This window comes from Veillonella sp. 20925_1_51, from assembly GCF_041431445.1.
GTDB classification, from domain to species: domain Bacteria; phylum Bacillota; class Negativicutes; order Veillonellales; family Veillonellaceae; genus Veillonella; species Veillonella nakazawae.
Window position 1 is genome coordinate 57,672 of sequence record NZ_JAPVXT010000001.1, and the last position, 115,343, is coordinate 173,014.

General features: G+C 37.6%; 110 protein-coding genes (2 of these 110 cut by a window edge). 105 read left to right on the forward strand and 5 right to left on the reverse strand.

What is annotated here, in order from left to right; genetic code table 11:
- From O3607_RS00255 to O3607_RS00450, 40 genes are all read left to right on the forward strand, one after another.
- Nucleotides 1–172, forward strand: the 3' end of a protein-coding gene (locus O3607_RS00255) for a hypothetical protein (RefSeq protein ID WP_349224278.1). 395 nt of this gene lie to the left of the window's left edge; the window shows 172 of its 567 coding nt (coding positions 396–567); its start codon lies beyond the left edge, outside the window; the stop codon is at nt 170–172.
- A gap of 8 nt (nt 173–180) precedes the next feature.
- Nucleotides 181–693 carry a biotin transporter BioY gene (locus O3607_RS00260; protein ID WP_371443145.1) on the forward strand — a complete coding sequence of 171 codons (513 nt, stop codon included), beginning with the start codon at nt 181–183 and terminating at the stop codon, nt 691–693.
- Between the two features lie 66 nt (nt 694–759).
- On the forward strand, nt 760–1,866 hold the full coding sequence (locus O3607_RS00265; RefSeq protein WP_371443146.1) for a thiolase family protein: 1,107 nt from the start codon (nt 760–762) through the stop codon (nt 1,864–1,866).
- Between the two features lies 1 nt (nt 1,867).
- Nucleotides 1,868–3,163, forward strand: a complete 1,296-nt coding sequence (locus O3607_RS00270; RefSeq protein ID WP_371443147.1) for an AMP-binding protein — start codon at nt 1,868–1,870, stop codon at nt 3,161–3,163.
- Nucleotides 3,164–3,190: 27 nt separating this feature from the next.
- Nucleotides 3,191–4,189 carry a nucleoid-associated protein gene (locus O3607_RS00275; protein WP_371443148.1) on the forward strand — a complete coding sequence of 333 codons (999 nt, stop codon included), beginning with the start codon at nt 3,191–3,193 and terminating at the stop codon, nt 4,187–4,189.
- Between the two features lie 86 nt (nt 4,190–4,275).
- The gene (gene ybaK, locus O3607_RS00280) at nt 4,276–4,767 is read left to right on the forward strand and encodes a Cys-tRNA(Pro) deacylase (protein ID WP_213466997.1); all 492 of its coding nucleotides are present in this window, start codon (nt 4,276–4,278) and stop codon (nt 4,765–4,767) included.
- Nucleotides 4,768–4,776: 9 nt separating this feature from the next.
- Nucleotides 4,777–5,487, forward strand: coding sequence for a viroplasmin family protein (locus tag O3607_RS00285; protein WP_371443149.1), 711 nt, complete (start codon nt 4,777–4,779; stop codon nt 5,485–5,487).
- Nucleotides 5,488–5,509: 22 nt separating this feature from the next.
- The gene (locus O3607_RS00290; protein WP_060924785.1) at nt 5,510–6,433 is read left to right on the forward strand and encodes an NAD-dependent epimerase/dehydratase family protein; all 924 of its coding nucleotides are present in this window, start codon (nt 5,510–5,512) and stop codon (nt 6,431–6,433) included.
- A 20-nt stretch (nt 6,434–6,453) separates the two neighbouring features.
- Nucleotides 6,454–6,732, forward strand: a complete 279-nt coding sequence (locus O3607_RS00295) for a DUF1294 domain-containing protein (RefSeq protein WP_129822876.1) — start codon at nt 6,454–6,456, stop codon at nt 6,730–6,732.
- Between the two features lie 84 nt (nt 6,733–6,816).
- Nucleotides 6,817–8,253, forward strand: coding sequence for a glucose-6-phosphate isomerase (locus O3607_RS00300; protein WP_129822878.1), 1,437 nt, complete (start codon nt 6,817–6,819; stop codon nt 8,251–8,253).
- Between the two features lie 9 nt (nt 8,254–8,262).
- Nucleotides 8,263–9,252 (forward strand): UDP-glucose 4-epimerase GalE, encoded by a 990-nt coding sequence (gene galE, locus O3607_RS00305; protein WP_287539293.1) that lies wholly within the window; start codon nt 8,263–8,265, stop codon nt 9,250–9,252.
- 129 nt (nt 9,253–9,381) lie between these two features.
- Nucleotides 9,382–10,242 (forward strand): hypothetical protein, encoded by an 861-nt coding sequence (locus O3607_RS00310; protein WP_371443150.1) that lies wholly within the window; start codon nt 9,382–9,384, stop codon nt 10,240–10,242.
- Nucleotides 10,224–11,489 (forward strand): type II secretion system protein GspD, encoded by a 1,266-nt coding sequence (locus O3607_RS00315; protein ID WP_371443151.1) that lies wholly within the window; start codon nt 10,224–10,226, stop codon nt 11,487–11,489. Before O3607_RS00310 ends, O3607_RS00315 begins: the two co-directional genes overlap by 19 nt.
- Nucleotides 11,490–11,517: 28 nt before the next feature.
- The gene (locus tag O3607_RS00320) at nt 11,518–13,437 is read left to right on the forward strand and encodes an ABC-F family ATP-binding cassette domain-containing protein (protein WP_371443152.1); all 1,920 of its coding nucleotides are present in this window, start codon (nt 11,518–11,520) and stop codon (nt 13,435–13,437) included.
- A gap of 109 nt (nt 13,438–13,546) precedes the next feature.
- Nucleotides 13,547–14,695, forward strand: a complete 1,149-nt coding sequence (locus O3607_RS00325) for an ABC transporter substrate-binding protein (protein WP_371443153.1) — start codon at nt 13,547–13,549, stop codon at nt 14,693–14,695.
- A 17-nt stretch (nt 14,696–14,712) separates the two neighbouring features.
- Nucleotides 14,713–15,594: a branched-chain amino acid ABC transporter permease gene (locus tag O3607_RS00330; RefSeq protein WP_060924778.1), complete on the forward strand. Its 882-nt coding sequence runs from the start codon at nt 14,713–14,715 to the stop codon at nt 15,592–15,594.
- Entirely contained in the window at nt 15,594–16,604 is a 1,011-nt protein-coding gene (locus O3607_RS00335; protein ID WP_060924777.1) for a branched-chain amino acid ABC transporter permease, read from the forward strand. The genes O3607_RS00330 and O3607_RS00335 overlap by 1 nt, the downstream gene beginning before the upstream one ends.
- Before the next feature lie 11 nt (nt 16,605–16,615).
- The gene (locus tag O3607_RS00340; protein WP_060924776.1) at nt 16,616–17,377 is read left to right on the forward strand and encodes an ABC transporter ATP-binding protein; all 762 of its coding nucleotides are present in this window, start codon (nt 16,616–16,618) and stop codon (nt 17,375–17,377) included.
- Nucleotide 17,378: 1 nt separating this feature from the next.
- Nucleotides 17,379–18,089: an ABC transporter ATP-binding protein gene (locus tag O3607_RS00345; protein ID WP_060924775.1), complete on the forward strand. Its 711-nt coding sequence runs from the start codon at nt 17,379–17,381 to the stop codon at nt 18,087–18,089.
- Between the two features lie 419 nt (nt 18,090–18,508).
- Entirely contained in the window at nt 18,509–19,252 is a 744-nt protein-coding gene (locus O3607_RS00350) for a polysaccharide biosynthesis/export family protein (protein ID WP_060924774.1), read from the forward strand.
- A 36-nt stretch (nt 19,253–19,288) separates the two neighbouring features.
- Complete coding sequence (locus O3607_RS00355) at nt 19,289–21,115, forward strand: polysaccharide biosynthesis protein (RefSeq protein ID WP_371443154.1); 1,827 nt, start codon at nt 19,289–19,291, stop codon at nt 21,113–21,115.
- 119 nt (nt 21,116–21,234) lie between these two features.
- A complete protein-coding gene (locus O3607_RS00360; protein WP_371443155.1) occupies nt 21,235–22,680 on the forward strand; it encodes a GumC family protein in 1,446 nt (481 codons plus the stop codon).
- A gap of 1 nt (nt 22,681) precedes the next feature.
- The gene (locus O3607_RS00365) at nt 22,682–23,293 is read left to right on the forward strand and encodes a CpsD/CapB family tyrosine-protein kinase (protein ID WP_005387020.1); all 612 of its coding nucleotides are present in this window, start codon (nt 22,682–22,684) and stop codon (nt 23,291–23,293) included.
- Between the two features lie 69 nt (nt 23,294–23,362).
- Nucleotides 23,363–24,568, forward strand: coding sequence for a DegT/DnrJ/EryC1/StrS family aminotransferase (locus tag O3607_RS00370; protein ID WP_371443156.1), 1,206 nt, complete (start codon nt 23,363–23,365; stop codon nt 24,566–24,568).
- Entirely contained in the window at nt 24,562–25,248 is a 687-nt protein-coding gene (locus O3607_RS00375; RefSeq protein WP_316592474.1) for a sugar transferase, read from the forward strand. The genes O3607_RS00370 and O3607_RS00375 overlap by 7 nt, the downstream gene beginning before the upstream one ends.
- 11 nt (nt 25,249–25,259) lie before the next feature.
- Nucleotides 25,260–26,126 carry a LicD family protein gene (locus tag O3607_RS00380; RefSeq protein ID WP_308518997.1) on the forward strand — a complete coding sequence of 289 codons (867 nt, stop codon included), beginning with the start codon at nt 25,260–25,262 and terminating at the stop codon, nt 26,124–26,126.
- A 9-nt stretch (nt 26,127–26,135) separates the two neighbouring features.
- A complete protein-coding gene (locus tag O3607_RS00385; protein WP_024066095.1) occupies nt 26,136–26,858 on the forward strand; it encodes a 2-C-methyl-D-erythritol 4-phosphate cytidylyltransferase in 723 nt (240 codons plus the stop codon).
- Nucleotides 26,851–27,900, forward strand: a complete 1,050-nt coding sequence (locus tag O3607_RS00390; protein WP_227720784.1) for an NAD(P)-dependent oxidoreductase — start codon at nt 26,851–26,853, stop codon at nt 27,898–27,900. Before O3607_RS00385 ends, O3607_RS00390 begins: the two co-directional genes overlap by 8 nt.
- Nucleotides 27,897–28,964 carry a glycosyltransferase gene (locus O3607_RS00395; protein WP_227720783.1) on the forward strand — a complete coding sequence of 356 codons (1,068 nt, stop codon included), beginning with the start codon at nt 27,897–27,899 and terminating at the stop codon, nt 28,962–28,964. Before O3607_RS00390 ends, O3607_RS00395 begins: the two co-directional genes overlap by 4 nt.
- A gap of 19 nt (nt 28,965–28,983) precedes the next feature.
- A complete protein-coding gene (locus O3607_RS00400; protein ID WP_316120161.1) occupies nt 28,984–30,225 on the forward strand; it encodes an O-antigen ligase family protein in 1,242 nt (413 codons plus the stop codon).
- On the forward strand, nt 30,203–31,135 hold the full coding sequence (locus O3607_RS00405) for an ATP-grasp fold amidoligase family protein (protein WP_227720781.1): 933 nt from the start codon (nt 30,203–30,205) through the stop codon (nt 31,133–31,135). Before O3607_RS00400 ends, O3607_RS00405 begins: the two co-directional genes overlap by 23 nt.
- The gene (locus tag O3607_RS00410) at nt 31,089–32,252 is read left to right on the forward strand and encodes a CapA family protein (protein ID WP_303884808.1); all 1,164 of its coding nucleotides are present in this window, start codon (nt 31,089–31,091) and stop codon (nt 32,250–32,252) included. Before O3607_RS00405 ends, O3607_RS00410 begins: the two co-directional genes overlap by 47 nt.
- Nucleotides 32,252–33,703 carry a lipopolysaccharide biosynthesis protein gene (locus O3607_RS00415; RefSeq protein ID WP_005387002.1) on the forward strand — a complete coding sequence of 484 codons (1,452 nt, stop codon included), beginning with the start codon at nt 32,252–32,254 and terminating at the stop codon, nt 33,701–33,703. The genes O3607_RS00410 and O3607_RS00415 overlap by 1 nt, the downstream gene beginning before the upstream one ends.
- Before the next feature lie 26 nt (nt 33,704–33,729).
- A complete protein-coding gene (locus O3607_RS00420) occupies nt 33,730–34,827 on the forward strand; it encodes an NAD-dependent epimerase/dehydratase family protein (RefSeq protein ID WP_039969261.1) in 1,098 nt (365 codons plus the stop codon).
- The gene (locus tag O3607_RS00425; protein WP_371443157.1) at nt 34,828–35,994 is read left to right on the forward strand and encodes a nucleotide sugar dehydrogenase; all 1,167 of its coding nucleotides are present in this window, start codon (nt 34,828–34,830) and stop codon (nt 35,992–35,994) included.
- A gap of 36 nt (nt 35,995–36,030) precedes the next feature.
- Nucleotides 36,031–36,477, forward strand: a complete 447-nt coding sequence (locus tag O3607_RS00430) for a VanZ family protein (protein WP_371443158.1) — start codon at nt 36,031–36,033, stop codon at nt 36,475–36,477.
- Between the two features lie 264 nt (nt 36,478–36,741).
- A complete protein-coding gene (locus O3607_RS00435) occupies nt 36,742–37,545 on the forward strand; it encodes a CpsB/CapC family capsule biosynthesis tyrosine phosphatase (protein ID WP_119209258.1) in 804 nt (267 codons plus the stop codon).
- Nucleotides 37,546–37,789: 244 nt separating this feature from the next.
- Nucleotides 37,790–39,940 (forward strand): anaerobic ribonucleoside-triphosphate reductase, encoded by a 2,151-nt coding sequence (nrdD, locus tag O3607_RS00440; protein WP_257846644.1) that lies wholly within the window; start codon nt 37,790–37,792, stop codon nt 39,938–39,940.
- Between the two features lie 146 nt (nt 39,941–40,086).
- Nucleotides 40,087–40,584 carry an anaerobic ribonucleoside-triphosphate reductase activating protein gene (gene nrdG / locus O3607_RS00445; RefSeq protein ID WP_287499495.1) on the forward strand — a complete coding sequence of 166 codons (498 nt, stop codon included), beginning with the start codon at nt 40,087–40,089 and terminating at the stop codon, nt 40,582–40,584.
- 2 nt (nt 40,585–40,586) lie between these two features.
- The gene (locus tag O3607_RS00450) at nt 40,587–41,825 is read left to right on the forward strand and encodes a chloride channel protein (protein ID WP_316120154.1); all 1,239 of its coding nucleotides are present in this window, start codon (nt 40,587–40,589) and stop codon (nt 41,823–41,825) included.
- A gap of 168 nt (nt 41,826–41,993) precedes the next feature.
- Here the strand turns inward: O3607_RS00450 and O3607_RS00455 are convergent, their stop codons facing one another.
- Both O3607_RS00455 and O3607_RS00460 read right to left on the reverse strand, forming a co-directional pair.
- Entirely contained in the window at nt 41,994–42,542 is a 549-nt protein-coding gene (locus tag O3607_RS00455; RefSeq protein ID WP_060924757.1) for a gamma carbonic anhydrase family protein, read from the reverse strand.
- Between the two features lie 17 nt (nt 42,543–42,559).
- A complete protein-coding gene (locus O3607_RS00460) occupies nt 42,560–43,513 on the reverse strand; it encodes a nitronate monooxygenase (protein ID WP_371443159.1) in 954 nt (317 codons plus the stop codon).
- A gap of 529 nt (nt 43,514–44,042) precedes the next feature.
- Here O3607_RS00460 and O3607_RS00465 point away from each other — a divergent pair.
- The 20 genes from O3607_RS00465 to uvrC all read left to right on the forward strand — a co-directional run bounded on the left by O3607_RS00465 (nt 44,043) and on the right by uvrC (nt 67,121).
- Nucleotides 44,043–44,177: a rubredoxin gene (locus tag O3607_RS00465; RefSeq protein WP_004693422.1), complete on the forward strand. Its 135-nt coding sequence runs from the start codon at nt 44,043–44,045 to the stop codon at nt 44,175–44,177.
- Between the two features lie 101 nt (nt 44,178–44,278).
- Nucleotides 44,279–44,791, forward strand: a complete 513-nt coding sequence (locus O3607_RS00470) for a DUF177 domain-containing protein (protein WP_119206846.1) — start codon at nt 44,279–44,281, stop codon at nt 44,789–44,791.
- 25 nt (nt 44,792–44,816) lie between these two features.
- Nucleotides 44,817–44,993 (forward strand): 50S ribosomal protein L32, encoded by a 177-nt coding sequence (rpmF, locus tag O3607_RS00475; protein WP_119206844.1) that lies wholly within the window; start codon nt 44,817–44,819, stop codon nt 44,991–44,993.
- Nucleotides 44,994–45,296: 303 nt separating this feature from the next.
- Entirely contained in the window at nt 45,297–45,857 is a 561-nt protein-coding gene (gene fapR, locus O3607_RS00480) for a transcription factor FapR (protein WP_060924754.1), read from the forward strand.
- Nucleotides 45,858–45,860: 3 nt separating this feature from the next.
- Nucleotides 45,861–46,889, forward strand: coding sequence for a phosphate acyltransferase PlsX (gene plsX / locus O3607_RS00485; protein ID WP_060924753.1), 1,029 nt, complete (start codon nt 45,861–45,863; stop codon nt 46,887–46,889).
- Nucleotides 46,873–47,868 carry a beta-ketoacyl-ACP synthase III gene (locus O3607_RS00490; RefSeq protein ID WP_024066056.1) on the forward strand — a complete coding sequence of 332 codons (996 nt, stop codon included), beginning with the start codon at nt 46,873–46,875 and terminating at the stop codon, nt 47,866–47,868. Before plsX ends, O3607_RS00490 begins: the two co-directional genes overlap by 17 nt.
- A gap of 15 nt (nt 47,869–47,883) precedes the next feature.
- A complete protein-coding gene (gene fabK, locus O3607_RS00495) occupies nt 47,884–48,828 on the forward strand; it encodes an enoyl-[acyl-carrier-protein] reductase FabK (RefSeq protein WP_005386977.1) in 945 nt (314 codons plus the stop codon).
- A gap of 10 nt (nt 48,829–48,838) precedes the next feature.
- A complete protein-coding gene (gene fabD, locus O3607_RS00500) occupies nt 48,839–49,780 on the forward strand; it encodes an ACP S-malonyltransferase (RefSeq protein ID WP_039969254.1) in 942 nt (313 codons plus the stop codon).
- Between the two features lies 1 nt (nt 49,781).
- Complete coding sequence (gene fabG / locus O3607_RS00505; protein WP_024066059.1) at nt 49,782–50,525, forward strand: 3-oxoacyl-[acyl-carrier-protein] reductase; 744 nt, start codon at nt 49,782–49,784, stop codon at nt 50,523–50,525.
- Nucleotides 50,526–50,576: 51 nt separating this feature from the next.
- Nucleotides 50,577–50,807, forward strand: coding sequence for an acyl carrier protein (locus O3607_RS00510; RefSeq protein ID WP_004693441.1), 231 nt, complete (start codon nt 50,577–50,579; stop codon nt 50,805–50,807).
- Nucleotides 50,808–50,884: 77 nt separating this feature from the next.
- Nucleotides 50,885–51,841, forward strand: a complete 957-nt coding sequence (locus O3607_RS00515) for a nitronate monooxygenase family protein (protein WP_005386972.1) — start codon at nt 50,885–50,887, stop codon at nt 51,839–51,841.
- Between the two features lie 36 nt (nt 51,842–51,877).
- Nucleotides 51,878–53,122, forward strand: coding sequence for a beta-ketoacyl-ACP synthase II (gene fabF / locus O3607_RS00520; RefSeq protein WP_024066702.1), 1,245 nt, complete (start codon nt 51,878–51,880; stop codon nt 53,120–53,122).
- Nucleotides 53,122–53,859 carry a ribonuclease III gene (rnc, locus tag O3607_RS00525; RefSeq protein WP_129822912.1) on the forward strand — a complete coding sequence of 246 codons (738 nt, stop codon included), beginning with the start codon at nt 53,122–53,124 and terminating at the stop codon, nt 53,857–53,859. Before fabF ends, rnc begins: the two co-directional genes overlap by 1 nt.
- A gap of 195 nt (nt 53,860–54,054) precedes the next feature.
- Nucleotides 54,055–55,197: an elongator complex protein 3 gene (locus O3607_RS00530; protein ID WP_371443161.1), complete on the forward strand. Its 1,143-nt coding sequence runs from the start codon at nt 54,055–54,057 to the stop codon at nt 55,195–55,197.
- A gap of 45 nt (nt 55,198–55,242) precedes the next feature.
- On the forward strand, nt 55,243–58,797 hold the full coding sequence (gene smc / locus O3607_RS00535) for a chromosome segregation protein SMC (RefSeq protein ID WP_371443162.1): 3,555 nt from the start codon (nt 55,243–55,245) through the stop codon (nt 58,795–58,797).
- Entirely contained in the window at nt 58,797–59,732 is a 936-nt protein-coding gene (gene ftsY, locus O3607_RS00540; RefSeq protein ID WP_005386963.1) for a signal recognition particle-docking protein FtsY, read from the forward strand. The genes smc and ftsY overlap by 1 nt, the downstream gene beginning before the upstream one ends.
- Nucleotides 59,722–60,105 carry a hypothetical protein gene (locus O3607_RS00545; protein ID WP_060924748.1) on the forward strand — a complete coding sequence of 128 codons (384 nt, stop codon included), beginning with the start codon at nt 59,722–59,724 and terminating at the stop codon, nt 60,103–60,105. The genes ftsY and O3607_RS00545 overlap by 11 nt, the downstream gene beginning before the upstream one ends.
- A complete protein-coding gene (uvrB, locus tag O3607_RS00550) occupies nt 60,105–62,279 on the forward strand; it encodes an excinuclease ABC subunit UvrB (RefSeq protein ID WP_227283064.1) in 2,175 nt (724 codons plus the stop codon). Before O3607_RS00545 ends, uvrB begins: the two co-directional genes overlap by 1 nt.
- 119 nt (nt 62,280–62,398) lie before the next feature.
- Entirely contained in the window at nt 62,399–65,251 is a 2,853-nt protein-coding gene (gene uvrA, locus O3607_RS00555) for an excinuclease ABC subunit UvrA (protein WP_227283063.1), read from the forward strand.
- Between the two features lie 43 nt (nt 65,252–65,294).
- Nucleotides 65,295–67,121, forward strand: coding sequence for an excinuclease ABC subunit UvrC (gene uvrC / locus O3607_RS00560; protein WP_371443163.1), 1,827 nt, complete (start codon nt 65,295–65,297; stop codon nt 67,119–67,121).
- Between the two features lie 48 nt (nt 67,122–67,169).
- Here the strand turns inward: uvrC and O3607_RS00565 are convergent, their stop codons facing one another.
- The gene (locus tag O3607_RS00565; protein WP_371443164.1) at nt 67,170–68,513 is read right to left on the reverse strand and encodes an MATE family efflux transporter; all 1,344 of its coding nucleotides are present in this window, start codon (nt 68,511–68,513) and stop codon (nt 67,170–67,172) included.
- Between the two features lie 290 nt (nt 68,514–68,803).
- Here O3607_RS00565 and O3607_RS00570 point away from each other — a divergent pair, with 290 nt between their 5' ends.
- The 17 genes from O3607_RS00570 to O3607_RS00650 all read left to right on the forward strand — a co-directional run bounded on the left by O3607_RS00570 (nt 68,804) and on the right by O3607_RS00650 (nt 82,944).
- Complete coding sequence (locus tag O3607_RS00570) at nt 68,804–69,463, forward strand: TerC family protein (RefSeq protein WP_371443165.1); 660 nt, start codon at nt 68,804–68,806, stop codon at nt 69,461–69,463.
- A 145-nt stretch (nt 69,464–69,608) separates the two neighbouring features.
- Nucleotides 69,609–70,277, forward strand: a complete 669-nt coding sequence (locus O3607_RS00575; protein ID WP_287499980.1) for a TerC family protein — start codon at nt 69,609–69,611, stop codon at nt 70,275–70,277.
- Nucleotides 70,277–71,764 (forward strand): 23S rRNA (uracil(1939)-C(5))-methyltransferase RlmD, encoded by a 1,488-nt coding sequence (gene rlmD, locus O3607_RS00580; protein ID WP_371443166.1) that lies wholly within the window; start codon nt 70,277–70,279, stop codon nt 71,762–71,764. The genes O3607_RS00575 and rlmD overlap by 1 nt, the downstream gene beginning before the upstream one ends.
- A 50-nt stretch (nt 71,765–71,814) precedes the next feature.
- Nucleotides 71,815–72,669: a GIY-YIG nuclease family protein gene (locus O3607_RS00585; RefSeq protein WP_371443167.1), complete on the forward strand. Its 855-nt coding sequence runs from the start codon at nt 71,815–71,817 to the stop codon at nt 72,667–72,669.
- A gap of 102 nt (nt 72,670–72,771) precedes the next feature.
- Nucleotides 72,772–73,410, forward strand: a complete 639-nt coding sequence (locus O3607_RS00590) for a hypothetical protein (RefSeq protein WP_371443169.1) — start codon at nt 72,772–72,774, stop codon at nt 73,408–73,410.
- A 16-nt stretch (nt 73,411–73,426) separates the two neighbouring features.
- The gene (locus tag O3607_RS00595; RefSeq protein WP_371443171.1) at nt 73,427–73,906 is read left to right on the forward strand and encodes a pyridoxamine 5'-phosphate oxidase family protein; all 480 of its coding nucleotides are present in this window, start codon (nt 73,427–73,429) and stop codon (nt 73,904–73,906) included.
- 113 nt (nt 73,907–74,019) lie between these two features.
- On the forward strand, nt 74,020–75,081 hold the full coding sequence (locus O3607_RS00600) for an ankyrin repeat domain-containing protein (protein WP_371443172.1): 1,062 nt from the start codon (nt 74,020–74,022) through the stop codon (nt 75,079–75,081).
- Nucleotides 75,082–75,109: 28 nt separating this feature from the next.
- Entirely contained in the window at nt 75,110–75,529 is a 420-nt protein-coding gene (locus O3607_RS00605; RefSeq protein WP_371443173.1) for a bacteriocin, read from the forward strand.
- 82 nt (nt 75,530–75,611) lie between these two features.
- A complete protein-coding gene (locus O3607_RS00610) occupies nt 75,612–76,082 on the forward strand; it encodes a glycosyl transferase family 4 (protein ID WP_371443174.1) in 471 nt (156 codons plus the stop codon).
- Between the two features lie 30 nt (nt 76,083–76,112).
- Nucleotides 76,113–77,645 carry an SMI1/KNR4 family protein gene (locus tag O3607_RS00615; RefSeq protein ID WP_371443175.1) on the forward strand — a complete coding sequence of 511 codons (1,533 nt, stop codon included), beginning with the start codon at nt 76,113–76,115 and terminating at the stop codon, nt 77,643–77,645.
- 178 nt (nt 77,646–77,823) lie between these two features.
- Nucleotides 77,824–78,189 carry a hypothetical protein gene (locus O3607_RS00620; RefSeq protein WP_195186011.1) on the forward strand — a complete coding sequence of 122 codons (366 nt, stop codon included), beginning with the start codon at nt 77,824–77,826 and terminating at the stop codon, nt 78,187–78,189.
- Nucleotides 78,190–78,308: 119 nt separating this feature from the next.
- Nucleotides 78,309–78,887: a hypothetical protein gene (locus O3607_RS00625; protein ID WP_371443176.1), complete on the forward strand. Its 579-nt coding sequence runs from the start codon at nt 78,309–78,311 to the stop codon at nt 78,885–78,887.
- Between the two features lie 139 nt (nt 78,888–79,026).
- Nucleotides 79,027–80,043 carry a DMP19 family protein gene (locus tag O3607_RS00630; protein ID WP_371443177.1) on the forward strand — a complete coding sequence of 339 codons (1,017 nt, stop codon included), beginning with the start codon at nt 79,027–79,029 and terminating at the stop codon, nt 80,041–80,043.
- Between the two features lie 78 nt (nt 80,044–80,121).
- Nucleotides 80,122–80,607 carry a prolyl-tRNA synthetase associated domain-containing protein gene (locus tag O3607_RS00635; RefSeq protein WP_371443178.1) on the forward strand — a complete coding sequence of 162 codons (486 nt, stop codon included), beginning with the start codon at nt 80,122–80,124 and terminating at the stop codon, nt 80,605–80,607.
- A gap of 33 nt (nt 80,608–80,640) precedes the next feature.
- On the forward strand, nt 80,641–81,408 hold the full coding sequence (locus O3607_RS00640; RefSeq protein ID WP_371443179.1) for a putative quinol monooxygenase: 768 nt from the start codon (nt 80,641–80,643) through the stop codon (nt 81,406–81,408).
- 121 nt (nt 81,409–81,529) lie between these two features.
- Entirely contained in the window at nt 81,530–82,309 is a 780-nt protein-coding gene (locus O3607_RS00645; RefSeq protein WP_371443180.1) for a protein-ADP-ribose hydrolase, read from the forward strand.
- A gap of 137 nt (nt 82,310–82,446) precedes the next feature.
- Nucleotides 82,447–82,944: a methylated-DNA--[protein]-cysteine S-methyltransferase gene (locus O3607_RS00650; protein WP_005386920.1), complete on the forward strand. Its 498-nt coding sequence runs from the start codon at nt 82,447–82,449 to the stop codon at nt 82,942–82,944.
- A 114-nt stretch (nt 82,945–83,058) separates the two neighbouring features.
- On the opposite strand, the gene O3607_RS00655 is transcribed toward O3607_RS00650, so the two are convergent.
- The gene (locus tag O3607_RS00655; RefSeq protein WP_371443181.1) at nt 83,059–83,724 is read right to left on the reverse strand and encodes a fumarylacetoacetate hydrolase family protein; all 666 of its coding nucleotides are present in this window, start codon (nt 83,722–83,724) and stop codon (nt 83,059–83,061) included.
- A gap of 173 nt (nt 83,725–83,897) precedes the next feature.
- Between O3607_RS00655 and O3607_RS00660 the strand changes: the two genes are divergently transcribed.
- Both O3607_RS00660 and O3607_RS00665 read left to right on the forward strand, forming a co-directional pair.
- Nucleotides 83,898–85,121: a hypothetical protein gene (locus tag O3607_RS00660; protein WP_371443182.1), complete on the forward strand. Its 1,224-nt coding sequence runs from the start codon at nt 83,898–83,900 to the stop codon at nt 85,119–85,121.
- A 148-nt stretch (nt 85,122–85,269) separates the two neighbouring features.
- A complete protein-coding gene (locus O3607_RS00665) occupies nt 85,270–86,292 on the forward strand; it encodes a branched-chain amino acid aminotransferase (protein ID WP_316109619.1) in 1,023 nt (340 codons plus the stop codon).
- 157 nt (nt 86,293–86,449) lie between these two features.
- Here the strand turns inward: O3607_RS00665 and O3607_RS00670 are convergent, their stop codons facing one another.
- Nucleotides 86,450–86,842 carry a thioesterase family protein gene (locus O3607_RS00670; protein ID WP_005386914.1) on the reverse strand — a complete coding sequence of 131 codons (393 nt, stop codon included), beginning with the start codon at nt 86,840–86,842 and terminating at the stop codon, nt 86,450–86,452.
- Between the two features lie 225 nt (nt 86,843–87,067).
- Between O3607_RS00670 and O3607_RS00675 the strand changes: the two genes are divergently transcribed.
- The 26 genes from O3607_RS00675 to O3607_RS00800 all read left to right on the forward strand — a co-directional run.
- Entirely contained in the window at nt 87,068–87,805 is a 738-nt protein-coding gene (locus O3607_RS00675) for a TVP38/TMEM64 family protein (RefSeq protein WP_005386912.1), read from the forward strand.
- 56 nt (nt 87,806–87,861) lie between these two features.
- Nucleotides 87,862–89,055 (forward strand): PLP-dependent aminotransferase family protein, encoded by a 1,194-nt coding sequence (locus O3607_RS00680; protein WP_371443183.1) that lies wholly within the window; start codon nt 87,862–87,864, stop codon nt 89,053–89,055.
- A gap of 123 nt (nt 89,056–89,178) precedes the next feature.
- On the forward strand, nt 89,179–90,012 hold the full coding sequence (locus O3607_RS00685) for an Mrp/NBP35 family ATP-binding protein (protein ID WP_060924709.1): 834 nt from the start codon (nt 89,179–89,181) through the stop codon (nt 90,010–90,012).
- Nucleotides 90,013–90,149: 137 nt separating this feature from the next.
- Complete coding sequence (locus O3607_RS00690) at nt 90,150–91,550, forward strand: anion permease (RefSeq protein ID WP_371443184.1); 1,401 nt, start codon at nt 90,150–90,152, stop codon at nt 91,548–91,550.
- A 234-nt stretch (nt 91,551–91,784) separates the two neighbouring features.
- Entirely contained in the window at nt 91,785–93,131 is a 1,347-nt protein-coding gene (locus tag O3607_RS00695) for a M18 family aminopeptidase (protein WP_371443185.1), read from the forward strand.
- 285 nt (nt 93,132–93,416) lie between these two features.
- Nucleotides 93,417–96,863, forward strand: a complete 3,447-nt coding sequence (locus O3607_RS00700) for a pyruvate carboxylase (RefSeq protein WP_156719731.1) — start codon at nt 93,417–93,419, stop codon at nt 96,861–96,863.
- 199 nt (nt 96,864–97,062) lie between these two features.
- Nucleotides 97,063–97,539 (forward strand): transcriptional regulator NrdR, encoded by a 477-nt coding sequence (nrdR, locus tag O3607_RS00705; protein WP_024065834.1) that lies wholly within the window; start codon nt 97,063–97,065, stop codon nt 97,537–97,539.
- A 25-nt stretch (nt 97,540–97,564) separates the two neighbouring features.
- The gene (locus tag O3607_RS00710; RefSeq protein ID WP_371443186.1) at nt 97,565–98,491 is read left to right on the forward strand and encodes a dipeptidase; all 927 of its coding nucleotides are present in this window, start codon (nt 97,565–97,567) and stop codon (nt 98,489–98,491) included.
- The gene (gmhA, locus tag O3607_RS00715) at nt 98,491–99,060 is read left to right on the forward strand and encodes a D-sedoheptulose 7-phosphate isomerase (RefSeq protein ID WP_371443187.1); all 570 of its coding nucleotides are present in this window, start codon (nt 98,491–98,493) and stop codon (nt 99,058–99,060) included. The genes O3607_RS00710 and gmhA overlap by 1 nt, the downstream gene beginning before the upstream one ends.
- A gap of 96 nt (nt 99,061–99,156) precedes the next feature.
- Nucleotides 99,157–100,635: a D-glycero-beta-D-manno-heptose-7-phosphate kinase gene (gene rfaE1, locus O3607_RS00720; protein ID WP_371443188.1), complete on the forward strand. Its 1,479-nt coding sequence runs from the start codon at nt 99,157–99,159 to the stop codon at nt 100,633–100,635.
- Nucleotides 100,632–101,597: an ADP-glyceromanno-heptose 6-epimerase gene (gene rfaD, locus O3607_RS00725; protein ID WP_105085490.1), complete on the forward strand. Its 966-nt coding sequence runs from the start codon at nt 100,632–100,634 to the stop codon at nt 101,595–101,597. Before rfaE1 ends, rfaD begins: the two co-directional genes overlap by 4 nt.
- On the forward strand, nt 101,597–102,091 hold the full coding sequence (locus O3607_RS00730; RefSeq protein ID WP_371443189.1) for a D-glycero-alpha-D-manno-heptose-1,7-bisphosphate 7-phosphatase: 495 nt from the start codon (nt 101,597–101,599) through the stop codon (nt 102,089–102,091). The genes rfaD and O3607_RS00730 overlap by 1 nt, the downstream gene beginning before the upstream one ends.
- 92 nt (nt 102,092–102,183) lie before the next feature.
- Nucleotides 102,184–103,203, forward strand: a complete 1,020-nt coding sequence (locus tag O3607_RS00735; protein WP_024066227.1) for a glycosyltransferase family 9 protein — start codon at nt 102,184–102,186, stop codon at nt 103,201–103,203.
- Nucleotides 103,203–104,243: a glycosyltransferase family 9 protein gene (locus O3607_RS00740; protein WP_371443190.1), complete on the forward strand. Its 1,041-nt coding sequence runs from the start codon at nt 103,203–103,205 to the stop codon at nt 104,241–104,243. The genes O3607_RS00735 and O3607_RS00740 overlap by 1 nt, the downstream gene beginning before the upstream one ends.
- Before the next feature lie 4 nt (nt 104,244–104,247).
- On the forward strand, nt 104,248–105,231 hold the full coding sequence (locus O3607_RS00745) for a 3'-5' exonuclease (protein WP_349224311.1): 984 nt from the start codon (nt 104,248–104,250) through the stop codon (nt 105,229–105,231).
- 70 nt (nt 105,232–105,301) lie between these two features.
- On the forward strand, nt 105,302–106,693 hold the full coding sequence (locus O3607_RS00750) for an aminopeptidase (RefSeq protein WP_024066230.1): 1,392 nt from the start codon (nt 105,302–105,304) through the stop codon (nt 106,691–106,693).
- Nucleotides 106,694–106,743: 50 nt separating this feature from the next.
- On the forward strand, nt 106,744–107,121 hold the full coding sequence (locus O3607_RS00755; RefSeq protein ID WP_349224312.1) for a hypothetical protein: 378 nt from the start codon (nt 106,744–106,746) through the stop codon (nt 107,119–107,121).
- Nucleotides 107,122–107,252: 131 nt separating this feature from the next.
- Nucleotides 107,253–108,230, forward strand: a complete 978-nt coding sequence (locus O3607_RS00760) for an ABC transporter substrate-binding protein (RefSeq protein WP_274205082.1) — start codon at nt 107,253–107,255, stop codon at nt 108,228–108,230.
- Between the two features lie 24 nt (nt 108,231–108,254).
- The gene (locus tag O3607_RS00765) at nt 108,255–109,232 is read left to right on the forward strand and encodes an ABC transporter substrate-binding protein (protein ID WP_119206686.1); all 978 of its coding nucleotides are present in this window, start codon (nt 108,255–108,257) and stop codon (nt 109,230–109,232) included.
- Nucleotides 109,233–109,246: 14 nt separating this feature from the next.
- A complete protein-coding gene (locus O3607_RS00770) occupies nt 109,247–110,119 on the forward strand; it encodes an ABC transporter permease (RefSeq protein WP_024066234.1) in 873 nt (290 codons plus the stop codon).
- A 10-nt stretch (nt 110,120–110,129) separates the two neighbouring features.
- The gene (locus O3607_RS00775) at nt 110,130–110,927 is read left to right on the forward strand and encodes an ABC transporter ATP-binding protein (RefSeq protein WP_024066235.1); all 798 of its coding nucleotides are present in this window, start codon (nt 110,130–110,132) and stop codon (nt 110,925–110,927) included.
- 172 nt (nt 110,928–111,099) lie between these two features.
- Entirely contained in the window at nt 111,100–111,366 is a 267-nt protein-coding gene (gene rpsO, locus O3607_RS00780) for a 30S ribosomal protein S15 (RefSeq protein WP_005386879.1), read from the forward strand.
- Between the two features lie 385 nt (nt 111,367–111,751).
- Entirely contained in the window at nt 111,752–113,821 is a 2,070-nt protein-coding gene (locus O3607_RS00785; RefSeq protein WP_129822953.1) for a polyribonucleotide nucleotidyltransferase, read from the forward strand.
- Between the two features lie 10 nt (nt 113,822–113,831).
- Nucleotides 113,832–114,281, forward strand: a complete 450-nt coding sequence (gene dut / locus O3607_RS00790; protein ID WP_024066377.1) for a dUTP diphosphatase — start codon at nt 113,832–113,834, stop codon at nt 114,279–114,281.
- A gap of 441 nt (nt 114,282–114,722) precedes the next feature.
- Nucleotides 114,723–115,256: an NUDIX hydrolase gene (locus O3607_RS00795; protein ID WP_024066378.1), complete on the forward strand. Its 534-nt coding sequence runs from the start codon at nt 114,723–114,725 to the stop codon at nt 115,254–115,256.
- A gap of 21 nt (nt 115,257–115,277) precedes the next feature.
- Nucleotides 115,278–115,343: the beginning of a phosphopentomutase gene (locus tag O3607_RS00800; RefSeq protein WP_024066379.1), read on the forward strand. Its footprint extends 1,107 nt past the window's final position; only the first 66 of its 1,173 coding nucleotides appear in the window; the start codon lies at nt 115,278–115,280; the stop codon falls past the right edge of the window.

Sequence of the window (115,343 nt, forward strand, 5' to 3'; positions counted from 1 at the left end):
GATGGCAATTTATTTTCATGCACCTGTTATAGCAGATGATATGGTAACTTTGGTGGAAAATTCTGAAGATGCTCATGTAGAAGGATATGTAGGAGATACACTGGCTTTTTCCGCTACTTTTTTTGGTGAAAATGAAGATTTATCATCTTTAAAACAAAGATCTATTAGTTAGAGGTAATTATGGAAGCAAGACGTTTAACAAAAATGGCTTTATTGACAGCCTTATTATGTATTTCAGCATATATTTCGTTTCCATTGCCATTTAGTCCGGCAATGGTAACCGCATTGACTTTGGTGGCGACATTAACAGGCTTATTATTGCAACCAAAGGATGCTTTTATAGTATTTGTCGTGTATGTTCTGCTAGGAGCCGTTGGTCTACCTGTATTCGTTGGGGGGACGGCTGGTCTTGGTAAATTATTGGGACCTACAGGGGGCTTTATCTTCTCTTGGCCAATAGCATATACTTTACTAAGTGTATTTAAAGGGTCTAAAAAGAGCTTTTTCTCTTATGCATGGCGCTCTCTTGTAATTACAATTCCTGTAGTATACCTATTTGGGGTGGCAGGCTTTATGATTGTTACTAAAACAGAACTTTGGGCGGCGTTGCCTGTAGTTATGTTCCCATTTATTCCTGGGGATATCATAAAATGTCTCGTTGCATCCTGGCTAGCAACTAAAATTAAAATTTAGCATGTAATAATGAAAAGAGGCATTCCTTGTGGTGCCTCTTTTGTGCATTTTGTTATAGGAGCTTATATGTCAGTATATATTCAAGGTGGGCTTAGAAGCCCTATAGGCGTGTTAAACGGCCAATATAAAAATACAAGACCTGAGATATTGGGTGCACAATTGATTAATGAGTTAATTAAAGGACATGAAATTAACTCTGTTGATGGTATTTTTTGTGGTAATGCAGTTGGTACAGGTGGAAATATTGGACGATTAATGGGGTTAATGTCTAATTTATCGGTATCGACGCCTGCTGTAACAATTGATATGCAATGCGCATCAGCATTGATGAGTATTGAAATGGCCTATACACATATTGCGTCAGGCGTGATGAATTCTGCTATTGCTGGTGGTATTGAAAGCTCTTCATTACAACCAGATCGAATCTATGCAACTGAAGATGATCGAGACGGTTTATATAAGGTAGCTCAATTTACTCCTCAAGATCGGTCTCCTTTAGCTATGCTAGAAGGGGCAGAAAGAACCATCCATAAGCACAATATAACTAAGGAAGAGTTATATCCATATATTATTGGAAGTCATCAAAGAGCTACTAAGGCTTTAGATAATTCATTTTTGCAATCTTATATAATGCCTTTTTCTATAGATGGAAAAAAGTGTGTAGACGAATGTATTAGGCCAAAGATGAATGAAAAACTTTTATCTAGGATGAAACCTTTATTAGGTAAGGACTCTATTACAAATGCTGGCAATGCTTGTTTAACTCATGATGGTGCTGCTTTTGTATACATATCCAATGAAAAAGGGCCGTTTAGAATTCATAGTATCATGCCTTGGGCTGGAAATCCTCAGTTTAGTCCAGAAGGTGCTCTTGAAAGTACTAAAGCTATTTTAAAACGGACAGATTTGACCATGGATGATATGGACGTGGTGGAATGGAATGAAGCCTTCGCCATCATTGATGCTCTCTTCGATAAGTCCTACCCTGATCATATGGGGAAATATAATATGCTTGGTGGTGCATTAGCCTATGGACATCCTTATGGCTGCTCTGGGGCTATTTTAGCCCTTCATTGCATGGCTGCTTTAGAATCCTGTAATGGTCGATACGGTTTATGTGCTATTGCTGGCGCAGGCGGTACAGGAACTGCTTTAATTATGGAACGAATGTAAAATGACAATTATTGAACGTTTACGACAATATAAAGAATTAGATCCTCACAAGATTGCTCTAATTGTAGATGATAAAAAGTATACATATGGTGATTTGTATGATGCTATTTTATCCATAGATATTAATGATACTAGTCGTATAGTAAATGTTGCTCAAACTAAAGAATCATCGAAACATATAGTTGCTTTAATTCAGAGTCAATCGTTTGTGGAACAATTGGTACAGTGGTTGGCGGGATTTTATACCGGTTATATTCCTATGGTATGCCATAACGAGATGGATACAGAATATGTTGAGGAATTGGCTCGTATTATAGCATATAAAGGGGTGGCACCTTTAGCTGACTTTGGCGTACTTACCTCTGGGACTACTGGGCGTCCAAAACCTTTGTGGCGTAGTGAAAGCTCATGGAGAGAGTTCTTTGATATCCAAAACGATATTTTTCATATAAACAAAGATACAAAAATATTCTTACATGGAAGCTTTAGTTTTACTGGTGTTAGTAATATGGTTATCGCTGTGCTATGGTCTGGAGGAACAGTTATTACAACGAGTTCGTTGCGCCCAAATCGATGGATACAGCTTATTGAAGAATATCAGGTGGACCATATATATGCATTACCAACAAAATTACGATTATTAGTACGTCATTGCAAAAGTAAAGTAGACTCTATTAACTATATCATCGGAGGATCACAAGTACTGGATCGACAGTTGATGGAACAGTTAGAACGAATATGTCCGAACATGGAGTTCATTCTTTATTATGGTGCATCTGAGCTTAACTATATAACATATTGTACAGGTAAAGAGTGGTTAGATAGAGAAGGTACTGTGGGAAGACCGTTTCCATCTGTCAAAATAGCAGAGCAGAACGGCGTTATTTATGTGACTACAAAGCATCATATTGAAGGCATTCCAGATACTTATACTGTAAATGATTGTGGCTATATAGATAGCGATGGATACCTTATGTTTAACGGACGACAAGGTGATGTCATCAATAAAGGGGGATATAAAATTTCTATTTCCGAAATGGAATTGTATTTACAATCCTTACAGGGCGTTTCTGAAGTGGCTGTTATTACGATTAATGATGATATACGTGGGGAAGACTTTGTTACTTATATGGTATTAGAGGATAATACTGAATTAAGTAAAATTATAGAAATTATTCATCACGAAAGACCTTCAGTTGAATGGCCAAAAGCAGTTCTAGAAATTCCTATGTTACCACTTACAGAATGCTCAAAAGTTGATAAACGAAAACTAAAAGAGTGGTATAATAAAGGGTAATCGTTTTTGCTATTATAAGGAGGCGTCATGCAGATTAACAAGGCGGCACTAGAGATTTTCGACTTTACGTCCTCTTTAGCCGTATACTCTGAACATGAATTAAAGGTTGGAGATCAAGCTATACAAGATTATATTGCCAATCATGTAGCTAAGGCGTTCAAAGATCCAGCTGCTAGAACAGGTACCTTGCATGATGCAAGTCCATTTGGTAAACAATTAGTTGATTATAAAAATGGAAATCTTAAGTTTATAGATTTATCTAAGAACTTAGGTGAAAGCTTGTTTACCTATATGAAACAAGCAACGGATTCTGTTGTTATTGATACGATTATCTGTGAAGCTATTACAGATGCATCTTATATCTGTATTCTTTTGTGCCAAGCTCATGATGCTTTTACACATCAACTATTTAGTGAAGATGATGGCAGCTTAGCCACAGAACTTGTTTCTCATAAGGCTGTGTTGCCGATGCCATCACAGAAATTACGAGCTTTTGCATCTATTAATCTACTTGATTTTAGTGTTCGTATTTTTGAACCGAAAGGTGAATTTGATGGTGAAGTATCCTATGTTTTAGCCGATAAGGTGTTACAATTAGGTACTAATCAATCCTCTCGAGATACGGTAAAAAAGGTAAAAGCCATTGTAGACAAGGTAGCTCAAGCATACGAATCGGACGGTGTTGTTGAATTGACGACGGCAAAGTCTATGATTGCTAAAAATGCTGAAGTATCTGATACAGTGGATCCTGTTCGTATTGTGGAAGAGGTATTTAAGGAGAATCCCGTTCAACAAGAGGCGGCTAAAAAGGAATTAGCTGATGCAGATATGATGAGGCCTCTACCTGTAAACCGTGAGTTTGCTACGAAGGTCGGTGAGCATCACAAAATTAAAACTGACACGGGAATCGAAATTTCATTTCCCGTAGAATATATGAAAAATCGTGAATTCATTGAAATTAAAACTAATGATGATGGAACGTTACGCATTGAATTGAAAAATATTAATAAAATTGTAAATAAATAAGAATAAGGCTATTTCTATTGATATATAGAAATTTATTATATATTGATAAGATTTATTTGTTACGCTAATATATAAGGTGGAATATAGTGAGTAAAGAGAAACATAAAAAAACAAACGCATTACGTATTTTAGACACCCATAAGGTTCCTTATAGTATTAGTGAATATGAGTGGTCTGAAGAGCGGGCAGCTGGTCTTCATGTAGTAGAGGCATTAGGGCTTGATGAAAAACAAGTTTTTAAAACATTAGTTGGTAAGGGCGACAAAACAGGATATGTAGTATTTTGCATTCCTGTTGTAGCTGAATTAGATATGAAACAAGCTGCTCGTGTCAGTCATAACAAGTCTGTAGAGCTTGTTCATGTCAAGGACCTGCTAGGTATTACGGGCTATCTACGAGGAGGATGTTCTCCAGTGGGAATGAAAAAATTATTTCCCACATATTTTGATGCTACTATGGAGCCTCAAGACTTTGTATATGTAAGTGCTGGTCTTCGAGGGATGCAAATGAAGGTAAATCCAAAAGATTTGGCATCTGTTGTTAATGCTGAATTTATAGCACTTACAATGGATCATTAAGAGGTACGTATGGCAAAGAAGTATTATGCAGTTCGTCAGGGTCGTGTACCAGGTGTATATACCACATGGGCTGACTGTGAGAAACAGGTAAAAGGCTTTGGTGGGGCTATCTACAAGTCTTTTCCTACGGAAGTAGAAGCTCGTGCCTTTGTAGAAGATTCAGGTTTATCCTTAAGTGATTTTATGAGCGCTCATAGGGGTGAATCAAAATCTTTGCAAGGGACAAAGAAGATAACTACAAAGGTTAGTTCTGGCATTCAAAATAAGGTATCCGCAGGTGAGGCAAAACCAGATTTTACTCACCGAAATCATGTAGTTGCTTATATTGATGGTAGTTATAATAAAGGGACTAATACCGTTGGCGCAGGTGGTGTTATCTTCTTGAATGGGACTAGAAAGACTTTTTCCATTCCCTCTACTGATGAACGATATACGGCTTTTTGGAATGTGTCTGGCGAGCTATTAGCTGCGATGTATGTTATGAAATATGCTGTTGATCATGGTATTCCTGAATGTTCCTTATATTATGATTATATGGGAATTGAAATGTGGGCTACCAAAAGATGGAAACGCAATAATGCACTAACTCAACAATATGCTGCATTTTATGATTCTATAAAAAATCGTGTGCGCGTACACTTTCACAAGGTGGCAGCACATACGGGTGATACATATAATGAAATGGCCGATGCACTAGCTAAACAAGGTGCAGGTATTTAGAAATATAAGAAGGGAGGGTACTATGAATATATGTGTTACAGGTGGGGCTGGATTTATTGGCTCTCATCTCGTTGATCGATTAATTGAATTAGGGCACAATGTGCTTGTTATAGATAATCTATCTACAGGTATGCGTTCTTTTGTACATGAGTCCGCTCAATTTATTGAGATGGATGTACGAGATCCAAAGCTAGTATCTATTTTTGAAGAATTTAAGCCCTCTATTGTATTCCATGAGGCTGCTCAAACTATGGTGCAGTCCTCAATGGAGAATCCTGGATATGACTGTGATGTTAATTTACTAGGGCTAATAAATGTACTTGATGCATGTCGTAAGGTGAAAGTTGAACAATTCTTAATGCCATCTTCGGCTGCTGTTTATGGGGACTTAGCAGTATTACCATTGACTGAAGAACTTAGTGGTATGCCATCATCCTTCTATGGGTTAACCAAGCTTACCGCAGAAGGATATTTGCGTATTTATCGTGAAGCTTTTGGATTAAATACAGTATGCTTTAGATATGCCAATGTATATGGACCACGTCAAGGTGATGGAGGTGAAGGCGGCGTTATAAGTATTTTCAATCGTTTAATTGTTGAAGGTAAGCCTTTAACCGTATATGGTGATGGGGAACAAACAAGAGACTTTATTTACGTAGAAGATGTGGTAGAAGCTAATATTAAGGCTATGGGAAATAATAACTGTACAGGTATTTATAACGTTTCTACCAATACGGGAACATCTGTAAATGAGTTGATTACGCGATTCAGAGCTATTAGTGGTGCCGACTTTATGGTTCATTATGAGGCTGAACGTATAGGTGATATCAAACATTCACGGTTAAGCAATGCAAAGGCGGAACGCGATTTTGGATTTGTAGCATCCACAACATTAGATGATGGCTTACAAAAAACATTAGAATATTTTAAGGCTCATCATAAGTAAAAAATATAAGGTTTGGGGACATGAGTGATACACAATTTTGGGTTACTGTAGGCGTATGGAATCTAATTGTATTTAGTATGTATGGCTATGATAAGTTATGTGCTATAAAGGGGTATAATCGAATTTCAGAGTTTACATTATTATTTTTAGCATTTGCCTTTGGCGGCCTTGGTGCTCTATTAGGTATGGTTATTTGGCGTCATAAGACATTAAAGATTAAGTTTAAGCTAGCTATTCCTATCGCATTGTTATGGTCTGTTTATGCAGTGGGTTTTGGCTATGGTTTGTGGGTAAAATGATTGCATAAACTAATATTTTATTCATTGTTTTATGGTATAATGAGTAGAATATTGTACATAAAATGTCAGTAAAGGAGATATTTGATGTTGCGGTTACAATCGGGGTTCGAGTTAGATTACGCTAACATATATAATGAAAGTTGCATACAAGAACGAGACGTAAATAACTTTGAGCGTGCTATACAAAATGTTTGGCGTCATACAAATATTTTGCGTTCTACTGGCTTTGAAGAAGGACATGTTTCTAAGGATGGCTTGCCTGAACCGGTATTGTTTTACCAACTTCCTTATATTTCAGAAGATGGTATCAATACACCTGCAATGTTGAAACGACTTTATGAACTGCGGGACTATGCTCGCCATAATATTGACACAGTTGTATCTGTAGGCATTGGTGGCTCTTACTTGGGTAGTAAGGTTATTTTCGATGTCCAATGTGGTGCGTTTTGGAATAATCTTAGTACGGAAGAACGAAACGGATATCCACGCATGTATTTTGCAGGCTTTAATGTAGATGGTGACTATTTAGCTGGTCTTATTCGCACTTTAGAGTACCAAGCTCAGACAAAAGGATCAGACTATAAGGTGATGCTCGTTATTACATCTAAGTCAGGTTCTACCATCGAGCCAATGGCTAACTTCATGATTTTGGAAAAAGCTTTACAAGATCGTAATATAAATTATGAAGTGGTAGCTGTTACCGATATGTCTGATGATGAACATCCTACAGTTTTACGCTCTATGGCAATAGAGAATCATTGGAAGACCTATAGCATTCCTTATGGTGTAGGTGGTCGTTTCTCTGTATTTACTGAAGTAGGTTTTGTTACAGCTGCTCTCGTAGGATTTGATATTGAAGGTTTCTTGGCAGGTGCAGCTTCAATGGATGCGGCCTGTCAAGAAGAGGATATTTTTAAAAATCCTGCTTTATTAAGTGCTTTACTAAAATATATTGCGTCTGAACGGTACGGTCGTATTATTGAGGTGTTTATGCCTTATGGGGAAGCGCTTCACTCCTTATCTGATTGGTATGTACAACTATTATCCGAATCTTTAGGGAAGATGAGTAATACTTGCTTACCATATGGTCGTACGCCGGTTGCTGCAGTAGGGACTATGGATATGCATGCTCAAGTACAAGAGCATCAAGAGGGCCGTCTTAATAAGGTGGTTCAATTTATTAAGGTTAAGGATTGGAAACATAATCTTGTAGTGCCTAATACACATAGTAAATATGAACGATTACAAGCACTTGGAAATGTAGGTATTTGTGATATTTTGAATATTGCTTTAGATGCTAATAGAGAGGCCTTATCTAGCGATAATCGTTTTAATATGACGATAACTGTACCAACATTAAATTCATTCCATTTAGGGGAAATTATGTTTATGCATTGTTGGGCAGTTTATTTCGAGTCTATTTTTGCTGGTGTTGATGCCTTTGACCAACCAGGTGTTGAGGTCTATAAACGTCTCATCGGGCCTAAATTAGCTCGTGCAAAGGATACACATAATTCATAAGGGGGAACTATGAATATTTTAGTAACAGGTGGTGCTGGCTATATTGGGAGTCATACTGTACGTGCTCTAGAACAATCCGGTTACACACCGATTATTGTAGATAATTTATCTAGAGGGCATGTAGAATCTATTCCTGAAGGGGTTACATTCTACAATATGGATATTGCAGATCCTAAGTTAGTAGATATTATGAAAGAGCATCATATCATTGGGGTTATGCATTTCGCTGCCCATTCTCAAGTTGGAGAATCAATGGTAAATCCAGCTATTTATTATGAAAATAATGTAGTTGGCTCCTATCACCTTATTGAATCTGCTCGTACTGCGGGTGTAAAACATTTTGTGTTTTCTAGTACGGCTGCTGTATATGGCGAACCAGAGGTAGTGCCAATTCGTGAAGATGCTCAATTGCATCCTACAAATGTATATGGTCGTACTAAGCTAATGATTGAAGAAATGTTATCTGACTATAGTTCTATTTATGGTTCTACTTATGTTGCATTGCGCTACTTCAATGCGGCAGGTGCCGATCCATCTGGTACGATTGGGGAAGACCATCATCCAGAGACTCATTTGATTCCACTTGTGCTCGATGCGGCTCGTGGTAAAAGAGAGTACATTACTGTTTTTGGTACTGATTATAATACAGCTGATGGTACATGTGTGCGCGACTATATTCATGTTAATGATTTGGCAGCTGCTCACGTTTTGGCTATGGATTATCTACGTAAAGGCGGCGAGTCCCAAGTATTTAATCTTGGTAGCGGAAATGGCTTCTCCGTAAAAGAAATCATTGAAACTGCAAAAGAGGTTACAGGCATCGATATTCCTGTTCAATATGGTGATCGTCGTGCTGGGGACCCTGGTACATTGATTGCTTCTTCTGAAAAGATTAAAAACTTACTTGGTTGGGACCCTAAATTTAGTAATGTAGCTGATGTTATTAAGGATGCTTGGAAATGGCATACATCTCATCCAGAGGGTTTTAATAGTAAATAAAATGAGCACGAATCGACTTGATTTGTCAATATAATGAATGACTCTATTAGTCACCTAGGTGACTGGTAGAGTCATTTTTTTGTAGGAATTTAAAAGGACCTCCTAGAAATAGTCTGCAGGAGGTGAATTATGAACTTACAAGACTATATAGAACAGATCAAAGGCTGGATTGTTAGACAATGTTTTCTTATACGACACTATCGAATTGTAATTTTTATATTCTTTATACTGGCTTTAGCAATGATAGCAGCTGGTATTTTTTATCCTCACAAAGATGAACATATCGATATTAATTCAGCACAATCAGAGGATACTATTGATAATCAAAGGCAGGTAGATGCAAAAGAGCAGTCATCAAAGAGAGCTAATAAAAAAAGAAATGGTAACAATAACGGAAAATCTAGTAAAGCTGGTGTGGATAATAAGGCCGGACATGATGAGAAAGATGACTCTATTGTTAAAGGACGCTTACTATATGATGTGAGTAGTGTAGAACGGCCTCATCCTTGGCGAGAGGTCTTTAAGGATATTTCTAGTACCGATTTATTAAGTCAAAGTGATGAGATGAAAGATATGGATAACGATTTAGATACTATTAGTAATGATGAAACATCACTTAGTGATAGTAAAAAAATAAGTAATAAAAGAACTTCACGGCGGCATAGAAGTACTAAGAATAAAAATATAAAAACGGATAGAAAGAATAAAGATTGGAATAGCAATATGATCCATGATGATACTAATAACTATAGTAATGAAAGTGTTCACTCCAGAACAAGTATTAATTCTAACGCGTTGACTTTAGAACAACCAATTGAACTGGTGGGCATCATTGAAGGGAATCAAAATATAGCTATTTTACGAAAAGGCTCAGAGGAACAGATGGTTACGGTAGGGAGTAGTTGGCAAGGAATATCTGTATCTAATATTACTGTAAGTGGTGTAGAAATCATTGAAGGAGGTTCGTCGCGATGGCTAAAAATCGAGTGATCATAAAAATAGTTATATTAATAGTTGCACTAATATATTTTTTATTAGCACAAATGTTAGTTGTAACAGGAAATACTATAGAAGATAACTTAATAAAAAATGTAGGAAATAATGCAACAAATAATTCAGTAAAGAGCGTAGAACCTAATAAAGATAAAGAAACAATTACAATATCTGTACGCAATGCCTCTTTAAAGGATAGTGTGTTAGGTATTTGTCGCAGTTATGGTATATCAGTTATCGGAGTAGAGTCATTAAAGGGCAATATTACGGCAAGTGTAAAAGGAGAGTCTCCAGAAGAGATTATTAAAGAACTAGGGCGGTTATATCATTTTACTGTAACAAAACAACATGAGACTCTTCTTATTGAATCTGAGGATACTGCACTAGAGAATAGAGAGCTCTATGTAGTTTCTCCTGAACATCTGCCTGCAGAGTCTTTATCAAATATAATGGGAACAGTAGTAAAAAATGATAAAATGGCTGTGCTTTCAGAACAAAACGAAGTAATTATGCATTTGACAAGCGGAGAAAAGAGGCGTGTAGAAACCCTAATCAATGCAGTTGACAAGGAACCTAAACAAGTACAATTAGAAGCAACCATCATTGCTATGGAACAATCTTATGCAAAAGAGCAAGGATTTAGATGGTCATGGCTCAGCTTAACTGGACATGGAGAAGATAAGACTAATTCCTATGGGGCTGTTACCTTTGGTAAAACACCAGGTGGTGAAGCTTATAAATTTTTTGTAAAACCAGAACTAAGTCTTATGGAAAGTTCTGGAAAAGCTGTTCTAATAGCTAAACCATCCATTATGGCCCTCAATGGTGAGACAGCACATATATTAATAGGTGAACGTATACCTGTTATAGAAGAAGCAGAGGTGAATGGAGAACGAAAACGTTCTACACGTTATGAAGAAGTTGGTATCAAACTGAACTATACACCAATTATTACCGCTAATGGTGGCGTAGATGCAAAAATTCATGCTGAGGTGAGTACTCCAATTATGGTATCTGAAATGAAAGCCTATAAAATTAGTACGCGGCAAGCACATACAAGAGTGCGTTTACAACCAGGAGAGGTACTCGTTATAGGTGGTCTCATGGACAATCGCGATCAACACCAAATACAAAAGATTCCTATATTAGGAGATATTCCTTTATTGGGGAAATTATTTCGTCATAGTAGAAAAACAAAAGATTCCATAGAAATGTTAATATTAGTGCGCGCAAATGTGGTATAATAAAGGGTAAATGATTAGGAGGTTGTGAATGGAACGCATTCGAATGATAGGCCTTGGAAAATCATTTGGGGTGCGCCAAGTATTTTCCAATGTGTCCTTTGAGATAAAAGAAGGTGATCGCCTAGCTTTAGTAGGTCCTAATGGGGCTGGGAAATCGACCTTATTAAAATGCATATTAGGCTATGAAGATCTTGATGAAGGTAATGTAGTTAAGTCGCCTGTTGCAAGCATTGGCTACTTACAACAAGATGTAAATCTTGGTGATGATAGTTTAGCTACTGAGATTGAAAAGGCATGGACTGATGTACATGCATTGGAAGAACAACTTAAAGAACTTACCACACGCTTAGAAACAGAAGAGGCTAGTGAATCTGATTTACAACGATTAGATTATTTACAAAATCGCCTTGAATGGTTAGGCGGCTATGATTACGAGCAAAAGACTAAGCGCATCATTTATGGTCTTGGCTTTACTGATGAGGATTTAGATAAACCAGCAAGCGCTTTTTCTGGTGGTCAAAAGACTCGAATTAATTTAGCTAAAGCATTGGTACGGCGTCCAGACTTTTTATTCTTAGACGAACCAACTAACCATTTAGATATGGACATGTTAGAGTGGCTTGAAGGGTATTTGTCTGCCTATCATGGCGGGATTCTCATTGTCAGCCATGACCGTTATTTCTTAGACCGTATTGTCACTGGCGTTGTAGAATTGGATAACCATAAGGCTACAACGTATCGTGGTAATTACAGTCGTTATATTCAACAGCGAGATGAACGGTTGAAAGCAGATATGGTAGCCTATGAGAAACAACAGGAGTACATCAAAAAGACAGAGGCTTATATAGATAAATACCGCGCAGGTATTAAATCTAAAATGGCTCGTGGTCGTCAGTCTCAATTGAATCGTTTAGAACGACTTGATGCACCGGTAACTTCACATCATTTACAATTTTCTTTCCCCCCTGCTGCGATGAGTGCCGATAAGGTTCTTGTTCTAGATCATTTATCAGTAGGTTATGGTGAAAATCCTATCATTGATGATATATCACTCGTAGTACGACGTGGAGAATCAGTAGCCCTTATTGGACCTAACGGGGCTGGTAAATCGACACTCGTAAAAACTATAGTAGGTGAATTATTCCCTGAGAATGGTCACGTAGATATCGGTAACCGCGTACAAGTGGGATACTTCTCACAAGAACATGAGGAATTACATGATTCTTGGCAGGTAGTAGAAGAGGTTATGAACCATTTTAACTATACTGAAGAAAAAGCCCGCAATGTATTAGGCTCATTCCTTTTTAAAGGGGATGATGTATTTAAGCTTGTAGGAGACTTATCCGGTGGTGAGAGAGCTCGGTTAGCATTGTTAAAATTATTCCTTCAAGGAGATAATTTCCTTATCTTAGACGAACCGACAAATCATTTAGATATTCCAACGCGTGAAATTGTGGAAGAAGCATTACAACAATTTGAAGGTACTTGCTTTATTATTTCTCATGACAGATATTTTTTGGATCAAGTTTCTACAAAAACCATTGTTCTAGATGATGGGAAAATTACTGAATATCTCGGTAATTATTCGTATTACAAAGAAAAGTTAAAAGAACAGGAAGATTTGTTAGCCATAGCTAACGAGCAAAACTTAGAAAATAGTGTTAGTGATAATAAACATACTTCTATTAATGAATCTATACTTTCAGTAGAAGAATCTACAGAGGGATCGCAGAAGAAACCGAACGCCTATATGATAGAAAAGCAATTAGCTGAGGTGGAATCTGAAATTGCCCGATTAGAAGCAACTATGAAAATGTATGAAGTTCAATTAGCTAATCCTGTAGTACAGCAAGATTTAGATGAAATGTCCAAAATTTCCATACAAATTGAATCAACACAAAGTGAGTTAGATGCATTGTATGAGAAATGGGAACGACTATCTGAATAACTTATAATAGTATATATTATTATAGAGTTATTTTAATTGACAAAAAATTAAAAAATCTAATAATATAGATATAGATTTAAAGTTTTATGTTTCAAAGGAAAGGTGTAGCATGAATAAATCCATGTTAAAAAAAGCAGCCATTTTTGGTCTTGCTGGTGTAATGGCAGTTGCTGCTGGTTGTGGCAGTAATAAAGATGCAGGTAATGCAAATAGCAATGAAGCTAAAATTGCATTGTTAACAACAACAACTGGTGGTGCAGCGGCATATGGTGAATCCATTAAAGCTGGTGCAGAATTGGCAGTAAGCGAAATCAACGCTGATGCAAATGCTGTTAAAATCAACTTGTTAGTAGAAGATACTAAAGGTGATAAAAACGAAGCTATCAATGCAATGAATAAAGTAATTTCTAAAGATAAAGTTGTAGCTGTTATTGGCCCAATGTTATCTGGCGAAATGATGGCAGCAGGTCCTGTAGCAAACAAAAGCAAAATCGTAGCTCTTGGCACATCTACAACTGCTGAAGGTATTACAGATATCGGCGATTACATTTTCCGTAACGCTGTACCAGAATCCTTGGCAGTAGATACTGCAATTAAAGAAGCACATAAAACTTTAGGCTTCAAAACTGCAGCTATTATGTACTCCAACAACAATGACCAAATGGTATCTGTAAATAATACAGCTCGTAAAGCATTGGAAGCTGAAGGTGTACAAATTGTTGATACTGAAACATTTGCAGATAAAGATACTGACTTCTCTGCACAATTAACTAAGATTCAACAAGCAAAACCTGATGTTATCGTAGTTGCTTCTCTTTACCAAGAAGGCGCATTAATCATGAAAAAGATGCGTGAAATGGGTATGAATCAACCTGTAATTGGTTCTAATGGTTTCAACAGCCCTGAATTCATTAAAATTGCAGGCGCTGCAGCTGATGATGTTATCGTAGGTACACCTTGGTTCCCTAACAAAGACGATCAAAAGGTAAAAGACTTCCGTAAAGCTTACAAAGATAAATACGGTAAAGAACCAGACCAATTCGCAGCTCAAGCTTATGATGCTGTATACCTCTATGAAGCAGCTTTGAAAAAAGCAGGTTCTACTACAGATCGTGAAAAATTCCGCGATGCTTTGAAAAATATTGCTGACTTCGTTGGTGTAACTGGTCAATTCAAGTTCAACGAAAAACGTGACCCTTCCATGGAAGTTCAAGTTTTACAAATTAAAAACGGTCAATTTGACGCATTAAAAAAATAAAAAGTTGAGGTAATATAGTGTTTTTACAACAATTAGTTAACGGGTTAACCCTCGGTAGCTTATATGCTGTACTCGCTATTGGCTTAACACTTGTGTTTGGCGTTTTAAATATCATCAACATGGCACACGGAGGCATCTTTATGATAGGTGCCTTCGTTGGTCTTTTTATGGTAACTGTTTTTGACGTTAACATTTTTGTAGCCCTTATCGTAGCTATGGCTGTCGGTGCTATCCTCGGTTATCTTTTAGAATTTGTGGCGCTTCGTCCACTACGTAAGAAAAAGGTGTCTCACTTGGCACCACTTATTAGTACTATTGGTGTTTCTATTTTTCTTGAAAGTTTGGCATTATTGCTTTGGGGCCCTCAAACAAGATCTTTCCCACCAGATTATATTGGTGGTCTAATCGACTTTGGAGCTTTCAAAATTTCCATGGTACAAATTATCGGTTTAGGTGTTTCTGTTATTTTAATGCTAATTCTTAATATAGTTATTAAGAAAACTAAAATTGGTAAGGCTATTCGTGCCGTATCTATGAGCACAGAAACAGCGGCTCTCTTGGGCATTAATCCAACAATGATTATATCTGTTACTGTTATGATTGCATCTGCCTTGGGTGCAGCTGCAGGTGTATTGGTAGGCTTGTCCTTTAATGCTATTGAGCCTACTATGGGTGTTATTATTGGATTTAAAGGCCTTGCCGTACTTATCTTAGGTGGTCTTGGTAATATTACAGGCGCCATGGTTGGTGGTTTTATTTTAGGCGTAGCAGAAATCTTCTCTGTTGCATATGGAGCCTCTACATTCCGTGACGCAGTGGCCTTTGGCCTCATCATCCTATTATTATTCTGGCGCCCACAAGGCTTGTTTGGTTCTAAAGATAAAGGGGGTAGACCTTAATGGATTTATTAAACCCGTATTATCTACAGATCGTGATGTTCTTCATCATCAATGCCATCATGGGTATTTCTATTTACTTCACACTTGCAAGTGGTCAGCTTTCTTTAGGGGCTGCTGGTTTTATGAGTGTTGGTGCATACGTAGGGGCTATCCTTTCTTTGAAAGCTGATTTGCCTATCATTGTAGGCATCATTATTGGTGGCCTAGTTGCTAGCCTTGTAGCCGTTATTATTGGCTTACCAACAACACGTCTTCGCGGTTTATATCTTGCCATTGCTACTCTTGGTTTTGGCGAAGTTGTGCGTGTTATTTTCTTGAATTTGGACATTACTAATGGTGCGTTAGGCCTTTCTGGTATTCCATCTATTCCTCAAGAATTAACAAATTTAGCCTATGAACTTGATATCGATGGTTTAATGGGCATTGATGCTGTTGCATGGGGCAACTTAATGGCTATTATTATTCTATTGGCAATCTTAGTAGTGATTATTGCCTTCTGTATACGTATTAATAATAGTCGTGTGGGCCGTGCCTTTGCAGCGATTAAGGCGGATGATCATGCAGCAGAATTAATGGGGATTAACGTTGTATACTACAAGATGATGGCATTTATCATTGGTGCTTTCATCGCCGGTATTGGCGGTGGTTTGTATGCTCATATTACAAACTTTATTAATCCTACAGACTTTAGCTACCATAAGGTAGTACAAATCTTATTATTCCCAGTATTTGGTGGTTCTAATGTAGTATGGGGTTCCGTATTAGGCTCCTTCATTCTTACATTATTGCCAGAAGTATTACGCTTCTTATCCGACTATCGGGACATCATCTACGGTGCATTACTAGTCATCTTGATGGCAGTTCGTCCAGATGGTATTTTAACAGAATCTATGGTAGACAAAATTAGTCGTAAATTAGGCTTTAAGAAAGCACCATATATTCCTGAATCACAAGTATTAACAGAACGTTTTGAAGCGTATAAACGTAAACAAGAAGAAAAACAAGGATAGGAGGGAACTGAATGCTATTAGAATTGAATGACGTAAGTAAAAGCTTTGGTGGCGTTGCAGCTCTCACAGGTATATCCTTTGGTGTAAAACAAGGTGAAGTATTTGGTGTTATTGGGCCAAATGGTGCTGGTAAAACTACATTATTTAACTTGATTACTGGTGTATTCCCTGTAAGTTCTGGCGAAATCGTATTTGATGGTATGTCTGTTGTAGGCATCAAGCCGCATAGAACTGTTGAAATGGGGATTGCTCGTACGTTCCAAAATATTCGTCTTTTTGGTAATATGACAGCTCTTGAAACTGTATTAACTGGTATGCATTGTCGTACTGGGTCTGGTTTCTTGTCTAGCTTCTTGAAAACAAAACGTCAACGCATCGAAGAAGAGCGTTGTCGTGGCATTGCGTATGAATTTTTAAAACTCGTAGGTCTTGAAGAAGATGCTGAAGAGGTTGCTACATCTTTGCCTTATGGTAAACAACGTCGCCTTGAAATTGCTCGTGCCTTGGCTACACATCCTCAATTAATTTTGTTAGATGAACCAGCAGCAGGTATGAATGATAGTGAAACAGAAGCGTTACGCCAATTGATTGGTAAAATTCGCGACCTTGGTATTACTGTTGTAGTTATTGAACATGCCATGGAATTAATGATGAATATTTGTGATCGTTTGGTAGTGTTCAACTTTGGTAAAAAGATTGCTGAAGGTACACCTCAAGAAATTCAAAACAATGAGGCTGTAATTGAAGCTTACTTAGGGAAAGAGGAGGCGTAATATGTTAAAGCTAGAAAACATCGTGGCTGGTTATGGACATATTACAGCCTTAAAAGATATCAGTTTAGAAGTACCACAAGGTTCTATTGTATCCTTGATTGGTGCTAATGGTGCTGGTAAGTCTACAACTATGAAGACCATAATGGGCCTTGTAAAGCCAACATCTGGTAAAGTATTATTTGAAGGCCAAGATATTACTGGTCATAAAACACATCAAATTGTACATGGTGGTATTTCATTAGTTCCAGAAGGTCGCCAAATCCTTCAAGATATGAGCGTTTATGAAAACCTTGAAATGGGCGCTTATATCCGCAACGATAATGAGATTGAAGAAGATATTAAAAAAGTATTTAAACGCTTCCCAATCCTTGATGAACGTAGTTATCAATTAGGTGGTACTCTATCTGGTGGTCAACAGCAAATGTTGGCTATTGGTCGCGCCCTTATGGCACGTCCAAAATTGTTATTATTGGATGAACCATCTATGGGTCTTGCACCATTAGTAGTAAACGAAATCTTTGAAACTATCAAAGAGATTAGTGCTGAAGGAACTACGGTTCTCTTGGTAGAACAAAATGTACGACAAGCATTAAAAATAGCTGATTATGCGTATGTATTGGAAACAGGTAAGATGGTATTATCTGGTCCTGCTGACGAAGTACGTCATGATCCTCGCGTTATGGAAGCATATTTAGGCGGTCGTGTTGAATAATTAATACTTTGAGTCGATAGACTTATCTAAAATTTTTAATAAGGTGTATATACTAGAAAACTAGTATATACACCTTATTTTTTTATTTAATCAATAAAATTGATGAGTGTTTGATGATTTTATGAATCGACTATGAATTGAGTTTATATATTTTTTATTTATATATCTAAAATTAATGAAAAAAACGAGTGAAATATGAGTGAAATGCGTAAAAAAATACACATAATTAAATGGTAAAAACCTTATATTTACGCGATTTATTCTTAAAGGTTTAATGAAGTTAGCTCAGAACGGTCTGTGTTTATGGAAGAAAGTTTAAAATAATGATAAAATGACTTAACCGATTTTTTAGGATTAATAATTCTAAAAAAATAAAGTGTTGTATTGAGTGAGTTGCATGTAAATCAAAGAGGTAAAATATGAATAAAAAACAGTATATGATGATGGCCGCATTCTTATGTGCCACAACAACATCCATGGCTGCACCTGTTAATGTAACAGCTGAACAGTCTTACGATTCTAAAATATTACAAACTGAAGGACACGCACCACTAGAAACTAGTGCATCTGTAGTGAGCTCTGATAAGGTGTATCGTCTACGACAAGGTGATGAACTAACTATTCAAGTTGTACAACAAGCAGATCTAGGTACACGTAATGGTAACGATATTATGTACACTGTTCGTCCTGACGGATATGTATCATTCCCTATGGTGGGACCAGTAAAAGCAGATGGTTTAACCGTCGATGAGTTTACCGCCCAATTACAGCAAGGTTTATCTCGGTACATTATTAATCCGGATATTACTGTAAATGTTACAAAACTCGGAGGAGTTCGGGTATACGTATTCGGTGAGATTAATAAGCCTGGTGCTTATACATTGACTAAGTCTAGTACTGTTATTGATGCGATTGGTGCTGCTGGTAGCTTTAACTGGGATACAGCTAAAAAGAAAATTTACTTAATTCATCAAGACAATCCTGAAAAACCAATTCCTATTAATTTAAATCGCATGTTACAAACTGGAGATATGTCCGAAAACTATATTATGCGAGAAGGTGATGTTCTTTACTTGACTAAAAATAGTCGTATTAACTTTGCTCGTGATATTGCTCCAATTTTGACTGGTGCATACATGGTATCACGTATCGGTAAGGATTAAGGATAGGGTTTATCTCACATATAAGGGGGCGTTCTTTTGCGTTCATATTTATTACCAGCCATACTATTTATTGCCGATATTGCGACGATTGTTATTGTTGCTTTCATTAGTTTATTTATTAGATTTGATGGCTATATAGAACCTCGATATATTGATCAAATGGTAGACGCATTGCCAATATTGCTGATTTCGTATATGTTGATGTTCTTGCTTATGCATCTATATACGCGTATTTGGCGTTATGCAGGGATGCGAGAGGTATTGGCAGTATTTGTCGCTACGACAGTAGGTACAGCAATCTTTTACTCCTCTATGTTTGTATTTGGTAAATCATTACCAAGATCAATCTATTTTATTACTTGGTTCCTTACAACTGGTGCAGTAGGTATGGGACGTATGTTGCTACATTATGTGGCGCTTCATTATAGCAGTGGTGATGATGGTGAAAGTGGTCAAGTGAATACGTTGATCATTGGTGCTGGCGATGCAGGGGCAACTATTGCTCGTGAAATTGAACGGTATCATAAGCGCTCTCGTCGAATCATTGGCTTTGTAGATGATGATATGTTCAAACATAACCGCCTTATGAATGGCTTTAGAATTTTAGGTAATCGTGAAGATATTCCAATGCTTGTAGCAAGATATAAGGTTGAAGAAATTATCATTGCTATGCCATCGGTAAAGCGTGATGTTATTCGAGAAATCATGGAAATCTGCTCACCTCTAAAATGTAAAATCAACACATTACCTGGGATGTACCAATTATTAGATGATGAGGTTTTAGTATCTCATTTGCATCCTATTTCCATTGAAGATTTATTGGAACGTGATGAGATTCATCTCGACACATCAAAAGTAGAACCATATTTAAAAGATAAAGTCGTTCTTGTTACGGGAGCAGGTGGTTCTATTGGCTCTGAAATTTGTCGTCAAGTATTACGGGTTAGACCTAAAAAACTATTGTTACTAGGTCATGGTGAAAATAGTATTTATCTTATTCACCAAGAGTTGCGTTCAATTGTAACTGAAGGTACATTGGTTCCCATTATTGCTGATATTCGAGATAAAAATCAGTTAGACCAAATCTTTACCGATTATGAACCAGATGTAGTATTCCATGCAGCAGCTCATAAACATGTACCGCTTATGGAAATCCAACCGATTGCAGCGGTGTTAAATAATATTTATGGCACTCGTAATGTGGCAGATGTAGCAGGCGCACATGGTGTTGAGCGCTTCGTTATGATTTCCACAGATAAAGCGGTAAATCCAACAAGTGTTATGGGGGCTACGAAACGGGTGGCAGAAAAGGTTGTACTTGGTATGAATCACAAGTACGATACAAAGTTTATTACCGTTCGCTTTGGTAATGTTCTTGGTAGTCGCGGTTCTGTTATTCCATTATTCCGCACACAAATTGAAGCTGGTGGACCTGTAACAGTTACAGATCCTGAAATGACTCGTTACTTTATGACTATTCCAGAAGCAAGCCAACTTGTATTACAAGCTGGTGCAATGGGAAATGGTGGTGAAGTGTTCTTATTAGATATGGGTGAACCAGTAAAAATTGTTGATTTAGCGAAAAATATGATTCGTCTGTCTGGATTTGAGCCTGATAAAGATATTCGCATTGAGTTTACTGGTTTGCGTCCAGGTGAAAAGCTATATGAAGAATTATTAACTGCTGAAGAAGGTACTAATACAACTACACATAAGAAAATCTTTGAAGCTGCCTTAGAAGATGTAGATCAAGAATGGTTAAGTGGTGAAATCGATCGCTTTGAAACATGCAAATCTGATTTGGATGTAATCAATGTATTGCAAGATATTGTTCCTACATATAATCCAAATCATAATGTATAACAATTTATTTATAATTATTTATTTAGAACTGTAATCTACGTGAGAGGGAGATTACAGTTACTATTCCTAAGAGGGAGAGACCCTGTTGTTTGTAAACTTTCACAGAAAGGGGTATATGGGTGGAACAAATTATTGATTTAAAAGAGGTCGGTAGAGTCCTCGTTAAACGTCGCCGTAAGATTATAAATGTAACGGTAGCCTGTATGGTATTAGGGGGTGCGTATGGTTTTTTAGCACCATCTACATATCAATCTACATCTATGTTGCGCATTAAACAATCTCAAGGTTTGAGTAACTCTGTTTTATCAAGTGCTAATGGCTATTCTGATTCTATGGCACGTCAATTGATGAATACAGATGCAGAAATTTTAAAAAGTCGTAATGTTGTAGAACCTGTTATTTCTGCCATTGAAGATCCAGAGGGAACAGGTAAAGTACCAACATATGAAGAATTTGTTAAAACGCGTATTGAAACAAAACCATATAAAGAGACTGAATTGCTACAAGTTAGTGTGACTGGCAAAAGTCCAGAACAAGCACAAGAGGCTAATCAATTATTAATCGATACATTCTTAAAGCGCTTAGCAGACATTTCACATGTTGAGCAACGGACGACACGTGAGTTCTTGCAAAAACGCGTAGTAACTGCAAAAGAAGAATTGGAGCAAGCAGAAAAGAAATTGCAACAATTCCAAGTGGATAATAAGGTTTACTCCACCGCAGATCAAATGAAGGGATTAACGGATAAGATTACCCTTATCGATCGTGAGAAAGCTCAAAATCAACTTGATTTAGAAACAGCGCAAGTAGCGTTGGGCAGTATTAATGAGCAATTAGGTTCTGCTGGTAAAAGTATTGCTGACAGTGCTACCGTTCAGGCTTATAAAGGGCAACTAGCCGATTTAGAATCTCGTAAGGCCTCCTATGTTGGCAAATATACTGATGAGCATCCTGCGATGAAAGAACTTAACCAACAAATTGAAGAAGCAAAAAGCGGCTTAAATGCTGAGATTAATGCTATTGCAACCCAACAAGCACCATCTAGCAATTCTGCTCAACAAGGTTTGTTGGCCGATAAATTCAGAAATGAAGCGGCTTTAGCCGTAGCACAAGGCAAAGAGTCTACATTGGCTGAACTTGATAAAGAAAACGAAGAGGCTATGAAAAACTTACCAGAAAAAGAACGTGGTTATATTCAAGCCAAACGTGATGTAGATGTAGCACAAGATATTTACGAAATGCTATCTAAACGCTTAGAAGAAGCCAAGGTAGCAGAAGTAATGGTGCCAAATGAAGTGCAAATCGTAGATGCTCCTACATTGCCAGAAAAAGCTATTGCTCCTCGTAAAGTACTTATTTTATTAGGCTCTGCAATTTTAGGAATTATTCTTGGTTGCCTTTACACATTGGGTCAGTTCTTCTGTAATCGCAAGGTTCAATCCGTACAAGAAATCAATGAGATTCTTGGTATTGAAAACTTAGGTGTCATTCCAAATCATGAAGAAAAGGAATATGAAGAACCAAGTAATCGTGTTGTAGCATTGTGGCGTAAAGTGAGAGGTTAATATGATTAGACTAATTTCTAATGAGCGTGGTGATACACCACTTGTAGAAGCATATCGTACATTGCGCAGCAATTTACAATACGTATGTAATCAACATAAATGTAAGATCATTTGTATCACCGCTGCTACTAGTGGAGAAGGCACCTCTGAGGTAGCGGCTAATACGGCATTAGCTTTATCGAAGAATAATAACAAAGTTCTTTTGGTAGATGGTAATTTACGTAATCCAGTTCAGCACGTAGTATTCAACGTGCAAAATAAAGGCCTTACTAACGCAGTTATTATGGATGAAGATTTGACGATTCATCGCAATATTGTCCCTCATCTAGATGTACTTACTGCAGGCGAAATAGTTGAACATCCTTCTGAAGTCGTAGATTCTAGTAAATTATCTACAATTTGGGATTATATCCGCGACGAATATGATGTAGTTATCATTGATACACCACCAGTATTAGATGTTACGGATGCCATTGTATTAGCTGAAAAATCTGACGCTGTTATGCTTGTTGTTAAAACTGAAGTAGCAAGTCCTAACGATTTAATAGAAGCTAAGAAACGACTTACTCAAGTAGGAATTCCTTTATTAGGTTCTATCGTCATTGATGTGTAGTCAATAATTTAATATATACTCCATTAGATAAATCAAGCGTATCGATAAGGTACAGAAAGTAATGAGGTGATGTATATGAAAATTAATTTTTCCCCTCCTGATATTACAGAGTTAGAAATCAATGAAGTTGTTGAAGCCTTAAAGAGTGGTTGGATTACAACTGGACCGCGTACTAAAGAATTGGAAAAAAAGATTGCGGCACAATTAGGTACACCTAAAGCTGTTTGTTTAAACTCTGCTACCGCGGCGCTTGAGATGTCTCTTCGTGTATTAGGTATTGGACCTGGCGATGAAGTTATTACCAGTGCCTATTCCTATACTGCTAGTGCAAGTCCTGTTGTTCATGTAGGGGCTACACTAGTTATTGTAGATACCCAAAAAGATTCATTTGAAATGGATTATGATGCAGTGGCTCGTGCTATTACACCAAAAACAAAGGCAATCATTCCTGTAGATATTGCAGGGGTACCTTGTGATTATGACCGTTTACGCTCTATTGTAAACGAAAAGAAATCGCTATTTACACCTGCCAATGATATTCAAAAAGCATTGGGACATATTCCTATCGTAGCGGACTGTGCCCATTCCTTTGGTGCTTCATACAAAGGTATACCCACTGGTAATGTAGCTGATTTTAGTAGTTTTTCCTTCCACGCAGTAAAGAACTTTACGACTGCCGAAGGGGGCTGTGCTACATGGCGACATATAGATGGTATTGATGATGAAGTCATTTATAAGCAATTCCAATTATTATCTTTGCATGGACAAGATAAGGACGCCCTTGCTAAGACAAAGGCTGGTGCATGGGAATACGATATTAAGGGTACATATTATAAATGTAATATGACCGATATTATGGCGGCTATTGGTTTGGCTCAATTTGAAAGATACCCAAAACTGTTAGAACGACGTAAAGAAATCATCGCAGCTTATGATGCAGGTTTTAAAGATTTACCTGTTACATTGTTACATCATTATACTGATGAGCATCAAAGTAGTGGCCACTTATATTTAGTACGATTAGATGGTCAAGATGCTGAATACCGTAATAAGGTAATTGAAGCTATGGCTGAAGCTGGTATTGCAACCAATGTTCACTATAAGCCAATTCCTATGCATACGGCTTATAAGAACTTAGGATTTACCATTGATGATTATCCAAATGCTTATAATCAATTTAAAAATGAAATTACATTGCCTCTTCATACATTGCTAACGAATGAAGAAGTGCAATATATCATTGAAACATTTAAAAGGATTATTACCGAATGTTAGTAAAAAACTTTCATGATCTACCACAAGCGTTGCAGTGTGAAGAGGTGCGTCCATACTTTGAAATATTGAATCAAAGACGAACAAGCCTTCTTTGTAAAAGCATATTTGACCGTGTTATAGCCGCTGGTATGCTCATTGTTTTAAGTCCTGTATTTTTGGTGTTAGCCATCATGATTAGACGAGATAGCGAAGGGGAGGTCTTCTTCCGCCAAACTCGGGTGACGCAATATGGTCGTACCTTTGGTATCTATAAATTTCGTACCATGGTAAAAAATGCGGAATCATTAGGTGCTCAGGTGACATCACAAAATGATATGCGCGTTACAAAGGTAGGCAATATGCTTCGTAGCTGTCGTCTTGATGAATTGCCTCAGCTAATCAATATCCTATTAGGAGATATGAGCTTTGTTGGTACAAGACCAGAGGTGCCTCGTTATGTGGCGGCCTACACCAATGAAATGAAGGCGACTTTATTATTGCCAGCTGGTGTAACTAGTGTGGCAAGCATTGCCTATAAAGACGAAGATCAACTTTTACAAAATGCTAAAAATGTTGATGAAGTGTATATCAATGAGGTTTTACCAGGCAAAATGGCTTGGAATTTAAAGAGTATTAAAGAGTTTTCGTTTTTACAAGATATTAAAACGATGATTGATACCGTACTAGCTGTTTTACGTTAAGAGAGGTTCCTATGAGTACATCTATGACAAAGGAAATACAAGAAAAAGAGCTTAGTATGTTGCTGTACTTTAAAGAGTTTTGTGACAAACATAATTTGCGCTTTTATCTCTGTGGCGGTGGCCTCATTGGGGCTATACGTCATAATGGTTTTATCCCTTGGGATGACGACTTGGATTTATTTATGCCACGTCCAGATTACGAAAAGTTAGCTGAACTATGGCCTAAGTATGCAGATACAGAACGGTATACCTATTGTCGTACGGATCGGCATCATATCTATCATGATGCAGGTGCTTCTATTAGAGATAATCATACGACATTTATTAATCGACATAGTATGCATGAAGATATTTGTCATGGTTTAGCTCTTGAAATTATGCCTATTGATGGTTGTGCACCACGGAAAATTAGCCGCACCCTACAACTTATGTGGGCTATGACCTTTGCACTTTTTAATGCACAACGATTACCGGATAACAAAGGACCGATGTATCGTGCATTAGCAGGATGTATCTACAAGGTATTCTCTAGTCAGTCATTACGTTACCATATATGGCGCTTTGCAGAAAAGCAAATGACCAAATATGATTTCAATACGAGCAATGAGTGTACTGAGTTAATTGGTAGTTTAAAAGGCATGAAGTTGCGTCATCCTCGAGAAGACTTTGCTTCTGTTGTATATAAAGACTTTGAAGGTCATCAGATACCTGTTATGAAAGGGTATGAAAGATATTTACGTCTTATTTGGGGCGACTATATGCAATTACCACCAGTAGAACAGCGTGTAGCAAAACATGATGCTGTTTTTGCTGATTTACATACTCCTTACAAGGAGTATAGAGGCATACATTATGCCAAGAACGAAGCTCAACCTTAAGGAGGGCCTATGAAACGAATAGCAGTAATCTTTGCGGGTGGCGTAGGTGCTCGAATGAATAACAGCAAGACGCCAAAACAGTTTCTAGAATGGAACGGTAGACCTATTTTGATTCAAACTTTAGATGTGTTTGAACAAACCGACTCTATTGACGGCATTGTTTTAGCTTGCAAAGCAGAGTGGATTGATCATACTAAAAACCTCATCAAAGAGGCTGGTTTACAAAAAATTGTATCCATTGTTCCAGGTGGAGACAGTGCTTTAGACTCTCAATATAATGGATTGGCAGAGGCAAAACGATTATTTCCTAATGAAGAGGTTACCGTATTGATTCACGATGGTGTTAGACCACTTGTGGATAAGGCAACAATAGAGAGGAATATTGAATCTGTAGAAACAAAGGGTTCTGCTATTACAGTTACACCTGCTATTGAAACCGTTATGGTTACAGATAATGGTTCTATAAACCGAATTTTAAATCGTAGTGAATGCCTTATGGCAAAAGCACCTCAAAGCTTTAAACTAGATGATATTTTATCGGTTCATGATAGAGCTAAAGCAGAAGGTATCCATAATTTTATAGATTCTGCATCCATGATGATGCATTATGGATACACCTTGTATCCAGTATTAGGAGAAACAGAAAATATAAAGATTACTACACCATCTGATTATTATATGTTCACAGGTATTATTAAAAACCGCGAATTAGGAGGATTACAAGATGAGTAATTCCGTTATTAAACGCGAGTTAGCAGCTTTACTACAAGATAAAAGGCACTTTGATTTCCTCCGCCATCAACGTATTCTTGTGACAGGTGCGACGGGACTCATTGGCTCTATGTTTATAAAACTGCTTATACTTGCTAATGAAGCGTATGGTCTAGATATACAGGTAATAGGTCACGTACGTAGTCATAACAAAGCACAGGCTATTCTAGGTGATTATTTAGATAATGATTCTATTACACTTATCGATGGTTCTTTAGAATCTATTGATGTGCCTTGTGATTATATCTTACATGGTGCAGCACCAACACAATCAAAGTTCTTTATGGAGCATCCTGTAGAAACGATTCGTACTTCGATTCATGGGACGGAAGCTATGCTAGAACTAGGCCGTCATAAAACGGTAAAGAAACTTGTGTATCTATCGAGTATGGAACAGTATGGTGTTCCTTATGAATCGGGACAGGTGATGACTGAAGAGCGATTAGGATATTTAGATCATTTAAATGTGCGTAGCTCTTATTCTGAAAGTAAAAGATTATGTGAGTGTTATTGTAAATCTTATGCCGTAGAATTTGGCGTTCCAGCTGTTATAGCTCGATTGGCACAAACTTTTGGACCTGGTGTTCCTGTTTCAGATAATCGCGTATTTATGCAATTCACTAAGAGTGCTCTAAAAAATGAAAATATTGTACTTCATACAAAGGGTGATTCTATGTCTAATTATTGCTATATTACTGATGCATTAACGGGCATTTTAACCCTTATGAAGGACGGAGAAGCTGGTGAAGCATACAATGTATGTCATGATGAGGAAACTCGATCTATAGCAAGTATTGCGCATTTGGTAGCAACTCATGTAAGTCATGATAAGAGTGAAGTCATTTTTGATATTCCAGAAGATGTACAAGGCTTAGGCTATGCGCCGACAGTGCACATGTTCTTGAGTTCAAAAAAATTAAAGTCCTTAGGCTGGCAGCCTAAGGTAACAATGGCGCAGGCTTATGTAAGACTTGCAGAATATATCCAAGAGGAAGGACTATGAAAAAGGAAATAATCATTGTTACCATCTCCCTTGGCAATGATGGAGCTGAACGAATTTTAACAGAGTTAGCTCGTCAATGGGTGCATGATGGTCATCATATTACGGTCATCCAAACTAGTCCCAATCGTTATGGTAATGAATATGCCTTAGAAAATGGGATAGAGCAAATTGAAATTCATACCACAAGTTCTAATAAAGTGATTCGCTTTATGCAGGAAATAAAAGAGCTAATAAAGATTTTAAAGACTAGACCGAATGCAACATGTCTATCTTTCTTGTCTGCATCAAGCTTTATATTGGCTATTAGTTCCTGGTTTGTGAAGAATCGCATTGTCTTTTCGGAGCGAAATAATCCGCGCAAGGTGCCTATTGGTTGGCATCAACAAGCATTGCGTAATTTTGCCTTTAGATTTGCTGATGCTCTCGTATTCCAAACAGAAGACGCTCGCTCTTACTTCCCAAAATCTATACAAGAACGTGGTGTTATCATTCCTAATCCTATTAATGGTAAATTGCCACCACCAATAGAAGGGGAACGTGAGAAGACGATTGTTACGGCCTGTCGATTACATCCTCAAAAGAATTTACCTATGATGATTAATGCTTTTAGTATGCTAGCAGATGAGTTTCCAGAGTATAAACTTGTTATTTATGGACAAGGTGTTTTAGAGGATGAACTACGTGCTCAAATTAAAGCGCTCAATTTAGAGAATCGTATTTTATTACCTGGCTTTGCTAGTAATATTTTAGAGAAGGTTGCACCTTGTTCTATGTATGTTTCATCATCTGATTTTGAAGGTATTTCAAACTCTATGTTAGAAGCACTTGGCATGGGCTTGCCTGCTGTAGTTACAGACTGTCCAGTAGGTGGTGCTCGTATGGTAATAAATAGTGGAGAGAATGGTATCTTGGTACCTGTAGGAGATACAAAGGCTATGTATGAAGCTATGCGCAGTATTCTGAAAGACCCTGCATTAGCAGCAAAACTTTCACAGGAAGCTATCAAGGTGCGTGATAAATTTCCACTATGTAAAATTGCTAAACGTTGGTTAGATGTTTTATGAGTTGTAAGGAGGAGAACCATTGAAGTTAAATATAACGGCTATTGCTGACCGCATGATATGGTTCATAACTCTAATTTTTTTAGTGTTGTCGTTGACCATTTCCTTTGCCCTTGGCGATGCGAATTATGGTGCCTATGTATTATTTGTATGCCTATTTGGACTTATTATTTTTTATCTCATACGAGAGCAGGGAGTTATAAAATTTAGGTTTACTTGGATGCATGGTTATATGCTGCTCTTTATTGGAGCCTGTTATCTGAGTACTATTAATGCTATTGAGCCATCTGTAGCACTTAGTCGAAGTTTTGATATCGTTAAGATATTCTTTATGCTTATCATTTTATACATGTGTTATCAAGATAAAAAATCGGTGGACACATTATTAAAAATCGGTATGTGGACCGGTTATATAGTTTGTTTTTACACAGTATATTTCTATGGTTTAGATTACTTTATTACGGTCTTGTCATCTTCTGCACGTATTGCCAATGATGCATTAAATGCGAATACAGTCGGTCTATTAGGTGCCAATGCTATCGTTATGACATTGTATTACATGCTGTACGATCGACCTCGTTGGTGGAATATTATAGCCTTACCTACATTGGGTATTCTAGCAGCTACTGGTAGTCGTAAAGCTTTAGTATTTGTTGTTGTTGGTACAGTATTGCTATTTGTATTTAAAAGTTTACGCAGTGCTAATGTAGTGAATTCTATTGTGAAAATTATAGGGTCCTTATTGGCTCTTACGTTAGTTGGTATTGCAGTCTTACAATTGCCTATGTTTTCAGAGGTACTAGACCGTATGTCGAGTATGGTGGATGCCTTTTCTGGTACTGGTGGCGATTCATCAACTATTATCCGTATGGCTTTGGTTGATATTGGGTGGGATTTATTTTATCAATCCCCTATAACTGGGGTTGGCGTAAATAACCCTTCAGTATTTACCTATTTCGTATACGGTAAAGAGAATTACTACTTACATAATAACTATATTGAACTATTAGCAGGTACAGGGGTAATCGGCTTATTGGCATATTACTCAATGTATATATACATTGCCTATAACTTAATTCGTTATCGGAACTTTCATAGTAATGAATACGTAATGGTACTGATTTTGTTCCTTTCTCAAATCGTTATGGATATGGGCATGGTTTCTTATGAAAGTAAGAGTACATATTTTTATATGATGATGTTTTATTTAGAGGTGCAATTGCTCCGGAAAGGACGTAAAAATGAAGCTCAGCAAGTTGTGTAAAGTTGGCATGTCCTTTTTAACAAAACCTTACTATCGCACGCGAGTATTGATTAAATTGGGTTATTATGACTCTTTATCGGATGAAGAGTTTTTAAAGAAGGTATTTCCTAAATACATGGGATATCCTTTAGACTTAGAGAATCCAAAAACTTTCAGCGAAAAATTACAATGGCTAAAGGTTAATTATAGAGAGCCTATACAAACAGTAATGGTAGATAAGCATGAGGCTAAACATTTTATTGCTCACCGTGTAGGCGATCAATATATAATTCCCACACTGGCTGTTTGGGATTCCGTAGAGGATATCGACTTTGATGCATTGCCTAATCAATTTGTTTTGAAATGTACACATGATAGTGGGGGCATCGTTATTTGTAAAGATAAGTCATCCCTTGATCGAGAGGCAGCTAAAGCAAAGTTAAGAGCATCTCTAAAACGTGATTATTCTAAAATTGCCAGAGAATGGGCTTATCAGAATGTACCGCGTCGTATTATAGCAGAAAAATATATTTCAGAATTGGGCAATGATGATTTATTAGACTATAAGATGTATTCCTTCCATGGAGAGCCAAAGCTAACTGTAGTATGTTCAGATCGCTTTTCAAAGACTGGAACGCGTATGAACTTTTATGATATCAATTGGGAGCCTATGGGGATTCATTTTGGCCATTATCCTCCATTATCTACGGAGTTTCCGAAGCCAGCTACTTATGAGGAGATGAAACGTCTCACAGCTGAGCTAAGTAAGGATTGTCCGTTTTTACGTGTTGATTTCTATGAAATAAAGGGACGACTGTATATTGGAGAGTTAACGTTCTTCCCTGGTGCGGGATTAGAGCAGTTTTGTCCTATGACAAAAGATTATGAATTGGGAGAGTGGTTACATCTTGAAAATGTACATCGGGGCTGATTTTGTCCCTACGGATATAAACAGAGAATTATTTGAAACTAGTAATGTAGAAGCTTTAGTTGGTAAAGAATTGTTAGGCCTCTTTAATCAATCTAATTTAAATGTGTTTAATCTAGAGGTGCCCTTAACTGATGCATCTACTCCGATTGATAAATTTGGTAATAATTTAAAGTCGCCCACAAAAACAATTTACGGATATAAAGCTTTAGAGCCTATATTTTTAACACTGGCTAATAATCATTGCTTAGATCATGGAGTAGAAGGGTTAACAACTACATTAGAGCTATTAAAAAAGCATGGTATTAAAAATGCAGGTGCTGGTGCCAATGTAAAGGAAGCTAAAAAGCCATTTATCTTTGAAAAAGAAGGTATACGTATAGGATTTTACTTATGTGCAGAACATGAGTTTACCGTTGCTTCTTGTCATACAATGGGGGCTAATCCATTTGATGTATTAGAGAGCTTCGATGATGTAGAAGCTTTAAAGAAAACTTGTGATTATGTTATCGTCCTATATCATGGTGGGAAGGAGTTTTATCGCTATCCATCGCCAATGTTACAAAGATATTGCAGAAAATTTGTTGATAAAGGGGCAGATCTTGTAATTTGCCAACATAGTCATTGTATAGGTTCTCGTGAGGACTATGGTAAGGGGACTATTATTTATGGCCAAGGTAACTTTATCTTTAACTCCGAATCCTATATACATCATAAGGAGTTTGTAAAAGATTCCTTATTAATCAGTGTAGAGGCTACAAAGGATAGTTTTATTGTATCTGAAGTGCCAATTCGTGGTACCGAAAGGGGCACCCGTTTGGCTACTGAATCGGAAGCCATGGAAACATTGACGGAATATAAAAAGCGAAGTGAAAACATTAGAGATGCTCATTTTGTTGCTCAAGCATATAAGGATTTTGCTGATACTCATGTAAAGCGATATTTGCGTGAATTTTTAGGTAGATCTTTTATCATTCGTGCAATAAATGGATTATTTGGACGAAAATTAATACAACTTATTTTAGGAAAAACAAGTTATTTAGCAATTCAAAATTACTTGGAATGTGAAGCTCACCATGAATTATTCTTGCGGGGCATTAAGAATATCAATAAAAAATAATGGATACAAAAATAGTAGCTGCTGCTAAATGGTCTGTCATAACAGAGGTTTTAGCAAAGCTTATTACACCACTAACAAATATAATATTGGCCCATATGCTAGCACCTACGGCATTTGGGATATTGGCAACAATTATGATGGTTATATCCTTTGCAGAAATGCTAGCTGATGCGGGATTCCAAAAATTTCTTGTACAGCATGAGTTTCAAAGTGATAAAGAAAAACAGGAGGCTACAGATGTAGCTTTTATTGCTAACTTAGTTCTTTCTTTACTCTTGTGGGGGGCTATTATAGTCGGTCGTGATGAACTGGCCGTATTAGTTGGAAATGATGGCTTAGGCATACCGTTGGCCATAATGGGGGCCATGATTCCGCTCTCTGCTTTCAGTAGTGTACAAATGGCATTGTATAGACGGGACTTTAACTTTAAGTTTCTTCTTAACATTCGGCTCATCACAATTCTGACTCCTATATTGATATCCATACCTATGGCGCTCATGGGATATGACTATTGGTCTTTAATCGCTGGTATGTTAGGGGCTCAGTTATTTACGGCTTTGGCCTTATTGAAGAGTAGGAAAAATCAAATCCATCTCTTCTTTAGTTCTAGAGTCTTTATGAACATGTTTAGTTATAGTGCATGGTCATTGGCTGAAGCATTTTCTATTTGGCTTACTGCATGGGTGGATACCTTCATTATTAGTCGCTTTTTGGATGCCTATTATTTAGGGATCTATAAAATGCCTATGGCTATTGTTACAACTGTCATGGCTATGGCTACTTCATCTTTAGCGCCTGTATTATTTGCCGCTTTAAGTCGAGTTCAACAGGATGAACAGGCATTTTCCAATACATTCTTTACCTTCCAACGCTATATGGCTCTTTTTTTAGTACCTATAGGGATAGGCTTGTTTGTATTCCAAGACTTTGTTGTTGATCTCTTATTGGGACCACAATGGAAGTTAGCAGGTATTGTATTGGGATCTTGGGCCTTGAGTTCCGCTATTATGACAGTAACAGCGAATTTGATTTCTGAAGTATTCCGTGCAAAAGGAGTTCCTAATTTATCATTCTGGACTCAAATATTACATTTAGTTGTATTAATACCGGTCATTTATATTTGTATTCAGTATGACTTTAGTACATTTGTCTATGCTCGTTCAATAGTACGCATGGAAATGTTAATGGTTGCCATGATTTTCTTAGCATTATTTATACATATAAGTGCCCTTCGGGTGATTACTAATATAGGTGTATATCTAATTACTGCATCTATTGTTGGTGCTCTTGCATATAGTATTTTACATTTATATGATGCGGTATGGTGGACTATAGCTTGTATGATTTTATGCGTTGTATTGTATGTGGTTATCTTATATCTCATACCATCTGAGCGCACTATTATCACTTCTGGCGTTGATAAATTATTAAGTAAAGTAAGACGATCATAATTAACAGAACTATGAAAGGAGTACATATGCTTTCAAAAAATGTAGACTTAAACAACACGGTGATCCTAGTAACGGGAGCCGCTGGATTTGTAGGGGCTAATCTTGTTATGTCCCTGTTATCTGAAGCAGAAGGAACTCAAATTATCGGCATAGATTCTGTTAATGATTACTATGACGTGGCCTTAAAAGATTATCGATTGCAACAAATTGATGAGATGTGCAAAGATAATAAAAATGCGTGGGTATTTAAAAAAGGGAATATTGCAGATAAGGCCTTTATCGAAGAAATTTTCTCTACTTATAAACCACGTGTTGTTGTTAACTTAGCAGCACAGGCGGGTGTGCGTTATTCTATTACGAACCCCGATGCTTATATCGAGTCTAATATTATTGGTTTCTACAATATATTAGAGGCTTGTCGTCATTCTTATGATAATGGTGAAAGTGGAGTAGAGCATTTAGTATATGCATCATCCTCCTCCGTATACGGTGCGAACAAACAAATTCCATACTCTACAGAGCATAAAGTAGATAACCCAGTTTCTCTGTATGCAGCTACTAAAAAATCGAATGAATTATTGGCTTATTCGTATGCCAAGTTATATAACATACCTAGTACAGGGCTTCGTTTCTTCACTGTGTACGGTCCAGCGGGGCGTCCGGATATGGCGTACTTTGGCTTTACTAACACGTTGCGGAGCGGTGGCACTATAAAAATCTTTAACTATGGTAACTGTAAACGTGACTTTACCTATATCGATGATATAGTAGAGGGCGTATCTAAGGTGATGTGTGCGGCTCCAGAACGTCGCAACGGTGCCGATGGTTTACCAGTTCCTCCGTATGCTATTTATAATATTGGCAATAGTCATCCTGAAAATCTTCTAGATTTTGTGCGTATTCTTTCAGAGGAATTAGTTGCAGCTGGCGTATTACCAGAGGATTATAATTTTGAAGACCATAAAGAATTAGTGGCGATGCAACCAGGCGACGTACCTGTTACCTATGCAGACACAAGTGCTCTAGAAGAAGATTTTGGATTCAAGCCAAATACATCTTTACGTGAAGGGTTACGGAAATTTGCTATATGGTATAAAGAGTTTTATATGACGGAGGGCAAATAAATGAAGATTGCAATTGCTGGGACCGGCTATGTAGGCCTTTCAAATGGTGTTTTATTAGCACAACATAATGAAGTAGTAGCCCTCGATATTATTCCTGAAAAGGTAGAAATGTTAAATCGCAAAGAGTCACCTATTGTAGATGCAGAATTGCAAGAGTACTTGGCTACTAAAAAATTAAACTTTAAAGCTACCTTAGATCCTGTAGAGGCTTTTACAGGTGCTGATTATGTTATTATTTCGACCCCTACTAATTATGATCCTCAAAAGAATTTTTTTGACACATCTTCTGTAGAGCAAGTTATCAAAACAGTATTAGATATCAATCCAGATGCTGTTATGGTTATCAAGTCAACAGTACCAGTTGGGTATACAGCTCAAATGCGTAAAGAATTCGATACAGAGAACTTGATGTTCTCTCCAGAGTTCTTACGTGAAGGTAAAGCTTTATATGATAATTTACATCCTTCTCGTATAGTGGTAGGAGAAGACTCTAAAAGGGCTCGTTGTTTTGGTCAACTATTAGCTGATGGTGCCATCAAAGAAAATGTGCCTCAATTGTATACGGATTCTACGGAAGCAGAAGCTATTAAATTATTTGCTAATACTTATTTAGCATTGCGCGTTGCTTACTTTAATGAGTTGGATTCTTATGCCGAAGTTCGTGGTCTTAGTACAAGCCAGATTATTAATGGTGTTTGTTTAGATCCTCGTATAGGCGACTTCTATAATAATCCATCCTTTGGTTATGGCGGTTATTGCTTACCAAAAGATACTAAGCAATTATTAGCTAACTATAATGATGTTCCACAAAATTTGATTTCTGCTATTGTTGATGCTAATAGAACTCGCAAGGATCACATAGCAGATGTTATTATAGGAAAGAATCCAAAAATTGTTGGCATCTATCGCTTGACTATGAAAATGAACTCTGATAACTTTAGAGCATCTGCGATTCAAGGTGTAATGAAACGAATTAAAGCTAAGGGGATTGCAGTAGTTGTTTATGAACCGACTCTTGATGCAGAAGACTTCTTTAATTCCCCTGTGATTCGTAACTTTGAAGACTTTAAACGTGTTAGTGATGTCATAGTAGCTAATCGATGGGATAAGAGTTTAGAAGATGTGAAGGATAAAGTTTACACAAGAGACATTTTTGACCGCGATTAATGTGAGTATATGTATTGTGGCGTTTAGGAGAGTAGTATGAAACGTTGGATACTATATATCCTGTTAGGGCTAATAGTATTTTTTATATGGGATAATTCGATGCAGAATGGTGGATCATCAGATGGATTTAGTTTGCTTTTTGCAGAGACTTTTGTTCCTATAGCAAATGAATTAGGCTTTCATGGAAATATATGGATCTTGAATAGGATTGTTCGAAAATTAGCACATCTCACAGAGTTTACAATTCTTGGTAGTGTTTTATATGCAATTCTACGTCAATATATTACATATGGTACAGTAATAAAAACGATAGGTTTAGGAATGTTGATAGCTTGTCTTGATGAATTTATACAATTATTCTCACCAGGTCGTAGCTCTCAGTTCTCTGATATTTTGATAGACACAGTAGGTGTTGTTATTGGTATTCTAGTGGTAAAATTAGTCTATTATATCAGGTATAAGAGAAGGACATTTAAAAATTAAATTGTTAATAATATACAGATGAGTGAAAAATACCTCATAATCTTAGCGATTATGAGGTATTTTTAATGAAGATAAAATGAAAATTTAAAAAATATATTAAATGAACATATTATAATTTATCTATTTTTATATAAAAACCACTGTACAAGCGACTTTTCCCTTGGTATAATCATGAATAGAAAATGAAAAATAAATGAGATAAACATGAACTTTATAAAGGGAACGATTTCTGTAAGGGGTTATCGTAAGTAGAAGGGAAAGAATATGAATCGCGTGGTTGACTTACATGGTTGCATTTTGCCAGCTGTGTTAGGGCCTCAAGGGCCACAAACAATGGCAGAATCAGTAAAAATGATAAAATCCTTGGCTGAACAAGGAATTACAGATATTTTCAGTACACCTGATGTAATAGTATCTATGGATATGAATACTTGGGATGAAATGGAAACAACATTGAATGATGTAAAACTTGCAGTAGGTGAGCAACAAGTAGATGTTACTATTCACAGTGGTGCTCGCGTTTTACTTTGTGATGAAATGGTTGAATATATCGTTGCTCATCGCAATCAGTATTTGTTGGGTAATAGCCATTTTATGTTAGTAGCATTACCTGAAAATAGTAAGGTTCACCATATTAATGCATGGTTGCTAAGCTTACTAGATATGGGCATTGTTCCTATCATTAGTGAAGTAGAAACGCATCGCCAATTATTTACAAAACCAGAACAGTTATTGGAATGGGTAGATAAAGGGATTTTAATTCAATGTAACATGGCATCCTTTAATCATAGTAATGCTAATTATCATAGAGCAATCGAACTATATCGTAATGGATTAATTCACTTCTTTGGCACTGGTTATTGTAGTGAAAGTGATGTACAAGCGCATCAAGGGTATGTAGAAGCTATTTCTAAACTAGACAGTACATACAAAAAAGATTTGTTGCCAAATATTCATCTCAATGAGCGCGATCTTTTAGCTGATCGCACATTCTATCCTACTGTTCCTTCTAGTTGGGTAGGTCAAAAATCTAACTTCTTGACTCGTCTATTTGGGTTTACATTATAATTTTAAATAGGTTCTTTTATTCATGCTATATTAGCATGGCTGAAAGAACCTATTTTTACTTTATATAGTATTTGTTCTTGAAAACAACCACCATATATAGTATACTGAGTTAGCGGTAAAAATAGAGAGTTTACTAATAATTCTTTACATTTTTACATATAAATTTATAAAAGTATGGTATACCATACTTTTTTCTTTGTCATAACATATATTTCAGCGGTAACAAAATGGGGAGGTTGCCAATATGTTGCAGGTCATTAAACGGGATGGTACAAAGGTACCTTTCGACAAAAACAAAATTGCTTTGGCTATAGAAAAAGCCGAGCATAGTAGTACAGGGTTGTACGAAGAGGGGTTGGCACAGCGTATTGCTGATGAAATTGAAGAATATGCTACAAAGCTCCAAAAGGACATGACAATTTATGCTATTGAAGATCAAGTGTATTATAAGTTGATTGAGTATCATAATCCTGCAACGGCACGTGCCTATGAAGGTTACAAAGCTGTGCAAGCTTTTAAACGTCGTCAAAATACTACAGATGATGATGTAATTGGTTTATTAGACCGCAGTAATGTCAGCGTTCTCGATGAAAACTCTAATAAGGATGCTGCTATTGTATCTACACAACGTGATTTAATTGCCGGTGAAGTATCTAAGGATATTGCGCGTCGTAAATTAATTCCTACAGATATTTTAGAAGCCCATGATAGTGGTGCTATTCACTTCCATGACATGGATTACATTATCCAGCCTATGTTTAACTGTTGCTTGATCAATTTGGAAGATATGCTAACAAATGGTACGGTTATTAATGGTAAGAAAATTGATACACCTAAATCCTTCCAAGTTGCATGTACAGTAACAACGCAAATTATTGCCCAAGTTGCATCTGGTCAATACGGCGGTCAAAGTATCAATGGTATCGATCGCATCTTGGCGCCATTCGTACGTAAATCTTACGAAAAAATCCTCAACAATGTTATTGAAGAACAAGTTGAGATTTACGGGATGGAACCAAATATGGAAAAGGCTCGTGAAATCGCATGGAAACGTACGCGTAAAGAGGTTAAGGATGGTATTCAAACTATCCAGTATCAAATCAATACATTGATGACTACAAATGGTCAGTCTCCATTTGTTACGTTGTTCATGTATTTTAAACCTGATTATGAATATGCTAAGGAAGCTGCTCTTATTACAGAAGAGATTTTGCGTCAACGAATTAAAGGTGTAAAAAATGAAGCTGATGTATATATTACACCGGCATTCCCTAAATTGATTTATGTTCTTGATGAACATAATGTAACACCAGATAGCCCATACTATTACTTAACTGAATTGGCTGCACAATGTACAGCTAAACGGATGTACCCAGATTATATTTCCGCTAAAAAAATGAAGGAAAACTATGAAGGAAATGTATTTAGTCCAATGGGTTGCCGTTCTTTCTTATCTCCTTGGAAGGATGAAAAAGGAAACTATAAATTTGATGGACGCTTTAACATGGGCGTTGTAAGCTTAAACTTGCCACAAATTGGTATTTTGGCTCGTGGTAGTGAAGAAAAATATTTTGAAATTTTAGATAAACGTCTTGAATTAGCAGAAAAAGCATTGTTATTACGCTACAATCTTTTGAAAGATGTAGTGAGTGATGTGTCTCCAATTCACTGGCAACATGGTGCCATTGCACGCCTTAAAAAAGGAGAAAAAATCGGTCGTTTCCTTACTGGTGGTTATGCAACGATTTCTCTTGGCTATATCGGTATTTATGAAGCAACTCGATTGATTACAGGTGAATCCAATACAGGTGAAAAAGGCCGTGTATTTGCAATGAAAATTATGGATCGTTTAAACGATGCTATTAACCTATGGCATGATAAACATAATCTTGGTTTTGGTTTATATGGTACGCCTGCTGAAAGCTTAACAAATCGATTCTCTTCATTAGACCGTGCTCGTTTTGGTGTAATTGAAGATATTACTGATAAAGGCTATTACACTAATAGTTACCACGTAAATGTACGGGAAGAAATCAATGTATTTGATAAGTTTAATTTTGAATCTGAATTCCAAAAGAAATCAACTGGTGGTTGTATTTCCTATGCAGAAATTCCAAATATGACTAATAATATTCCAGCCGTTTTGACTATGATTCAATATATTTATGACCATATTTCTTATGCTGAATTTAATACCAAGTCTGACTACTGTCATGAATGTGGTTTTGATGGTGAAATTAAGGTCAATGAAAATAATGAGTGGGAATGTCCTCGTTGCCATAACACAAACCGTGATAAATTAACTGTTATTCGTCGTACTTGTGGTTATTTGGGTGAGAACTTCTGGAATGAAGGCCGTACGAAAGAAATCAAAGATCGTGTAATGCATATCTAATAATAGATAGCATCACTGTTTATTATTATAATTCTATACATGGTAAAAGCTGTGCCTAGGGCACAGCTTTTACTATACATGTGAAAAATTGAAATATATCTATATAGTGTTGATCAAAGTTGATATGCACTACTATGGAGGTAATTATGAGATATGGGCAAATAAGACAATATGATATTGCCAATGGAGAAGGAATTCGTACATCTATCTTTGTGACTGGATGCACACATTGTTGTTACAACTGTTTTAATGAAGAATACCAAGATTTTAATGCCGGTAAAGTATGGACACAAGCTGAAACAGATCTAGTTGTCTCTTATGTTAAGAATCCTAACTGTTCAGGTTTAACTTTATTGGGTGGAGAGCCTTTCCAAAATGTACAAGGTTTATTACCTGTAGTAAGAGCTGTACGAGGGGCTGCACCGGAAAAGAAAATTTGGGCCTATTCAGGGTATGAAATAGATGATATTTTAGAGGATGAGTTGAGAAGTGCTTTAATACAGGAAATTGATATCCTCGTAGATGGTCGATTTGTAGATGAACTTAAAGATCCAGCATTACGATTTAGAGGTTCATCTAATCAACGTATTATAGATGTTAAGAAAACATTAGAAACTGGTGAAATTGTATTAGCAATGGAGTAAGTATGGCATTTGATAAACGTTTAATAGGTCTCATAATTGTTGTTGGCTTTATAGCGGGATTAGTAGGGGCTTCTTATACACATTTAATGCATAGTATTCAGCATTTTGTATATAATTATTCTTCTGCAGATCATATGAGCTTTGGTGCTGCTGTAGAACGAGTATCCCCAGTAGAACGATTGATACCACTTATTATTTGTGGTCTCATAGGTGGTGTGGGCTGGTTTCTTATTCACCGATATGGTAAAGGTGTTGTAGATATTAAAACTGCGGTTTCCGGTAAGATGGAGATGAATCCCATCACTACTGTTTTACATGCAACCTTACAAATTATTACGGTAGCTATAGGTTCACCTTTAGGGCGAGAAGTAGCCCCTCGTGAAGCAAGTGCGGGGATTACAACTTTTTTAGTTAAGCACTTTGACATAAAACAAGAAGATCGCCAATTATTGATTGCTTGTGCTGCAGGCGCGGGCTTAGCAGCAGTTTATAATTCACCATTATCGGCGGCAATTTTTACGTTAGAAACCTTGCTCCTTACTTGGAATATACGCGTAATGAGTGCTGCACTTATATGCTGTGGATTAGCAACTTTTGTAACTCGACAAGCTGGTGTAGGGGATGTCATTCAATATACAATGGCTCAACCTAGCTTGGGCAGTCACTATGTAGAATTCTCTATCGCCTTGGGCGCTATTGTTGCTTTAGGTGTAGTTTTATTTAATATTACTCAAGGTAAGTTACCTTCTATTCATCGTAGCAGTCCTGTTATGATCCCAATATCTATCGTTGCGTTTACAATTATTGGTGCCTTAGCTATGTATTTCCCTGAAATTTTAGGGAATGGTAAGGCTGGGAACGAATTAACATTTGCTAATGATATTACATGGACTTATGCATTAGGATTATTTGGTTCTAAGTGGGTAGCGGTATTGCTCGCATTAGCAGCTGGAGCTTATGGTGGGCGTATTACTCCATCTATGATGTTGGGAAGTACGTTAGCCATAGTATTTGGTACTTTTTGGTCTATTGCTGTAGCTCCTATATCATTAGGAATGGCTGCCTTTATCGGTGCTGTAGCATTTTTAGGACTAGCACAGAAGATGCCTATAACATCTTGCGTATTTATGCTTGAGTTGACTAGATTTTCCGTAGAGATGTTCTTCCCTATAGCCTTGACCATGGGCACAGCACTTATGGTGGAACAAATTGTTCAGGCCAAATTAAAAACGAGTAAATAGTTATCGAACTAGAATGTTTATCAATGTATCATTTTGGATAGTCTACTAACTTATAAGGCTATATTTAGTTATTTTGAAAGCTAAGTTCTGTTTGCCATAAAAAATAAAAACGGATAGTTGTTTATTAACTATCCGCTTTTGTTTTTTGTGTAACTTTTATATATGCATTTATACGATTTTAGCGTTTTTATCGTATTCTTCGCCACCTGCATCAGGAAGCATACCGTACTCAATTGTCCACAAGTGTTTATATTTTAAAGCTTGATTGTGAATGCGTTCGATTTGTGTTTCGTCTGTGCGAACAACACGGGCTGGAATACCAACTACTAAGGAGTTTGGAGGGATTACAGTATTTTCTTTTACTACTGCACCAGCCGCGATAATAGAGCCAGAGCCAACATGACAACCGCTCAACACAATAGCTCCCATACCAACTAAAACATTATCTTCGATTGTGCTTGCATGAACAATTGCACCGTGGCCGATTGTTACATAATCACCTAAGATACATGCTTTATCGTCGTCCACATGCAAAACAGAGTTATCTTGTACATTAGAATAACGACCTACTACAATTTTGTTTACGTCACCACGAAGTGCACAGTTTTGCCAAATAGATGCATATTCTTTAAGCTCTACATCACCAGCAAGTTCAGCACCGGGCATGACGCAACTTTTAGGATCTAATTTTGGATATTTTCCATGAAATGGTAACATATAGTACTCCTGATTCATTAAACAATTTCAATAAGGCGTTGAGCCTTACGAATAGACATAATTGCTTCGTTCATTACTGTTTGAACAATTGTATGAGCTGGTTCGATAGCTACAAGACGATTCAAGGCTTGACCAACTTGTACGGCTCCGTTTACTACATCGCCATCAATAGCGGCGCGTTTATTAGTACCTTGAGACATTTTTGTACGCTCTTCAGGTGTAGTAACACCATCAGTTTCTGCAGCTAGGTAACGAGTCGTGAATTCGTTTTTTAAGCTACGGACACCACCGTGACCAGAGCGAAGACCAGTTACAACAGAATCGGTATCTGTTGCTTTGATAATTGCTTCTTTCATATTTTGATGTGCTTGGCATTCTTCTGCTAATAAGAAGCGAGAACCCATTTGTACACCTTGTGCACCCATTAATAAAGCTGCGGCAAGACCACGACCATCAACGATAGAGCCTGCTACAACAACTGGAATACTGATTTCTGGCAAAATATTTTCCATTAAAGACATTGTTGTTTGGCTACCAATATGACCACCAGCTTCCATACCTTCTACAATCATAGCATCAGCACCAGCTTCTTCAATACGTTTAGCCAATTTAAGGGAAGGTACTACAGGGATAACCTTGATACCAGCCTCTTGGAGCGGTTTGATATATGGTACAGGGTTACCAGCACCGAGAGTTACAAATGCAGGTTTTTCTTCGATAATCACATTTACTAACTCATCTTTATTAGGAGCCATTAACATAAGGTTAACACCGAAAGGTTTATCTGTTAATTCTTTACATGCACGAATTTCATTACGAGTCCATTCAGCATCGCGGCCACCAAGGGCGATAACACCTGTTGCACCAGCATTAGCAACGGCAGCAACTAATTTGTGTTCAGATACCCAAGCCATAGCACCTTGGATAATAGGGTATTCAATTTGTAAAAGTTCCGTTAAAGCTGTTCTCATAAATCCTCCTATGATAACAAAATAAATGATGATTTCTCTAATCAATAGTTCATAGTAAGATAGTAAAATTCTTATTATACGTATATCGCATAGAGAAGTAATGTTCATAAGTACATACTTATATAATAAGTTATTAGTTTATTTGTTTTTGAATATAATATTACTATATTCTCTTATATATAATAGTATAATATATAAATTATGTACACCTTGGGTAAATATTTTCGTTAATACGACAAAAACTGTTGATATAATAAAGTCTATTATTTATATTGATAGAGGGATAGTGATGAAGAAAATTTTTGGGGAATTGAATATAAAAACATCTAAATGATAATAGATTTCAAATTAATACGTAACACAAATCCGCATATTATATATGCTTTTTAAATATTAGGAAAAATGAGAAATTAAGAAAATGAGTATTGAAAAGTTTCGATATCTTTGATATACTACATTACAGATAGAGTATCTGAATTATAAAAGATAAACATTAAACAATAATTTTCAAGTGAAGGAGGAAATACACATGGAAAAATACGTATGCGTAGTATGTGGTTGGGTTTATGATGAAGCTGTTGAAGGCGTAAAATTCGAAGATCAACCAGCTGATTATGTTTGCCCAATTTGCGGTGTTGGTAAAGACCAATTCGAAAAAATGTAATTGACTTACCAAAAAGACTATCTTGAGTCCGCTTAAGATAGTCTTTTTTATTTGACAAAGCACTATGTCATGTTTATAATATTATGAGTCGAGGTAAGATTATGAAACTGCAAGTAGAGCAAGCAAAAGAACATATAGGAAAGAAATTTCCTTATAGCTATACGATACCATCCTCTGAGCTTGGTGACGTAACTGCTTTTCCTTGGAGCCGTCATGATATAACCATTAATGGTGAGTTTTGGTTTGATGGTCAAAATTACATCGTTCAAGGTTCGATAGAGTCTAAAGGCGCTTACGAATGTTCTCGTTGTTTAACTACAACAGAGCAAGATCGTAAGGATTCCTTTGAGGAAATCTTTAGTGACTCTAGAGAGTCTACTGAAGATGTGATTCCTTTCGATGGAGAGGAAATTGACTTAACTGAACTAATTAGGGATACATTAATCATCAATGAGCCCTCTCAAGTGTTATGTCAGGATGATTGCAAAGGATTGTGCGTTCATTGCGGAGCAAATTTAAATGTTTCACCTTGTTCTTGTGAATCCTTTGTGGTGGATCCTCGATTTGCAGAGTTACGTGCTTTGCTTGATGAGAAAGATGATAGATTGTCCTAATGATTGTACTAAGGAGGTGCAGATAATGGCAGTACCTAAGCGTAGATTGTCTAAATGCCGTCGCGATCGCCGTCGTGCTAATTGGAAATTGGAAGCTCCTGGTTATGTAGCATGCCCACAATGCCACGAACCTATGATGCCTCATCGTGTTTGCCCTACATGTGGTCACTATAAAGGTGAGCAAGTAGTAGCTAATGCTTAATATGTGAGCTAAAAAGACGCCTACTGTAGTAGGCGTCTTTTTTGTATACTGTTAGTAATATATAACTTAATATACTTGATATGCATTAGTCAGTGCCATTATTTTATAGTAATATAAAGCTGTAGAATAGTGGCATTTTTTTATACTTTTATAAACAAAAAGATACTTAAATATAAAATAATAACTATATTTGGTATATATGTAGAAAATCTGTTACTATATGTATGAAAAGCCTTGCCAACAAGGGAATTATTGTATATACTTAGGATGTAATATTAATACTAGGTCATAAAAGGTGGTCCCATGAGTCGGTTAAAGAAGCAAGAGCGCCAGAAGCAGTTACAAGAAAAACTGAATATTACGCCATTTCTTACTGATGAAGAATTGGCTACGCATTTTAATGTAAGTGTGCCAACGATTCGTCTAGATCGTCTAGAGTTGGGCATTCCTGAATTGCGTGAACGCATACGCGTCATGGCTACAGGTCAATCACAAGAAGCGGTAGAACATGTACCGTACGAAGTGGTTGGTGAACTGATCGATGTTACGGAAGGACAACAAGCCTTATCAATGCTACGTACTACTTCTGACATGGAAGATCGATTTGGATATGTAGAGCCACAGTATTTATATGCTCAAGCAAATTCCCTCGCAAAGGTAGTCATGGGGACTACTGTTTGTTCTGCGGAGGTTGGAAATATAAAATATAAAAACCCAGTTGGAGCTGGTACTAATTTGGTGGCAAAAGCAGAAATTGTGCGTCGCCGTGGTAATAAGTTCTTTATTTGGGTCATTATACGAGATAAAATAAAAGAAGTATTTCGCGCAAAATTTATTATGGAATCCGTAGAGAATAGGGTGTAGATTATGAAAATTGCAATAGACGCCATGGGTGGCGACTTTGCTCCATTGGAGACTGTACTAGGATCTATTGAAGCCGTACGAGCAAATGAACACATTGAAGTGGTGCTCGTCGGCGATGAGCAGCAAATTTTTAATATATTAGAAGCTAGGAATGAAGCTAAGAATCCACGCATTTCTGTACATCATGCCAGTCAAGTTATCGGTATGGATGAGCATCCAGGACAAGCATTGCGTAAGAAAAAGGACGCATCCATTGTGGTAGCAACATCTTTAGTTCGTGATAATGTTTGCGATGCCGTGATTGCTCCTGGTAGCACAGGTGCTGCTGTAGCAGCTGCATTGTTTGGCCTCGGTCGTATTAAGGGGGTTGATCGCCCAGTTATTGCAACCCCGATGCCAACAGTTAGTGGTATTACTGTTATGTTAGATTCTGGTGCTAACTCAAATTGTAAACCAAAACATCTTGTACAAGGTGCATTGATGGGTTCTGAATATGCAAAACTTTTATTAGGTAAAGAAGAACCTACAGTAGGGTTATTAAATATTGGCGAAGAAGCCACTAAGGGGAACGATGTCGTTCTAGCCACATATCCAATTTTGGAACGTATGAAAACTATTAATTTCAGTGGTAATATTGAAGGCCGTGATATTCCCAAAGGGGTCGTAGATGTTGTTGTTTGCGATGGTTTTGTCGGTAATGTGGTACTTAAATTCGCAGAAGGCTTGGTAACAGGTCTTACACAATTAGTGAAGGATAGCATTATGGCAGGTAGTATTTTTGCCAAAATTGGTGCTATGCTTGTAAAGCCAGCTTTAAAAAAGATGGCAAAACGCTTAGATCACACAGAAAATGGTGGTGCTCCACTCTTAGGGGTTAACGGGGTGTTTATGATTGCTCATGGTAGCTCCAAAGCTAAAGAGATTAAAACTGCTATTGAAATTGCTAGTGATTTAGTAGAACGTAAAATTATTCAACACATAAGAGAAACAATGGATATTGAAGGAGCCTTGAAGTATGACTATGATGAGTAAACCGGTTGGAATCATTGGTACTGGGAGCTTCCTTCCTGACAATGTAGTAACAAACTTTGATCTAGAAAAAATGGTTGATACCAATGACCAATGGATTAGAGAACGTACTGGTATTGAGGAACGACGCATTGCACCGGAAGGTATGAATACATCCTATATGGCGACTGAGGCAGCAAAAAAAGCTATGCAAATGGCTAAGGTTAGTGCCGAAGATATAGACGTGATTATTTTTGCTACCTTAACACCGGATATGATTATTCCTTCAGCCGCTTGTGTATTACAAGCGAATTTAGGCGCTAAGAATGCAGCGGCCTATGATTTACAAGCTGCATGCTCTGGCTTTGTATATGGATTGATTACTGCAGCTAGCTATATTAGCTCCGGTTTATACAAAAAGGTGCTCGTTGTGGGCGCTGAAATTCTCTCCCGTCGAGTAAATTGGAAGGATCGTAGTACAAGTATCCTCTTTGGTGATGGCGCTGGTGCCGCAGTAGTATCTGAAGTCCCTGAAGGTTATGGGATTAAAGGTGTTGATATGGGTGCCGACGGTACTGGTGGTCCATCTCTTTGTATTCCTGCAGGTGGTACAGCCGTAGTTGCCAATGACCAACGCATTGAAGAAGGTTTAACATTCATTCATATGGATGGTTCTGAAGTATATAAATTTGCTGTTAAAACGATGGGGCGTACTGTTTTAAAATCTTTAGAACGAGCTGGAATGGAACTTAATGAGTTGGATTTCTTCATTCCACATCAAGCAAATATTCGTATTATTGATTCGGCTGCAAAACGCTTACATATGCCGATGGAAAAAGTATTTGTTAATTTACATAAGTATGGTAATACATCTGCCGCGTCTGTAGCGATAGCTTTGGACGAAGCTAATCGTGAAGGGCGTTTCAAACGCGGCGATAATGTTGCGTTTGCAGGATTTGGTGCAGGCCTTACATGGGCTAGCCTTGTCTTGAAATGGTATTAAGGAGGACACATCAAGATGATTAAGACTGACATTTGTGATTTATTGCAGATTGAGTACCCAATCTTACAAGGTGGTATGGCTTGGCTCGGTACTGCAGAATTAGCGGCAGCTGTTTCCGAAGCGGGTGGCCTTGGTATCATTGGGGCTGGTCATATGCCTCCTGATATTTTCCGTAATGAAATTCACAAATTAAAAGAGCGCACAAACAAACCATTTGGTTGTAATATTATGCTCATGTCTCCATTTGTTAAAGAAGTTATGGAAGTAGTTGTGGAAGAACGCGTTCCTGTAATTACAACAGGTGCTGGTAATCCTGGCGTGTACATTCCAGCTTTAAAAGAAATCGGTACAAAGGTAATCCCTGTAGTTGCTTCCGTATTACTTGCAAAACGCTTGTTACGTGGTGGTATTGATGCAATTATCGCAGAAGGTACAGAATCTGGTGGTCACGTAGGCGATATTACTACTATGGCATTGATTCCACAAGTAGTAGATGCTGTAGATGTCCCAGTTATCGCTGCTGGTGGTATTGCGGATGGCCGTGGTATGGCTGCGGCATTTGCATTAGGCGCTCAAGCAGTACAAATGGGTACGCGATTCGTATTATCCGAAGAATGTATTGCTCATGAAAACTATAAAACTGCAGTATTGAAAGCAAAAGATCGTGCTACTGTTATGACTGGTTTAACAACAGGTCATCCTGTACGTATCATTGATAATGCATTAGCTCATAAATATAAATCCCTTGAATTTAGCGGTGGTTCCAAAGAAGAGTTAGAAAATTTAGGTGCAGGTACACTTCGTAAAGCTGCTATTGAAGGTGATGTAAAAGAAGGTTCTGTAATGATCGGTCAAATCTCTGGTATGTTAACAGATGTTAAACCATGTGCAACTATTATCAAAGATATTATGACTGAAACTGAAACTGTAATTAAAAACCTTCAAGGTCTTGGTAAATAAGGAGGCCCTTATGAAAACGGCATTTGTTTTTCCTGGTCAAGGTTCCCAAAAAGTAGGCATGTTACAAGATTTGTACAATGCATATCCTATTGTGAAACAACGTTTTGAAGAAGCTGATGAAGCACTTGGTTACTCTATTTCCAAATTGTGCTTTGAAGGTCCTGATACTGAACTTGTTAAAACAGCTAATACACAACCAGCTATTTTAACTGCATCTGTAGCTTGCTATGAAGTTCTTAAAGAACAAGGCTTTACACCTGATATCGTAGGTGGTCATAGTCTTGGTGAATACAGTGCTCTTGTAGCGGCAGGTGTATTGAATTTTAAAGATGCTGTGTATGTTGTTCATAAACGCGGTGAATATATGCAAGAAGCTGTGCCATTGGGCAAAGGTGCTATGGCAGCAATTCTAGCTTTACCTCGTGAACAAGTTGTAGAAATTTGTAAAGAGGTTAACGATTCTGTTGGTTCTGTGCAAGCAGTTAACTTCAACTGCCCAGGTCAAATTGTTATTGCTGGTGAAACAGCAGCGGTAGAAACTGCAGCAGAAAAGATGAAAGAAGCCGGTGCAAAACGTGCTGTTATGCTTCCTGTAAGTGCTCCATTCCACAGCCGTTTGATGGAACCTGCAGCTCTTCGTTTAAAAGAAGAGTTGGATAAAATCCAAGTGAGCGATGCTCAAATCCCTGTAGTAGCAAATGTGACAGGTAAAATTTTGACTAATGCAAACGATATTAAAGAATCCTTAGTTACACAAGCTGCAAACCCTGTATTGTGGGAAGACTGCGTAGCTGAAATGGTTAACTTTGGTGTAACTCGATTCGTTGAAGTAGGTCCTGGTAAAGTACTTACTGGCTTTACTAAAAAGATTAATAAAGATATGGAATTAGCCAATGTTGAAGACATTGCATCCTTAGAGAAAACGCTTGAATTTTTGAAAGGGGTTCGATAAAATGCATTTAGAGGGTAAAGTAGCCATTGTAACTGGCGCATCCCGTGGCATTGGTCGCGCTGTAGCCATCAATTTAGCACAATCTGGTGCTGATGTGGTGGTTAACTATAGCGGTAGCGAAGGTGCAGCTCAAGAAACTGTTGAAGCTGTACAAGCTTTAGGCCGTAAAGCCATTAAAATTAAAGCTAATGTAGCTAATGCTGATGAAGTTGCAGCCATGGTGGAAGAAGCTCATAAAGAGTTTGGCCACATTGATATTCTCGTAAATAATGCGGGGATTACGCGTGATGGTTTATTAATGCGTATGAAAGACGAAGATTTTGATGCTGTTATAGATATCAACCTAAAAGGTGTATATTTAGTAACTAAAGCAGTATCTAAAATCATGATGAAACAACGTTCTGGTCATATTATCAATATGACATCTGTTGTAGGCGTTATGGGTAATGCGGGTCAAACTAACTACGCAGCATCTAAAGCTGGTGTAATTGGTTTTACTAAATCCTGTGCTAAAGAATTAGCAAGTCGTGGCATTACTGTTAATGCTATTGCACCAGGATTTATCAATACTGATATGACTGATGTATTACCAGAAAAAGTTAAAGAAGCTATGGTTGCAGAAATCCCATTGGGCCGTATGGCTGATGCTAAAGAAGTTGCGACAGTAGCAACATTCCTTGCTAGCGATTTTGCTAACTATATTACAGGCCAAGTCATCAATGTAGATGGTGGTATGGTGATGTAGTTTCAAAATTAGACTATATATAAATACACTTTGAAAGGAGGTGAACCACCAATGAACACTTTCGATAAAGTAAAAGCAATCGTTGTGGAACAATTAGGCGTTGATGAAGCTGAAGTTACCATTGATTCTACATTCATCGACGACTTAGGCGCTGACTCCTTAGATATCGTTGAATTGATCATGGCATTCGAAGAAGAATTCAATGTTGAAATCCCTGACGATGTTGCAGAAAAAATCAAAACCGTTAAGGATACAGTAGAATATATTGATTCTGCTAAATAAGCTGTAAAGCTGACAATTCAGCCGTACGGGAGGCCGAGTGGCCTCCCAACCGGTTTTATTTACAGGAGGATTTGATAGTGAAGCTCCCTGAACTTCGCATTGGGAATCTAGTGGCCAAAGTACCTATTATTCAAGGTGGTATGGCGATTAGATTGTCTACAGCTCGCTTGGCGGCAGCCGTTGCAAATGAAGGTGGTATCGGCCTTATTGCAGCATCCGGTTTGCCGTTTGATGAATTACGATACGAAATACAATTAGCTAGAAAATTATCACCTACGGGTATTATTGGTATAAATGCGATGGTAGCCGCAACACAATTTGCTGGCTTAGTTAAAACTGCCATCGAAGAGGGCATTGATCTTGTAGTAGCAGGTGCTGGTTTTTCAAGAGATATGTTCGCAATGGGCAAAGAGTCTGGTACGCCAATCGTACCAATTGTTTCGTCCGCAAAATTAGCTCGCATTTCTGAAGGTTTAGGTGCAGCAGCAGTAATCGTAGAAGGTTGCGAAGCTGGTGGCCACTTGGGGACGGATCGTTCCGCTCGAGAAATCGTTCCAGAGGTGGTAGCTGCTGTTAAAAACATTCCAGTTATTGGTGCTGGTGGTGTTCTTGATGGTCGTGACATCGTAGAAATGTTGAAATTAGGTGCTAGTGGCGTTCAAATGGGTAGCCGTTTTGCTGCTTCTGATGAATGTAATGCATCTGACGAATTGAAAAAAATGTATGTACGGGCTACTAATCCTGAGGATATTGTATTGATTCAAAGTCCTGTAGGTTTGCCTGGACAAGCAATTAAAAATAAATTTGCTGAATCTGTATTAGACGGTACTGTAGCACCTCCAACGGTGTGTGATAACTGTTTGAAACATTGTTCCCATAAATTCTGTATCATCCGTGCTCTTTCTCGTGCACAACAAGGTGATGTAGAAACAGGTTTGGTGTTCTCTGGCAATAATATGAGAAAAGTCGACAAGATTATGCCAGTTAAAGATATTTTTGCTCAACTAAAACAGCAAGTAGCAGAGATTGATTAATTTAAAAGGGCTGTATAGCTATAAGAGGTGGAATAATTGGAAAAACGTGTAGTAATTACTGGCTTAGGGGCAGTGACTCCTGTAGGTATCGGTAAAGAGAACTTTTACAATGCGTTATTGGCAGGTCAATCTGGTATTGGGCCAATTACACGCTTTGATGCATCTGAATATGCAACGCGTATTGCTGGTGAAGTAAAAGATTTTGATGTTACAAACTATGGCGTAGACAAGAAAGAAGCGCGTCGCATGGACCGTTCTGTAGAATTGGCTATCGGTGCTGCTGTTCTTGCTTGTGAAGATGCTGATCTTGATTTAGATAAACAAGATTTAGATCGTTGTGGTACTGTAGTTGGTACTGGTATTGGCGGTATCGACTCTATCCATGAAGTATATGAAACATTATTCGAAAAAGGTCCTGGTCGTGTAAGTCCATTTGCAGTTCCTATGATGATTGCAAATATGACATCTGCACGTGTATCCATCCGTCTTGGCCTTAAAGGTCCTGTTATTACAGACGTAACAGCTTGTACTTCTGGTACAAATGCTATTGGCGATGCTTTCCGTATCATCCAACGTGGTGATGCTGATATCATGTTTGCTGGTGGTACTGAAGCAGCTGTATCTCCTGCAGCTGTAGCTGGTTTCGCAGCTATGAAAGCTATGTCTACACGCAATGACGAACCAACAAAAGCATCTCGTCCATTTGACCGCGATCGCGATGGTTTCGTAATGGGTGAAGGTTCTGGTATCGTTGTTCTTGAAGAATTAGAACATGCAAAAGCTCGTGGTGCTCATATCTACGCTGAAGTTGTAGGTTATGGTACTAATGGTGATGCTTACCACATTACTGCACCAGCTCCAGGTGGTGTACAAGCTCGTAAATGTATGGAATTAGCAATTAAAGATGCAGGTATCGATCCTAAAGACGTTAACTACATCAATGCTCATGGTACATCTACTGGCCTTAATGACAAAAATGAAACATTGGCTATTAAAGAATTGTTCGGCGATCATGCTAAAGACATCGCTGTTAACTCTACAAAATCCATGACAGGTCACTTGTTAGGTGCTGCTGGTGCTATCGAAACTATCGTTATGGCGATGGCTATCGAAACTGGCAAAGTTCATCCTACAATCAACTGTGACAACCCTGATGAAGGTTTGGATCTTGACTATGTTCGCGAAGGTGCACGTGACCTTCAAGTTAAATGTGCTCTTTCCAACTCTTTCGGTTTTGGTGGTCATAACGGTACACTTTGCGTACGCCGTTATGAAGGCTAATGGTAGCTGTTGAAGCGCATAAGAGTAAGATGACACAAGCTCGTGAAGAATCTCTTCATGGGCTTGTTGCTCGTTTAGACATACCTGTGTCAGATATATCCATTTTAGATTGTGCTTTTACACATACATCTTATGCGAATGAACATAAATCAAAGCATATTAATCACAATCAGCGATTAGAGTTTTTAGGCGATGCTGTTTTGGATCTTATTATTGGGGAATACCTATTTAAGACTTATCCAGACATGGCCGAAGGTGATTTGACAAAAATTAAGGCCGCTACAGTGTGTGAAGATTCTTTAGCATCTGTAAGTCGTTCTTTACAATTGGGGCAATATTTATTGCTCGGTCATGGTGAACGTGCTTCTGGTGGTAATAATCGTAATTCTATTTTAGCGGATACCTTTGAGTCTCTCATTGGTGCTATCTATATTTCTACAGATTACCAAACGGCGATGAACTTCGTTTTAAAACATCTCATTACGTATATCAAGCAAGCTTTAGAAGGTAAACGCGGCAAGGATTATAAAACCTTGTTACAAGAATATGTGCAACGGGATGGTGATAAACATATCGTCTATCGTTTGCTCAGTGAAAGTGGTCCCGACCATGCTAAGACCTTCCATATGGTGGTCGAAATCAATGGTGTTATTTACGAGGCAGGCTCTGGTAAAAGTAAAAAAATTGCAGAACAACATGCGGCTCAATTAACGTTAGAAAAGTTAATGGCCAAATAGAAAAGCGCCTAATGGCGCTTTTTTCTGTATAATAGTATATAGAATAGTAAATATATTTATCTTATAATCGTTGTATCGAAAGCCTTATATCTTAATATATTAATTACATATCATAAGGAATAAATACATTGATATTAATATATTAATATAAAAGGTTTTGGCTGAGTTTATTTTATATAAGAAAGGAGAGTGACTATGAAACCATTTGGTATGATACCTTTTTTTATACCTCATGTGGGGTGTCCTTATGTATGTACATTTTGTAACCAGTCCCGTATTACAGGACAATCTGGTATTAGTCACCTAACACCAGATTATATAAAAAAAACGATTACAGATTATGTGGGTAAAAAACGAAATGATAAGTTTTGGGAGGTCGCCTTTTATGGTGGATCGTTTACAGCTATCCATACAGATTTACAACATCAATTATTAGCTCCTGCTTCTGAGATGCTTAAGCGAGGTATAATTGACGGTATACGTTGTTCTACACGGCCTGATGCTGTAGGTGACAAAGCAATTACCTTATTACAGTCTTACGGGGTAAAAACAGTAGAGCTTGGCGTACAGTCTATGAATGATGGTATTTTAGTCGATGCTAAGCGCGGTCATACAGCACAAGAGGTAGTAGATGCTGTTGCAAGATTAAAGCAACATGGAATGACTGTAGGTGTTCAGCTTTTACCAGGATTAAAAGGTGAAACTTGGGAAACCATTCTAGAAACCGCTATTGCTGTAGTTAAACTAGAACCAGATTTTGTACGAATCTATCCTGTTCTTGTTATAGAAAATACGGAATTAGCAGATCAATATAGATCTGGTGAATATGAGCCATTAAGTACTGAGCAAGCTATTAAATATTGTGCATTCTTAAAGGAATGGTTTGAACAGCATAATATTGAAGTTATACGTACAGGATTACAAAGCACGGAAGAGCTCGATTCAGGCAATAGTTTGGTAGCAGGTCCCTATGAACCTGCTATGGGTGAGCTCGTTGTAAATGAACAATATAAACAACGTATTGAAAGATGTATTGATGAACATCTTTCTTCAGAAAATGTATTAGGAAAGCAAAATGATTACAATTTTTCTCATTTTGATTGTTACCATATCCATAAGGTAGGATGTAGATTTTATTCGGATAGTGGTGATATTTTGATGAAACATAGGATTGTAATTTCTTATCCTAGAAGCAGTACATCAAAGGTGCGAGGTCTCAAAAATCGCAATATTTTATATTTTCAAGAAATGTATCCTCAATTTAGCATAGATTGGTGTGAAGATAATACGAGAAATACTGTTCGTTGCTGTATTGATGGCCTACAATATATGTTATAATAAAAGATATGATTATTCGGGGTTGTTAGTAGAAAGGAGGCAGTCATGCAATTACTTCGGTTAGAATTAAAGGGCTTTAAATCGTTTGCAGATAAAACGGTTGTAAAATTCTCACCAGGAATGACTGCCGTTATTGGACCTAACGGAAGTGGTAAAAGTAATATTACGGATGCTATGAAATGGGTTTTAGGGGAATCCAATGTCCGTAACTTACGTGGTCAAAAAGCAGAGGACATTATTTTCTCTGGTACGGAAAAACGTAAACCAATGAGTGCAGCTGAGGTTACACTTGTATTTGACAATAGTGACCATCAATTAGATGTAGATATGGCTGAGGTTGCTATTACACGCCGTATTTATCGTACTGGTGAAAGTGAGTTCCTTATCAATAAACGCTCTTGTCGTTTAAAGGATATTCATCTTTTATTAGCTGATACAGGTCTAGGTAGAGACTCCATGGCGATCATCGGTCAGAACCGCATTGATGCTATTTTAAACTCTAAGCCTGAAGAACGGCGTCTTATCTTTGAAGACGTAGCTGGTATTTCACGATTCAAGATCAATAAAGAAGATGCGTTGCGTCGTATTGCTAGTACAGACCGAAATATGGAACGCGTACGCGACGTTATGGCTACTATTGAAGAACAACTTGGACCTTTGTCTGAAAAGGCGGAAAAGACTAAAAAGTATATGACCTTAAGTCGTACAAAGCGCGACTATGATGGGGCATTAGGCTTTCACAATTATAAGACATCTGATCGTTTATTAACGCGTTTCGAAAATGATAATATTGCATTTAAGGATGAAGAGATTGAGCTTCAAACTGAATTGTCTAAATTGGAAGTGCGCCGTCATACCTTGCAATCCGCATCAACAAAAGAGCAAGAACAACTCAAGTTGTGGGAAGCTCAGTATACGGAAAAGCAACGTGATGAAGAACGTTTAGCAGGTCATTTACGTCTGTTAGACGAGCAGTTGAAGACAGCTCGTCGTGAATTAGATGAAACATCTATGCGTATTAGCGAATTGGAAGCTACGCAAAAGGGCGAAGAACAACAATTACGCATTTTAAATCAATTGATTCAAGATGAAAGTGCTCAACTAGTAGAGAAAGAATCCAAACTAGAAGAGTTAGAGGCGAATTATAAAAAAGCTGTTAAAGATGTTAGCACCGAGCAAGCGAAGTTCCAGTCCTTGCAGTCTAATCGAGAATCCTTTGAGCAACATCAATTAGAACTTGTGAGTGCTATTGAAACGGCAAAAGCTAGTAGTCGTAGCTTAGAAGCTCGTAAGGAAGAGTCTACAAAACAATGTGAGGTTTTAAAGGCTGAAATAGGTCACGTAGATAGTGAATTACAAGCAGCTCGCGGTGAATTTGACACATTAGGCCAACAGTTTAATGCTATTTCTGCCCAACGACAAGCCCTCGTTGATGGCGGTAAAGAAGCAGCCATACAAGCTCGTGAAGAACGCAAAGAATTACAAAAATTACGTACCCAAGAGCAACGTGTTAAAGGTCGTATCGAACTATTAGCCCAATGGGAAGAACAACATGAAGGCTATTTAGAAGGTACTAAGAATATCCTAAACGGTAAAGGATCTTGGCGCAAACAAATTACAGGTGCTGTGGGTGATCTCTTTACGGTAGAAGATAAATATACTACGGCTATCGAAACGGCATTAGGTGGTAGTGTTAACCACGTTGTGACCACTACTGCTCGCGCTGCTGCTGAGGGTGTCAATTATTTGAAATCTATCCAAGGTGGCCGCGTAACCTTCTTGCCGATGGATTCTGTAAAAGGAAAACCCTATGAGACACCAGCTTTACATGAAAGCTGTGTAATCGGCACTGCTGTTGATTGTATTTCCTTTGATAATACATACGCTCATATTTTCCAATACTTATTGGGGCGCACCTTGGTAGTATCCTCCATGGATGATGCTATTGGTCTGCAAAAAAAATATAATCAACAATTGCGTATTGTTACGCTTACAGGGGAACAATTCCAACCTGGCGGCTCTTTAACTGGTGGTGCTACAAAGCGTAAGCGTGCCTCTGTATTGAGCCGTAAGGAAGAGGCAGCTAGCCTTGAACAAGAGCTATTGCAAATTGAAGAACAAATTCGTTCCTTAACAGCTAGCTTGGAAAACCTTGAAAAACGGGTTGAGGAAGCTGAAAAAGAACGAGCTGCCCTTGATGAAAGCTACCAACATACGAACTTACTCTATGTGGCTAGTGAAACAAAGGTACAAAATATTCAAAATCAAATGGATCGTAAGAAACGTGTCCTTTCTGAAGAAGAGCAACGTTTATTACAAATCGATATTGATTTAGCCAGTACAACGGCTAACTTGAAAGACCAAGAAACAGCATTGGCTTCTTTGCAAGAAGACCACGGTGTAGATGGCAATCAAGGGGCCTTAATGGAGCGTTTAACTGTATTACAAAAGGTACAGCAAGAGGCTTATGAAGCTTTCACAGAGGCACGCCTCACCTGTGATACGTTGCGACAAACCATTAAGGAACGTGAAGCTCAGCGAGAACAACGTAATCAATCCATTGCTAACATTGTAGAGCGCTTAACACCGTTACGTAATTTGCTGATTAGCACTACAGAGCGCTGTGAAGTGGAGCTACCAAAGGCTAAAGAATTGGCAGACCGAGAATTGGCTTCTGCTACAGCAGAGGTAGAACGATTGTGCGCACTTCGCGATGAGGCTTATGATAAAACATCTACAGGACGTGAAGAGATGGAATCTATCCTCGGTGAGCAAGATCGATTGAACCAACGATATAAAGTCGTTCAAGGTCGACTCGTCGATATGGAAGGTAAGATTACACGTCATCGCATGGATTGTGAGCGCTTTGTAGAAGAACTACAAGAGTTAGGCTTTACCTTAGAAGATGCGCAGGCTCTTCGCATTGAAGGTTCTGTAAACGATTGGAAGGATGAGCAGGCCCGCTTGATGGCGGAAATTGCAGAATTAGGCCCAGTCAATCCGAACGCTGTTGAAGAATATGAAGAAACTAAAGAGCGTTATGATTTCTTATCCACACAGTTAGCAGATTTAGATACAGCGAAAGAGCAATTGCAAGCGGTTATTGCTGAAATGGACAAGGCTATGAGTACACAGCTATACGATGTATTAGATGTAGTAGGTCGTAGATTCCAAGAGGTATTTAGCCAACTATTTGGCGGTGGTACGGCTCAAATTGTATTGACTGATCCAGATAATATCTTAACTGGTGGTATTGATTTCTACATTCAGCCTCCAGGGAAGAAACGTCAACAATTGACCTTGTTATCCGGTGGTGAGCGTGCCCTTACGGTTATTGCTTTATTGTTCTCGTTCCTAGATTATCGTCCTGCGCCGTTCTGCGTGCTTGACGAAGTTGACGCAGCTCTTGATGAAGCTAATGTAGAACGATTTAGTTCTTACTTAAATCGGGTAAATAAAGAAACACAATTTATCGTAGTATCGCACCGTAAAAAGACGATGGAAGCTGCCGAAGTATTACAAGGGGTGACCATGGTTGAACGAGGCGTATCGCGATTATTAACAGTAGCATTTGAAGATGTGAAGGAGGATCTAGCATAATGGCATTTGGATTCTTTGATAGAATTAAAGACGGCTTGGAGAAAACTCGTAAGTCCTTTGTAAAAAATGTTGAAAGTATCGTTATCGGTTATGCACAAATTGATGATGATTTCTTAGATGATTTAGAAGCAGTTATGCTCACTAGTGACCTTGGTCCTAAAACGACAGAATATTTGATGAAAGAAATTCGTCGTGGTGTAACAGAAGGTGTTATTAACAATACTGGTGATGTAATGCCATTCATGGAAGACCGCATTACAGAAATGTTGGTTGACCAAGAAGATGAAATTACACTTCACCACCCAGAGGTTATCCTTGTAGTTGGGGTAAATGGTGTCGGTAAAACTACGACTATTGCTAAGTTGGCTAACTATTACACTAAAGAAGGCAAAAAGGTAATTATTGCTGCAGGTGATACATTCCGTGCCGCTGCGGCTGATCAATTGTCTATCTGGGCAGATCGCGTAGGTGTACCTATCGTTAAACATAAAGAAGGGGCTGACCCTGCAGCCGTAGTATATGATGCAATGGAAGCAGCTAAAGCTCGTAATGCAGACCTCGTTATTGTAGATACTGCAGGTCGTTTACACACTAAAGTTAATCTTATGGAAGAACTTAAAAAGATGGGCCGCGTAGCGAATAACCACGTAGAAGGGGCACCACATCAAACATTGCTCGTGTTAGACGGTACTACAGGTCAAAATGCAGTAAGCCAAGCTAAATTATTTGGTCAAGCAGTACCAGTAAATGGTATTGTTGTGACTAAGCTTGATGGCACAGCAAAGGGTGGCGTAGTTATCTCTATTAAAGAGGAATTAGGCGTACCTGTTCGCTGGATCGGCGTTGGCGAAGGCATGGATGACTTGCGTCCATTTAATGCGAAAGAATTTGCTAATGCACTATTTAATAAAGGAATGATTCAAGGTGACAAATAAATATAACCGGGAATTCTTACTTGAATATGTAGAATCTGAAAATAAAAAAAATGAATGTAATGTTAGCCTAGAAAATATGGAAAAGATTGTTGGATTAATCGAGTATTTCGGCATTGAATTATATCGCCCTATTACAAGATTGCTACTTTCAAACTGGGAAGAGATTACAGAACGTATTAATAACTATACTGAATCAGATTGGATGATGGCTGATGAAATCCAAAAGACTACGCCTACATTAGATCGTTTCTCCATTGCTATGCTCATTGAAGTATTAGAAGGTGAGGATACGTTGAACCAAGCAGAAAATGCAGGTCGCCGTCTATCGGAGGAAGAGCTCAAAGCTATCCGTAAACATCAGGATGAACAGTAATGAAACATAATACATATAATTACGAAGGGGGCCAACCATTTAAAGTGGAGGCGCCCTTTACGCCTACAGGAGACCAACCAACTGCGATTCAGTCTTTAACGGAAGGTATTGAACGCGGTGAATGGGCCCAAGTTTTGCTCGGTGCCACTGGTACAGGTAAAACCTTCACAATGGCTAAGGTTATAGAGGCCGTTCAAAAGCCGACTCTGATTATTGCCCATAATAAAACTTTAGCTGCGCAGCTATGTAGTGAGTTTAAAAGTTTCTTCCCTAATAATGCGGTAGAATACTTTGTGTCTTACTATGATTTCTATCAACCAGAAGCGTACATTCCTTCTAGCGATACATACATCGAGAAGGATGCGTCTATTAATGATGAAATCGATAAACTACGACATAGCGCTACGATGAGCCTCTTTGAGCGCCGTGATGTGATTATTGTTGCCTCTGTTAGCTGTATTTACGGCTTAGGTGACCCTGAGGACTACTCTGAACTCGTGTTGTCTTTGCGCTTAGGTCAGACGAAATCTCGCGATGAAATTCTATCTAAACTCGTAGATATTCAATATACGAGAAATGATATGAACTTTATCCGTGGTACCTTCCGTGTACAAGGGGATACTATCGAGATTTTTCCAGCCGCCTATAGTGAAAGAGCCATTCGAGTGGAACTCTTCGGCGACGAAATCGATCGCCTTGTAGAGGTAGATGCTTTAACAGGTGAAGTCATTGCAGAGCGTAAGCACGTTGCAGTCTATCCAGCATCTCACTATGTAACAACGAAAGATAAGATGCGTATTGCTGTAGAGCGTATTGAAGCTGAATTAGACGAACAATTAGCTAAGTTGAAAGCTGCTGACCGTCTATTAGAGGCTCAACGTCTTGAACAGCGTACCCGTTACGATATAGAAATGATGCAAGAAATGGGCTATTGCTCAGGCATCGAAAACTATTCCCGCCACATGTCTGAACGTAAGGCTGGAGAGGCACCATACACATTGATAGACTATTTCCCAGATGACTTCCTCATCATGGTGGACGAGTCTCATGTAACCATTCCTCAAATACGTGCCATGTACAATGGTGACCGTGCACGTAAAGAATCACTCATCGAATATGGCTTCCGTCTGCCGTCTGCGCTTGATAATAGACCGCTTCAATTCGATGAGTTCGTGGAGCGTATCAATCAAATTGTTTATGTATCGGCAACGCCTGGTCCATACGAAATGGAAGTACAAACGAATGTGGCAGAGCAAATTATTCGTCCTACCGGTCTACTTGATCCATCCATTGAGATTCGTCCTATTAAGGGACAAATGGACGACTTGCTTGGTGAAATTCATAAGCGTGCTGCCAAGAATGAGCGTGTCCTCGTTACGACCTTAACAAAGAAAATGGCAGAGGATTTAACAGAGTTCTTGAAGGAAATGGGCGTCCGCGTTCGATACCTCCATTCGGATATCGTTACTATCGAGCGTGCCGAAATTATTCGTGACTTACGAGCTGGTGTATTCGATGTACTAGTTGGTATCAACTTGCTTCGTGAAGGTCTTGATATGCCAGAGGTTTCTTTAGTGGCTATCTTAGATGCGGATAAAGAAGGTTTCTTACGCTCCGATACAGCCATGATTCAAACTATTGGTCGTGCTGCTCGTAATGTGAATGGTCACGTTATCATGTACGCTGATCGTGTAACAGGTTCTATGCAGCGCGCCATCGATGAAACAGATCGTCGTCGTGCCGTGCAAGAGGCTTATAATATTGAACATAATATTACGCCTAAGTCAGTCTCTAAAGATGTAAAAGAGCTTATTGAGTTGACGAAAATTGAAGAAGATATGGTTACCGATGGAAAGGACTTTTCACCAAAGAAAGGGAAAAAGAAATCTTCTACAACGGGTATGGACCATGGACACGAATCATATGCACAAGATATATCTAGTCCTAAGGTGGCAGATATAACGCCGGAAGAGTTATTCAATAAAATTGAAGATCTTGATCGTCAAATGAAGGCCGCTGCAAAGCAGCTTGAATTTGAAAAGGCTGCAAAACTTCGTGATCAATTAGGGGAACTACGTCAGCAATGGTCTGATATGCATAGCGCAGGTGAAAGCAAGTTAAAAAAACCTGCATCAACTAAAGGTAGAAAGCGGACTAGCTCAAAGAGTAAATAGATTGTAATAAAACACATAGATTATATAGACTATATGTGCGATAATATACATATATTATTTCATGTTAGTAAACAGAGAGATGATGCCGATTGGTATCATCTCTTTAAATAGGGAACATAATGAAAGATCAATTGATTGTAAAAGGTGCGCGTCAGCATAACCTTAAAAATATAGATATATCCTTACCACGGGACCAGTTTATCGTGTTGACAGGCCTCAGTGGCTCTGGTAAATCGTCTTTAGCATTCGATACAATTTACGCAGAAGGGCAACGACGCTATGTAGAGTCTTTATCTGCTTATGCACGTCAATTCTTGGGACAAATGGATAAACCCGATGTAGACTATATTGAAGGTTTATCTCCAGCAATTTCTATCGACCAAAAGACTACAAGCCGTAACCCTCGTTCTACAGTTGGTACTGTAACGGAGATTTACGATTACTTGCGTCTATTATTTGCTCGCGTAGGTCATGCTCATTGTCCTGAATGTGGTAAGCCTATTACACAGCAAACAATACAACAAATGACAGACGATGTAATGAACTTCCCAGAAGGTACTAAGATTTTAGTATTAGCCCCTATGATTCAAGGGAAAAAAGGAGAGCATAAATCCGTCTTTGATCAACTTCGAAAAGAAGGTTTTGTTCGTGCCCGTGTAGATGGCGCTGTACGTACATTAGATGAAGATATTGTATTAGAAAAAAATAAAAAACACTCTATCGATATCGTAGTAGACCGTCTCGTTGTAAAAGAAGGTATTGAATCTCGCTTAGCAGACTCTATGGAGACCGCATCAAAATGGGCAGAAGGCATTGTAGTTATCCAAGAGGTAGATGGACCTGAACACATGTATAGCCAACACTTTGCATGTCCAGATTGCCATATTTCCTTACCGAAAATTGAGCCACGTATGTTCTCCTTTAACAGTCCATTTGGTGCCTGCCCAGCTTGTTTGGGAATTGGCTCTACCATGGAAGTAGACGAAGAACGCGTTATTCCAGATGGATCTATTACCTTTGCCGATGGTTGTGTACAAGCGTTGAGCTCTAACCCTAATGCATGGTTTATGCGCCAAGTAGAAGGTCTATTAAAAGCTAATGGATACTCTTTAGATTCTACCTATGATGAATTGCCAAAAGCATTACAGAAAAAAGTAATGTATGGCACTACAGATAAGGTTGCTTTCACGTACGAAAATATGCGCGGTGAAGTGAAGGAATTCTTTACTGAGTACGAAGGTATTTTACCGATGGTAAAACGCCGTCATAGTGAAGCCTCTACAGATTCTATGCGTGAAGAGTTTGAAAAATTTATGTCCATTAAGCCTTGTACTACATGCCATGGAGCTCGTCTTAAACCTGAAGTATTAGCTATAACCGTAGGGGATAAGAACATCAATGAAGTGACCCAATTGACCATTAAAGAAGCACTCGATTTCTTTAGTAAGTTACAGTTAACAGAGCGGGAACAAGTGATTGGGGCTCAAATTTTGAAGGAAATCAATGCTCGTCTTGGGTTCCTCAATAATGTAGGCCTTGATTATCTTACTATGAACCGTAGTGCAGGTACTTTGTCTGGTGGTGAAGCGCAACGTATTCGTCTAGCTACACAAATCGGCTCTGGTTTGGTAGGTGTATTGTACATCTTAGACGAACCGTCCATAGGGCTACATCAACGAGATAATGATCGACTCATCGATACGCTGAAAGGCTTGCGTGATTTAGGTAATACCTTGCTCGTTGTAGAACATGACGAAGATACGATGCGTGCGGCTGACTATCTCGTGGACATTGGGCCCGGTGCAGGTGAGCATGGCGGTCAAATCATTGCCGCTGGTACGGTAGACGAAGTGATGAAGGTAGAAAACTCCATTACTGGTCAATATTTGAGTGGTCGTAAATTTATCGCTCTTCCGGAAGAACGCCGTAAACCAGGTAAGAACTGCATTGAAATTCGCGGTGCTAAGGAAAACAATTTACAAAATGTAAATGTAAAGTTCCCTATTGGCTTATTCAATGTTGTTACTGGTGTCAGCGGTTCTGGTAAGTCTACCTTGATTAATGAAATTCTCTACAAAGGTTTAGCTAATCAATTATATCGCTCTAATCACAAAGTAGGGGCTCATAAAGAAATCCGTGGTCTTGAACATATCGATAAAATCATCAATATTGACCAAAGTCCTATCGGTCGTACGCCGCGCTCTAATCCAGCTACCTATACAGGTGTATTCGATGCTATACGCGAGCTCTATAGTCAAACACCGGAAGCAAAGATGCGCGGTTACAAACAAGGGCGCTTTAGCTTTAACGTAAAAGGTGGCCGCTGTGAAGCTTGTCGTGGTGATGGTATCATCAAAATTGAAATGCACTTCTTGCCAGATGTGTACGTACCTTGTGAGGTTTGTAAGGGAGCCCGTTATAACCGTGAAACCTTAGAGGTTAAATACAAAGGCAAATCTATTGCAGATGTACTAGATATGACGGTAGATGATGCGGTTGAGTTCTTCAGCGCTATTCCGAAGATCAATCGTAAAATGGTTACCTTGCAAGAGGTAGGTTTAGGCTATATTCGTTTAGGTCAAGCCGCAACAACCTTATCTGGTGGTGAAGCACAACGGGTTAAATTAGCTACTGAATTAGCTCGTCGCAGCACAGGTAAAACATTGTACATCCTAGATGAACCGACTACAGGTCTTCACGCCGAAGATATTCGCAAGTTATTACACGTATTGCAACAACTCGTTGATGGTGGGGACACAGTTGTTGTTATCGAGCATAATTTAGATGTCATTAAGATGGCAGACCACATCATAGACCTTGGTCCTGAAGGTGGTAATCGTGGTGGTACTATCGTAGCTACAGGAACACCTGAGGAAATCGTGAAGGTGAAAGAAAGCTATACAGGCAAATTCTTAGGTCCTGTATTAGAACAGACTAAGAAATTTATGAAAGCAGCTCAAAAGAAAAAATAGTAGTGAGTACAAAGCTTAAAAATCTACGAGGAAAGGAGGACATATGCCATCTGAAGAATTACTAGAGAAGGTCAGTCATTTGCCGACCACACCAGGTGTGTATTTATGGCGCGATCAATATAACCGTATCATCTATGTAGGTAAAGCCATTAATTTGCGCAACCGCGTACGTTCCTATGTGCGTAATGATGCGAACCGAGCGCCGAAGGTTGCGGCCATGATGAAGCGAGCCGTCGATGTGGAGATTATCCAAACAAAGACGGAGATGGAAGCGCTTATTTTAGAGAATACGCTTATTAAGGAGCACGAGCCTAAATACAATATTAGGCTTCGTGATGATAAAACGTATCCGTATGTAAAAATTTCAGTACAAGAGGACTACCCACGTGTATATATGACGCGCCGACTAGAACGGGATGGAGCCAAGTACTTTGGCCCTTTCACAGATGTAACATCTGTACATGTAGTATTGAAATTAATACGCCAGTACTATCCACTCAGGACATGTAAGTCTATGAAGGTGGAGCGACCATGTTTGCAATATCATATGCACTACTGTGAAGCACCGTGCTTTAACAAGATTTCCGTATCGGATTATGGAAAGTATATCGATGAAATCATAGAGCTCTTTGAAGGTAAGCCTATTCCTTTGCTGAAGGAAATTAAAGAGAAGATGGAGCTTGCTGCAGAAGACTTACGCTTTGAAGATGCAGCACGTTATCGAGATCAGCTAACTAGTATAGAGAAAATCCAAGAAAAGCAGCGCATGGTTACACAGCGTGGCGACTTAGATGTGTTAGGTATTGCAGTGGATACCTCGATGGCTTGTGTACAGTTATTATTCATCCGCGGTGGCCGATTATTAGGCCGTGAGAACTACTTTGTACAACATGATGGCGATAGTCAAGAAACTATCATGACGGATTTTATCAAGCAATACTATGGAGATACAAACTTCATTCCAAAGGAATTATTATTACCTATGGATAGCACCGATAGAGACTTGTTAAAGGAATGGTTTACACAGCTTAAAGGCCAGAATGTAGACGTATCTGTGCCACAGCGTGGTTATAAGATGGACATGATTAAGATGGCTCATGAGAATGCAGAAACCTTCCTAGAAGAGCGTCGTCGTCAGTGGCAACACCAAATTGATAAGACCGGTGGGGCTGTTAAAAAACTAGCTGAAGTCCTAGACTTGCCACGATTACCAGAGCGTATGGAATGTTTCGATATTTCCCATACACAAGGGGCCGAAACGGTGGCGTCTATGGTTGTCTTTGAAGGCGGTAAGCCTGCGAAGAAGGAGTATCGTCGTTTTAAATTGAAAACTACGCAAGGTAAACCTGATGACTTTAAGTCTATGGCTGAAATTATGGAACGACGCTATGGTAATGAAACAGATTGGCCTATGCCAGACCTCATTATTATCGATGGTGGTAAAGGTCAGCTTAATGCAGCATTGCCGTTGATTCGCAGTGTAGGTGTTACAGATGTGCCTGTTATCTCTTTAGCTAAGCGTATTGAAGAGGTCTTTGTAGAAGGACAATCTGAAAGTATTATCTTAAGCCACCGTTCACCGGAGCTTCAATTACTTCAACAAATACGCGATGAAGCCCATCGCTTTGCTATTACGTACCATCGTAAGCTTCGTGGAAAACGTAATTTAGAATCTATTCTAGATCACATTGAAGGTATTGGTCCTAAGCGCCGAAAGGCATTATGGGCTCATTTCAATAGTTTAGAAGCCATGAAAGAGGCATCTATTGATGAGCTTTCAAAGGTGGAATCTATGAACTATAAAACGGCAGAAACACTATATAATTTCTTCCGCATGTCTAAGGTAGAAAAACAAGATATGTTGAAATAAAAAAGAGCATCTTATTTGAGATGCTCTTTTACTGTATAAGTATGTTATTTATTTTGGTTGACGCTGGATGTACCAAGTACGCCAAGTGAACAATACACCTGCTACTAGTACGCTAGCGAGTAATCCAATCCATACGCCAAATGGTCCATAATTAGGATTTTTAGCGAGAATATAGGCCGTAGGGAAGCATACGCCCCAATAGGAAACGAGGGAAATGTAAAGAACTACTTTTACATCCTTATAAGCCCTCAATATACCTTGCAATGGGGTACCTATGGCATCGATAGCAGAGAAGAATACACCGTATCCAAGGAAGCTGTAGATAAGCTTGTATACTTCATCATCATTTGTAAAGAGATCTGCAATAGCATCCATATTAGTAAACGTAAATGTACAAATCATGATAGCCAATACAATGGCTAAGATGCGAGAAATATAAGAGTACTGGATAGCCTCTTGTTTACGACCTGCCCCAAGTTCATATGCAACTGCAATGGTAGAGGCCATAGCGATACTAAGAGGTAAACAGTAGAATACATTGGTAAAGGAAATAACAGATTGATGAGCAGCTACGACGGCGGATCCAAAGTGAACCATCAAGAGGCCAGCAATACTAAAGATACTAGCTTCTAAGAAGATGGAAAAGCCAATAGGAATACCTATATGTAGCTGTTCGCGAATGTAGTGAAAACTTGGTTTACTGAAGTCTTTAAAGATACGATATCCCTTTAACTTCGGATGTAATAGTAATACTAAGCTGAAGAGAATAAAGTTAGTCCAGCAAGCACCTGCTATACCATAGCCAGCACCGACACCACCGATTTCAGGAAATCCGAAATGGCCAAAGATGAGCGAATAGTTCAAGAATACGTTCACAATAAAGCTTGTAAATACGATGGCCATAGAATAATGTGTTAATCCATGACTGTCGACTGTATTGCGTAATGTATTAACCCAAAGTAGAGGGAATAGACCTATAGCAAATGCTTTCAGGTAACTAATACATACCTCAGCTGCTGCCGGTTCCAGATTTAATGCTGTCAGAAGAGGACGTAGACCTAAGAGACCAATTATTAAAATGATACATGCTAGGCCTGTACCGATATAAAGACCTTGATAAAAGATTGTTGAAATATCATCGGTTTTCTTAGCTCCCAATAGCTGAGAAATAATTGGAGTAATACCTAACAACGTTCCTTGTGCAAAGATATAGAAGAGGAGCCATAAATTATACCCTGTAGCAACCCCAGCTAAATCTATTGTACTATATTGTCCCGTTAAAAAGATGGCTATAAATGTACCACCTATAAGGGAAAATTGCGTTATGCACATAGGAGTAAATAGCTTAATGAACAACCATAACTTTTGTAATATAGAATATGTTTGATACATATTTACCTCCCTTATTAATGATATATTATACGATATCATAAAGTAGCCTAATTTAATAGATAAATTCCTTGAGAATTGGGAATTAAATATATATTATTGATTAGTCTATTATGAATCTATAATTAATGATTTTTTATATCCTAGAACTTCCATTTGTAGTGTTATGATTCTCATATTAATATGAATGGAGTATGCTAAAAATGAATATATATTTTACAAATTGAATTTTACACTACTGAACTATATCGATTATAATATATATACTATAGTTATATTCTAAGGAGGATACATTGGACATCTTATCTGTACAAGGTTTATTAGCGATGCTTCAGATCATCGTTATCGATATCTTACTTGCTGGCGACAATGCCATTGTAATTGGTATGGCAGCTCGTAACTTGCCAGCACATTTACAGAAGAAAGCCATCTTCTGGGGCACAGCCGGTGCCATTATTTTACGCCTTGTTATGGCATTCCTATTTGTAGAGGCATTGAACAATATTCCTGCACTTCGTTTAGTAGGTGGTATCCTCCTCTTATGGATTGGATACAAGCTCGTTGCTGATGATGAAAGCGAGCATAATATCGAAGCTAAGGATAATTTACGCGCAGCCATTACAACTATTGTTATTGCTGACGGTATCATGGGTATCGATAATGTTATCGGTGTAGTTGGTGCTGCAGGTGGTCATATGACAATGGTAGCTATTGGTATGCTCATAACTGTACCAATCATCATTTATGGCAGTACTTTATTTGTGAAAGTCATCGAACGTTTCCCAATTATCCTATACGTTGGCGGCGGTATCCTTGGCTGGGTAGGTGCTGGTATGGCAGTAGAGGATACATTGATTGCTCATAGTGTTGAACCATATGCACTATTTATCAAAATTGTTGCAGTAATCCTCGTAGTAGGGGCATCTTTGGTAGCTAAAAAACTCAAGAAATAATAGAATATATCTCTTCTCCTAATCATAGGAGGAGAGATTTTTTTATGTAAACTAATAGCTCTCTTTTAGGTGAGAAAATAGAAAAATTATGGTATAGTTAAGGGATAGTTATTGAATTAGTAGACTGAATTGAGGTACGTACAGAATGGAATTTTTAGAAGTTGCCACGTGGGTAACCATTGGTAAAATAATTTTGATTGATATTTTATTAGCTGGCGATAATGCTGTAGTAATTGGTATGGCAGCAGGTAAGCTAGCTCCAGAACTACAAAAGAAAGCCGTTATCTGGGGTACAGTAGGTGCCATTGTAATGCGTCTCCTATTTGCTACTCTTTTAGTAGAAGCGCTTACTTTAATTCCTCTTATTCACTTAGGTGGTGGCCTTGTACTTGTATGGATTGCCATTCAATTATTAAAAGGTGGCGATGAAGATGCACATATCGAAGCTAAGAATTCATTAATGGGTGCCATTTGGACGATTATTGTAGCTGACGCTATGATGAGTATTGATAATGTCATCGGTGTAGTAGGGGCCGCTAGAGGTCATTTAGAGCTTGTTATTGCAGGTATGTTAATTACTGTTCCAATTATCGTATTTTGCTCTACATTATTTGCTCGAATTATTAATAAATTCCCTGCTATTCTTTGGGCTGGTGGTGCACTCCTTGGCTGGGTTGCAGGCGAAATGATTGTGGAAGATCCACTTCTTATGCCATATATTCAAGGTGAAGAATTACTCGTTAAATTCGGCACTGTATTCTTCGTTCTTATTGTGACAGGTATGATTAAAATTTGGAAGAAAAGAGACGCGTAATGAACGGTACTAATCGTACATCTCGTAAAAAACAATCTAAACAACATAGAAGAAGTAATCGCTCTAATTCACAGCAAGCTATAAACGGCCAATTATCTAAAAAACAACAGGCTATTTTAAATGCGCCTGTTAAGTTTGGTGATGAAGTATTGGTAACTATTCATGGCATTGGTAGCAGCGGTGAAGGGGTAGGTCGTGTAGATGACTTTACTGTCTTTGTGCCTTTTGCCTTACCTGGAGAAACTGTGAAAGTAGCTATTGATATGGTTAAAAAAACCTATGCTACAGGGCGCCTCTTAGAAATTGTTACGATGGCTCCCAATCGTATCGATGCAAGTTGTGATCTTTATGGATTCTGTGGAGGCTGCCAACTACAACACATTACCTATGAAGGTCAGCTTTCATTAAAAACACAAAAGGTGAAGGACGTTATCGAACGCATTGGTCATCAAAATCCAGACCTTGTAAAACCTGCATTAGGACCTAAAGAACCTTGGGCATATCGCAATAAAATGCAAATGCCTGTAGGCGGTACTAAAGGCGATATTCAAATGGGATTCTATGCGATGGGATCTCATGATATCGTGCAAGGTACAAACTGTCCTATTCAAGATGAAGGGAATAATATCATCGCTCAAGTGTGTTACCAAATCGCTAAAAAGTTTGATATTGAACCGTATGATGAACATACAGGAAAGGGTGTACTGCGCCATATTATTGGACGCATTGGACAATCTGGATGGATGATTATCCTTGTAACTGCTACAGATTACTTACCACACCAAGAAAAGTGGGTAGAAAAATTAACAGAACAAATTCCTCAAGTAGAAACTATCGTTCATAATGTAAATGGTAAGCGAACTAATGTTATCTTAGGACCTAAAAATAATATCCTCTATGGGGATGGGACGATTACAGACCATATTAAGGACTTACAGTTTACCTTGTCTCCACATTCATTCTTCCAAGTGAATCCAGAACAAACTACAGTACTTTACGACCAAGCTCTTGAGTATGCGGACCTTAAAGGTGATGAAACCGTAATTGATGCGTACTGTGGTACAGGTACTATTTCACTATTTTTAGCCCATAAGGCTAAACATGTCATCGGAATTGAAATCGTAGAACCAGCCATTATCAATGCACGTGAAAACGCCCAACGCAATGGCTATGATAATACAGAATTCATCGTCGCTGATGCAGCCGTAGAAATGCCAAAACTCTACAAGACTGGCGTACGACCAGACGTCATCGTATTCGATCCAATCCGTGCAGGCTGTAAAGAAGAAGTACTAACCTCTGCAGCTGGCATGGAACCAAAACGCATTGTCTATGTATCTTGTAACCCAGCCACCATGGCTCGAGACATTGAAATCCTTACACACTACGGTTATGAACTACAAGAAGTACAACCTGTGGACATGTTCCCTATGACCGCTCATGTTGAGGCAGTGGCTTTGCTTACTAGGAACGAAGTGACACAGTAAGTTTACATTTTATATAGGATTTAGCGGTTATAGTTTTTAGGGGGAGAGCTATGGAACTACTTTTAAATAATATTTTGAACTTAACGGATAAACAGATAAATAATTCTAAAATCGAGTTCAATATGAATATTGGTAAAGGTGGAAAACCTTTTATTGATAGATGGTTAAAGTGTAGTGAAGTTGAGCGTATATCTGGTACCTGTAAATGCTGTTCTTTTTGGAGTTGGTATAGTAGTAAGCAGCGAAATTTTTCTGTAGGGCAATGGGCATTTAGTTTTTTAAGAATTGGTGAAGATGAATGGCTATTAATATCCGCAGGTGAGATTATAAATACACCTAAAAATGATTGGGCTACATATAAGGTTTTAGATCAGTATAAACCATTTTTTGGTAGACTAGTTATTAGGTGTAAAAAAGGTAATAAATTTTCTAGATATGTATTTAATTTAGGTAAATATATTGAAACTGCTGTTGTGAAAGAAATCTTGCCTTGTGTTTATAGTGGTGAAATCTTTGAAGGCTATGATAAGGTTCACTTACCTTATCATAGATTAGCAGATATTTTTGCTGGTAAAATTCTTCCTACCTATTATGAAGCACTAAAAAAAGTAATAGGCGTTTATTGTTTGACTGATACTTTTACAGGAAAATTATATATAGGGTCTGCTACGGGGGAAAATGGTGTTGCACAAAGGTGGGGAAACTATTTAGCCTCAAAACATGGAGGAAATAAAAAACTAATTGATCTTTATAATAAAGAAGGTAAAGAATACTTTGAAACTAATTTTACATTTACTATATTAGAGTATTTTGGACAATCATATGATCCAATAAAGGTTATAGAACGAGAACAATACTGGAAACATTGTTTAGATACAATTAAGAATGGTTATAATGATAATTAAATACAGCTAACCGCTTAGAATATACAAAAGACGTTTATTATATTTTTCTGGTTAAAATATAGTTTTAAGAATAAATCTACTGCAGTCAAAGGGGAATTTCCCATGACCATTAATTTCGATATTCATGATATATTGTATCAATTGAGTATGAATCGACCAATATTTCATTCAGAAGCAGATTTTCAGTTTAGCTTGGCATGGATGATTAAAGAACAATATCCAAATTGTGATATTAGATTAGAGTTTGTACCTGAATTTAATCCTAATTTACATCTTGATATTCTTGTTATATTAGATGGTAAATGGATTCCTATTGAGCTTAAATATACGACAAGAAAATGTATTAAATCTATAAATGATGAAGTGTATGTGTTAAAGGAGCAAGGTGCTAAGGACCAAGGTTGTTATAACTACTTAAAAGATATAATGCGTATAGAGGAGTTTAGGGATAAGAGTAATAACTTTATTGAAGGTTATACAATTAAGATAACTAGTGAGATATCTTATCTAAAGCCTCCGACAAAAGTAAATTGTACATACGCCGAATTCTCTATTGAGGAAGGTTCGATTAAAACTGGATGTATGAATTGGTCCTCTAATACGGGAAAAGGGTCTATGCGTGGAATGGAAGCACCTATAGTATTAACTGGGATATATCCTATAAATTGGAAAGAATATTCTAAAGTTGATGATACTAATAGTGGTACTTTTATGTATCTTGTAAATAGGATAAGTAAATAAAATTAGGAGATATATTATGTTTAAACCTATTCGTAAAAAGATAAATGAAATAGATCGTGCTGCTACAGAAGCTTTATTACAATCTAATCGTCGAGGTATTTTAGCCTTGAACGGCGATAATGGTTACCCTTATGCTATTCCTATTAATTATTTTTATAATTGCGATAAGAAGAAAATTTATTTTCATGGAGCCAAAGCTGGTCATAAAGTAGATGCATTAAAAGCTTCAGATAAGGTATGTTTTACAGTATATGGGGATGAGCATATTGATGAATCTGAACCATGGGCCCCATATGTACAAAGTGTAGTCGTATTTGGAAGATGCCGTTTATTAGAGGCAGGTCCAGAATCTATAGCTCGATTAAAAGAATTTGCTATGAAATATTATCCTGATGAGACTTTAGCTGATGAACAAATTGCTCGTAATGGTCGAGCAACACAAATGTTTGAAATTACCATTGAACATATGAGTGGTAAACAAGTACAAGAGAAATAATAGGTTAGCCCTTCGCTTATGCGAGGGGCTTTTACTATACACTCATACTTATAAATGTAATATAATGTAATTAGTGATAATCATTTTAAAAATATAGTTCATGGGAGAGAGATATGATACAGTTAAAAGATTTAGGTACATTTGAATCAGTGCCTCATATCGTAACAGATATTGTAACAGGAAATATTAGCGCGTTAGAAAATGCATTAGCCAATGGTTGGGATATTAATATACCTATAGAAATTGGTGAGTATAGTGAGCATACACCTTTAGAATTAGTTCTTGTTATGTGTTGCTTGCCAAGTATTCAATGGTTAGTGGAGAATGGCGCTGATCTTAATGATGAAGAAAATCCAAGTTTTTTATTAGCTGTACGGTATTGTAATAAAGAGATTATCGACTATGTTGTGACTCATGGTGCTAATGTTCACGCCTTGAACCGTGTGAAAGTAGATGCCTTTCAAGCTGCCTTATATGGCAAGAAATATAATCACTTACAGATTATTCATGACTTAGGCCATACGGTACAGAAGTATGGCGGTAAAGCTTTCAGAAATGCCATTACAGATAGAAATTATGAGGTTCTAGATTTCTTTATTCAATATGGTGTAGATATTAACTACAATAAGCCTGATTCTGTATATCCCTTTAAGCCAACGCCATTGTGCGTAGCAGCACGGTATGTAGATTTAAAGATGTGTAAATACTTGGTAGAACATGGCGCTGACGTGACCATCACGGAAAAGGATGGTATGCGCCCCTATAGTATTGCTATTGAAAAAGGGGATATGAAAATGGCAGAGTATTTTAAATCATTAGAGCCTACTGAGTTCCATGATATACAAAATAAAATGGATCAATTAAAGCCATTTAAACTACCAAAGGCGTTAGTATCGTTTCTAGAGGGAGATACTCTCTATTTTGAATTGCCAGACTCCGATTTTATATCTATAGAGTTCTTCCCACTTATTGATACGATTCCATTTAAATTAGGTCGTCGTAAGCTATTGCGTTTATCTAAAGAACTAGGTGAGTATAATGATTGGCAAATTGTATGGGACCCTAAGTCTAAAAAGATTTCTTGTTATGATATAGAACATCAAGAACTGCGAGAGCTTTGTAAATTTGATGAGTTTATGTCCGATATGGCAGGTCAATTAGAAACCTTGTTTTAGGGTATATCGTAAAGGAGAGACAATACATATGACAGATACATTTGAGAAAACATATACGGATTGGTCCATTGATGTAGGCACCTATAAATATGAAGGTATTACACTGAATGAAGTTGAACAAAATCTATATGCTATTGAGGATCAAGAGCAAGACTTTGTAGTTATTTCTCCATCAAAGGCAATCTCCATAGATAATAAACTGTATAACTTTGTACAGGTTTGTAGTGATCAAGATACCGATTTATTACATATAGAGCTTAGTGTAACTAATGATGGCGATCGAGGTGCCATCATATATGGTAAGAATGAGCTGGGCCATCAAGAGGTATTACAGATAATAGAAGATTTTATTGCACATCGTAAGGTTCCATCATTAGATAGTTGGGAAATCGTGTTAGATTTAAGACCTAAGATGGAAAGCTATGTAAAGGATACTGAAAATGACTAATTAAAGATTTGCATTATTTTGCCATAGATGGCTGATATATTTTTAATGTTTTTCCCATTATAACGTATATGTGGAGCTTATTATGCTATATACACCGAATAACCTTTTGTATAAGTATATTCGCTATCGATTTAGACGGATTCAGATAGAATGTAATATGGTATACGATGTAACACCAGAGGAAGAAGATGAGATTTGCCGTGATCTGTTAAAAAAGAGAGTGAAGATATTGGTTCCAGTTGGCATATTATATGCATTGATCTTTGCCGTAAGTTTCGTTTGGCTATTAGGAACAAGTGAAGAATTAAACCCGCTAATGCAATGGGAGATAAAAGTCTTTGACTATGTCACACCCATTTTAAATAATATCGATTTTAAGTGGTATGCATATTCACTTGACCTATTGCGAGTAGCAGTTATTTTAGCGCTTATAGCGATTATAAATGCATCTCCTTATATCCTTGTTTCCTATATGGTTGATACCATTTTGATACGGCGTGAGGTGAAAGCTTTAATAAAAAAATATTCTATTGATGACATAAAATGTGGTTAGATTATATCTATTTGGCTAGGAGAGAGTATTATGAGTAATCTAAAAGATTTTAATTGGACTGGATTTTGGAAAGACACCGATTATGCATTTGAGTCCTATATAGGTAGAGATGTTACCGATGAGGTTATTAAGAATGCTGAAGCTGAACTAGGCTATATATTGCCTACAGCATATATAGAGCTACTTAAAAACCATAATGGTGGTGTAGTAAATAAGAATTGTTTTATTAACGATGATGACGATTGTGTATATATAACAGGAATATATGGCATCGATAGAGATAAAAAATACTCTCTTTTAGGTGAGATGGGTAATGAATTTTGGATTTCAAAAGTAAAATATCCCCCAATCGGTATCGTTGTAGCCGATACAATTTCCGGCGGTCACGACATGATTTTCCTCGATTATCGTGAGTGCGGTCCAACCGGTGAACCTAAGGTCGTACGTGTTGACCAAGAAGGTGATTACTCAATCACTCTGTTAGCAGATAACTTTGGTGACTTTATTAAGAACTTATATTTCAGTATAGAAGACATTACGGATGAAGAGTTTCAAGAATTAAGTGATGTGGAAAAGGTTAAGCTCCTTAATGAACAAGAGGGTATCGATTTCAAGCGTGCGATGGAGTTATTAACTAACATAGGCATTGATAATTTGTCGCCTATATTGTTAAGCGCCTTAGGACGTATGTATAACAATAATGGCCGCGCAGCAGAGGCTATTGATTTATTTGAACGTATCGATGAGGCACATCGCGATTGGTCTTGGTATTATCGTTGTGGCTATGCTCATGGGATGCTAGGGTATGGTAAAAGCTATGAATCTGAACATGTACAGAAGGCATTACAATTAATAGAAACAGGCATAAAAATGACGAAAGAAGCCCATTTAGATAAACAGCTTGTCTGGTGCTGTGAAGTGGTAAAATATCACCTATTTAAAATTAAGCCAAAAGAGTACAAGGTGGATTATCCTTTGGTATATGAAACTATTAAGAATGTCTTTGATAAGAAAAATAGCAAAGATACTATAGAAGATAAAGTTACTACGGAAGGTAAAGTTACTGGAGATATTAATGAATGCGAAGAAGATAAGTATCCTACATATGATGAAGTCCATTGGGTATTTAATAAACATACGTATAGTAGAGATGAGTTTTCAAAAGAATATAATAAAATTGTAGAAAAATATGTAGATGAGGATCAAACTGATAACGATGATAGATTAGATGAACCGGAAATTTTAGTAACCTATGAAGCTTGGATTGAAAGTACAGACCAACTTTTTGATAATGAACGTGTAACCGATGAAGAACTATTTGAAGAGGATAAAGAAGATGGTATGTGGCAAGTAGAAATCATGGCTCATCTCGTAGCGGATAATGGTACATATTTTACAAGAGAAGAGTTGCTCTTTAAATTGCATAATCTAATGGCTAATAAAGAACTAGGTGATCACGTATTCTTTGAAGGTCTTGAATACGAAGGCCATGAATGTGAAGGTTACGGGCTTATAGATAACGAAGATGGTATACCTGTATTCTATATATGCTGTGGTAGCTAACTAATAGAGATATAATAGATTAGCCCTTCGCTTATGCGAGGGGCTTTTACTATATACTTAGAAAGTATATACTTCTGTGCTTTGGGCTACGTTATTTTATATAGTCTTCGTGTAAAATATTGAGAAAGTATTTTAGTAATTTTGAAATCAAAGCATTGTGATGAGAGAGAGGATGCCTATGAGTGAAAATGAACTCGTATATAATGAGAGATATTGTGATTATAGACTTCTTTATGAAGGTTTAGAATTCTGTTGGGATGAGAAACCATCAGGTGATTATTTAGATACTGTAAAAGTTCTTGCCAAAAATTACCATAAAAATATTGATAAGATTGCTGCTTTTATGCTTGAAGACATTCGAGAAATGTATGATGAATCTATTACTATAGATGATGTGAAAGAACGGATCGGTATCCCTCAAATTGATCCAGAGCTAGGTACTGTAACCTATTGTGAACAAACCTTTGATTATACGCATATATTTTGCTTTGAATTTTGGGACGATGAGTTTGAAGATTTAAATTACTTTGCTATTGATGGCTGATATATTGCCATAAAAATGGCAAAACAGCTACTTTAGATACATAGTTAGTTTTGTGTTGTGAAGTAGTAGAGTACCCATTAACCTCTATTAGTTCAAAGGATGACAAGGAGGATTATCCTATGATTTTTGATGCCATAAAAAAACTGTTTAACAAGGATGAGAATAATGAGCAGATTGAATATCTCGGTACTGATAAAGATGGTAATAAAATATATGAAGGTTACTATCATGAGTTTAAGGGAATTCCTTGGGTTTTTAATAAAACTACTTATACTAGAGAAGAGTTCGATAAGGCGTTTTATGAATGCTTAGAAGAGCATAATGTTAATCCTGATACATTACCGCCATTAGTAGAGCCTGAAATTCTTGTAAGCTATGAAGCTTGGATTGAAAGTAAAAGTCAGCTTCACTCTAATGAATACTTGTACGAAGACGATGAATTAGAAGAATACGATAAAGAAGATGGTATGTGGCAAGTTGAAATCTATGCTCGCCTAAAAGCAGATAATGGACAGTACTTTACTACAGAAGAGCTTCTTTTCAAGCTACATAACTTAATGGCCAATAAAGAGCTCGGTGATCATGTATTCTTTGAAAACCTAGCCTATGATGATCACGAATTCGATGCTGACGATGCCGACGATGTTTCTGATGATGATGAAGGTACTCCTGTATTTATCGTATGGCTTGGTAGCTAGTAAGTAGCTGTTTTTGTTATAAACTATTATTTTAAAATCAGTCAGTTATTGTTTTGTGCTTATTATTTTGTGTTGTTTGTTATTATTATGATAAGATGAGTTCATATACATATTAATGATATGAGGGGAAGTGTATTGTATGTCTATGAGTGTTGAGCAATTTTTATCTTTGTCTGATGCTGAACAGTTACAAACTATTAAAGATCTTAATGATATCGGTCAAGAGGAAATCATTATCGATGTATTGACAGAGGTTGGCATCGATAACTTATCTGTACCTTTATTAGGCGAGCTTGGTAGAGCCTATAACAATAATGATAAACCAGAAGAAGCTATTAAAGTATTTAAGACCATCGATACAGAACATAGAGATGCAGTGTGGCATTATCGCTGTGCGTACTCCCATGGCTCTATTGCTTCTACTAATCATGAGGCTTATACATCAGAGAACATGCAACAGATGTTAGCTTTAGTAGATAATGGTGTACGATTAGCGACTAAAGAAAATCGAAATGATATAAAGGAATACTGCTTTGAAGTCATGGATATGTGCCGTTTACAAATGGACTTTGAAAAATGTGAAGTTGACTATCCTGATTTATGCTTAAACTATAGCAAGTATATAGCAGAGAAAAAGAAGAAAAGAGAAGGTGTACCTCGTCAACGAACGATTACTGTAGAAGAAATTTTAGCTACAGATGATATGTGGACTATAAATGAGCCTGCCTATTGGACTATCAATATTTATGGTTCGTATGATAACTATTTAGAATCTGCAAAAGGGTTCACCGTAGAGCAAAGATATCTTAACGCTATATACTGGTATTTCGCTGAGGTTAATAATGGTGGGCATCATCAGTTCTTCTATAACTCTACAGGCATTGTATGGGAAGATGCTCTTGCAGGGTTACGCCTCTTCAAGATGGATATACTAGCAGATAATTTACAATCCGTAATCGATTACTTTGGCGGTTCTGTTCCATTTAATAGAGAAGAACGATGGACCATTTTAAAAGAATGGGACGATGAGGTATTTGATTTTCTAGATGGAAAAGACGATGTAGTCTATGAATATGAAGGAATCTTTGAAGATGTATTTGTACATGAACATCCTGAATTATTTGTATTTGATGGAACCTATACAGTCTCAGAATAAGATTGGTGTATAATTAACACATATATAGTTGCTTTCACTATGATGTTTACTTTCACCAAATTATATTAGAGGTATTACATGTTAGATAAACAAGGCGTATATGATTGCCTACGTGACCATCATATCGATTTTGAAATTACGGATCACGCACCGTTATTTAGTATGGATGATAAGCCCAATGTAGAGTTGCCATATCCTGAGTGGGATGCAAAGAATTTATTCATTCGAGACCATAAACGGGAACATTATTATTTGATTACCGTTCGTGGTTCTAAGCGTGTGGATCTGAAACAGTTCCGTAAGGATCATAAGCTTAAAAAGATTTCCTTTGGTTCTGAAGAAGAGCTGTGGGATATTTTGAAGATTAAACCAGGTCATGTGTCTCCATTCTGTTTGCTCCACGATGAAGAGCGTAAGGTACATTACTACATTGATGCGGATTATAAAGATAATCTAATCGGTATACATCCAAATCAAAATGATGCTACCGTATGGCTACAGGGAAAAGACTTAGTTAAACTTATTGAAGAACATGGTACAATAGTAGAATATATTACATTGTAATCTTGAAGTACTTAGGAGTATTTAAGAACGTCTATGAATAGAACATTATTAAAACGTATGATAATTACATCTGCTATTGCTGTATTAGGTGTTAGTACATCCTTTGCGGCTCTTGTTATGGAACGTGATGAAGGTTTAGACACAGCACCTAGTGTAGGCATGTATCGCTATCAAGTTCCTACAGAGTTACAGGGCACATATAACAGTGCAGGTGTTGCCAATCTAACAGCATCTATGGAGAAAGAACCTAATACATTATCTATGAATGTAGCGCATGTAAAAGGTAATCCATCTGAGTCTTATGTAGTAGAAGTTTATAAAGATTTAGCTGCTATTGAAACACATCGCAAATCCGATCATTATCAAGCCTTTGTTAATGAAGTAGGTTCTAAATTAACAAATCGCAAAATGTACGACGTACAGTCTGTACTATTGTTTGAGAAAAAAGATGCTTTATCTATTGTCAATGATGGTAAAGCAGTAGTGACATTAACAGAGTTTACTGTTAATAGCAATGATATCGACACAGTACAACGTCAATACCAACTCGATATTGAACGGGTCGTACGCGATGATGCGGGTTATAAGGCTGGTTATGTGCTTCGTGAAAGAAATGTAAAAAATCATTGGTATGTTATCCAAATTTATAGTGATCAAGAGGCCTTAACAAAACATTTAAATAGTCCTGGTTATCGATTCATGATGAGCCAAATCCAAGGTAGTCTACAAAATGTTACCACAAAGGTTTTAGATGGGGATGTCCTCGTCAACCATGGGGGTCAAGCATTTGTAAGACCTTAAAACTGAATATAATATAGTATAATATAATCACAGTAAAGTTACTGCTAGCATATACATATGTGCTAGCAGTTTTTTGTTATATATTAGGTGAACGTATAGTCTATAAAAAAAGGAGTTACATATGATACAGCAAGAACGGTTACGCTATTTGGTTGAAGGCTTAGTAGCAGAATACAATGAGAGACATAACGAACATATAGAGATCCCTATGAATGAAGAAGAGCAATTTACTCTCTTTAGATCTTTATGTAATATTCGTCCTGCTGGTGGCATGTCTCTTGAATGGATGAAGATAGAGTCTGAATATTTAAATATATTGGCCAATGAAAAGGGAATCGTAACGATTAGTGATATGGAAGAGCGAGAGCCTCAGATTTATTTGTGGCAAGGAGATATTACTCAATTATCTGTAGATGCTATTGTAAATGCAGCCAATAATAAATTACTTGGATGTTTTGCTCCAAATCATAAGTGTATCGATAATGAAATCCATACCTTTGCTGGTATAGAGCTTCGCATGGAATGTGCTAGAATGACTGAGTATATGGAAATGCCTGAAAAAACGGGTGTGGCTCGTATGACCTATGGGTATAATTTGCCCGCAAAGCATGTACTTCATACGGTAGGTCCTATTATTTATGAAAGTGTAACAGATAAGGAAAGAATTGAATTAGCTTCTTGCTATCAATCCTGTTTAAAGTTAGCTAATGCTTATAACTTACGCTCCATTGCATTCTGCTGTATTTCTACTGGTGAATTTAGATTCCCTAATGAAGAAGCAGCACAGATTGCCATAGATACGGTACGAACATATTTAAAAGAAACAAATAGTAAAATACAAGTGGTATTTAATGTATTTAAGGATATAGATTATGATATCTACAACAAATTATTATCATAATATAGATACTTTATATGTACCCATTAATAGAGAATAGGAACCTAAACCTTTTGAAATTCATAAAAATACTGTATCATTTAATATGACTTACAAAAAGTTATGAATGATTGGTTAGTTTAAGAAGGAGATAATGTACTATGAATTATAAATACACCTATGAAAGCCCATTAGGAACTATGATTATGCTTGGTACATTATCATACTTAACAGATTTATTTTTTATCGATGAAGATTATGCACCAAGTTATGATGATGCGGAGTATATAGAGCAACTAACAGGTCCATTTGAAGTAACTATTATGTGGCTAGACCAATACTTTAATGGTAAAAAGCCTTTTATTACACCACCGATTCAGTTAGAGGGGACAGAGTTCCGTAAGTCTGTATGGTCTATATTACAAACCATACCTTATGGTAAAACTACAACATATGGAGATATAGGTAAAGAGATTGCAAAACAGCAAGGAAAAGATAGGATGTCTGCCCAAGCAGTAGGAGGTGCCGTAGGACATAATCCTATATCTATTATCATTCCATGTCATCGTGTGATTGGTAGTAATGGAAAATTAACTGGCTATGCTGGCGGTATTGAACGCAAGAAATACATGCTTGATCTTGAAGCAAAACATAAATAGTACATATTAGATTGTAAAATCATATTTAAATAGACTTATAGAAAAAGAAGAAAGAGATTACTCATGATGGATAGACACATCATAGGTAATCTCTTTTAGTATATATAGGTGGGACTATTTAAATTGATTTACTAAGGTACCAATGCCACTAATCGATATAGATACGGTATCTCCTGATTTTAACCAACCATATCGTTTTTCATTTTTACCAAGTACAACACCACTAGGTGTACCGGTAAAGATAATGTCACCTTCCTGTAGTGTAATAAACTGGGATACAAATTCGATAATCGCGTCCGGTTTAAACATCATTTGTTGTAATTTGGCTTGTTGACGTATTTCACCATTTACTGTTGTAGTAATAGTGGCATTGTCAAAATCAAAATCATCTGGAGAGACAATAGTAGGACCGATAGGGGCAAAGTTATCTAGTGATTTGCCGAGAATCCATTGAGAGCCTCTAAATTGTAAGGCTCGAGCTGAAACATCATTTCCAATGGTATAGCCTAATATATGGTCTCTGGCCTGTTCACGAGATATATTTTTACCCGCCTTACCAATGACGATAACCAGTTCTCCTTCGTAATCATAATGAAGGTTTTCATCTTGAATGGGAACTATATCTTGATGTGATGCCAATGCATTAGATGTTTTCATAAAGATTTCTGTAAAATCATGTGTAGCAAGACTAGTTTCCTCTATATGGTCTGCATAGTTTAAACCGATACAGATAATGTTTTTGGGATTAGTAATTAGGGTACGGTTAGTAGATTCTTTCATGAGAGATACCTCCTTAAGAGATACCTCCTTAAGAGATGAGATACATATATGGTAAGTTAATTATAATATAAATCAGTATGTAAAAAATATTTTTGACGAAATAATAATATAGAGGAATTTTTGTCACATCCTGTTTATTATACTTAAACAAAGTAATAAAAGGAGGAGTCCCTATGTATATGCAAAGAAATGTGACAGATAAATTTATAGGTACCGTAGTATCTTGTGACATTATAAGTACGGGTAGCTGGTATGGTGATTTACCAGAATCCGTTCCAAAGGAAGTGAAATTAAATCGTAAAGATTACTATATCGAAGAGATACAACATATTTCTATTAAGGAAGCCATTAGTGTTACCTATGGCATTAAATGGGAGCATATCTCGAAACCTGTAGAGGGTAAAATAGAATCCTTAACTACTAAGGAGTACTCAATTGACGAATCTAAAAAACAATATCTATTAGAGCTTATGGGGCGTAGATTTTCCGATGATATTGACATATATGATGAGGATGAGTGTGCTGTCCAAGTGCAGCTCATCAACACTGAGGATCAGGAATTTATATATGAATTTCCTTTTGATAATACTCTGAGGGCCATGTCTATACTATTCAGACAAATTCTAGGAATGTCTACATTACTTTTATTTGATGGAAATCGAGAAAAAGATAGAATTCAAGAGATTCATATTGAAGTGCAAAAAAATATGTACCAAGAATATGGTGACGTAAATACATTGAATTTTAATTGGAATGAGCCGTCTATTTCCATTGATTGTAATAGTAAGCAATTTGGTCACTCTAGCCATAGTCATAGTGAGTATGTAGATAATCAAATGATTCATCAATTGAAGCAAGATATTGACTTTCACATTGGCGAAACGCTATATAGTCTAGATTCTTTTAGTCTTAGTGAAAGTCATGACCTTGATAGAGACCCTACTCGTGGTGGTATAGTAACAGTACGTATTAAATGGGCGCATAAAGAAGATACATTGTTTATAGGGAATGTAACTGATCAGTATGTGCCCACTTGGTATAAAAATCTAATTAATTTTATACATGCTCATACAAGAGATAAATCTTTACAAGAGTTTTTACAATCAAATCATACATCTGATAGAAGGATTTATACGTATTGTTCTGTATATATTTTTAAGATAAACCAGGAATTTTATTATCGTACTGATAGAAATGATATATATGAAGGGGATATTGTAAAAGTTCCGTTTGGATCCGATGATGCGGTTCGTACTGGTCGTGTAGAATCTATTTCATATCATACGCGTTACGATGTACCTTATGATTTGAAACGAACTAAATTTATTATAGATAAAGACATAGAGATTATTTATGATACCAATCGTTATAGATATGATGATCCATATGATTTATAACGCATCAAAATAAGTGTATTCTATATTTTGTACTTAAGTATACTTAACTTATTACATGTCTAATTTCTGTTCTCTATAGAATATGTTGAAATAACTTGCTCATAGTGTTAAGATTATAAGTATATTAATAAGCATGGAGGTTATTGTTATGAGCAAGAATATCGATTGGGATAATCTCGGTTTTGGTTATGTAGAAACCGACTACCGTTATTTAACTACATATAAAGATGGTAAATGGGACGAAGGCGGATTAATTACTGATGCTAACGTTGTTCTTAATGAATGTGCTGGTGTATTCCAATACGCTCAAACTGTCTTTGAAGGTTTGAAAGCATACTACACTAAAGATGGTCACATCGTATGCTTCCGTCCAGATTTGAATGCAGTTCGTTTGAATCAATCTTGTGAACGCCTTGTAATGCCTACATTACCTGAAGGTCGTTTCCTTGAAGCTGTAAAAGAAGTTGTAAAAGCAAACAAAGACTTTGTTCCTCCTTATGGTCATGGTGCAAGTCTTTATATTCGTCCATACATGATGGGTACAAACTCCGTTATCGGTGTAAAACCTGCGGATGAATATCAATTCCGTGTATTTACTACACCAGTAGGCCCTTACTTCAAAGGTGGCGCTAAACCAATCAAAATTCGTATCACTGATTTTGATCGTGCAGCTCCTCATGGTACTGGTCACATCAAAGCTGGTCTAAACTATGCTATGAGCTTGTACGCTATTACTGATGCACATGAAAAAGGTTATGCAGAAAACATGTACCTTGATGCGGCTACTCGTACACATGTAGAAGAAACTGGTGGTGCAAACTTTATCTTCATCACTAAAGATGGTAAATTAGTTACACCTAAATCCGATAGTATTTTGCCATCCATTACACGTCGTTCTTTAATGTATGTAGCAGAACACTACCTTGGTATGACTGTAGAAAATCGCCCTGTTCATAAAGATGAATTAAAAGACTTTGCTGAAATGGGTCTATGCGGTACAGCAGCTGTTATTTCTCCAGTAGGTCAAATCGATACTCCAGAAGGCACTATTAATGTACCAGCTGGTATGGATGATATGGGGCCTATCACTAAAAAATTATATGACACATTACTTGGCATTCAACATGGTGAAATCGAAGCTCCTGAAGGCTGGGTAGTTAAAATTTGCTAATCTTTTAATAGATTAAGCTAGTAGATTATATAATTTAACACGTAAATAGAAATGGCATCTATCGTTGGATAGATGCCATTTTTGTATTATTTTGTTATGTGAAATTCGCACTTAGGCTATTGTACAATTAGTTATAGACTATTAGTAAAACTAGTTATTAGTTAGATTTTGCACGACTTGTAACTTTAGCCATGAATTTTTCGTTATTAATAACAAATCGTTCATGAGTTCCTCGACCAATGATACCAACGCCGTCAGATGCTTCAATATCAAAGGTTATTTTACGTCCTTCTACAGCACTAACTGTAGCTTTAGCAGTTACTGTTGCACCAAGTGGAGTAGGGGCCTCATGAGTAATGGATAGAGCGATACCTACAGTACCTTCGCCATCTTCTAAATATGGCTGTACTGCTGCTTGAGCTGCTTCTTCCATTAAAGCACACATAGCTGGTGTGGCAAAGACTTCTAAAGAACCGGATTTCATTGTTTTAGCAATATTAGATTCTGTAACTGTTACAGTCGCCGTAGCTGTTTGACCTGCTGATACCATAATATACCTTCTTTCATTAAGAATATTCTCGTTTTAATAGTATTATACATCTTTCGATAATTTTTATGCTAATGCTATTATACATATTTTATAGATACTACCAGTTAAAAGTAATTATTTTTAACTGGTAGTAATTAGATAAATAGAATGTTTAAGTTCTTACATATAACAGTTCTATAGAATCCGTGATATAATAGAACTAGTTTTTTATAAAACGAGGTATATATGAGTACAAAAAAATTAAAGCCTTCTGGTGAAGGTTGGGTACAGTTAATAGCAGGCATTGGTTTTGTCATTCTATTAATTGCCATCAATATAGTAGATCCTACATTCTATCCTACTATGTGGCATTTAGCGACGAGTGGATCTATGGATGAGATAGCAGAGTATATTCAAGGCTTTGGTCCTATGGCCATGGTCGTTAGTATGCTTCTTGATATTTTTGTTAATGCTGTTGGTTTTCTACCATCTATCTTTATATCTACCGCAAACGGTCTCGTATTTGGTATGTGGCCAGGCATAATAATTTCCTGGCTTGCAGAAACGATAGGCGTAGTTATTAGCTTTTACATTATGCGGTACTTCTTGCGTGATACAGCAGATAAGCTTATTGCTAAGAGTACGGTATTGATGAAAGTAGATGATTTTTCCGGTAAAAATGGTTTTGTGGTCATGTTATTTGCTAGATCCTTACCATATTTTCCATCTGGTGTTATTACAGCACTTGGTGCCATTAGTAAAATTAAACCGAGAGACTATATCTTAGCGAATTTAATCGGTAAATTCCCATCTACAGCTCTTGAAGTAGCTATCGGTACAGATATCGTAAATTTCCAAGAGAATATGGGGCGATTAGGAATCATCGTAGTTGTTGCAGGTATTGTATACTTCATTCTTTGGAAAGTATATAAGAACTACATCAATAAGAAAAATGCTGAACAAGAGCACGATCCTAATGCTTAACAATCTCTAATTAATTAAATGTTATTCAATTTAGTATATATGAAAGAGGCGATAGTATGAGTTTTTCTCTTCCTGAACGGGTGACCTTAAAAGGTCCTAATTTTATTCGTGAAGTATTTGAACGTGGTGTAGGGGTAGAAGGTTTTATTAGCTTTGGTATTGGCAATCCTGCACCAGAAGCCATTCCTGTTGAGGTTATTGAAAAGGCTTTTGATGAAGTGGTTCACTCTAATCCCATGAGTCTTTTACAATATGGACCAATGCAAGGGGATGCACGTTTAGCAGAATTGACATTAGAGCGTCTTGTAAAAACACATAAGATGAATCCAGAAGGACAAGGTCTTATAATCTCCAATGGTGCTGGTCAGCTATTAGGCCTTGTACCAATTACCGTATTGGAACCTGGCGATGAAGTATACATGGATGAATTTACTTTTACTAGTGCTATCAATTCTGTACGCAATATGGGTGGTAAAGCATTAGGTATTCAGACTGATGAGTATGGCATGATTCCTAGTGAATTAGAAAAAGCTGCTCAATCTGGTAAAGGTAAATATATTTATCTCATTCCTAACTTCCAAAACCCAACAGGTATTACAATGCCATTGGAACGCCGTAAAGAAATTTACGCTATTGCCTCTAAATATGATTTGTTTATATATGAAGATGATCCATACGGTGAGATTCGCTTTGCTGGTGAGTACATTCCAACATTTAAATCCTTTGATACCGAAAATCGTGTTCTCTATGCTGGTTCTTATTCGAAGACATTATCTGCAGGTTTACGTGTAGGTTTCCTATTTGGCCCAGAGAAGGTAATCGAAGCTATCCAAGCTTTAAAGAATAATACAGCTGGTCAAATGCCATTAGTTACACAAAAGGTGGTAGCTAAAGTTCTTGATACAATCGATTATGATGCACATTTAGAAAATGTACGTAAAGTATATAAGACTAAATGTGATGCTTTGCTTGATGCATTTAATAAGTATGCAAGTTCTAAGGTTAAGTTAACTCAGCCTACAGGTGGTATGTTCGCATGGATGACGATGCCTGAGGATGTAGATTGTGACGAATTCTTCGAAACGTGTATGAATCGCAATGTAGGGATCATTAAGTGTGGTGCTTTTGCTGCTGATGGTGCAGGGGAAGGACATGCATTCCGCTTAAGCTATACAGTACCAACAGTAGAAGAAATCACAAAGGGCATGGAAATTCTCGGTGCCTTAACTAAAGAGTTCTGTGGCGAGTAATATATTGATAAAGTTTGATATGACATGATACAATGTAACAGTAGATACATTGTATTTACCATATAAACAAAAGGTTTTACATATAGATGTGAGGTAGTTCCTCAAAGAAAGTAGGTGTTTACTATGGGTTGCGGTAGCAGCAGTGATTGTGGCGGATGCCCATCTCAATCCTCTGGTTGCGGTGGCGGCGCTCCTCAACAACCTCAAGATTTTACAGCTCCATTACACGAGCTTAGTTCTGTTAAACATGTAATCGGCGTAGTATCTGGTAAAGGTGGCGTAGGTAAATCCTCCGTTACAAGCTTGATGGCCATTACTATGGCGCGTAAAGGTTACAAAGTAGGTATCCTCGATGCGGATATTACCGGTCCTTCCATTCCTAAAATATTCGGCATCAAGGAAAAAGCATATGCTGACGAAATTGGTATGTATCCGGTAAAATCCAAAGGTGGTATTGACGTTATGTCTGTTAATCTCCTTTTGGAAAACGATACAGATCCTGTTTTATGGCGTGGTCCTATTTTAGGCAATGTTGTAAAACAATTCTATAGTGATGTTATTTGGAAAGACATCGATTATTTATTCGTTGATATGCCACCAGGAACAGGTGACGTAGCGATTACAGTTTACCAATCCTTGAAATTGGATGGTATCATCATTGTTACATCTCCTCAAGACTTGGTATCCATGATTGTTGAAAAAGCAGTTAAAATGGCTGATTTAATGCAAGTGCCTATTATTGGTGTAGTGGAAAACTACTCTTACTTCCATTGCCCAGATAACGGTAAGGATTACCAAATCTTTGGTGAAAGCCACATTGAAGAAATCCTTCAAAAATACGGTCTATTATTGTTGAATCGTTTGCCAATTGATCCAACTATTGCAAATCTTTGCGATAAAGGTGACATTGAAGCTATTGAGAAAACAAATTTAGAGAACGTATCTCTACCTGAATAGGATTTATATGATAATGAAAGCTGTGCATACCTAGTGATGCACAGCTTTTTTTCACATATTTTTATCTTGTAATATATTATATTTATGATAAGAGGATATAAATATATTTTAGTTTTTCCTATGTAGGAGGTATGTGTATGAAAAAACTGTTAAACTGGATTATTCCAGCAGCCTTTGGTTTGGGCTTGTGGTTTGTTCCAACTCCAGAGGGGTTAACTCCTCAATCATGGCATTTATTCGCCATCTTTGTGGCTACTATCGTAGGCTTTATTACTCAGCCATTACCAATTGGTGGCGTATCTATCGTTGTTATTACTGTGGCGGCTTTGACTGGTACTTTGAAAATCGGCGAAGCTATCTCTGGTTTTGCTAACTCTGCTATTTGGTTAATCGTAGGTGCGTTCTTATTCTCTCGTGGCTTTATTAAAACTGGTTTGGGGAAACGTATTGCGTATAATTTGATTGCTGCTTTTGGTAGTAGCTCCTTACGTTTGGCTTATGCATTAGCATTATCTGATTTAATTTTGGCTCCAGCAACTCCATCTAATACAGCTCGTGTAGGTGGTGTTATCATGCCAATTACTACAAGCTTGGCAAAAGCGTTCGGTTCTGAACCTCAAGATGGTCCTCGTAAAATTGGTTCCTTCTTGATGCAATCTATTTATCAAGTTAATACAATTACATCTGCTATGTTCCAAACATCCATGGCTGGTAACACATTGGTTGCAGCATTGGCGCTTCAATCTTTTGGTATTGGTATCACATGGGGTGATTGGGCTATGGCTGCCATCGTGCCAGGTATTATTGCATTGATCATTATGCCGTACTTTATTTACAAAGTATATCCACCTGAAATTACAGATGCTCGCGAAGCACAACAAATGATTAAAGAAGAGTTAAAAGGCCTTGGTAAAATGTCCTTCCAAGAATGGGTTATGCTAGGCGTATTTGTTTTGGCTTTAGTTTTATGGGCTACTTCTCAATTTACTAAAATTGATGCTACAACTGTTGCATTCTTAGGTATTTCTATTTTGCTTGCTACAAGTGTTCTTGTATGGGACGATGTTAAAAGTGAAAAAGGTGCTTGGGATACATTAGTTTGGATGGGTACATTAATGGGCTTTGCCGGTTTCTTGTCCAAATTGGGCTTCATCAAATGGGCAACAGTACTTGTAGGCGGTTATATTCCAGAAGGATCTTGGATTATTGCCTTCGTTATAGCTGTACTTATTAATACATATTCCCACTATGTATTCGCATCTTTAACTGCACATATTTCTGCAATGTTCGTAGCATTCTCTGCAATTGCTATCTCTGCAGGTGCACCACCAATGTTGACATTGTTGATGATTGCATTCACATCTAACTTGTGTATGTCTTTGACTCACTATGCAGCAGGTCCATCTCCTGTAATCTTCAATACTGGTTATGTTCCTCAAAATACATGGTGGAAACTAGGTTTCTTCGCATCCGTAATCAACTTAATTATCTTTATGGGCCTTGGTTCCGTATGGATGAAAGCAATCGGTATGTGGTAAGACTAGATATCCAGAATTTTATATACTTGTAATACATTAAAAACTATATATGTCATAGTTTGATTATAGTGTGGTTACAAAATATACGAAAAGCCGTCCCCTTTGGGGCGGCTTTTTTGTGATAAAATAAGAGCAGTTAATATATTATTAATGTATATGTTGTAAAATTATACGCAAATGAACTATTCATTGTTTATATACGAATAGCATCATTATTTTACATAGGAGGAATCTATGAAATTTGATAATGAACAGTTATTGAAATATATTGGTGCATGTACATCTCCGTATCATACAGTAGATACAAGTTTACAAATGTTATTGGATTCAGGTTTCACAGAACTTAATTTAGATGATGAGTGGCAATTAGACTCTGGTTCTTATGTAGTTAATGTGTTTGGTACTACTTTGTTTGCCTTTCATATAGGAAAGAAACCAGAACACACATTACGTATTGCCTCCGCACATACGGATTTTCCTGCAATTCGGGTTAAACCAAATCCTATTACATCAGTAAAAGGTTATACCAAGTTAAATGTGGAAATGTACGGTGGCCTCATTGAAAATACATGGCTTGATCGTCCTTTAGGGGCTGCGGGTACTGTGGTATTAAAAGGTGATAATGCTTTTGATGTAGACTCTGTATTGGTTGATACAAAACGTCCTATCGCAATCGTTCCAAACTTAGCTATACATATGAATCGTTCCGTTAATGATGGTGTTAAATTAAATCGTCAAAAGGAAATGCTTCCTATATTAATGATGGATCGTAAGGAAAAGGATAATTCTAGTAAATCTTTAAATGATCTCAACAATCCAAGCCTATTCCCAGAGTCTAATATTCAATACGATGAGTGGACTACGTTCTTGGCTGATGAAGTCAACTGTGATCCATCTGAAATCTTATCTTATGAAATGACATTATACCCAACAGAACAAGGCTGTGTATTAGGGACTGAAGGCGATTTTATTAGTGCGCCTCGTTTAGATAATTTAACATCTTGCTTTGGTGTACTTTCAGGGATTATTCAGGCTCGTAAGGCTAATGCTGATGGTGTACGTTGTGCTATTCTCTTTGATAATGAAGAGGTAGGGAGTCGTACTAAACAGGGCGGAGCAGGTATGCTTTTACCAAACCTTATTAAACGAGTATATGATGCATTAGGATATTCTAATCAAGAGATGGATAGTTTCATTTCAAAAGGATTCATGATTTCCTCTGATGTAGCACATGGTTTGCATCCAAATTATCCTGAAAAAAATGATATCACTAATATTCCTACACTTAATAAAGGGGTGGCTCTAAAAATAGCATGTAGCCAATCCTATGCCGGTGATGCCAAAGCTATTGCCATTGTTAAAGGTTTGTGTGATGAAGCTGAGGCCAACTACCAAATTTATGTAAATCGTTCTGATATACCTGGTGGATCTACAGTTGGGTCTATTTCATCTGCTATGTTACCGATGAGAACAATGGATGTGGGCTTACCATTATTAGCGATGCATTCTGCACGGGAATTAATGGGTGCAAATGATCAAGAACAACTCAATCGATTAATGAATCATTTCTTAGGTGATTAATAACGTAGGATATAGAATTAGTTCGATGTGCATCGATAAAAGACATATGAGTTTTTGTCATGTACAGCAAATAATGTATTTTATGATTTCGTAATTAATATAATCCTTTAATTATGTGGAAAATATTGTATAATAGTTATATGTAATTATGAATATAATGCTCATCACAAAAAATGATGAGCTATCCAAATATATTATTTTGACTATAAGTATAGGAAATATTCATATATTAATAAAATTGAAAGCTGATAGTTCACATTAGTGGAAGCTAGTAGGAGGCAATACATGAGAAAAATTAAATCCGTATTGGTTGCCAACCGTGGTGAGATCGCAATCCGCGTGTTCCGTGCATGTAATGAAATGGGTATTAAAACTGTAGCCATTTACTCTAAAGAGGATACATTATCCTTGCACCGCAACCAAGCTGACGAAGCCTATCTCGTAGGGGAAGGTAAAAAACCAGTTGAAGCATATCTTGATATTGAAGATATTATCCGTATTGCAAAAGAACATGATATTGATGCTATCCATCCAGGTTATGGTTTCTTGTCTGAAAACGAAGAGTTCGCTCGTCGTTGCGGTGAAGAAGGTATCATCTTTATCGGACCTCATGTAGAACATTTAAATATGTTCGGTGATAAGGTTAATGCTCGTGCACAAGCTAAATTGGCAGATATCCCAATGATTCCAGGTTCTGATGGGGCATTGCGTGATTTTGAACAATTAGAAGAATTTGCAAATACTCATGGTTTCCCATTGATGATCAAAGCCGTAAATGGCGGTGGCGGCCGTGGTATGCGTGAGGTTCATCGTAAAGAAGATCTTCGTGATGCATATGATCGCGCAAAATCTGAAGCGAAAGCTGCCTTTGGCGATGATGATGTATATGTAGAAAAACTTATTGTTGAACCTAAACATATTGAAGTACAAATCTTAGGTGATGAACATGGTAATGTAGTTCATTTACATGAACGTGATTGCTCTGTACAACGTCGTCACCAAAAGGTTGTTGAAATGGCTCCAGCTTTTGCATTGCCATTGGAAACTCGTAAAGCCGTATGTGATGCAGCTGTAAAAATCATGAAGAATGTTGGCTACGTTAATGCGGGTACTGTAGAATTCTTGGTAACTGCTGATGGCTCCTTCTATTTCATCGAAGTTAACCCTCGTATCCAAGTAGAACATACTGTAACAGAAATGATTACAGATATTGATATCGTTCATTCTCAAATCCGTATTGCTGAAGGTTATGACTTACATAGCCCAGAAGTAGGTATTCCAGCACAAGATGAAGTTCCTTGTAAAGGTACTGCAATCCAATGTCGTATCACTACAGAAGACCCTAAAAATAACTTCATGCCTGATACAGGTAAAATCTTGGCATATCGTAGCTCCGGTGGTTTTGGTATCCGCTTAGACTCTGGTAATGCTTTCACTGGTGCCGTAGTAACACCTTACTATGATTCCTTGCTTGTAAAAGCGACTGCATTCGGTCCTAACAACGAAGAAACTATTCGTAAAATGCTTCGTTGTTTAAAAGAATTCCGTATTCGTGGCGTTAAAACTAATATTCACTTCTTGATTAACGTTCTTGAAAATCCTGAATTCCAAAGCGGTAACTACACTGTTAACTTCATTGAAGACCATCCAGAATTGTTTGAATTAAAACCAGACCGCGATCGTGGTACTAAATTATTACGTTACATTGCTGACGTAACAATCAATGGCTACTCTGGTGCAGGTCCTCAAGTGGTACCTGATTTTGAACCAATTCAAATGCCATCTGATTTAGATGTATCTCCAGCAGCTGGTACAAAACAAAAATTTGATGAATTAGGACCAGAAGGCTTCAGTAAATGGTTATCTGATCAAAAACAAGTATTCTTTACAGATACAACATGGCGTGATGCTCACCAATCCTTATTTGCTACACGTTTACGTACCATTGATATGGCACGCGTAGCTGGTCGTGCTGCAAAAGGTGTTCCTAACTTATTCTCCTTGGAATGTTGGGGTGGTGCTACATTCGACGTATCCTATCGTTTCTTACATGAAGATCCATGGGAACGCTTACGTATGTTCCGTCGCGAAGTGCCTAATACATTACTTCAAATGCTTATTCGTGGCGCTAATGCTGTAGGTTACACATCTTATCCAGATAATGTAGTTCGTCAATTTATCCAACGTGCTGCTGCTAATGGTATTGATGTATTCCGTGTATTCGATAGCTTAAATAGCCTTGATAATATGCATGTAGCTATTGATGAAGTTCGTGCACAAAACAAAATTGCTGAAGTAGCATTGTGCTATACAGGGGATATTCTTGATAGCAACCGTCCTAAATACAATTTAGACTACTATGTAAATATGGCTAAAGAGCTTGAAAAAGCGGGTGCTAATATTATTGCTATCAAAGATATGGCTGGTTTATTGAAACCTCAAGCTGCTTATAATCTTGTATCTGCTTTAAAAGATGCTGTTACTGTACCGATTCATTTACATACACATGAAGGTTCTGGCAATGCTATCTATTCCTATGGTCGCGCTGTAGATGCTGGTGTAGACGTTATCGACTTAGCATACTCTGCATTTGCTAATGGTACATCTCAACCTAGCATGAACTCCATGTACTATGCATTGAGTGGACATGAACGTCAACCTGAAATGAACATTGATTACATGGAAGAAATGTCGCATTACTTTGGCAGCATTCGTCCTTACTACAAAGGTGTAGATAAAGCAGAAGCATATCCTAACACTGAAGTATATCAACATGAAATGCCAGGTGGCCAATATTCCAACTTGCAACAACAAGCTAAGATGGTAGGCCTTGGTGATCGTTGGGCTGATATTAAGAAAATGTACCACCAAGTAAATATGATGTTTGGTGATATCATCAAAGTAACGCCTTCCTCTAAAGTTGTAGGTGATATGACATTGTACATGGTACAAAATAACTTGACTGAAAAAGATATTTACGAAAAGGGCGATGTATTAGACTTCCCTCAATCCGTAGTTGAATTCTTTGAAGGTCGTCTTGGCACTCCATACCAAGGATTCCCTGAAGAGTTACAAAAAATTATCTTGAAAGGTGCAAAACCAATCACAGTTCGTCCAGGTGCAGTATTGCCTCCAACAGACTTTGAACATGTTCGCAATGAATTGAGTGAAATGGGTGCTCAAACAACTGATGAAGATATCAGTGCATACTGCTTGTACCCTAAGGTTTACCAAGATTACAATAAATTTAAAAAAGACTTTGGTAATGTATCTGTACTTGATACTCCAACATTCTTCTTCGGTATGAAACGGGGCGAAGAAATTCAAGTAACTATCGAAAAAGGTAAAACACTTATCATCAAAATGAACGGCTTATCTGAACCAGATGAAGATGGTAACCGTATCGTATTGTTCGAGTTCAATGGTCAACCTCGTGGTATTAAAGTTCATGATAAACATGCTAAGACTACTGGCGTTGTTCGTCGTAAAGCGGATGAATCTAACCCTGGTGAAATTGGTGCTACATTGTCTGGTTCCGTTGTTAAGATTCTCGTTAAAAATGGTCAATCTGTAGCTAAAGGTGAGCCATTGATCGTTACAGAAGCGATGAAGATGGAAACAACAATTACTGCTCCTATCGATGGTATCGTAGAAGAAATCCTAGTTCGTGAAGGTAGCCGCATCGAATCTGGCGACTGCTTGCTTCGCGTTGAAGATGCTCCTAAACGATAGTTAGAATAGTAGATAAAATTAAAAATATTATTTCTAAAGTATTTCATAATATAAAATGCTCTAGAATAATGGAAGAATCCCTAGGAAATCCTAGGGATTCTTTGTATTTTAAAGGCTTTCATGGTACTATATATAGTAGAGAAAATGGGCGTATTATGCACTATTTTAGAGTGATTATTAGAAAAAGGAGTAGTAACAGATGAGATGTCCTTATTGCCAACACACAGACACGAAGGTAACAGACTCTAGAACGACTGATGAAGGTAATAGTATTCGCCGTCGCCGCGAATGTATCAATTGTGGCCGTCGCTTTACTACCTATGAAATTATAGAAGAAGTACCACTTATGGTATTAAAGAAAAACGGACGTCGTGAATTATTTGATCGCGGTAAATTATTAAATGGTCTATTGCGCTCTTGTGATAAACGTACCGTACCAATGTCTGTGATGGAACAAGTAGTGAATGATGTAGAGCGCGATATTCGTAATGAAATCAATCAAGAGGTAACTACTGATCGTATAGGTGAACTTGTATTGCAACAATTAAAAGATATCGACCAAGTTGCATACGTTCGCTTTGCTAGCGTATATCGTAAGTTTGATAATATTGATAGCTTTATGGAAGAACTGAAAGCATTAAAAAAACTAGATGCTAAAAAACCAAAACGCAATTAATTACTAATAGTATATGTGAGGCTTTATGATAGATTTACACTGCGATACGATTATGAAGTTAATAGATTATCCTAGTAATGGAGATTTGTATCGTAATACTTGGAAAATCGATATAGAAAAATTACAAAAGGCTCACAGCAAGGTGCAGGATTTTGCATTATTTATCAATCTTGGTGAGACAAACGATCCTTATAGTCGTTATGAAGCGATGCGTAATTTATGTACATCACAAATTCATCACTATGGAGAGCACATACAACATGTGCTCTCTTATCAAGATGTAGAGTCTGTATATGAGACTGGTAAGATTGGAGCTCTCATGTCTATTGAAGAGGGCGGCGTACTAGGTGGTGACTTAGATAAACTTAAACAAGCTTATCAAGATGGGGTTCGACTTATTACGCTTACCTGGAATTATCCAAATGGACTGGGTGAGCCACATTGTGGTGAGCAGCATAAAAAATTAACATCAAAAGGCGTTGAATTTGTAGAGGCTATGCAAGATTTAGGGATAATCGTCGACTGTTCTCATCTAAATGATGCTGGTACTGAGCAACTAGGAGATATTTTAGATGTACCATTTGTAGCATCACACTCCAATGCGCGTGAAGTTACAGCCCATACTAGAAATCTACCAGATAATTTGATTAAGCTTATTGCTAATAAGGGTGGTGTTATAGGCCTTAACTTTGCCCAATCTTTTTTAGGTACATCACCGGTAAGTCGAATTGAAGATATCGTAAAGCATGGCTTATATCTCATCAATAAAGGCGGGGAGGATGTTGTGGCATTAGGAACCGATTTTGATGGTATTAAGCCGGATACAGAAATTAAAGACACTTCTGAAATGTATCGATTATACGATGCATTTAAAGAAGCTGGTTTATCTGTGGAACAATGTGAAAAATTATTCTGGAAAAATGCAGATAGACTGTTAAAGGAGATTTTATAATGACTGATTTAAATCCAATCATTGCAGATCGTTTTACGGAGCATTTGGAAGTCTTTGGCAAGACAATGGAGCATATGGATACCATTCAAGAGATTGCATATCGCTGTAAGGCGGCTTTAGAGAATGGCAATAAAATTTTGTTCTGTGGGAATGGTGGTTCTGCTGCTGATTCTCAACATTTAGCAGCAGAATTGATTTGTCGCTTTAAAAAGGAACGACGCTCTTTAGCGGGTATTGCATTGACTACTGATACATCTGCATTAACAGCTATTGCGAATGACTATGATTTTGAATCTGTTTTTGCACGTCAAGTAGAGGGCTTAGGCCGTACAGGTGATGTTCTCATCGGTATTTCTACATCTGGGAACTCCAAGAATGTTGTGAAAGCTGCAGAAATGGCTCGTTCTATTGGTATGCATACCATTGCTTTCACCGGTGAAGACGGTGGGAAACTAGCTGAATTATGCGACATTACGTTGGCTATTCCAAGTAATGTGACAGCTCGTATTCAAGAAATGCATATATTGGCTGGACATATTATGTGTGAGATTATTGAAGAAGATTACTAACCGTTACGGTCTTATTTATAAATAGATACATGTTTGATGCCAAGTATTTTATGTAAGTCGTTATGCATGTATATTGTGGTAAGGAATAGGTGGACTATGATAAATACTACCATTAATCAGTTTTTAACAAAGCAACTGCCAAACTTGAAGATTGCCGTTGTTGGCGATGTGATGGTAGATCGTTATGTTTTTGGTGATGTAAGTCGTATTTCTCCAGAAGCACCGGTTCCTGTTAACCGAGTGTCAAAAATGAAAGAGGTTCTTGGTGGGGCTGGAAACGTTGCATCTAACTTGTCTAATTTAGATTGTAAGGTATACCTCGGTGCACTTGCTGGTAATGATGACCATGGTCGCCTATTGCAACATTTACTTGATGCCGACAAAATCGATACAACTGGTTTAATTACAAGTGATGACCGTTCTACCATTACAAAGATGCGCATCTTGGGTGATCGTCAGCAAATGATGCGCCTTGATTTTGAAACGATTACAGATTTAACAAGTGAGGAAGAGGAACGACTGTCTGCTTGGCTAGAAAATCTATGTAAGACTGGTATCAATGGTATTGTTGTATCTGACTATGGCAAAGGCGTTTGTACACCAACATTGCTTAAAAAAATCTTTAGTTTAGCTAAGGAGTATGGCGTACAAACCATTGTAGATCCTAAAGGTTCAGACTGGTCTAAATATAATGGTGCCACCTGCATTACACCGAATGTAAAAGAACTAGGTGAATGTGTAGGTCATAAGTTAGCTAACGATGATGCTACCATCGTAGAGGCAGCTAAGTCAGTACTGGCTAATGTTGATTTAGAATATATTGTGGCTACACGGTCTGCAAAAGGGATTACTGTTATTGCAAAGGATGGACGCACATGGCATAATCCGGCTACACAACAAGAGGTATTCGATGTAAGTGGTGCAGGCGATACGGTTGTATCTATGATGATGACATGCCTTGCCAGTGGTCTATCTATGCGTTTGGCATTACATATCGCAAATGGTGCTGCTGGCATTGTCGTATCTAAGGTGGGCACATATCCAATCCACCGATCTGAACTATTGGATTTATGGCATTCTTTTAAGCATAGTGTTCAATCTAAACCTTTATACACAAAAGAAGAGATGAAGCAGCTTATTGCACAATGGCAAAACAAAGGTGAAACTGTTGTGTTTACTAATGGTTGTTTTGATATTCTTCATCGCGGACATATTACGTATTTACAAGAGGCGGCTCAGTTAGGGGATCATTTAATTATTGGATTAAATTCCGATGATTCTGTTAGACGCCTAAAAGGGGAAACGCGTCCCATCGTACATGAAGAGGATAGAGCAGCATTATTAAGCGCATTGCGTTGTATCGATGGTGTGGTGTTATTCGAAGAGGATACACCAGCTGAACTATTAGCTTATTTACGTCCTAATACGCTTGTTAAGGGCGGCGATTATAAAATAGAAGACATTATTGGGCGTGAGTCCGTAGATCATGTAGAGGTGCTTTCATTTAAAGAAGGTTATTCTACATCAGATATTGTAGGGAAAATAGCTACTATGGCTAAGGAGGGTAAATTATGATTATCGTAACAGGCGGTGCTGGTTTTATTGGCAGTAATATTGTGAAAGCGTTAAATGACCGCGGTCGTACAGATATTCTTATTGTTGATGACCTTACAGATGGTCGTAAAATCCGAAATATTCAAAATTTAGAATTCTTGGATTATATCGATTGTGAAGATTTTGATTGTGCTATTGCTGATGGTACATTTGATGTAGGTCCTATTGAAGTAGTATTCCATGAAGGTGCTTGTGCGGACACAATGGAATATAACGGCAAATATATGATGAAGAACAACTATGAAGGTTCTAAAAATCTATTCCACTATTGCCAAGACCGTCGTATTCCATTTATCTATGCATCCTCTGCATCTACCTATGGTAATGGTACTAATGGTTTCGTAGAAAAACCAGAAGCCGAAGAAGCTCTCAATCCATATGCGTACTCTAAATTGTTATTCGACCGTTATGTGCGTAAATATGAAGGTGAGTATACAGCGCAAGTTGTAGGCTTACGTTACTTTAATGTATATGGGCCTAATGAAGCTCATAAAGATAAAATGGCTTCCTTAGTTCGCCAAATGTTCTACAAAAATAAAGAAACTGGTATTATCAATCTATTTGAAGGTACAGATGGCTACGAAGATGGTGGTCAAACACGTGACTTTATCTATGTTAAAGACGTAGTTAATGTAAACTTCTATTTCTGGGAACACCCTGAAATTTCTGGTACTTTTAACTGTGGTACAGGTAATGCTCATAGCTTTAACCAATTTATGCAAGCTGTTATCGACTACAACGGTAAAGGCAAAATTGAATACATTCCGTTCCCAGAGGTATTAAAAGGCAAATATCAAAGCTTTACAGAGGCTGATACTACTAAATTGTTGGCTGCTGGTTATGATAAAGGGTTCCATAAAATGGAAGATGCTGTTAAAGAATATTGTGAACTACTCGATAATAACGAAGGGTATTTACGTTAATGCGCAAGGTATTATTTTTAGATCGCGATGGTGTTATCAACAAAGATGTTAGCTATCTATACAAAATTAGCGATTTAGAGTGGGTAGATGGAGCTAAAGCGGCATTGGCTTATGCGTATAGCAAGGGCTATGATCTCATTGTAGTGACTAATCAAAGTGGAGTAGCTAGAGGTTATTATAAGGAATCTGATGTTCAGATTTTACATGATCACATGGCTCAAGAACTAGATCGTAGTGGGGCACCAATTTTACATTTTTATTATTGTCCTCACCATAAAGAAGGCTCTGTTCCTCTTTATGCCGTTGATTGTGAATGTAGAAAGCCAAAGCCTGGTATGATTAATCAAGCTATTAAGGATTATGATGTAGACCCTAAAAGTAGTTTCCTTATTGGCGATAGTCAGCGCGATGTTGATGCAGCAGAAGCGGCTGGTGTAAAAGGCTATCTATTTACAGGTACAAATTTGTTAGATTTTATTAAGACTATTATTTAGCTCATTATTTATTTTACGCTTACTTTAGAGTAAATCAGATTCAACGGTGTTATGAGGCTTTTTAGTTGTGGTGTTGTATTTTGGGAGGCTATATGAAAGATTACAAGAATATACTCATCATTAAGATGAGTTCTTTAGGTGATGTAATTCATGCATTGCCTACCTTGTATGCAGTGCGTAAAAATTGGCCTAATGCGCATATTACATGGGCTATTCATGAACAATTTGAGAGTCTCCTACCTGGTAAACCATGGGTAGATGATGTAATCATTATCGACAAGAAACAACTTAAAAAGCCTGCTTATTTATGGCAGTTACGTAAGGATTTACATAGCCGTCATTTTGATATGACTTTAGACCTTCAATGTATTGCAAAGAGCGCCATTGTATCATTATTATCTGGTGCGCCTGAAAAATATGGCTACTGGGAACTTCGTGAAGGCAGTAATTTAGTTAATAAAGCACTTGTTGGTGAACATAAATACGATCATGTTATCGAACGATACCTCGATACCGTACGTGCTCTTGGAGGCGATGTAGAAGGCGTAGAGTTTCCTATGCCTGCTTATGTGGAGGCGGAGAAGTCCGTTAAGCATAAGTTACAATCTCATGGTGTAGAAGATGAATATGTAGTAGTTGTACCAGGTGCTCGCTGGATTGTTAAGGAATGGCCACTTCTTAACTTTGGTGAGCTATGTATCCGCTTATGTGAATCAGGTAAAAAAGTAGTTATTGCTGGTGCTCCAGATGATGCAGAAAAAGGAGCTTTCATAGAAAACTATGTGAAAAATAAGAATCTCATTAACCTAGTGGGATCTACATCCATGCCAGAGCTAATTGAGTTGATTCGACACTGTGAAATTTTCATCAGTGCTGATACGGGCCCTTTGCATATTGCTAATGCTCTGAAGCGGCCTTTGATTGCATTATTTGGAACCACATCTCCAAAACGAACTGGTCCATATGGAGGGAGTCATGTACATCTTATTATTTCACCTACATCAAAGGCTACACCTGAACAGCCATTAGTAGATGATCCTGATTGTATGGCTCAAATTCCTGTAGATGCTGTGTGGTCTGTATATGAGCAAGTAATTGGAAAGGAACTATAATGGAACTTGATTATAAACGCATTGTGGTCACCTTTCTCATGCACTTAGGTGATGTTATTTTAACGACTCCATTCTTAGAGGTGCTACGTAAAGCGGCTCCACATAGTCATATTACATATGTAATAGATGAAAAACTGCAACAAGTGATGCAATATAATCCAAATATTGATGAACTTATCGTTGTAGATAAAAAGGGGCGTCATAATAGTATTTCTGGGCTCAATGAGATAGCTCGAGAGATTAATGCAAAGGATAAACCTGATATCGTTATCAATTTACATCCTAATGAACGTACTTCCTATTTAGCCTGGAAGATTCATGCGCCCATTACGACTGGTATGAGTCATTTTTTATTTAGACCGTTTATGACAAAGTATACCCGTCTAGACCGTAAAACTCGCCACGCTGCAGATATGTACATCAATGTACTAGAACAATTAGGTGTAACGGATATTTCTAACTCTGGTTTACATATTGAAACTTGTGAGGCCTGGCGCCGTGAGGCTCAGGAGTTCTATGCTAGTCATGGTTTAACAGATAGTGATACGCTCATCGGTTTTAATATTGGTAGTGCTGTTCCTGAGAAACGCTGGCCTGCTGAACGATTTGCCCATGTAGCTGATTATTTGGGTCATTTAGGGTATAAAACAGTATTCTTTGGCGGCCCTATGGATCTCGAAATGGTGCAACCTGTAGTAGAACAAATGGAAACGAAACCGATTGTGGCTACCGGAAAATTCCAGTTAGGACCGTTGGCGGCGGCAATGAGCCGCTGTAATCTATTGATTACAAATGACTCTGGTCCTATGCATGTGGCCATCAGCCAAAAGGTGCCAATTGTGGCGCTTTACGGTCCATCAAACCCATTCTTTTATGGTCCGTACCAAGCTCATGCTATCGTTCTTGAAACGATGGACTCCTATGAGGTTGGTAAAAGCATGAAGAAGATTATTAAAGAAGGAAATTACAAAGGTTTGTCCGTAATTTCTGAAGAACAGGTCATTAAAGCAGTGGAAACGTTGCTTTCAGAATCAAAATAAACATATGAACTATATTGTATTTGATTTAGAGTGGAATCAACCCTATAGCAATGACATTAGCTTTATGAAGCGCACAAAAATGCCACTAACAGGGGAAATCATTCAAATCGGAGCGGTAAAACTGAATGAAAAGATGGACATTGTAGATCATTTTACAATGTTCATCAAACCACAATACCTGCCACGGATGCATAAACATGTCCGTGAATTGACAGGTATTACATCACGAGAACTCGATCATGGTGTGCCCTTTAAGACGGCTATGCAGCACTTTCAAAACTGGTGTGGTGATGAGTATATGTTGTTATCTTGGGGGTCTGATGACATTCTCATATTGCGTGAAAATCTAATGCTTCATAGGATGAAAGCTTTATCTTATGATCAATGGGTAGATGCACAGATGATTTATGCTTATCAGCGATATGGTACGAGTCAACAGTATTCTGTGGCTCATGCCATGGAGGACCTAAATATATCTACGGAGCATTTATCTGCTCATAATGCATTACATGATGCTGTATTTACGGCTCATATATGTCAAAAGCTAGATATACAACAAGGTATTTTACATTATGATCTAATTCGAAAGGAAAGTAGTAATCCTTTCTTATATCCACCAATTTTAACGTTCTTTATGTATGAGAACTTTCCTGAAAAGAAGCGCATTGTTCATGATAGAAGGGTTCGATTATCATTCTGCCCGTATTGTCAGACCCGCTTGGAAATGATGCGACCAGAACGATTGCAAGGTGATAAGCATCTCGCTATAGGCGTTTGTCCTAAACATGGCGATTTTGCAGTGCAACTTAAAGTTGGAAAATATACGATTAAGTCCGGTAGTACTAAATTCTACGTTACAAAGGTATTAACGCATTGTACGGACGAAATTCGTTCTCTATATACTCAGAAGTCTGAAATTAATCGAGAGAAAGAGCGAAAATATTTGGAATTTCGCCGGGCGGAACTTGAAAAGGACCGCCAAAAATAATTTTATTAATTCCTGTTCACATCTATAGTTTCTTAATTATTAGCTTGTGAGCATTTAGAAAGGATAGATTATGGAACGCAAATATGCATGGCATAATTACGACGATGCCACTATGGAAAAGGTATATGCCTTAAGTGATACATATCGTCAATTTTTAGATAATGGTAAAACAGAACGTGAATGTGTTGTACAGGCCGTTGAATTTGCAGAAGCAAAAGGATATGTAAATTTAAAAGATATTATTAAATCCAATACGCCAATTAAAGCAGGAGACAAGCTTTATTACACACATATGGATAAATCCATTGCTTTATTTAATATTGGTACTGATGATATTGAATTGGGTATGAATATCTTAGGTGCTCATATTGACTCTCCACGTATCGATGTAAAACAAAACCCACAATATGAAGATAGCAATCTTGTATTTTGGGATACTCATTACTATGGAGGCATTAAAAAATACCATTGGGTTGCGATGCCTCTTGCTATTCATGGCGTTGTAGTAAAAACAGATGGTACTCGTATCAACATCAATATTGGGGATAACGAAAATGATCCTGTATTCTGCATTACAGACTTGTTACCGCATTTGGGACAAGAGCAAATGCAAAAGAATGCAGCTAAGGTAATTGAAGGGGAAGCCCTTGATTTACTCATAGGCAGTCGTCCTGTAAAAGATGAAGAAAAAGAAGGGGTTACTAAATTTATTAACAACCTTCTTGAAAAAGAATATGGCTTTGTAGAACGTGATTTATTATCTGCGGAACTCGAAATCGTACCAGCAGGCAAGGCTCGTGATATGGGCTTTGACCGCTCCATGGTTATGGCCTATGGACAAGATGATCGCGTATGTGCGTATACATCCTTAGTAGCTATGCTTGAAGTAGACAATGTTAAACGTACTACTTGTTGCTTGCTTGTAGATAAAGAAGAAATCGGTTCTGTAGGCGCCACTGGTATGCAATCTCGTTTCTTTGAAAATGCAGTAGCAGAAGTTCTCACACTTATGGGTAAACCTAATTCTGTAAGTGTACGACGGACCTTGGAAAATTCTCGTATGTTATCCTCTGATGTTAGCGCTGGCTATGATCCTTTATATGCATCTGCATTCGAAAAGAAAAATGCATCTTACTTAGGTATGGGGGTTGTATTTAATAAATTTACAGGCTCTCGTGGTAAAGCTGGTTCTAATGATGCCAATGCTGAATATATGGGCTTTATTCGTCGTGTTATGGAATCTAACAATGTAACATATCAAACTGCAGAGCTTGGCAAGGTTGATCTCGGCGGTGGTGGTACCATTGCTTATATCATGGCCTTATACGGTATGAATGTTATCGACTGTGGTGTGGCTGTGCTTAGTATGCATGCTCCATGGGAGGTTACATCCAAGGCGGATATTTACGAGGCTAAACAATGCTATGTGGCATTCTTAAATGCAGCTGATGAATCAATCTAAAATTATGGGGCTTTCACCAATGGTGAAAGTCCATTCTATGTGAGGTATATATGAATCAAACAGATTTAGGCGCAGCCATAGAGGCAGCGAAGGGAGAGGCAACAGAGGTTAAGACTGTAAAAGTCGATATTTTTGATATTCCTGAAACAAAGGCTAAAGAATATATTGCTAATCGTGAAGAAGTAGCAGAAGCTGCAACACAGGTAATGAAGCCTTACTGTGTAACGGTAAAGCGTGAAACTTTAGATCCTGAAGAAGGGGAGGCTATAGTTGGTTATTATGTAACGGGTGAAATTTTAATGTGTGTCATCCTCGATCCATTTGAAGTGCCCGTTATGAAGGTAGCTCTTGATAAAGGGACTCTTAAAGACTATATTTTAGCAGCTAATGATTTAACAGAAGACATGTTAGCATCTCTTGAAAAATAAGAGGATTTCACATTTTTATGTGTCCTATAAATGGACAAATGTAAAATACTTTAATCTGCTACATTGATGTAGTAAAGAAATTTGTTTATAATAGATGTATTATAGTCATTGCAGATAGGAAGGAAATCCCCATGAACTTAAAAAAAGGTATTGCCCTAGCGCTCACGGCGGCAGCATTGATGGCATTTACAGGCTGTGGCTCAAATGGAACAACATCCAATGGTGAATACAAGGTTGGTGTAGTACAACTGGTTGAACATCCTGCACTTGATGCTGCAAACAAAGGTTTTGTTGATGCCCTAAAAGAGAAAGGCTTAGCTGATAAAACCGCCTTTGACCAACAAAATGCACAAGCTGATCAATCTAATTTGAATAGCATTGCACAGCGCTTTGTATCTGATCGTAAAAACTTAATTTTAGCCATTGCTACACCGGCAGCTCAATCTATGGCGAATGCAACTCATGATATTCCAATCTTGGGTACTGCTATTACTGATTACGAAGCAGCAAAACTTGTTAAATCTAATGAAAAACCAGGTGGTAATGTATCTGGTACATCTGATATGAACCCAGTAGAACAACAAGTTGATTTAATTTTACAAGTATTGCCGAACGCAAAAACTATCGGTACTATTTATAGTTCTAGTGAAGTAAATTCTCAAATTCAAGTTGAAAAAATGAAAGCTTATGCAGCTACAAAAGGTGTTAAGGTTGAAGAGGTTACCGTTTCTAACGTAAACGATATTCAACAAGCAGCACAAAATCTTGTTTCTCAACATGTAGATGCAATTTATGTGCCAACAGATAATGTAGTAGCTTCTGCGATGAGCAATCTTGTAGCGATTACCGACCCAGCAAAAATTCCTGTATTTGGCGGCGAAGATAACCACGTAAAAGGTGGTGCTGTAATGTCCTTGTCCGTAGATTACTACAAACTTGGATACCAAACAGGTTTAATGGCAGCTAAAATTTTAACTGGTGAAGCTAAAGTTGAAGATATGCCTATTGAAATGCAAAAAGAATTTAAATTAGTTGTAAGTAAAGATAAATTACAAAAATTGGGCATCACATTACCAGAAGAGTTGATGAACAAAGCAACTATGATTTAATACAGAACTGGTAAGGAGTTACATATGAACTGGAAAAAAGGTATTGCAGTAGCACTTAGTGCTATCTCTATTATGGCTATGGTAGCTGGTTGCGGTTCCAACACAGCAACTAATGATCAAAAGAAAATCGGCGTTATTCAATTGGTAGAACATCCATCTCTTGATGCCGCGAATAAAGGCTTTGTTGATGGCCTTGCATCTAAAGGTTATAAAGATGGGGAAAACATCAAATTAGACCAACAAAATGCTCAAGCTGACCAATCTAATTTAAATAGTATTGCTCAACGTTTTGTATCTGATAAAAAGGATTTAGTATTAGCCATTGCAACGCCAGCTGCACAAACTATGGCAAACGCATCTCATGATATTCCTATCATGGGTACTGCTATTACAGATTACGTTACAGCAAAACTTGTTCAATCTAACGAACATCCAGGTGGTAATGTTTCTGGGACATCTGATATGACACCTGTAGAAAAAGAGGTTGATCTTATTATTGCGTTAGTACCAAATGTAAAACGTATTGGTGCTATTTACACATCTTCTGAAATCAATTCCCAACTTCAAGTTGAAAAAATGAAAGCCTATGCAGCTACTAAAGGTATCACTGTTGTAGAAGCAACTGTATCTAACGTAAATGATATCCAACAAGCGGCTACAAATCTTGTGAACCAAGATGTACAAGCTATTTATACACCAACTGATAATGTATTAGCATCTGCTATGGCTAACTTAGCTCAAATTACTGATGCTGCTAAAATTCCAGTATTTGCTGCCGATGAAGGTATGACAATGACTGGTGGTGTGGCAACATATTCTGTTGACTACTATAAATTAGGTTATCAAACTGGTTTAATGGCGGCAAAAGTGCTTTCTGGTGAAGCTAAAATCTCTGATTTAGCTATTGAAACACAAAAAGATATTAAGTTAACTGTGAATGAAGAACGTGCTAAAAAATTAGGTATTACAATTCCTGAAGCACTTCGTAAAGATATGAAATAATAGAGGAGATTTTGATGTTAGATTTAGTGGTAGGCACCATAACAACTGGCCTTTTATGGTCTTTGTTAGCGGTTGGTGTTTTCATCACCTTCCGTGTATTAGATGTGGCTGACTTAACTGTAGAAGGTACGTTTCCAATGGGGGCAGCCATTTCTGCAATTTTAATTACAAGTGGTATGAACCCAATCCTATCTATCTTGATTGCCGGCATTGGCGGTATGGCTGCAGGTGCTGTAACAGGTTGGATTCATACTAAATTGAAGATCCCTGCGTTGCTAGCTGGTATCTTAACAATGATTGCTTTATATTCCATTAATCTTCATATTATGGGTAAAGCTAACGTATCTTTGCTTCGTATGGATACAATTTATACAATTATCGGTAGTGTACTTCATACAGCAAATATGTGGTCTGCAGCTATCGTAGGTATCATCGTAGCTGTTGTAGTTTGCTTATTACTATTCTGGTTCTTCGGTACTGAAATTGGTACAGCATTACGTGCAACAGGTGTTAACCCTCAAATGATTCGCGCCCAAGGCGTAAACACAGACAACATGATCGTTTTAGGTCTTTTGATTTCCAACGGTTTTGTTGGTATGTCTGGTGCATTGATTGGCCAATTCCAAGGCTTTGCCGACGTAGGTATGGGTATTGGTACCATCGTAATCGGTTTGGCTTCCGTAATTATCGGTGAGGTAGTATTTGGTACAAAATCCTTTGTACGTAGCCTCATCGCTGTAGTACTTGGTTCTATCGTATATCGTATCGTTATTGCGGCTGTACTCTATATGGGTATGCCACCAAACGATTTGAAATTATTCACTGCTATTCTTGTTGCCATCGCGCTTTCCTTGCCTACATTGAAAGCAAAATGGTTGGCTCGTTGAGGAGGACACTATGTTAGAAGTAAAAAATATGGTAAAAACCTTCTTTAAGGGCACAATCAATGAAAAAACTGCTCTTCAAGGTATTGATCTTCGTTTAGAAGAAGGCGATTTCTGTACTGTAATTGGTGGTAATGGTGCTGGTAAAAGTACGTTGCTAAACTCCATCGCTGGTGTATTCCCGGTAGATGAAGGTTCTATCACAATTAATGATATTGATGTTACTAAAATGCCGGAATACAAACGTGCTAAATACATTGGCCGTGTATTCCAAGACCCTATGGTTGGTACGGCAGGTAACATGCAAATTGAGGAAAATTTGATCCTTGCTATGCGACGTGGTAAAAACTTAGGTCTTAAATGGGCTTTCAAAGATAGCGAACAAGCATTCTTCAAAGAACGCCTTGCACTATTAGGTTTAGGGCTTGAAGACCGCTTATCTGCTCGTATGGGCTTGTTATCTGGTGGTCAACGCCAATCCATTACATTGTTGATGGCTACTATGCTTCGTCCTGAACTTTTATTACTTGACGAACATACGGCGGCTCTTGACCCTAAGACGGCAGAAAATGTTTTGCAATTAACAGATAAACTCGTGGCAGAACATAACTTAACAACTCTTATGATTACCCATAATATGCGTGATGCATTGCGCTTCGGTAATCGCCTCATCATGATGGATGCTGGTCGCATTATCTATGATGTAAAAGGGGAAGAAAAGAAAAAATTAACAGTTGCTGATTTATTACAAAAATTTGAAGTAGCTGGAGAAAATGCATTGAGCGACCGTATGGTGCTTGGTGCAAAATAATAGAAGAGGGCATAAGCCCTCTTTTGTTTATTTACTGTATTTATTCTTTACAAGATAAGGTAGATACTGTATACTAAATAAGGTCGTAAGACATATCGTAAGCGAAGTATTCGAATCTCCAACGGTTACTTAAGCTTATCGAGATTATTTATTTTTTTAGGAGGTAACATTAATGTTAACTACAGAAGCTAAATTAGCAGTAATTAAAGAATACGCTACTCATGAAGGTGACACTGGTTCTCCAGAAGTACAAGTTGCGATTTTAACAAGCCGCATCCAATACTTAACAGATCACTTGAAAGAACACAAAAAAGACCATCATTCCCGTCGTGGTTTGTTGAAATTAGTTGGTCAACGCCGTAACATGCTTGACTACCTTCGTCGTAAAGATATCGAACGTTACCGTTCCCTTATCGAACGTCTTGGTCTTCGTAAATAATAAAACTAGCCGTCCTATAGGACGGCTTTTTTATTTTATTTCTCTATGTTATAATAACGTTAGGCAAAGGGAAACGAATGCCGATATTCAATTGTGGCAACACAAAAAAAGGACAGAGCGGCAACTCTGTCCTTTTTTATTGTGCTAGTTGCTATCTAAATCTACTATCTAGCCACTTGATGATGTAATGGCAAGTTACACCACCTATGATAGAGATTATAAGGGAAAAGAGATATTCAATCACGACAACACCTCCTTTCTGTTGCCAGAATAGGAGTTAGCAACAATTAAAGTATATCATATGAAGTGAAAAAATAGCTTAATTTAAATAGATGATATATAATAAGAAGGTATACATATAAGAAGATTTTTAGGAGGAATAGGAATGGAACAATTCCAAATGGACCTAGCTGGTCGTACGCTTACGATCGAGACTGGGGAACTTGCAAAACAAGCTGGCGGTGCCGTAATGGTTGGTTACGGTGATACTCGTGTACTCGTTACCGCTACAGGTTCTAAAGAGGCGAAGGATATCGACTTCTTCCCACTTACAGTAGACTATGAAGAAAAAATGTACGCTGTTGGTCGTTTACCAGGTGGCTTCATTAAACGTGAAGCACGTCCACCTGAATCTGCGATTTTGAATAGCCGTTTGATTGACCGTCCTATTCGTCCATTATTTGATAAAGGTGTACGTAATGAAGTACACGTAGTAGCAACAGTTATGTCCGTTGATCAAGATTGTGATCCAGCAATCTGTGGTATGATTGGCGCTTCCGCTGCTTTATCTATTTCTGATATTCCTTGGAATGGTCCTATTGCAGGCGTTCGCATGGGTCGTATCAACGGTGAATTTGTTGTAAACCCAACAAAAGAACAATTAGAAGCAACAGATCTTAACATTGTTGTAGCTGGTACAAAAGATGCTATCCTCATGGTTGAAGGTGGTGCTCAAGAGGTTCCAGAAGAAACTATTCTTGAAGTCATCATGGCAGCTCATGAAGAAATCAAAAAAATCGTAGCTTTCCAAGAAGATATGAAAGCTAAAGTAGGCAAAGAAAAACGCGTATTTGAAAGCAAAGACGTACCTTCTGAAATTGCGGATGCAGTTCGTGCCTATGGTCATGATAAACTTGATGCAGCAGTTCGTTGTGCAGATAAACAACAACGTGATGCGCAAGAAAGCGAAGTACGTGCCGATGTATTAGCTCACTTTGAAGAAATCTACCCAGATAACTTGGCGGATGTAAATAAAGCATTTGACGCAATGACAAAAGAAATCGTGCGTCATATGATTACAGTTGAAAAAATCCGTCCAGATGGCCGTAAACTTGATGAAGTTCGTCCAATCTCTTGCCGTACAGGTGTATTACCTCGTACACATGGTTCTGGCTTATTTACTCGTGGTCAAACTCAAGTATTGAACGTTGCTACTGTAGCCCCATTGTCTGAAACTCAAACAATTGATGGCATTGGTTTAGAAACAGAAAAACGTTACATTCACCACTATAATTTCCCATCCTTCTCCGTAGGTGAAACTCGTTCCTCCCGTGGTCCTGGTCGCCGTGAAATTGGTCATGGTGCGTTGGCTGAACGTGCATTGGTACCTGTTATTCCTAGTGAAGAAGAATTCCCATATGCATTGCGCTTAGTATCTGAAGTATTGGAATCCAATGGTTCTAGCTCCATGGCATCTGTATGTGGTTCCACATTATCCTTGATGGATGCTGGTGTACCTATTAAAGCTCCTGTAGCTGGTATCGCTATGGGTCTCGTAACTCAAGGCGAACACTATACAATCTTAACTGATATCCAAGGCATGGAAGATGCTCTTGGCGACATGGACTTTAAAGTGGCTGGTACAGCAAAAGGTGTAACTGCTATTCAAATGGATATCAAGATTTCCGGTTTGTCTCGTGAAATCCTTCATGAAGCATTAGAACAAGCTCATAAAGGCCGTATGCATATCATGGGTATCATGCTTGATACAATTGCTGAACCACGTCAACAAATGTCTGAATATGCTCCACGTATTATTACAATGAAAATTGATCCAGATAAGATTCGCGATGTAATTGGTTCTGGCGGTAAAGTAATTCGTGGTATCATCGATGAAACAGGTGCAAAAATCGACATCGAAGATGATGGTACAGTATTCATCGCTTCTGTAGATCAAGAAGGTGCTGCTAAAGCACAACAAATCATTGAAAACCTTACTAAAGAAGTTGAAGTAGGCGAAGTATACCTTGGTAAAGTAACTCGTTTGATGGCATTCGGTGCTTTCGTAGAAGTATTACCAGGTAAAGAAGGTCTTGTACATATTTCCAAACTTGCGAAAGAACGCGTTGAAAATGTAGAAGACGTAGTAAATGTAGGCGATGAGATTATGGTAAAAGTTATCGAAATCGATAAACAAGGCCGTATCAACTTGTCCCGTAAAGATTGTTTAAAATAAGAGGTGTTACATGGATATTCGTGGCTTTGAAGTAGTTTCTGCTTTTGAAGAACAAGATATCAATTTACCGACACGTAAAACAACAGAAAGCGCAGGCTATGATATTGAATGCGCTGAAGCTGTTACTTTAGAACCAGGTCAAGTAGTATTAGTGCCAACAGGTATTAAAGCTTTCATGGCATACGATGAATACCTTGCCATTCACATTCGTTCTAGCATGGCCATTAAACGCCATCTAGCACTTGTAAATAGCACAGGCATAATCGACAGCGATTACTATAATAATGAGGACAACGAAGGTCATATCATGATCGCTTTACTCAATTATGGTAAAGAAACAGTTTCCCTTGAAAAAGGTGAACGTGTAGCGCAAGGCATCTTCTCAAAATACCTTATCACTAACGATGACGATGCTACAGGCATTCGTACAGGTGGTATTGGTAGCACTGGTGCTATGTAAACAACATACAATTCTAAATAGAATGGTGAAAGCCGCTCAACTAAAGTTGGGCGGCTTTTTCTAATAAAATTTTTTAAATTCATTATCGATTCACTAGGATGCATGTATTGTAATTACATCATCAGGTGAAAGATATTACCAACATGTAGAACAGAAAGACTTAGATTATAACAGCAATCTTATAATATAAATAGCTTGATAGAGATGAGTATAGAATCTAGTATAATTTAATAGTTATAGTTTATAATCGATTCATAAGGTTAGACACTAGCAGCAATCCATCGATTAAATAACCAGAAAAAATGATTTTGGAGACCTTTTGGTCTAGAGTATCGTGTCTAGTTATGACTATTGGAACCTTATTTTTGTGCACATAATTTGTGCTATAATGAAGAGTAGGTTTTATAAGGTAACAATCATTTTATATACGAGGAATTATATATGGCAATTAGCAAAGAAATACAAAAATCTAGCGAGATGAAGTTTGATGGTAAACTAATTAAAGTCACTTATGATATAGCTGATGTTAATGGTAATGAAGCGTGGCGAGAGGTGGTTCATCATCCTGGTGCAACAGCGATTGTAGTTGTTACAGAAGATAATAAAATTGTAATGGAGCGTCAGTTCCGTTATGCCTTGCAACAGCCTTTGCTTGAAATTCCAGCAGGTAAACTCGATCCTAATGAAGAGCCTCTAACTTGTGCTAAACGTGAGTTAGCAGAGGAGACAGGATATCGTGCTAACGAGTGGATTCCATTAGGTACTATTGCAACAAGTCCTGGTTTCTGTAATGAAGTGCTACATTTATATTTAGCGAAAGGCCTTACTATGGGTGAAACTAATTGGGATCCCGACGAATATGTAGAGCTTGAGTATTTTACTTTGCCTGAATTATTAGAGGCTATTAAGGGTGAGCAAATTAAGGATAGTAAATCTTTGGCAGCCCTTATGCTTGCAATGCCGTACCTCAAATAATAGTACGTAATAGGAGGATATATGTTTAAACGAATTATCCTATTAGTTATGGACTCAGTTGGTATCGGTCACGCTGCTGATGCTGCA

Bases quoted from the DNA above. Each gene is read 5' to 3' on its own strand.
- O3607_RS00340 (WP_060924776.1), top strand. From the start codon at position 16,616: ATGCTATTAGAATTGAATGACGTAAGTAAAAGCTTTGGTGGCGTTGCA.
- O3607_RS00620 (WP_195186011.1), top strand. From the start codon at position 77,824: ATGAGTGAAAATGAACTCGTATATAATGAGAGATATTGTGATTATAGA.
- O3607_RS00470 (WP_119206846.1), top strand. From the start codon at position 44,279: ATGAAACTGCAAGTAGAGCAAGCAAAAGAACATATAGGAAAGAAATTT.
- O3607_RS00395 (WP_227720783.1), top strand. From the start codon at position 27,897: ATGAAAAAGGAAATAATCATTGTTACCATCTCCCTTGGCAATGATGGA.
- O3607_RS00615 (WP_371443175.1), top strand. From the start codon at position 76,113: ATGAGTAATCTAAAAGATTTTAATTGGACTGGATTTTGGAAAGACACC.
- O3607_RS00755 (WP_349224312.1), top strand. From the start codon at position 106,744: ATGAATCAAACAGATTTAGGCGCAGCCATAGAGGCAGCGAAGGGAGAG.
- O3607_RS00650 (WP_005386920.1), top strand. From the start codon at position 82,447: ATGAATTATAAATACACCTATGAAAGCCCATTAGGAACTATGATTATG.
- O3607_RS00640 (WP_371443179.1), top strand. From the start codon at position 80,641: ATGAATAGAACATTATTAAAACGTATGATAATTACATCTGCTATTGCT.
- nrdD (WP_257846644.1), top strand. From the start codon at position 37,790: ATGTTGCAGGTCATTAAACGGGATGGTACAAAGGTACCTTTCGACAAA.
- rlmD (WP_371443166.1), top strand. From the start codon at position 70,277: ATGAACGGTACTAATCGTACATCTCGTAAAAAACAATCTAAACAACAT.
- O3607_RS00770 (WP_024066234.1), top strand. From the start codon at position 109,247: ATGTTAGATTTAGTGGTAGGCACCATAACAACTGGCCTTTTATGGTCT.
- O3607_RS00670 (WP_005386914.1), bottom strand. From the start codon at position 86,842: ATGGTATCAGCAGGTCAAACAGCTACGGCGACTGTAACAGTTACAGAA.
- O3607_RS00365 (WP_005387020.1), top strand. From the start codon at position 22,682: ATGATTAGACTAATTTCTAATGAGCGTGGTGATACACCACTTGTAGAA.
- O3607_RS00285 (WP_371443149.1), top strand. From the start codon at position 4,777: ATGGCAAAGAAGTATTATGCAGTTCGTCAGGGTCGTGTACCAGGTGTA.
- O3607_RS00455 (WP_060924757.1), bottom strand. From the start codon at position 42,542: ATGTTACCATTTCATGGAAAATATCCAAAATTAGATCCTAAAAGTTGC.
- O3607_RS00785 (WP_129822953.1), top strand. From the start codon at position 111,752: ATGGAACAATTCCAAATGGACCTAGCTGGTCGTACGCTTACGATCGAG.
- O3607_RS00775 (WP_024066235.1), top strand. From the start codon at position 110,130: ATGTTAGAAGTAAAAAATATGGTAAAAACCTTCTTTAAGGGCACAATC.
- O3607_RS00765 (WP_119206686.1), top strand. From the start codon at position 108,255: ATGAACTGGAAAAAAGGTATTGCAGTAGCACTTAGTGCTATCTCTATT.
- O3607_RS00425 (WP_371443157.1), top strand. From the start codon at position 34,828: ATGAAGATTGCAATTGCTGGGACCGGCTATGTAGGCCTTTCAAATGGT.
- dut (WP_024066377.1), top strand. From the start codon at position 113,832: ATGGATATTCGTGGCTTTGAAGTAGTTTCTGCTTTTGAAGAACAAGAT.
- O3607_RS00735 (WP_024066227.1), top strand. From the start codon at position 102,184: ATGAAAGATTACAAGAATATACTCATCATTAAGATGAGTTCTTTAGGT.
- O3607_RS00260 (WP_371443145.1), top strand. From the start codon at position 181: ATGGAAGCAAGACGTTTAACAAAAATGGCTTTATTGACAGCCTTATTA.
- O3607_RS00335 (WP_060924777.1), top strand. From the start codon at position 15,594: ATGGATTTATTAAACCCGTATTATCTACAGATCGTGATGTTCTTCATC.
- O3607_RS00750 (WP_024066230.1), top strand. From the start codon at position 105,302: ATGGAACGCAAATATGCATGGCATAATTACGACGATGCCACTATGGAA.
- O3607_RS00350 (WP_060924774.1), top strand. From the start codon at position 18,509: ATGAATAAAAAACAGTATATGATGATGGCCGCATTCTTATGTGCCACA.
- smc (WP_371443162.1), top strand. From the start codon at position 55,243: ATGCAATTACTTCGGTTAGAATTAAAGGGCTTTAAATCGTTTGCAGAT.
- O3607_RS00530 (WP_371443161.1), top strand. From the start codon at position 54,055: ATGAAACCATTTGGTATGATACCTTTTTTTATACCTCATGTGGGGTGT.
- O3607_RS00390 (WP_227720784.1), top strand. From the start codon at position 26,851: ATGAGTAATTCCGTTATTAAACGCGAGTTAGCAGCTTTACTACAAGAT.
- uvrC (WP_371443163.1), top strand. From the start codon at position 65,295: ATGCCATCTGAAGAATTACTAGAGAAGGTCAGTCATTTGCCGACCACA.
- fabD (WP_039969254.1), top strand. From the start codon at position 48,839: ATGAAAACGGCATTTGTTTTTCCTGGTCAAGGTTCCCAAAAAGTAGGC.
- O3607_RS00695 (WP_371443185.1), top strand. From the start codon at position 91,785: ATGAAATTTGATAATGAACAGTTATTGAAATATATTGGTGCATGTACA.
- O3607_RS00585 (WP_371443167.1), top strand. From the start codon at position 71,815: ATGGAACTACTTTTAAATAATATTTTGAACTTAACGGATAAACAGATA.
- O3607_RS00415 (WP_005387002.1), top strand. From the start codon at position 32,252: ATGGATACAAAAATAGTAGCTGCTGCTAAATGGTCTGTCATAACAGAG.
- O3607_RS00420 (WP_039969261.1), top strand. From the start codon at position 33,730: ATGCTTTCAAAAAATGTAGACTTAAACAACACGGTGATCCTAGTAACG.
- O3607_RS00665 (WP_316109619.1), top strand. From the start codon at position 85,270: ATGAGCAAGAATATCGATTGGGATAATCTCGGTTTTGGTTATGTAGAA.
- nrdG (WP_287499495.1), top strand. From the start codon at position 40,087: ATGAGATATGGGCAAATAAGACAATATGATATTGCCAATGGAGAAGGA.
- O3607_RS00430 (WP_371443158.1), top strand. From the start codon at position 36,031: ATGAAACGTTGGATACTATATATCCTGTTAGGGCTAATAGTATTTTTT.
- ftsY (WP_005386963.1), top strand. From the start codon at position 58,797: ATGGCATTTGGATTCTTTGATAGAATTAAAGACGGCTTGGAGAAAACT.
- O3607_RS00295 (WP_129822876.1), top strand. From the start codon at position 6,454: ATGAGTGATACACAATTTTGGGTTACTGTAGGCGTATGGAATCTAATT.
- O3607_RS00405 (WP_227720781.1), top strand. From the start codon at position 30,203: ATGAAGCTCAGCAAGTTGTGTAAAGTTGGCATGTCCTTTTTAACAAAA.
- O3607_RS00635 (WP_371443178.1), top strand. From the start codon at position 80,122: ATGTTAGATAAACAAGGCGTATATGATTGCCTACGTGACCATCATATC.
- fabG (WP_024066059.1), top strand. From the start codon at position 49,782: ATGCATTTAGAGGGTAAAGTAGCCATTGTAACTGGCGCATCCCGTGGC.
- O3607_RS00605 (WP_371443173.1), top strand. From the start codon at position 75,110: ATGACAGATACATTTGAGAAAACATATACGGATTGGTCCATTGATGTA.
- O3607_RS00740 (WP_371443190.1), top strand. From the start codon at position 103,203: ATGGAACTTGATTATAAACGCATTGTGGTCACCTTTCTCATGCACTTA.
- O3607_RS00685 (WP_060924709.1), top strand. From the start codon at position 89,179: ATGGGTTGCGGTAGCAGCAGTGATTGTGGCGGATGCCCATCTCAATCC.
- O3607_RS00655 (WP_371443181.1), bottom strand. From the start codon at position 83,724: ATGAAAGAATCTACTAACCGTACCCTAATTACTAATCCCAAAAACATT.
- O3607_RS00275 (WP_371443148.1), top strand. From the start codon at position 3,191: ATGCAGATTAACAAGGCGGCACTAGAGATTTTCGACTTTACGTCCTCT.
- O3607_RS00300 (WP_129822878.1), top strand. From the start codon at position 6,817: ATGTTGCGGTTACAATCGGGGTTCGAGTTAGATTACGCTAACATATAT.
- nrdR (WP_024065834.1), top strand. From the start codon at position 97,063: ATGAGATGTCCTTATTGCCAACACACAGACACGAAGGTAACAGACTCT.
- O3607_RS00760 (WP_274205082.1), top strand. From the start codon at position 107,253: ATGAACTTAAAAAAAGGTATTGCCCTAGCGCTCACGGCGGCAGCATTG.
- fapR (WP_060924754.1), top strand. From the start codon at position 45,297: ATGAGTCGGTTAAAGAAGCAAGAGCGCCAGAAGCAGTTACAAGAAAAA.
- O3607_RS00575 (WP_287499980.1), top strand. From the start codon at position 69,609: ATGGAATTTTTAGAAGTTGCCACGTGGGTAACCATTGGTAAAATAATT.
- O3607_RS00795 (WP_024066378.1), top strand. From the start codon at position 114,723: ATGGCAATTAGCAAAGAAATACAAAAATCTAGCGAGATGAAGTTTGAT.
- O3607_RS00460 (WP_371443159.1), bottom strand. From the start codon at position 43,513: ATGAGAACAGCTTTAACGGAACTTTTACAAATTGAATACCCTATTATC.
- O3607_RS00265 (WP_371443146.1), top strand. From the start codon at position 760: ATGTCAGTATATATTCAAGGTGGGCTTAGAAGCCCTATAGGCGTGTTA.
- O3607_RS00310 (WP_371443150.1), top strand. From the start codon at position 9,382: ATGAACTTACAAGACTATATAGAACAGATCAAAGGCTGGATTGTTAGA.
- O3607_RS00380 (WP_308518997.1), top strand. From the start codon at position 25,260: ATGAGTACATCTATGACAAAGGAAATACAAGAAAAAGAGCTTAGTATG.
- O3607_RS00325 (WP_371443153.1), top strand. From the start codon at position 13,547: ATGAATAAATCCATGTTAAAAAAAGCAGCCATTTTTGGTCTTGCTGGT.
- O3607_RS00270 (WP_371443147.1), top strand. From the start codon at position 1,868: ATGACAATTATTGAACGTTTACGACAATATAAAGAATTAGATCCTCAC.
- O3607_RS00315 (WP_371443151.1), top strand. From the start codon at position 10,224: ATGGCTAAAAATCGAGTGATCATAAAAATAGTTATATTAATAGTTGCA.
- O3607_RS00595 (WP_371443171.1), top strand. From the start codon at position 73,427: ATGTTTAAACCTATTCGTAAAAAGATAAATGAAATAGATCGTGCTGCT.
- O3607_RS00435 (WP_119209258.1), top strand. From the start codon at position 36,742: ATGAATCGCGTGGTTGACTTACATGGTTGCATTTTGCCAGCTGTGTTA.
- rpmF (WP_119206844.1), top strand. From the start codon at position 44,817: ATGGCAGTACCTAAGCGTAGATTGTCTAAATGCCGTCGCGATCGCCGT.
- galE (WP_287539293.1), top strand. From the start codon at position 8,263: ATGAATATTTTAGTAACAGGTGGTGCTGGCTATATTGGGAGTCATACT.
- O3607_RS00375 (WP_316592474.1), top strand. From the start codon at position 24,562: ATGTTAGTAAAAAACTTTCATGATCTACCACAAGCGTTGCAGTGTGAA.
- O3607_RS00370 (WP_371443156.1), top strand. From the start codon at position 23,363: ATGTATATGAAAATTAATTTTTCCCCTCCTGATATTACAGAGTTAGAA.
- O3607_RS00590 (WP_371443169.1), top strand. From the start codon at position 72,772: ATGACCATTAATTTCGATATTCATGATATATTGTATCAATTGAGTATG.
- O3607_RS00680 (WP_371443183.1), top strand. From the start codon at position 87,862: ATGAGTTTTTCTCTTCCTGAACGGGTGACCTTAAAAGGTCCTAATTTT.
- O3607_RS00410 (WP_303884808.1), top strand. From the start codon at position 31,089: ATGAATTGGGAGAGTGGTTACATCTTGAAAATGTACATCGGGGCTGAT.
- O3607_RS00690 (WP_371443184.1), top strand. From the start codon at position 90,150: ATGAAAAAACTGTTAAACTGGATTATTCCAGCAGCCTTTGGTTTGGGC.
- O3607_RS00385 (WP_024066095.1), top strand. From the start codon at position 26,136: ATGAAACGAATAGCAGTAATCTTTGCGGGTGGCGTAGGTGCTCGAATG.
- O3607_RS00745 (WP_349224311.1), top strand. From the start codon at position 104,248: ATGAACTATATTGTATTTGATTTAGAGTGGAATCAACCCTATAGCAAT.
- uvrB (WP_227283064.1), top strand. From the start codon at position 60,105: ATGAAACATAATACATATAATTACGAAGGGGGCCAACCATTTAAAGTG.
- O3607_RS00345 (WP_060924775.1), top strand. From the start codon at position 17,379: ATGTTAAAGCTAGAAAACATCGTGGCTGGTTATGGACATATTACAGCC.
- O3607_RS00320 (WP_371443152.1), top strand. From the start codon at position 11,518: ATGGAACGCATTCGAATGATAGGCCTTGGAAAATCATTTGGGGTGCGC.
- fabK (WP_005386977.1), top strand. From the start codon at position 47,884: ATGATTAAGACTGACATTTGTGATTTATTGCAGATTGAGTACCCAATC.
- O3607_RS00565 (WP_371443164.1), bottom strand. From the start codon at position 68,513: ATGTATCAAACATATTCTATATTACAAAAGTTATGGTTGTTCATTAAG.
- rpsO (WP_005386879.1), top strand. From the start codon at position 111,100: ATGTTAACTACAGAAGCTAAATTAGCAGTAATTAAAGAATACGCTACT.
- O3607_RS00645 (WP_371443180.1), top strand. From the start codon at position 81,530: ATGATACAGCAAGAACGGTTACGCTATTTGGTTGAAGGCTTAGTAGCA.
- rnc (WP_129822912.1), top strand. From the start codon at position 53,122: ATGGTAGCTGTTGAAGCGCATAAGAGTAAGATGACACAAGCTCGTGAA.
- O3607_RS00675 (WP_005386912.1), top strand. From the start codon at position 87,068: ATGAGTACAAAAAAATTAAAGCCTTCTGGTGAAGGTTGGGTACAGTTA.
- O3607_RS00510 (WP_004693441.1), top strand. From the start codon at position 50,577: ATGAACACTTTCGATAAAGTAAAAGCAATCGTTGTGGAACAATTAGGC.
- O3607_RS00625 (WP_371443176.1), top strand. From the start codon at position 78,309: ATGATTTTTGATGCCATAAAAAAACTGTTTAACAAGGATGAGAATAAT.
- O3607_RS00450 (WP_316120154.1), top strand. From the start codon at position 40,587: ATGGCATTTGATAAACGTTTAATAGGTCTCATAATTGTTGTTGGCTTT.
- O3607_RS00290 (WP_060924785.1), top strand. From the start codon at position 5,510: ATGAATATATGTGTTACAGGTGGGGCTGGATTTATTGGCTCTCATCTC.
- O3607_RS00465 (WP_004693422.1), top strand. From the start codon at position 44,043: ATGGAAAAATACGTATGCGTAGTATGTGGTTGGGTTTATGATGAAGCT.
- gmhA (WP_371443187.1), top strand. From the start codon at position 98,491: ATGACTGATTTAAATCCAATCATTGCAGATCGTTTTACGGAGCATTTG.
- O3607_RS00730 (WP_371443189.1), top strand. From the start codon at position 101,597: ATGCGCAAGGTATTATTTTTAGATCGCGATGGTGTTATCAACAAAGAT.
- O3607_RS00660 (WP_371443182.1), top strand. From the start codon at position 83,898: ATGTATATGCAAAGAAATGTGACAGATAAATTTATAGGTACCGTAGTA.
- O3607_RS00710 (WP_371443186.1), top strand. From the start codon at position 97,565: ATGATAGATTTACACTGCGATACGATTATGAAGTTAATAGATTATCCT.
- O3607_RS00490 (WP_024066056.1), top strand. From the start codon at position 46,873: ATGACTATGATGAGTAAACCGGTTGGAATCATTGGTACTGGGAGCTTC.
- rfaE1 (WP_371443188.1), top strand. From the start codon at position 99,157: ATGATAAATACTACCATTAATCAGTTTTTAACAAAGCAACTGCCAAAC.
- O3607_RS00600 (WP_371443172.1), top strand. From the start codon at position 74,020: ATGATACAGTTAAAAGATTTAGGTACATTTGAATCAGTGCCTCATATC.
- plsX (WP_060924753.1), top strand. From the start codon at position 45,861: ATGAAAATTGCAATAGACGCCATGGGTGGCGACTTTGCTCCATTGGAG.
- rfaD (WP_105085490.1), top strand. From the start codon at position 100,632: ATGATTATCGTAACAGGCGGTGCTGGTTTTATTGGCAGTAATATTGTG.
- uvrA (WP_227283063.1), top strand. From the start codon at position 62,399: ATGAAAGATCAATTGATTGTAAAAGGTGCGCGTCAGCATAACCTTAAA.
- O3607_RS00630 (WP_371443177.1), top strand. From the start codon at position 79,027: ATGTCTATGAGTGTTGAGCAATTTTTATCTTTGTCTGATGCTGAACAG.
- O3607_RS00700 (WP_156719731.1), top strand. From the start codon at position 93,417: ATGAGAAAAATTAAATCCGTATTGGTTGCCAACCGTGGTGAGATCGCA.
- O3607_RS00610 (WP_371443174.1), top strand. From the start codon at position 75,612: ATGCTATATACACCGAATAACCTTTTGTATAAGTATATTCGCTATCGA.